Below are 113,549 nucleotides of genomic sequence, written 5' to 3'. Positions count from 1 at the left end.
CAAGACCTCGTAAACCATCGTCACAGGATGCAGTGTTCCAATCCCGTTCTGTAACCAAGACTTAGTCTGGTGCGCCCTAGCATGGCGCCAGTTCTTGCAACCGGGACGAGGGCAGTGGCAAGTCGGCAAACTAAAAAGCCCGCATATGGAAGAGGCTCGTTCCGCAAGGACGATCGCGGCGCAACCATGCTCGAATTCGCCCTGCTTGCGCCCATCTTCTTCGGCGTTCTGGCCGCAATCCTGCAGACCGCCATGGTCTTTCTGGCCAGTCAGTTTATGGAAAGCGCCGTCCACAACGCCAGCCGCACCATCCGCACCGGTCAGGCGCAGCAAACCAACTGGACGCTCGCCGATTTCCGCGCCAGCGTGTGCGGCGGACTTTACGGCCTTCTTGACTGCACGGGCCTTCATATCGAAGTCGACACCATCGACAATTTCCGGGCCGCCAATGTGAGCCCACCCTATGACCGGGCGTGCGAAGAGGATTGCGACTGGACCCGCACTGAAAAATGGGTGCCGGGTGCGCCCTCAAATATCGTACTGGTTCAAGTCCACTATAAATTCCCCCTCCTTCTGCCGTTTGCCCAGCTGACGTCCAACGCGCTGCCCGACGGCTCGCTCCTTCTCGGTTCTGCCGCAGTGTTTCGCAATGAGCCCTTCTGAGATGATCGATTTTCGCACCATCCTGGGCAAGATCAGGATGTTCGCATTGGCGGACCACGGCGTGGCGGCGGTCGAATTTGCCATGATCCTCCCCATCATGTTGGCGATCTATGTCGGATGCACCGAGGCCGGCGGCCTGCTCATCACCGATCGCAAGGTGCAGTCCGTCGCTGGCGCAGTGGGCGATCTTGTCTCGAGGACCAACAAGAACCTCGCGAGCGAGGATCTGGAAGATTACTTCCTGGCATCAACCAGCATCATGTCGCCCTATACGGTGAGCGACCTGCTGCAGACCGTAACCGCAGTAAAAGTGTCCACGAGTGGCGTACCGACCGTTTCCTGGTCAGTCGAATATGCCGGCGGTGTCATGCGCAACAGCACCCGTCACCGGCCCGAAGACGCCTTTGTCTTGCCCCAGGAGATGATCGACATCGCCCGTGGGCAGACAGTCATCGCCACGGAAGCCGATTACGTCTACCGGCCCCTTCTCGGCCTCTTCTTTGACCAGAGCATCGGCCTTCACCGGTCCAATTTCTTCCTGCCGCGATTTGGCGGAACCATCTCCGTCAACTAGCCCCGCGCTGCCGCCTTGCAGGGCGCCGCCCACCATGCGACAAGCCGTGACCTTCTGTTTGCGGGCGCGAAAATCATCATGGACGATACACTTATTCCCGTCTTCGACCTCGGCGGCGTCTTCGTCGACTGGAACCCGATGCATCTGTTCCGCAAGCTCTTCGAGACCGAAGAGGACGCGCTCTGGTTCCATCAGAACATCTGCACGGGCGACTGGAACCTCGAATTCGACGCCGGCGAAATCTATGCCGAGGGCGTGGCCAAGCTCGTCACCCGGTTCCCCAAATACTGGCGCGAGATCAAGGCGTTCGACGAACGCTGGACCGAAACCTTCGGCCCCCTGATCCAGGGCACGATCGACATCCACAATGAGCTGATCGACCAGGACATCCCGACCTTCGCCATCACCAATTTCTCGTGGGAGAAGTGGATGACCCGGCTGGGCGAATGGCCCTTCCTCGAAAAATTCGACGGCGTCATCGTCTCGGGCCTCGAAGGCCTCGTCAAACCCGATCCGCGCATCTATCGCGTCTTCTGCGAGCGCTATGGCATGGCTCCGGATAGCTGCGTCTTCATCGATGACAGCGAGGCCAATATCGTTGCAGCCCGCAAATTCGGCATGCACGGCATTCACTTCAGGAATCCCGAGCATCTGCGCGACGACCTGATCGCGCTGGGCCTGCCGCTGAAATCCCGCTGATAAACAAAAACCCCGGATCGCTCCGGGGTTTTTTGTTTCACTTGAAGCGGCCACCCTTCTGGATGACTTCAATCTTGTAGCCATCCGGGTCCGTGGCGAAAAAGAACTTCGCCACCGGCACGTCGCCATTCTTGAAGTCCACCAGCTTGCCCACGGTCAGCCCCTCGGCCGTAAATCTGGCATGCTCGGCCTCGACATCGTCGACCACCACCGCCAGATGCCCATAGCCATCACCGATCGCATAAGGCTCGGTGCGGTCCTTGTTGATCGTCAATTCCAGCTCGAACCCCACGTCGTCGCCGGTCAGATAGAGAAGCGTAAAATCAGGAAAATCCACCCGGTCGGCGATCCTGAGGCCGAAGGCCTTCTCATAATACGCAACCGACCGCGCTTCATCGATGACCCGGATCATCGAATGTACAAGCTTTGCCATTTTCTATTCTCTCAAGTCTGGTCTGGACGAGCGAAGCGAGGACCTCGCGCCTCGCGCGCCCCGCCCGGAGCACACTCATCGCGGAAAAAGGGCCTATTTCGTCCCGTACATGCGATCACCCGCATCGCCGAGGCCCGGCACGATATAGCCCAGCTCGTTGAGGTGGCTGTCGATGGCGGCAGTATAGACCGGCACGTCCGGCTGGCTCTCGGTGAAATTCTTGATGCCTTCCGGTGCCGCGAGCAGGCACAGGAAACGGATATTGTTGGCGCCGCGCTCCTTGAGCTTTTCGATGGCCGCGGTCGCCGAATTGCCGGTCGCCAGCATCGGATCGACGACGATGATCAAGCGGTCATCGAGGCTCGACGGCGCCTTGAAGTAATATTCCACCGGCTCGAGTGTCTCGTGATCGCGATACATGCCGATATGGGCGACGCGCGCCGCGGGCACGAGGTCGAGCATGCCATCGAGCAGGCCATTGCCGGCCCGCAGGATCGAGGCAAACACCAGCTTCTTGCCCTTGATGGCCGGCGATCGCATCGGTGCCATCGGGGTCTCGATATCGATCATCTCGAGTTCGAGATCGCGCGTCACCTCATAGCACATCAGATGCGCGATCTCGCGCAGCAGCCGCCGGAACCCCGCGATCGAGGTCTCCTTGTTGCGCATGATCGTCAGCTTGTGCTGGATCATGGGATGATCGAGGACCGTTACATTGCCCGCACCGACGCTCATCTCGATCACCTCTTGCTCTAAAGGAAGGATTTGCCGTGGCGGCCTGGAGCCAGGCCCAGCCATGCGGCTATGCTTTCGCCAATATCTGCGAATGAAGAGCGAATGCCAATCTCTCCCGGCGGCAGGGCTGGGGAAAAGACGAGGATCGGCACTTGTTCGCGGGTGTGATCGGTGCCCGGCCAGGTCGGGTCATTGCCATGGTCGGCGGTCAGGATCAGCAGATCGTCATGCCGCAATTTTGCGATCAGCGCGGGCAGGCGCGTGTCGAAATATTCGAGGGCTGCCGCATAGCCGGGCACGTCGCGCCGATGTCCGTATTCGCTGTCGAAATCGACGAAATTGGTCATGATAAACGCCCGGTCGCCGGCCATTTCCATGGCGTCGAGCGTCTTGTCGAAGAGCTGCGGAATGCCCGTGCCCTTGATCTTGTGGGTCACCCCGGAGCCGGCATAAATGTCGGAAATCTTGCCGATGGCATAGACTTGGTTGCCAGCGGTGCTATTGCGGTCGAGCAGCGTCGCCTCAGGCGGTGCAATCGCAAAATCCCGCCGATTGCCGGTGCGTTTGAAACTGGCCGCATCCTCGCCCACGAAGGGCCGCGCAATGACGCGCCCGATCTTGAGCGGCGCGGTCAGCTCGAAGGCGATTTTGCAGATCTCATAGAGCCGCTCCAGCCCGAAATGGCTTTCATGCGCCGCAATCTGGAAGACGCTGTCGATGGAGGTGTAGCAGATCGGCTTGCCGGTGCGGATATGCTCCTCGCCCAGCGCCGCAATGATAGCGGTCCCCGAGGCATGCTTGTCGCCCAAAATCCCCGGCAGCCCGGCCCGCTGCACGAATTCGGCGATGAGATCGGGCGGAAAGCTCGGCTCGGTCTGCGGAAAATAGCCCCACTCGAACGGCACGGGCACGCCGGCGATTTCCCAATGCCCCGATGGCGTATCCTTGCCCCTGGACACTTCTCGGCCCACGCCGAACCGCCCGCCCTTGGGCGTATCGGATAGGCCCGGCGGCGTCACGCCCGACGAGAGTTTGACTGCGGCCCCGAGCCCCATCGCGTCCATATTGGGAACATTGAGCGCGCCAGAGCGCAACCCCTCCCGATCCGCCTTCCCGGCGGCAGCCCATTCGGCGATGTGCCCCAGCGTATTGGCGCCCGCGTCGCCATAGGTCACGGCGTCAGGCGCGCCGCCAATGCCGACGCTGTCGAGGAGGCAGACTATGGCGCGGGGCATCGGGGTCTCCGGAAAATAGGACAGCGTTTCGCTTTATGTGGGATTGATCCGCTCTGCAATAAGCGGCGCAGCGGCGTTTACGTTCCCGAACCGATAGGCGGCCAATATCCGCTTTTCGGCTTCGGCCGCACTGGTCTCGTCGGCCGCGTGCATCCGCGCAATCGGCGTCTTGCCGTCGACGCGCGCGCCCAGCCCCGCCAATCGGTCAAATCCAACCCGATGATCGATACTGTCCGCCGGATTGGTCCGCCCGCCGCCCAGGGCCACCACCGCCATGCCGACCCCGCGCGTATCGATGGCGCTGACGACACCGTCGCCCGACGCAAAGACATCGCGCACGATTGGCGCCGCGGCCAGGTGCCTGTCCATCTGCGCGATGAAATCGCTGGGCCCACCCAGCGCCGAAACCATCTGCCCGAATTTTTCGGCCGCCCGGCCATTATCGAGCGCCGCTGACACCATCTGCAGGGCCTCCTCGGCGCTGCCTGCCTTGCCGCTCATCACCACCATCTCGGCACAAAGCGCCAGCGTAACCTCGCGAAGACGAAAATCCTGCTGCGCTCCGGTGAGGAAATCGACGGCGTTGCGCACTTCGAGGCCATTGCCCGCAGCGCTCGCCAGCGGTTCGTTCATGTCGGTTATGAGCGCACTGGTCCTCAGCCCTGCCCCATTGGCCACCGCGACGAGGCTTTCGGCCAGCTCCCGCGATTTTTCCAGCGTCGGCATGAAGGCGCCGCTGCCGGTCTTCACATCCAGCACCAGCGCTCCCAGCCCCGCAGCCAGCTTCTTGGAAAGAATGGAGGCGGTAATCAGGGGAATGGATTCCACCGTCCCGGTGACGTCGCGAATGGCGTAGAGGGTCTTGTCTGCGGGCGCCAGGTCGGCCGTCTGCCCGATAATGGCGCAGCCCACATCCTTGACGACGCGCCGAAACAGCGCGTTGTCGGGAGAGGTCTGGTATCCGGGGATGGCATCGAACTTGTCGAGCGTGCCCCCGGTGTGCCCAAGCCCCCGCCCCGAAATCATCGGCACGTAAATGCCCAGCGCCGCCAGGATCGGTGCCAGCATCAGCGAGACATTGTCGCCCACCCCGCCGGTCGAATGCTTGTCGGCCACCGGCCCGTCGAGATCGGACCAGTCGAGCACCGTGCCGCTGTCGCGCATGGCCAGCGTCAGCGCCACGCGTTCGTCCATGCCCATGCCCTGGAAATAGACCGCCATGGCGAAAGCTGCGGCCTGGGCGTGTGAAACACTCCCCTCGGTGAACCCCGCCACGAATGCAGAAATATCGGCGGCTTCAAGTCTATGTCCATCGCGCTTGAGCGCGATGATTTCCTGGGGCAAATGGCTCATGCGTCGGAATCTACGCCATGTCGGCTGGACAATCCAGATTGAGCGGCTTTTTCCGCATGCTCACTGGCCATGCCCAGACGAAGACGGCGCAGCTCGTTGCGGGTGCTCTCGGTATATTTGATCAGGAAGGATCGCACGATCGTCGCCTCCTCCTCGGAGAGGGCGCTGATCACCTCGGCGTTCACCGCCTTGAGGTGCTGGCGCAGATTGAGGAAAGTTTCCGAATTCGCGGCCGGCCCAAGGGTCAGCAGAACCCCGCGCCGGTCCGTCGGATGGGCTTTCCGCTCAATATAACCACGATCGGCCAGGCGGTTGAGCATGATGGTCGTCGCGCCGCTGGTCAGGCCCAGATATTCCGAAAGGCTCTTCGGGGTGATCTCACCATCATGGTTCCGGACGAAATACAGAGCCATCAAATCCGTGGAATTGATGCCCGCCGATTCTGCCAGCCAGCGGTGCATTTGAGTGATCTCGGAACTGAGCTCCCGGATCAGATCGCTCATGGCCGATGCCGATCCTTCACTCATATGCGCTCCCTTCAACGTAGCTATGCGACAAAGTATCTTTATTGCAAAGTTAAATGTCGGTCTCTAGATATGCCCTCTGCACCGGAGGCACCGACACTTATGGCACAAGCCGCAAAAGCCAGCGAGGGAGATAAGACTATCCCTGCAACGACCCCCTTGGACGAGAAGAATTCCGCCCTCGCCGTGGTAAAATCAGAGGATCAGTCCAAAGCGCTGGAAGCGGCCGAACCCGTTGACCCCGCAGTCTTGGCTGCCGCCAAGGCCAAGCGCAAGAAGGCCGGACGGATCGCCCTCGTGCTGCTCCTCATCCTTGTTGCCTGTTTCGCCTGGTATCCGCTGTCGGACCATAACGCGCCCTATGCCGGGTCGGGGTCGGTCACCGCCGACGTGACCCAGATCGCCGCTCGCGTCGCTGGGCCTGTCGTCGAAATGGCCATTCGGGACAATGCCGAGGTCAAGGCGGGCGACACGCTCTTCCGCATCGATGAGACCACCTACAGCATGGATGTCGAGCTGGCCAAAGCCCAGCTTCAGACCGTGCTCAATAGCGTCAATTCCAGCATTGCCAGCATTCCCGGCGCGGAAGCCAAGCTCGAACAGGCCCGGATCGCGCTCCAGACCGCGACCGATGATTTGAGCCGCGCCCAGCAATTGAGCGAGAAGGGGCTCGTGGCCCCCAGCAAACTCGCCGCCGCCCAGGCCGCGCAGGACAATGCCGCGCTGACCGTTCAGGCAGCCGAGCTGGAAATCGAACGGCTGCGCACCTCGATTGGCGCCGTGGACGACAACAATCCCAGCCTGCGCACGGCGCGCGCCAATCTGGAGAAGGCCGAATTTGCCCTCGCCAATACGACCGTGATCGCTCCGGCCGACGGCTATGTCACCAATCTCACGCTCTCCGAGGGCCAGTTCGTCGGCGCCGGCACGCCGGCGCTCACCTTCATCAATCCGGCCACCCAGATGGTCATCGCCGATTTCCGCGAGAACCAGCTGGTCAATGTGAAAGCCGGCGACAAGGCCGTCGTCACTTTCGAAGCGGCACCCGGCAAGCAATTCTCCGGCGTCGTGGACAGCGTTGCCTGGGGCATCAATGCCGGCCGCACCACTGTCAATGGCCTCTCCCAGCCCACTTCGGATACCCGGTGGTTCCCCCCTGCCCGCAAGATCCCCGTGCGCATCAAGCTCGACGATATTTCGGAACTTCCCGCCAATATCCGTCTCGGCTCGGAAGCCGGCGTGCTGATCGTCCCCGAAGACGGCATCATTCCGACCATCGCCAAGGCGCTGTTGTCCTTCGGCGGCCTGACGGCCGGGCTGAACTAGGGTCATCGCGCCATGGAAGAGCTGCCCAGAGTCTACGCCAGCGACGACCCCTATCTTGCTCTGCGAACGGCATTGGCGGTTCTGCTCTGTCTGTTGCTTGCCGAACCCCTGGGCATCACCATGCCCATGCTGCCGGTGGTAATGGCCATGAGCATCATGTCCAACCAGCGCGGGGCGCTTAACCCCCGTGTGTTTGCAACGCCGATCATTCTGCCGATCGTCGGCATCGTCTTCAGCTGGCTCGCCGCCGTAACGGTGAACGAGCCGGCGGCCTTTGTCTTCATCAATGCGGCTCTCGCCATTGGCGGCCTTGCACTGATGATCCTCAGGGGCTCGCGCGGCGGCATGATGCTCACCGTGTTTCCGCTGATGATGGCCATGTCGGCGATCTATAGCGACTACGCCCTTGCGGTCATGCGCGACAGCATGGTCATGGGCGGCGTGGCCCTTGGCATTGCCATTGTCGGGCTCAACATGCTGTTCCCGCCGATCACCAAGGTGGTGCATGTCGAAACCATCGCGCCGCTGCGCAGCAAGCAGCCCTTCCGCCACCTGATGATCCGCGCCGCCATCTATGTGCCCGCGTTGATCTGGCTGTTCGCCTCGGGCGACATGAACCTGATGACCTGCGTGATCATGATGCTCTTCGTTTGCGGCGAACCGCGTCGGGGTACGCAATGGAACCAGATCATCGGTCGGGGCGGCGGCACTGTCGTCGGTGGCCTCATGGCGGCGGCGGTGCTGGCGATCTACAGCCTCATCCCGGAACTGCCGGTCCTGATCCTGCTCTGCACTCTGCTCACCTACTACCTCATCGACAAGATGACGACCGGCAAGCGGCTGCCGCTGATCTATCAGTACACCTGTTCGGCCGCCCTGGTGATGATCCTGCAATCGACCCAGGGCGCCCGCGATGCCCTGGAAGTGGTGCTGCAACGTGTCGTCATGACGGGCGGCGCCATGCTGGTCGCCATCATTGCCATTGCATTGCTGGAAGCGATCTTCCTCGAACCGGACGAAGAGCTTCCTCCTCTTGCGGTGCCAGCGTGACCGCATAAAGAAAAAGGGCCCGACGGGCCCTTTTTGCTGTCTGCAGCATTTCGCAGGGATCAAGCCCCGTAGGGGATCCAGACATTCTTGACCTGGGTGGCCTTGCTGAGGAGATAGTCTCCGGCAAAGTGCGAACTGGTGAAATCGTATTCGAGCCCGCGGCTCGTCCAGGTCTGCTTGAGATTGCTGACCGAGGCTCTCTCGACCATGGTCGAGCCCTCGGCCGAACCGAAGAACCACATCCCGTCGACACCGTCATGTTCGGCCAGCGTCTTGGCGAGGCTGAGACTGTCGCCGGTGACGATATTGACCACCCCGGCGGGCACGTCGGAGGTTTCCAGAACCTGGTAGAGATCGGTCACCGAGAGGGGGGCGGTTTGGGATGGCACTAGCACCACGCAATTCCCCATCGCCAGCGCAGATGCTAGCAATGTGCTAACACCAAGCAGTGGTTTGCTATCCGGTGCGACGATGCCGATGACCCCCAATGGCTCCACCATCGCCGCCGCGATCGCCCGCATGGGCGGGTTGTGCACCGCCCCGTCATATTTGTCCGCCCAGCCGGCAAAAGCGAAGATCCGCTCGATGGATTGCTCCACCTCCTCGGCGCCATCGAGGCCGGTCTGCGCCTTGAGGCGCGCCGCAAATTCGTCCCGGCGGTAATCGAGGTTTTCTGCAAGGAAATAAAGCACTTGCGCCCTGCTATGGGCGGCGGTCGTGCCCCAGCTCAGCGCGCCCCGCGCCTTCTCGACGGCGTTGCGGATGTCCTTGCGATTGCCTTCGCCAACCTCACCAATCAGCTTGCCATCGGGCCCGAACACCGGCCGGTTGTAGCCGCTGTCCGGCCGCGCCTGCTTGCCGCCAATATACATTTTCGCCGTCTGGTCGAGCCCATGGCTGTCCAGCGGATTGGGACTGGCGGCCGGAGTAACAACCGGCAAGGCGGGAGCCGGCTTCAGCGCCTTTTCCCACTTTGGTTTCAGATAGTTAGCCATGCCCTCGCGGCCACCTTCGCGACCAAAGCCGCTTTCCTTGTAGCCGCCAAAACCAACCGCCGCATCGAACTGGTTGGTGCCGTTGATCCACACCACACCCGCCTTGAGCTTGGGCGCTATGTCGAGGGCAAGATTGATGTTTTCGCTCCACAGCGTCGCCGCGAGACCATATTTGGTATTGTTGGCCAGCTGCACCGCCTCCTCCGGCGTCCGGAAACTCATCGCGACCAGCACCGGCCCGAAAATCTCTTCGGATACCAGCGTGTTAGCCGGCGAGACATTGGTGACGAGCGCAGGCTTGAGGAAGCACCCTTCCCCCGGAATATCGCCATCCGGCTCATAGACCACCGCGCCTTCCGCGACCCCGCGCTTCATCAGGTCACGGATACGCTCGACCTGCACCTGGGCCACCAGGGCACCAATATCGACAGATTTATCAAGGGGATCACCGACACGGAGCTTGGCCATGCGCGCCTTCACCTTGGCGATGAAGCGCTCCTCAATGCTCTCCTGCACCAGAAGGCGCGACCCGGCACAGCATACCTGCCCCTGATTGAACCAGATCGCCTCCACCAACCCCTCGACCGCACTGTCGAGATCGGCATCCTCGAAGACGATATAGGGGCTTTTGCCGCCAAGCTCGAGGCTCAGCCCCTTGCCCGTCCCGGCCGTCGCCTGGCGGATGATTTTCCCCACCTCGGTGGAACCGGTAAAGGCAATCTTGTCGACATCAGAATGGTTTACCAGCGCCGCACCGGTATCGCCCTCGCCGGTGACGATATTGACTACACCCTTGGGCAGGCCCACACGCTCGCAGATTTCGGCAAAGAGCAGCGCCGTCAGCGAGGTGAACTCGGCCGGCTTCAGCACCACCGTATTGCCCGCCGCCAGCGCCGGCGCGATCTTCCAGGCCAGCATCAAAAGCGGGAAATTCCACGGAATGATCTGCCCACACACCCCATAGGGCACATGATCGGGGAACTCGCGCTCGAGGTGCGTCGCCCAACCGGCGTGATGATAAAAATGCCGTGCGGCCAAGGGGATATCGGCGTCGCGACTCTCGCGGATCGGCTTGCCATTATCCATGGTTTCGAGCACGGCAAACAGCCGGCTGTGCTTCTGGATCATTCGGGCAATGGCGTAGAGATATTTGCCGCGCTGATATCCCTTTAGCCCGCTCCAGGCCGGAAACGCCGCGCGGGTGGCTTTCACCGCTGCATCGACATCGGCGGCGGTGCCATTGGTGATATCGGCCAGCGGCGCGCCGGTGGCCGGGTTATCGGCCGAAAAAGTCTGGCCGGGCTCGGTCCACAAGCCATTGATGAAGTGGCCGAATTTGCGCCCCTTGCTGTCGAGCCAGGCGATGGCCTGATCGGGTGCCTCGGGAGCCGGGCCGTAGTCGAGACTATCGAAGATTTGCATGATCTTGTTCATCGCTGAGGCCTCAAACCATCGGCTGGCGGTAGTCCGCCGCATAGTGTCCGGTCAGCCCATGCTCAAGCTGACGCTCGATATCGGTGAGCAAACTGCTGGCACCAAAGCGGAAGAGGTGCGGTTGCAGCCAGTGCGTGCCCAGCTCTTCCTTCATCAGCGCCATATATTTGAGCGCATCACCTGCCGTGGAGATCCCACCGGCCGGCTTGTAGCCGATCTCGACGCCGGTCTCCTCGGCAAACCAGCGGATCATTCGGATCATCGTCAGCGAGGTGACGAGATCGGCATTGGTCTTTTCCTTGCCGGTCGATGTCTTGATGAAATCGGCCCCAGCGAGCATGCAGACCAGCGAGGCCTTGGCCACATTGGTCTGAGTGGCCAGCTCACCGGTCCCCAGAATGGTCTTGATATGGGCCTCGCCACAGGCCTTGCGGAAGGCCCGGACCTGGTCGTAAAGCGCCTGCCAATCGCCGCGCAGCACCATGCCGCGCTCGATTACGATATCGATCTCCTTGGCCCCGTCGGCCACGGACATTTCGATTTCGCGGATTTTTGTCTCCACTGGCGCGAGGCCATGCGGGAATGCCGTCGATACGGCGGCCACCGGAATGCCGGTTCCCTCCAGCGCCTTGACGGCGGTGCCGACAAAACTGTGATAGACGCAGACGGCACCGGGCAAAACGCGCAGATCGCCGATGCCAAGCTTCTCGCGAATATCCGAGCGCAGCGGATTGCGCGCCTTGGCGCAGAGCCGCTCGACCCGGCCCGGCGTATCGTCGGCATTGAGCGTCGTCAGGTCGATCATGGTGATCGCCTTGAGCAGCCAGGCGAGCTGATAGTCCTTCTTGACCGTACGGCGCGCGCCGATGGTGCTGGCGCGGCGCTCAAGGGCTGACCGGTTCATGCGAACGCGGCCGACCCAGTCGAGATCGAGCGGATAGCCGGGATTTCGCTTGTGGGCGATCTGGCCGGACTTGTTGTCGACGATTTTGAGACTCATAGCTCCTCCACGAGAGCCGGGATCAGCCTTTTGAGCTTGTCCGCTCCCTGCACCGCCATGGTCTTGGTGTGCTCATGGCTGATGTTTTCATTCGACAGGCCAGCGCCCATATTGGTGACGGACGAGCAGGCCCAGACCTTCATGCCGAGATAACGTCCGAGGATCACTTCCGGTGCCGTCGACATGCCGACCGCATTGGCGCCAAGGCGGATCGCCATCTGGATTTCCGCAACGGTTTCAAAGCTGGGACCGGAATACCAAAGGTAAATCCCCTCCCCGACCGCGAAACCGAGCCGTTCGCCGATTGCCTTGGCCTTGCCGCGCAGGCCGGGATCGTAGCAATCGACCATGTTCACAAAGCGGCGGTCCGTCGGTTCGCCGATCAGCGGGTTCATGCCGGCATAGTTGATGTGATCGGAAATCAGCATCAGATCGCCGGGCCGGAAGCGCTCGTCGACCGAGCCCGCCGAATTGGTCAGCAGCAGAGTTTTGACGCCGATGCCGGCCATGGCCTCGAGCGCCGGACGCATCGCCGCGGCATTGCCGTGCTCGTAATAATGCTCACGCCCGGTGAGAATGGCGATGCGCTTGCCACCCATGCGGCCGATGACGAGATCGCGACCGTGGCCCGAAACACCGCCACCGGGAAAGCCTTCCAGATCCGAGAAGGGAATGACGACCCTGTCCGCGACGAGTTCGCCAAGCGCAGAGAGGCCGGAGCCGAGGACCAGCGCAATTTCGACCGGCTCGGTGCCGGCGATGGTCTGGATGGTGGTGATGGCATTGGTCATTTGTTCAAAAACTCCGGGCCGAAGCTATGGGGCAGAAGCTGTTCCAGGGTCTGCACCAATGGCTCGCCATCGACCCCATGGGAGATGATCTCCACATCGAGATCGGCAAATTCGCGGATGCGCTGGCGGCAGCCGCCGCAGGGGGTAACGGCGGCGGCGCCTGGGCCGGTGACATAGATGCGCTTAATCCGCCGCGCCCCGCCCGCGATCATCGCGGCGATGGCCGATGCCTCGGCGCAATTGCCCTGGGGATAGGCGGCGTTCTCGATGTTGCAGCCTGAATAGATATTGCCGTCATCGGCAAGGATGGCCGCGCCGACATGGAATTTTGAATAGGGCGCATAGGCCTTGGCCCGAATGGCTTCGGCAGCGGCAAAGAGGGCCTGGTCGGTTGTCGTCTTCGTCATGCAATACTCACGCCTTAATTGTCGCCCCTCTTCCATGAAGAGGGAAAATGGCCCGCGGGCCGGATGAGGAGGTCAACTTTGCGGCCACATCGATTGGGGCCTTTATTCCTCATCCCATCCCTCTCCCCCAAGGGGCGAGGGGAAAAAGAGCGGATGCCGTGCCGCCAGCGGCGAGACTACCGCTCTTTGGTATAGGGCACGCCACCCGCCTTGGGGCCAACGGCCTTGCCAATGAAGCCCGCCAGCAGAACCACGGTCAGCACATAGGGCAAGGCCTGGATCGCCTGAACCGGAATGTCGATGCCAAACAGCTGCGCGCTTTGGAGACGGATCTGCAGCGCATCGAGAAACCCGAAGAGCAGGCAGGTGAACATGGCCGGCATGGGTTTCCACTTGGCAAAGATCAGTGCCGCCAGCGCGATGTAGCCCTTGCCGGCCGTCATGTTGTTGCCAAAGCCGGATCCCTGCGCGATCGAGAAATAGGCCCCGGCAATGCCGCAGAGCAGGCCCGTGATGATGATCGCCTGATAGCGCTGCTTGACCACCGAAATGCCGGCCGTATCCACCGCCTTTGGGTTTTCGCCGACGGCGCGCAGGCGGAGGCCGAAGCGGGTGCGGTAGAGCACATAGGCTGTTACCGCCACCATGATGAAGGCGATATAGACGAGAATATAATGGCCTGAGATCAGTTCGTAATAGATCGGGCCGATGATCGGCACGCCCTGCAGCTCATTGGCGAATGGCAATGTGATCGGCTCGAACCGACCGCCCGGCGCCAGCGGCGGCGTGCGCCCGCCCTGGCGGAACCAGGTCTGACCAAGGAAGGTCGTGAGGCCGGCGGCCAGCATGTTTATGGCGACGCCCGCAATCAGCTGATTGCCCTTGAGGCTGATGGCGGCCGCCCCCTGGAGCAGCGTCGTGCCCAGCGACACCGCCATGCCGGCGAGAAGTCCCAGCCAGGCCGATCCGGTGACGGCGGCGACGGCACCGGCGGCAAAGGCCGCCGCCAGCATCTTGCCCTCAAGGCCGATGTCGAAAATGCCGGCCCGCTCGGAATACATGCCGGCGAGGCACGCCAGCAAAAGCGGGGTCGACAGGCGGATGGTGGCGTCGAGAATGGAGAGGATGGCGGCCAGATCCATGGGTCAGCTCTCCGACTTGGCCGTGGAGACGGCAATGGCCTCGGCCTTCTGCTCGGGCGAGGCGAGCATGAAGGCGCGCTCCAGTGCCGGGCGGAACAGCCCTTCCATGGCGCCGGTAAAGAGGATGACGAGCGCCTGGATGACCACGATCATCTCGCGGGTAATGCCGGGAATGACGAACTGCAATTCCTGCCCGCCCTGGTAGAGCGCCCCGAACAAGAGCGCGGCCAGCAAGATGCCGACCGGATGGTTGCGCCCCATCAGCGCCACGGCGATGCCGACAAAGCCGGCCCCGGCCACATAGTCGAGCACGAGGCGGTTCTGCACGCCCATCACCTCGTTGATCGCCACCATGCCGGCGAGCGCGCCGGAAATGGTCATGGTGATCATGATCATCTTTGAGTTGGAAATGCCGGCATAGCGCGACGCCGTGGGATTGGCCCCGAGCACGCGCATGGCATAGCCGAACTTGGTGTGCCAAATGAGGATATAGACCCCGATCAGCGCCAATATGGCGATGACGATGGAGAGATTGACCGGCGAATAGCCGAAGAAGGAGAAGAATTGCCGCAATTGCGGCACGCGGCCGGCCACATCGATGGTCTCGGATTCCGGAGCCATGGTCGACGCTGGCTTGAGAACGCGATTGACCATGTAGACCATCAGCGCGGCGGCGATGAAATTGAACATGATGGTGGTGATGACAACATGGCTGCCGCGCTTGGCTTGCAGCCAGCCCGGGATAAACGCCCACAATCCGCCCATTGCGCCGGCGGCGATCATCGCCAGCGGCATGGCGATCAGCCAATGGGTCTGGTCCAGCGCCAAGGCGACGACGATGGCGCCGAGGCCGGCGACATAGGCCTGGCCGTCACCACCGATATTGAAAAGCCCCGCATGGGCCGCGACCGCGACCGCCAGCCCGGTAAAGATGAAATTCGTGGCGTAGTAGAGCGTGTAGCCGAGCCCATCGCCATAGCCGAAGGCGCCATAGATGATCACCTGGATGGCATGGAGCGGGTTCTCGCCGACCAGCAACACCACAAGGCCGGAAACCAGGAAGGCAAGCGCCAGATTGATCGCCGGCAGGAGGGCAATATCGGCCCAGCGCGGAAGGGGTCTGCGGGCGCTCACGATTTTTTCTCCTGAACGGCTGCGCCGGTTCCTGCGGCAGCATCTTCCTTGCCGATGCCGGCCATCATCAGGCCAAGCTCGCCTTCGGTGGCCGTGGCCGGATCGGCTTCGCCCACGATGACGCCGTCGAACATGACAAGGATACGATCGGCGAGCGAGCGGATCTCGTCGAGCTCGACCGAGACGAGCAGGATGGCCTTGCCCTCGTCGCGCATCTTGATGATTTCATTATGGATAAACTCGATGGCGCCGATATCGACGCCGCGCGTCGGCTGGCCGATGATCAGCACATCGGGGTCGCGCTCCATCTCGCGCGCCAGCACGATCTTCTGCTGGTTGCCGCCGGAAAAGAGCGAGCTCTTGAGATTGATGTTGGCCGGACGCACATCGAACAGCTTGATGTGGTCTGCCGCCGCCTTCTTGGCCGCGGCAATGTCGAGGAAGGGACCCGAGCCGTATTCCGGGCTGTCCTGATAGCCGAGAATGGCGTTTTCCCATTCGGCAAAAGAGGTGACGAGCCCCATGCGCTGGCGGTCTTCGGGCACGTGGGAAAGACCCGCGGCGCGGGCGCGCGCAGCGCCGTCATCGCCCTTGAGCGAGAGCGCATTACCCTTGAGCAGGACATTGCCCGCTTTCTGGTCGCGCATGCCGCTGATCGATTCCAGCAATTCGCTCTGGCCATTGCCCGACACGCCGGCAATGCCGACGATTTCGCCGGCGCGGATGGAAAAATTGACGCCCTTGACCCGGGTGATGCCCATATCGTCGTTAACGACGAGATTTTGCACCTCGAGCAAGGTCTGGCCGGGATGGGCCGGGGTCTTGTCAACGCGCAGCAGCACGCGGCGGCCGACCATCAGCTCGGCCAATTGCTCGGGGCTGGTCTCGGCCGTCTTGACCGTCGCGACCATTTCGCCCTGTCGCATCACCGAGACATTATCGGTGATCGCCATGATCTCGCGCAGCTTGTGGGTGATAAGGATGACCGTCTTGCCCTGGGCCCGAAGGGTTTCGAGCACGCGGAAGAGATCGTCCGCCTCCTTGGGCGTCAGAACGCCGGTCGGCTCGTCCAGAATGAGGGTTTCGGCGCCCCGATAGAGCGCCTTGAGGATTTCGACGCGCTGCTGCTGGCCGACCGAGATATCCTCGATGATCGCATCGGGATCGACCTCGAGGTCGTATTCCTTTTCCAGCCGGTCGAGTTCCTGGCGGGCACGGTTGAGACTAGGCTTGATGAAGCCGGAATCCTCGGCGCCAAGGATGATGTTCTCGAGGACGGAGAAATTGTCGACCAGCATGAAATGCTGGTGCACCATGCCGATGCCGAGCGCCAGGGCGTGGCGGCTGTCGGTTATCGCATGTTCGGCGCCGTTGACACGGATCGTGCCGCTGTCGGCGGTATAGAAGCCGTAGAGGATGGACATGAGCGTCGACTTGCCCGCGCCGTTCTCCCCGACAATGCCGTGGATGGTGCCGCGCGCGACCTTGAGGTCGATATCCTTATTGGCGTGAACCGCGCCAAACCGCTTGTTGATCTTTTCAAGCTCGATCGCCCAGCCATTGGCAGGTGCGGCTGCAGCGGCCGTTTCCGGCCGCTGCGGGTTCAATGTGCCATCCTGGCTCATGCCGAACGCTTAGAGCGGACAGGTCGAGTCGGCGGTGTAGTCGTGGACCGAGATCTCGCCAGCGATGATCTTGGCCTTGTAGTCCTCGGCGGCGGCCGCCATTTCGGGGGTGATCAGGGCTTCGTTGTTCTCGTCGACGGCATAGCCGACACCATCTTCGGCGAGGCCGAGAATGGTGACGCCCGGCTTGAAGGTCGCGTCATCGGCAGCTTCGGTCAGGGCGTTCTGGACGGCGACGTCGACGCGCTTGAGCATCGAGGTCAGCACAGAGCCGGGCTGCATGTAGTTCTGGTTGCTGTCCACGCCGATGGAGAACTTGCCGGCATCCTTGGCAGCCTGCAGCACGCCGATGCCCGAGCCGCCAGCAGCGGCAAAGATCACGTCGGCGCCGGCGTCGATGGCACCCTTGGTCAATTCGCCGGCGGTGACCGGGTCATTCCAGGCGGCCGGAGTGGTGCCGGTGTAGTTTTCGATCAGCTTGATGTCCGGATTGGCCGCCTTGGCGCCCTGGGCATAGCCGCAGTAGAATTTGTGGATCAGCGGGACGTCCATGCCACCCACGAAGGCGACGGTGCCGGTCTCGGACTTGAGAGCCGCCAGAACGCCGACGAGGAACGAGCCGGTGTGCTCGTCGAACAGGATCGACTGCACATTCGGCGCTTCGACGACGGTGTCGATCACGACGAAATTGGTATCGGGAAATTCAGGAGCCACGGCCGAAAGTGCAGCGGTCCAGGAGAAACCAGCCATCACGACCGGATTGGCACCCTGGCCAGCGAAGCGGCGCAGGGCCTGCTCGCGCTGGGCATCGTTCTGCAGTTCGAGATCGGCGAAATTGCCGCCCGTTGCCTCTTTCCAGGCCTGGCCGCCATTGTAGGCAGCCTCGTTGAACGACTTGTCGAACTTGCCACCCAGATCATAGATCAGGGCAGGATCGGCCAGCGCCGCGCCCGTGAGCACCGCACTCAGGGCAACGCCACCGGCGACAGCCTTCGTAAGGGTCGAGAATTTCATTGTTTTCAATCTCCCTGTCTCGCACCCGGATTGCGAGAAGCCCGGCTTCTAAACAATCCGCTTGCGCTAGAGGAAGATAAAATCGTGCAATGTCCCCGGCTGCAAGGGGGGAGCGAGCTTATTTTTCCGGATGGTCAAAATTGGGCGGCGGCCGCTTTGCCCTGTATTGCACCGGCCGGCGGCCCTAGACGCGCTCGATCATCGCCGCGAGCAACGTGCCCAGATCTGCGTCCGCATAAAGCGTCACCAATACGGCTGCTGCGGCGATGAGATAGAGGGCTAGGCTGTCACGCGTCTGGGAGGTCATGGCAATTTAGTTCAAATTGGAGGGAGTGGACGTCCCGTTCCTACACCCTCCCCTCCGGCCAGATTATGGCCGAGAGCGGTCACATTGCGGCATGGTTAAGCTCTTGTTAAAACGGGCTTATTGGGCAGGGTCGGCACGCTCCAGCGCTTCGATATCGGCACCCATTGCCGCAGCAAAACGCTCGAAGAACCCATCGATGACCCGTTGCGCCGAATTGCCGATCAGCGCCTTGCCCATCTTCATGATCTGGCCCGAGGCACCGCCTTCGGCGGCAAAGTCGAGCAGCGTATCCTCGCCCGCATCGGACAGCACGACATCGGCCGCACCCTCGGCGAGGCCCATCAGGCCGCCCTTGCCCCGGCCGGAAAGCCTGTAGCGCTCGGCAGGCGTCACATTGGAAAGGGCCAGCTCGCCTTTGAAGACAGGCTGCATGATGCCGAGATTGACCTTGATCTCGAGATCGAGCGTGCCCTCCCCCGACCAGGCGATATGGCTGCATCCCGGAATTGCTGCCTTGAGCATGTCGGGATCGTTGAGCGCAGCCCAGACGGCGTCGCGCCGCGCCCCTATACGATAGCGCCCACCAAAGTCCATCCGGCTCTCCTCGGAAACGAATATGATGCGAAAAAACAACGTTCTATCGCATGTTCATTCGGCGCTCTTTACCTGCGGCTTTTTCGCACCAATATGGACTAAATAGTTGCCGAATGGCGCTGACGCAATTGTCAGCGGGGTCGGCAGCAGCAATCTAGGGCGCATAGGCGCTGCTTGCCCACAAGGGCGGTACTCTCAGGGAGCGACGAATGACCGATCAAGTGACCACTGCCACTGCCTCAACCAGCTCGGCGATCGCCGAACGGCCCCTGCAGTATCTGGACAAGGCGGTCAACGCCATCCGCGATCTGGGCATCTGGCCGGAGAACCAGGGCGAGCAGCCGATCACCGGTCTTTTGAGCCAGATTACCGAACTCGACGAAACCCGCGTTATCCTCATCGGCCGCACCCTCAGCCAGGCTTCTGCCTTCAATGAAGTGGTGCGCGAACAAGTCGCCGCCATGAAGATCGGCGAGCGCTACGAGGAGATCACCAAGGGTTTCGACTCGATTCGCGATGACGCCAAGATGATGGTCGACCAGCTCCAGGACAATAAGCTGGACCTGGTGGAGCGCGTTTCCAATGTCTGGATGAAGGTCAGCCGCGGCGACATCGCCACGCGCTTCAACAAGATCCGTGACACCTATCTGGATGTCACCAAGGACACCAAGGATCAGATCGACCGCGAGCAGACCATCCTCGAGGCCTATCGGGACTTCCGCGGCGCCCTCAAGCAGTCCGAAGTGATGGCGCTCGAAGTGCTGCACACCGCAGAAGGGCGGCTCGAAGAAAAGAAGAACATCCTGCAAAAATCCGCCGACGAGCTTGCCGCCTATGCCGGCAACGTCCCGGCCGATCGCGCCCGCCTCGAAATGGCGCGCGACGAGCGCCTGCGCGAAATGCAGAACGAGGAAAAGCGCTACCAGATCGCCAAGGATCTGTCGGACAATCTGACCATTTCCTACAATACCTCGGAAGTGGTGATGGCGCGCCTGATGCAGACCACCAACGCCAAGGAACGCGTCTACCAGCAGTCGATCTCCTTCTTCTCGACCAACGAGACCGTTCTGACTGCCCTGTCGGCCTCCTTCACCGGCATGTTCGGCCTGCATGAATCCACCCAGACGCTGAACGCGATGAAGGAAGGCATGTCCAAGAGCCTCGAGACGCTCTCGGAAATCGGTGACAAGGTGCAGGAAGAAGCGGTCAAGGCCGGCTACGGTCCCACCGTGCGCGCCGACGCGGTCAAGAAACTTGTGGATTCGGTGGTGAACTTCCAGGAGAAGAGCCGCACCATCATCAACGAGATGCGTGTCGCCTCGACCAAGAATTCGGCGGAAATCCGTGACGCCGTCGAAGACGGCAAGCGGCGCCTTGCAACGCTTGCCGCCGAAGGCAATGCGCTGCTGCTCGAAACCCGGAACTGAGACACGGCTATCCAAGGGAATATAGGCGCAGGATGAGTGACGCGACGGCCAAGCCCGCTGCTCCCCTCGATGAAGTCATGCTGGCGATGGACGTGGTCGACACGCTCCGTCACCGGCAGGACCTGGCGATCCGCGAACTCGACGGTGCGGCCCGCGAGGCTCAGCTCATCGAGCGCTTGCGGGACATCTATCACCAGCAGGGTATCGAGGTTCCCGACCATATCCTCAAGGAAGGTGTCTCGGCCCTGGCCGAAAGCCGCTTTACCTATGTTCCGCCTGCACCGGGCCTGGGCACGACCCTGGCTCGGCTCTATGTCGGTCGCAAGCGCTGGGGCAAGCCCGTCGGCGCGGCGCTGCTCGCCCTTCTCGTCCTGGGCATAGGCTATTTCGGCGTCTGGCAGCCTTATACGGCCGGCCAGGCGGCACGGGCCCGCATCGAATTGACCGAGGGCCTGCCCGCCCGGATGGACGCGCTGCGCGAAACCATTTTCGAGGAAACCAAGGTCCAGCAGGCCGTTGTGCAGGCCGATGCCCTGGTGGCCCGCGGCAAGGCCTTTGCCCAGGAAGGCAATCGCGCTGGAGCCGTCGAGGCCGTTGAAAGCCTGACCGCCCTGCGCGACCAGTTGCGGCAGGAATATGTGCTGCGGGTCGTCAACCGCCCGGATGTGCAGTCGGGTTTCTGGACGTTTCCCGAAATCAACACCGCAGCCACCAATTACTACATCGTCGTCGAGGCCCTGGCGCCGGACGGCCAGGTGCTGTCACTGCCCATCCTCAACGAGGAGACGGGCGAGACCGAGACGGTGCCCATCTGGGGCGTCCGTGTGCCCGAGAGCGTTTACAATGCCGTGGCCGCCGACAAGCGCGATGACGGGATCATCCAGGCCAATGAAGTCGGCCGCAAATCGGATGGCTTCCTCGATGTGGAATATCTTATGCCCGTCCAGGGTGGCGCGGTGACCCGGTGGTGATGCGATGAGTATTCGTGGTCCAGAAGCCCTCGCCAGCCTCGAAGAGGCCATGCGCGACATTCGCCGCGAGGAAGACGAGATTTCCCGCCGGCTCGCCCGCTCCTCCGAGCGAATCGCCAAGACCAAGGAAAGCGAGGCGGAACTGTTCCGCCAGCTGGCCAAGCTGCGCCTTGATCCAACCGTCCAACCCGACCTCGACGGGCGCCTCTCCACGGCAGAACTGAAGGCACGCGAAACGCTCAAGGGCCACGCCAAGGCCGTGGAAAAGGCCGAGCGGGCCATCGCCGAACTCGAAACCGAGCGCACGGCACTGGTCGAGCAACGCCGCCAGGCCACGATCCGTCTCGGCGACCGCCAGGACAGGCTCAAGGCCATGGGCAATGAGCAGGCCGAAAGGCTCGCCGCCTCGCCTGAATTCCAGACCCTGCGCCGGACCGCCGAAGAATTGGGCGAAATCGCCGAGCAGTCGATCCGCAAGACCGAATTGGCCGAGACCGATCGCGACCAGAAGGGCCATGTCTACCGGGACGACCCGCTGTTCATGTATCTGTGGGACGCCGGATATGGCACTTCGGGCTATCGCGCCAACAATCTGGTTCGCTATTTTGACGGCATGGTTGCGCGCCTGGTCGACTTTCACAAGGCGCGGCCCAATTTCGCCATGCTGAATGAAATTCCACTGCGTCTGCGCGAGCACGCCGAGCGCCAGGAGCAGAACGCCCAGGCCGCCGAGGCCCAGCTGGAAAACATGCGCGACGCCGCTGTCGACGCCGCGGGGGGCAAGCCCCTGCGCGACGAGATCGTGCGCGTCCAGGCTGAGATCGAGGCGGTCGATGCCCAGATCCTTGCCTGCGAGGACCGGCGCGACGAAGCCGCACGGAGCCTGCAGGACCTGGCCGAGGGTCGAGATCCCGCATTCGAGACCGCGGCCAGCGAATTGGCCGCCGCACTGGAACGGGAAGACATGAAAACGCTCCTTGCCGAGGCGCGGCTGACCCGCACCGGCCACGACGACACCATCATCGCCCAGATCGACGAGGCGCGGGCCCGGCTGCGCGAAGAAGACGGGGAAACGCGCGACCAGCGCGAGCGGCTCAAGATCCTGGCGGCCCGCCGACGCGAGCTTGAGGACATTCAGTGGGAGTTCAAGAAGCAGCGCTTCGACGACCCCCGCTCGAGTTTCCGCGAAGACAAGCTGGTGGGCGATCTGCTCAACGATTTCCTGCGTGGCGGCATTTCGGCCGCCAGCTATTGGGATCATTGGCGCCGCAGCCAGGACTGGTCTCCGGGTAGCGATTGGGGGGCCAATGCTGGCTCCCATCGCCCCGCCAAGGCATCGCCCTGGGCGGAGAATGGCGGCAGCACCTTCCAGTGGCCCGACACCAGCTTCGGCGGCGGTTCATCCCGCAAGAACAAGCCGACCGGCGGCTTTGGTGGCGGCTGGGGCAGCGGATCGAGCGGCGGCGGCGGTTTCTCCCGCCCGCGCACCGGCAGCTCGGGAACGCGCAAGAATTCCGGCTTCAAGACAGGCGGCGGGTTCTAGATCTCTCGTGATTGGCGCGATGGAACGGCCTCTGCCGGCATCGCCTCCCAAGACGAAAAAAGGGGCTCCTCGGATTGCTGCCGAGGAGCCCCTTTTCATTCTTTGACTTTGCGATCAGACCGGCTGGCTGCCGAGCACGGCGAGCAGGCGCGGGTTGATCACGCCGCTTTCGGACATGCCGGTGCCCCGCTCGAAGGCGCGGATGGCCTCGGCGGTCTTCGGGCCGGCAACGCCATCGGGCGTGCCGACATCAAAGCCCAGCTTGCCGAGGGCCTGCTGCACGCGGGTCGTTACGTCGCGCGCCGATATGGTCTCGCCAGGATTGAAATTGGCCATCCAGGTGCCGATCGGAGCAAAATTGACGTCGAGCACCACCGGCTTGATCGACCAGTCCTGTACCGCTTCGCCGATGCGGCTGACCGCCTCGGCGGACAGGGATTTGGCGATGTCGTCGCGGGCCTGGGCAGCGTCCTTGTCCCCGCTCAGCGCTGCCAGCGAGAACCATTTATACGATTGCTCGAAATCCTGCTCGATGCCCAGCCCGCGGGCATAGAGCATTCCCAGATTGAACTGGCTGTCCGTCATCCCCAGGCCGGCGGCCTCGGTGAACCACTGCGCGGCAGCTTCGAATTGCTGTTCGCCCAATTCGCCGCCGGCATAGAGCGCGGCCAGATTGTGCATGGCCATGCGGTTGCCCGCTTCGGCGGCGCGCTGATACCAGAGTCGGGCCATTTCGAGGTCCTTCTCCACCCCGGTGCCGGCTTCGTAGAGATTGCCCAGACGATACTGGGCCGGCGCGAAGCCCTGCGCGGCCGACCGCTCATACCAGCGGGCGGCCTCTTCGATATTCTGGCCGACGGCGCGACCCTCGGTAAAGATGGCGCCAATCTCGAACTGGGCGCGGGCGTCGCCATCGGCAGCGGCCTGGCGCAACTCGAGCGGCCCGACGCCCTCTGCTGGCAGATCAAAGCTTGCGACGGCCTCTTCGGCCTCGTCTGGAGCGATCGATGCCAGGGCGATGGGTTCGTTGGTTTCTGCCGACGACAACAGGCCAGGCATCGGCACCGCCAGCGGATCCTTGGAGAAACTGGCCGGTGCAGGATTGATCGAGCCCACAGTGGTGGCGTCGATCATGTCGATGATACGGGGGGCGACGAAGGACTGGTCGTCCGAGGGTGCCGGATTGGCCGGCAGCGGGGCCTGAGGCGCGGCCTCGGCGACGGGCTGCGTTCCGACGCGCTGGGCGGCACTCCGCTGCAGCACCAGATTGAGCGTCAGGAGCGAGACGGCCACGAGGGCGGCGGCCAGCAGCAGCGGCCGACGATGGCGCTGGAGGAAGCTCGGCTGGGCGGCGTCGAGCGCTTCCACGTCGCTATCCGAAGCGGCTGGGGGCACGAATTCATCGGCGATAGAGGGCTCTGCGCGCTTCGGCTTTTTGTGTAGCGCAGCTTCGGCGGCGGGGGCAGGCTCGGCCGCAGCGGGCTCACCGAGGCTTTCGGGCTTTGCGACTGGCCGAACGCGGGCCAGCGCCCGGCTGATCAGCGAACCACCCGGCGCCTCGACGACAACCTGTTCCTGGCGCGCGCGCTGAGCCCGACGGGCCGCGGCAACGAAGGTACTGGTATTGCTGACCGGTGGCTCCACCCCCGGGACCACCGGAGCGGATGGCATGGGCGTGAAGGGTTCTTTTTCGCTCAGCGCGAAGCTCGACTGTGGACGGGGCGGCCGCTCGACGTGATTGGGGTCGAAATGCGGGCGATCCGGCTCGGCTTTCTTTTCTGCCGGAGCATGCCGGGCGACCGGGACAGCCGTCTGGGCCGCGGGAGCGGGTTGGCGCGCCGGCACATCCTTGAAGCCCTTGTCGATCAACGGGACCTCTTCGACCGGATTGTCCGGCATGGCATCACTGCTGCCGCCCGAAAGGCGCGACAAAATAGTATCGAGGCGCAGGCTGTCTTCCTGCGGCAGATGGAAAGGATCGGCCGCTTCGGGCGCCGCAATTGAAGCCGAAGATTGCGCAGGCTGGGCGGAGCGGGACGCCAGGGTCGCCTCCAGCCGGGCCAGTCGCTCGGCCGTATCGCGGCCCGCCGTGTTGAGCAGCGCGGTCATGCGCTTTTCGAGCGCGTCCATGCTGGTTCCGTCCATGCCGGCAGCCGGGCCGCGCGCCTGGGCGACGGCCAGCGAGGTCTTTTCGGCGACGATGTCGGCCAGCGTCTCGATATCGGGCTGCTTGTTGACTGAGCGGACGAGGCTCGAAATGCGATCTTCGATGCTCTTGAGGCTCTCCGGACCGAACATGGCGACCGGCGCCGGCGACTTGCGGGTCACGGCATCGCTGGTGCGCTCGGCCACCATCGTGGCCAGCGATTCGAAATCCGAGCGCTCGCTGGCATCGTGATAGAGCCGGGCAAGGCCATCGAGCTGGGACCCGGCCTCGTCCATGCGCGACATCAATTGCTTGAGCTGGCCTTCGACGGCGCTGGTATCGACAGGCGCGATGCGGTCGCTGAGCGCTTCGATCTTGCTTTCGATGCGCAGGAACCGCGGCTCCATCCCTTGCAGCACGGCGTTCTGCAGGCCGACGATTTCGGTTTTGAGCGCGAGGACATCGCCATTGCCGCTGTCGACGCCGTCCATGCGGGCGACCAGAGCCTCAACCCGATCGACGAGGATATCGGGCGATCCGGCCTGGTCCCGCATTGCCTGGGTAAAGGCCGCCATTTCGGACGTCAGGCGCTCGAAATCGCCCGAGGACAGCGCAAGGCTTTTTTCGATGGCGTCGATGCGATCGTAGACGCTGCGCACGCTGTCTTCGATGGCGTGCATGGCCGGTTCGAGCTTGGCCGCGCCCTTGCCTTTTGGCGCAGCGTCTTCGCGCTCCTGGCGCACGATTTCGCGCTCCATCTGCTGGGCCTGCAATTCGGCGAGCTTGCCCACCGTGGCGGACACATCGTCGAGCCGCGCATTGATGGCGCCGAGATCGACCTGGGCCCCCTTTTCGATCATGGCGCCGAGGCCGGCAATCTGGGCCTCGAGGCGCTTGACCTGGCCCGTCTCCCCGACCGCGCCCGCAAGGAGCTCGACCACCTGGGTCAGCTGCTCAACCTGGCTGGCGACTTCCATGACCTGGCTGGAATTGCCCCGCTGCTGGCGCAGATCGCCTTCGAGCCGCCCCAGCCGGTCGCTGATACCGTGGACCAGGCCACTCAATTCGCGGAATTCCGGTGCGTCGGCCGGACGACGGTCGATTGCGGAAATATTTGCCGCGCCCTGGCGGCTGCGGATTTCGGCAATGGCCGAGGTCAGGGCGTCGTCATCATCGTCATGGCGATCGTCGCGCGGGCTGAAACGATCGACGGCGCGCTTGACCGTGCGCAGCGCCTCGCGACGCCGCAGCGCCGGCTCGGGCGCTTCCACCTGATCGCGGAGATACCGAACGCGCTGGGAGAGACCACCCAATGCACTTTCATCCCCGGCGGGGCGGGCAAAGCGGCTTTCAACTTGATCGAGCAGCGCGACCAACTCGCCACGCAGCGCCTGCCACTCCCCGCCACTGGCGTTTCGGGGTGTGTCGGCGTAATCCGATTGAGGATAAGCGCGGGCCATGTTCAGTCCCTGTCAAATCTAGACATCTCCCCCGCGATGCATCACGAAGGTCTAGCGGTCACTCTTGGGAAAACATGGTAAAGAACCCGTTAAGGATTGCCGCAATATGCAAGTGCCCTGGCCGTGAATCAGTGATTTTCGTGCGGTCTGGTGTTTTTTGGAGAGTATGAGGCTCATGACACGTCGACGTATCATCATCGTGGATGACCACCCGCTGTTCCGGGCTGCCCTGCGGCAGACCCTTGCCGTGGGCGATGCGACGGTCAATGTCGAGGAAGCCGGAGACCTCAACAGCTTGAGCCAGTCGCTCGACGCCGAACGCGATTGCGATCTCGTCCTGCTCGACCTCAACATGCCCGGCGTGCGGGGCTTTTCGGGCCTGCTGCTGCTGCGCGCCCAATATCCCGATATTCCGGTAATGATCATTTCGGCCGTGGAAGACGCAACCGTCGTGCGCCGGGCTTTCGAGCTGGGCGCTTCGGGCTATCTCCATAAATCCGAAGGCCCGACCGAAATCCGTCGCGCCATCGAGACGGTTCTCGCCGGCGAGGTTTTCGTCCCCAAGGGCACGACGCTGGGCGCCGAGGACGAGCAATCGGCGCTGATGAAGCGTCTGGCGACCCTGACCCCCCAGCAGGTTCGCGTGCTGATGATGCTCAGCGACGGACTTATGAACAAACAGATCGCCTATGAGCTGACGATCTCGGAGGCCACTGTGAAGGCCCACGTCTCGGCCATTTTGCAGAAACTGGATGTCGACAGCCGCACCCAGGCCGTGATCGCGGCAGCGCGCATCGAGGATGGCCAGTTCGAGGCGCTGTTTGCGACGGGCGGCGAAAAGTCCTAACCTGTCCGTCAGTAGAGCGATTTGCCGCCGCGCGTGGCCAGCAGCAAGAGGTGGCCATGAAGCCCAAGATTTCCATCATCACCATTGGCGTCGACGAACTGGAACGGGCATTCGTGTTCTATCGGGCCCTGTTCGAGATTGCCGACGAGCAGATCGGCGCCGGGGAAGACCATGTGGCCTTCTTCTTCGACGAGGATTTTTCCTTCGTGCTGTTCCCGCGCGAGCAAATCGCCCAGACGGCCGGCAAGCCCGAAGCGCTGGAAGGCACGCCCGGTTTCGTGCTCAGCCATCGGGCCGAATCGCCCGAGGCTGTGGACGCCATTCTCGAACGCGTACTGATCGCCGGCGGCACCATCATCACGCCGGGCACCGAATCCGAATGGGGCTATTCGGCCTATTTCGAGGATACGGAAGGCAATATCTGGGAATTGATGGCCACCCCGACCGCCAATTGATCCCGCAGCGCCGGCCTCGCTGATGATTTAGCCGGGATATCGCCAAAAACTGCCGTTCTTGACCTCTTGTTGACAGACTGCCCGCTAGAATAGGGCCCTATACGCATTTTCTGAACGGGACCCAGGGTCTTGCAGGTCTATCTGCCGATCGCCGAGCTTTCCGTGAACCTCTTCTTTCTCGTGGGGATCGGAGGGGCGGTGGGGTTTTTGTCGGGCCTGTTCGGGGTGGGCGGCGGATTTTTGCTGACCCCGCTGCTGATCTTTTCGGGCGTGCCGACTTCGGTGGCGGTGGCCTCGGTGACCGGCCAGGTGGTGGCCGCCTCGACCTCGGGGGCGCTCAGCCATTATCGGCGCGGCGGCATCGATCTGCATCTAGCGCTCTATCTCGTGCTCTCCGGCATATTGGGGGCCTTTGGCGGCGTCGCCGCCTTTTCGCTGCTGCGCCAGGCCGGCCAGCTCGATCTCGTCATTGCCCTCGGCTTTTTGATTTTGCTGGGTTTTGTCGGCCTTCTGATGCTGCAGGAGGCGGTGCGCGCCATTCTCAAGCAGCGCCAGGGGATCGTCGTGCGCGAGCGCATGCCGCACCAGCACAGCTGGATCCATGGCCTGCCCTGGCGCGTCCGCTTCAAGAAAAGCCGGCTCTATATTTCGGTGCTGCCGGTCCTCGCCATCGGCCTCTTCATCGGCTTTGTCGGCTCGCTGCTCGGCGTCGGTGGCGGCTTCATCATGGTGCCGGCGCTGGTCTATCTGTTGCGCGTGCCCGGCAATGTGGTGATCGGCACCTCGCTGGCCCAGGTGGTGGCGATGATGGCGGCGACCACGATCCTGCACGCCGTGCAGAGCCAGAGCGTCGATATCCTGCTCGCCTTCTGCCTGATGGTGGGCGGTACCGCCGGGGCCCAGTTCGGCGCCGCAGCGGGTAAACATCTGCGCGGCGAGCAGCTGCGCGGCCTGCTCGCCCTGTTGGTCCTGGCCGTCGCCATCCGCTTTGGTCTCTCGCTGGTGCTGACCCCGTCCGATGTCTTCTCCATGGCGGTCATGGGGGCGGCGCGATGACCAAAATCCTCGTCATCATTGGCTTTTGTCTCGCCCTTCTGACGCCGGCGGCGGCGCAGAACGCCCGGCTGGTCTCGACCCTGTCCAATGACACGATCGAGATCACCTCGAGCTTTGATGGCGAGCGGATGACCTTTTTCGGCAATATCGCCCCCGAGGCCGGCTCGGGGCAGCGCTTTATCGAGGGGCCGTTCCACGTCATCGTCGTCATTCTCGGCCCCACCCAGGACCGGGTGGCCCGGCAGATGACGCATAATTTCGGCATCTGGCTCAACACCGACGAAGTGGCCTTCCCGCGCTTTCCCAGCTATTTCCACGTGCTGGCCAGCGGGCGGCTGCGCGAGATTTCCGATGCCACCACCCTGACCAGCAATTTCATCCTGCCCGAGGCCCATGCCATGGTGCCCAATCCGGCCGGCTGGTGGAAAACCCTGGTGTTCGGGCGCGAACTCATTCGCCTGATGACCGAGGAAAACCTGTTCGGGGTGCAGGAAAACGGCGTCAATTTCCTCTCCGACACCTTCTATTCGGCGCAGCTGATCCTGCCCAGCAACGCCCCGCCCGGGCCCTATATCGCCCAGACCTATGTGTTCCGGAATGGCGAGATCATCGCCCGCAAATCCGAAGGCTTTGCCGTGCGCAAGATCGGCTTCGAGCGCTTCCTCGCCCAGTCGGCCACTCAATATCCGCTGATCTACGGCATTTGCTGCGTCATCCTCGCCCTCTTCACCGGCTGGCTCGGCGGCGTTTTGTTCAGGCGCTGAAAGCAGTTGAGCGAACTTATCCCGCTTATCCCGCGATCAGACGTCGCGGCGAGACGGGATAGGCGCGATCCCGGCCCAGCATGGTCACTTCCACCGAGGGCCAGTTTAGCAGGCCCGAAAAGGCCGGGGACAAGATATTGATCGCCCCGGTCGAGGCGCCATAGGCGGGCAGGATCATCAGGCGATTATCGTGCACGAAGCAGGGTTTTCGCGTTGAGCGGCCATTGATGAGCAGTCGCGCCGCCGGGTGAAGATGCCCTGATATCAAGCCCTTGGCGCCCTTTTGCGGCTCATGCGCGAGGGTGAGGCCATCCAGCTCCAGCACTGAGAGACAGGTGCCGCCAATGGCGTGCGGCACGGGGTCGTGATTGCCCGACAGCCAGATGCAATCGACCATTTTCGTAATCGCATCGAGTCGCATTCGGTCGGAATTGGTTAGCAGAATGCTAGCATCTGGCCGGTGAAAACTGTCACCCAGCGAAACAAGGCGCTTCGCCCGGGTGCGGCTGAGATCGGCTTCGAGGCGGGCAAGGGTGAGCCCGGTATCATAGGGGGGCAGCATCTGCCCCTTGCGGGCGAAGCTGGCCATTTTTTCGAAATGGAGATCGGCCACCAGCAGCGTTTCGCGCGCATGCCAATAGAGCCCGCCAGAGGGGAGTGGTTCGAAATTGTGACCGGCAAAGCGCAAGATCTGTGTCTCCGTGATCTCGGCTCGTGAAAACGAATAGTTCAATTTCGCCCGCGCATCTGTCTGCCCGCAATGGAGCGTTTGCCGCCTTCTAGCAGATTCGGAAATGTTCCCGAAGTGTTCCAATGGTCGCGGGACGCCCCCACCTAGTCTCCCCCTGAAGCAGGGGGAGGGACCGTGCGGTGCGGCGGAGAGATTGGGAGCCCAATACTCTCCTCCTTCTTCATGGGGAGGCCGGGTGGGGTGAAGGTCCTCCTCGGCGGCTTCCCTCGGGCCTGACCCGAGGGCCACTATCCGCGCGCACATTGCAGGAATCGAGGCTCCCCGAATGGCCCTCGGGTCGAGCCCGAGGGAAACGCGGTGCGCAGGCTTAGCCAGTGCCAAAAGACCAAAAACCCCAAAACCCTAAAAGACTTCGCCCATGGATTCGCGCAGCAGTTCGTCGGCGGCTTCGGCCATGGCACTCTCGCGGGCTTCGCCGAAGATCGGCTCCTTGCCGATGTCGAGGAGGATGGGCACGGCGAGGGGAGAGACGCGTTCGAGGGGCTTGTGGACAATGTGGGTGCGGACCCGGGCGAGCATCTGGCCAAGGCGCTCGATGTCGAGCAGGCCGCGCGCGGCATCGCGTCTTGTGGCCTCGATGAGAATGTGGTCGGGCTCATGCTGGTAGAGCACGTCGTAGATGAGGTCCGAGCTCATGGTGATCTGGCGCCCGGTCTTTTCCTTGCCGGGGTGACGGCGCTCGATGAGGCCGGCGATGATCGCGCAATTGCGGAAGGTGCGCTTCATCAGGGCCGATTCATCGAGCCAGGATTCAAGGTCATCGCCCAGCATATCCTCGTCGAAAAGTTCGTCGAGCGAGAGCCGGTCGGTGCGGATGAGGGCCGAGAGATCGCCCAGCCCCCAGATGGCCAGCGCATATTCGGAGGCGACAAAGCCGAGCGGACGCGCACGCATGCGCTCGAGCCTTCGGGTGAGCAGCATGCCCAGCGTCTGGTGGGCGAGCCGCCCCTCGAACGGGTAGCAGACGAGGAAATGATTGCTGCCGCGCGCAAAGGTTTCGACCAGCAGGCTGTCGCGGCGCGGCAGGACGGAAAAATCGCGCTGCAGGCGCAGCCAATCGGCGACCTGGTCGGGCAGTTTGTGCCAATCGTCGGGGCTGTCCATGATGCGGCGGACACGCTCGGCCAGATAGGTCGAGAGCGGGAAACGCCCGCCCATATAGGAGGGAATTTTCGGGTCCTTGGCGAAGGCGCGGGAGACGAAGGCCTCATTGTCCTTCATGCCCTCGAAGGCGACGATTTCCCCGCCAAAGACAAATGTGTCGCCCAGGGTGAGCGTGCCGAAGAAATATTCCTCCATTTCGCCCAGGACCCGGCCGCCCGCGCCGATGGGGCCAGTGGTGCGGCCCTGCTTCTGCCCCCTGCCCCGCACGAGGCGCACCCGCACCATGGGCTCTTCGACGATGGTGCCGATATTGAGCCGGTATTGCTGGGCCACCTGCGGATTGGCGATGCGCCACAAACCGTCTTCGGTCTGACGGAGCCGGGCATAGCGCTCATAGGCGCGCAGGGCATAGCCGCCGGTGGCGACGAAATCGAGGATGCGGTCGAATTTTGCCCGGGGCAGATCGCGATAAGGCCAGGAGCGGATCACCTCGGCATAGAGATCGTCTGCATGGAAGGGCTCGGCGCAGGCCATGCCCAGCACATGCTGGGCAAGCACGTCATAGCCGCCGGGGAGTGGGTCTTCGCTATCCTGATGCCCCTCGGCCACGGCCTCGACGGCGGCCTCGCATTCGAGCACTTCGAACCGGTTGGAGGGCACGAGCAGGGCTTTTGAGGGGTCATCGAGCCGATGATTGGCGCGGCCGATGCGCTGCAGCATGCGCGAGGAGCCCTTTGGAGCGCCCACCTGGACGACGAGATCGACATCGCCCCAGTCGATGCCGAGATCCAGCGTCGAGGTGCAGACAACAGCTTTCAGATCGCCCGAGGCCATGGCCGCCTCGACCTTGCGGCGCTGCTCCACCGAGAGCGAGCCGTGGTGCAGCGCAATGGGCAGCAATTCGTCATTGATATTCCAGAGCCCCTGGAACAGCATTTCGGCCTGGGAGCGGGTGTTGACGAAGAGCAGCGTCGTCTTGTGCTGCTTGATGATCTCGTAGAGCTCATGATGGGCATAGATGGCTGAATGGCCGGCCCAGGGCAGGCGCTCTTCGGTTTGAAGAATAGCGAGCTCGGGGCGCGCGCCGCCGACCATGTGCAGGAGATCGGTGCGGCGCTGCGGCAGCGGCTCGGCGATCCAGTCGCGGAGGATTTCGGGCTGGGCGATGGTGGCCGAGAGCGCGGTGATGCGCAGATCGGGCGCCATGCGCGCCAGCCGGGCAAGGCCGAGCGCCAGGAGATCGCCGCGCTTGGAGGCGACGAGGGAATGGAGCTCGTCCAGCACCACCCGGCGGAGCGAGGAAAACATCAGCTCTGCCCGGGGGTGAGAAATGAGCAGGGCCAATTGCTCGGGCGTGGTCAAGAGCACATGCGGCGGACGGGTGCGCTGGCGGGCGCGCTTGGATGCCGGGGTATCGCCGGTGCGGGCCTCAACGCGGATGGGCAGGCCCATTTCGGCAATGGGGGTGGAAAGATTGCGCTCGACGTCCACCGCGAGGGCTTTCAAGGGCGAGAGATAAAGCGTGTGGAGGCCATCGAACTTGCCGTCGACGAGATCGGTCAGCGTAGGGAGAAACCCCGCCAGCGTCTTGCCCGCGCCGGTGGGGGCGATCAGCAGCTGGCTCGCCCCATCCGCATAGGAGGCAAGCACATCGAGCTGGTGCTGGCGCGGCGCCCAGCCGCGCGAGGCGAACCAGGACGAGATGACGGGCGGGAGTGCGGTGCTCAAGCTCACCCCCACCTAGCCTCCCCCTGGGAGGGGGAGGTTGGGTGGGGGGCTCTGGCCACCAGTCCCAAGCCCCCGAGAGGTTCGCCGTGTCATTCCCGCGCAAGCGGGAACCCCTGTTGAACGGAGGTCCCCGCTTTCGCGGGGATGACTAGGTGAAAATGAACTGTTCCTCGGCAAGTCCTGCTCAGCCTCTCTCCCCCTTTTGGGGAGGGATTGAGCATGGAGGAATGAGCCTGCACGGAAAACTGACACAGAGCACCTAACGAAAAGTCTCAAACAGCCTATATGATGGGCCGGACCCTGCCAAACGGAGCGGCGTGATGACAGAAGACTACAGGCCCGAAGAGCGTTCCCCGCTCGAAAAACTAATGGGCGGCAGGCCGGTCTGGGTGGTGGTCAAGCTCGCCCTCGTCTCGCTGTTCGTCGGCTTCGTCATGTCGGTCTTCGGCTTCAATGCCCTCGATCTGGTCAATGGCGCCGTCGACCTGGTGCGCGATGCCTTCCGCGATGGCGCCGGAATTTTCCGCCAGATGGGCGCCTATGTGCTGGCCGGCGCTGCCCTTGTCGTGCCGATCTGGCTCCTGATGCGGCTGAGCCGGAGGCGATAATGGCGGAGATCATCGCGCTGACGCCCCAGGAAGCATTGGCGCGACTGGTGCCGCATAGTCTTGAAATGGAAAGCGCGGCGAACGGGCAGCGGATCGCCATCGGCCTTGCCGGAGGTCCCGGCTCGGGCAAGTCGACGCTGGCGGCCGAACTCGTGACCATGCTCAACGCCGTCAAGCCCGGCAGCGCCGCCCTGGTGCCCATGGACGGCTTCCACATGAAGCACGCCAAAATCGAGGCCATGGGCCAGGCCGACTACAAGGGCGCCCCGCACACATTCGAGGGCGCGGCCTTTGTGAGTTTTCTGCACCATCTCAAGCACGCGACCGGGCCGGTGAGCGGGCCGGGATATTCCCGAAAGATCGAAGACGTGGTGGAAAACGCCTTCACAATCCAGCCCGAGGCCAGGGTTCTTGTCGTCGAGGGCAATTATCTGCTGCTGACGGAGGGCCCCTGGGCGGGGGTGAAGGCCCTGCTCGATTATGCGGTGTTCCTGGATGTGCCGCGCAATGTCATCGAGAGGCGACTGCTGAGGCGGCATGGGGAAGAGGGACTGTTTTCCGAGGAGCGCAACCGCGCCCATATCGCCCGCAATGATTTGCCCAATTACGATCTGGTGGATGGTTCGAAAGATCGGGCCGATGTGATTTTCGAGATGGTGGTGGAGATCTAAACAGAATTCCCCTCCCGAGCGCCGCTAGGCCTTCGGCCAAGCTCTGCTTGCCCTCCCTTCAAGGGGAGGGTGGCATAGTGTGTGTGGCAGCTTTGTGCCAATGCCGAAAATGGGCGAAGCGGCATCCCCACCCACCGGCAGACACCCTCCCCCTTGAGGGGAGGGCTGGGGAGGGGGGTCTTTTGGTGCATAGGGACCGAGGACCGTCCCTAGCCGAACCGGAAAAACCCTTGCTATAAGGGCGTTCCGCCCGCCTCGAGTCCTTTCATGAATACCCGCCCCCAGCATCCGTTTCAGGTGCGATCCGCCGATGTGTGGAAGATCGCCCTGCCCGCTTCGATTGCCTTCATCACCGAGCCGATGGTCGGCCTTGTCGATATCGCCGTGATCGGCCGGCTGGGCGAGGCGGCGCTGCTGGGTGGGCTGGTGCTCGGCGCGCTGGTCTTCGATGTGCTGTTTTCGATGGCCTATTTCCTGCGCATCGGCACGGCGGGGCTGGTGGCCCAGTCGATCGGCGCAAAAGACCCGCGCGACGGATTGCTCCATGTCAGCCGGGCCCTCGTGATTGGCGTCGTCATCGGTGCGCTGATGATCGTGCTGGCCGCGCCCATTCTCTGGCTCGCGGTCAAATTCCTCGCGCCCGATGCCGGGGTCGAGGCGGCGCTGGGCGATTATCTCCACTGGCGCATCTGGGCGGCACCCTTTGCGCTGATCAATTATTCGCTGCTCGGCTGGTTCTATGGACGGGCCTCGGCCAAGACCGGCATGATGCTGCAGCTTCTGCTGCACCTGATCGATATCACCCTGTCGGTCTGGTTCGTGCATGGTCTGGGCTGGGGCGTGCCCGGCGCGGCCTTCGGCACCGTCATCGCCCAGGGCATGGCGGCCATTGTCGGGCTGTTCCTCCTCGCGCGACACTATGGCGGGCTGAAATCGCTGCTGGCGCGGATCAAGCCGGGCGAACTGGGCGATGCCACGGCCGTGACCCGCATGTTCGGGCTCAGCCGCGATATCATGATCCGCTCGCTGGCGCTGATGGGCGCCTATGCCTGGTTTGCCGCGCAGGGCTCGCGCATGGGCGAGGTGCCGCTGGCGGCGAACGCGGTGCTGCTGAACCTGCTTATGGTGGTGGCCTTCTTTCTCGACGGGATCGCCCAGGCGGCCGAGCAATTGACCGGCAAGGCCGTCGGCGCCAATTGGCGGCCGGCCTTCGAGCGCGCCTATGGGCTCTCCATGCTCTGGGGCCTCGTCATTGCGGTGAGCCTCGGGCTCGTCTGGTATCTCGGCGGGCCCTTTGTGATCGGCTTCATGACCACCAATGCCGAAGTGCAGGACTATGCGCTGACCTATCTGCCCATCGCGGCGGCCTGTACGCTCGTCTTCATGCCGGCCTTTGTCTATGACGGCATTCTCATCGGCACGACGCAGAACGTCATCATGCGCAATGGCATGATCGTTTCGCTCGGCGTGTTCCTGACGGCCGCGCTGCTCCTACAGCCCATGCTCGGCAATTGGGGCCTCTGGGGCGCGATGCATTTGTGGTTCATCGCGCGCGGGCTGATCTATTGGTGGGCGCTGGAGCGCAAGAAGGCGAGCCTATTCGCCCCGGCCTGAAGCCCAGGCGAAAGGCGGCCTATTCGTCCCGGAGTCCCCCGCCATTCGAGCATAGCTCTCATGGCCTTCAGGCCTAAAATCGCTCCACCGGAGCGATTTTGCCTATTCGGCACGGCCTGAAGCCCAGTCATCGACCTTCGTCCCCACGAGCTGGGAGATATTGGTCTTGCCCTGGGCCCGGATGGCGCTGACGAGGCCGCTCTTGATGCGGTCGAGCAGGTCGAGCCCGCCAAAGACCAGCGCCGAATAAAGCTGGATGGCATCGGCGCCCGCCTCGTACTTGGCCAGCGCCGATTGCGGCGAATGGATGCCGCCGACCCCGATGATCGGCAGGCCGCCGACGCGCTGGCGCATCTGCGCGAGACGCTGGGTGGAGAGCGCAAAGAGCGGCTTGCCCGAGAGACCGCCGGTTTCGTTGGCGTTTTCGAGACCCGCCACCGCATCGCGCGAGATCGTGGTGTTGGAAACGATGAGCCCATCGAGATCGGTGTCGAGCACGACCCGCGCAATGGTGTCGAGCCCGGCCTCGTCGAGATCGGGCGCGATCTTGAGGAACACCGGAACGCGCGTTTTCGCCTTGGCGCGGGCCACCAGCACGTCGCCGAGCAGGCGCCGCAGCGCCTCATCGGCCTGCAGATTGCGCAGGCCCGGCGTATTGGGCGAGGAAATATTGACGGTGAGGTAATCGGCCAGATCGGCAAAGCGGGTGACGCCGGCGACGTAATCGGCGACGAAATCCTCGCTGTCCTTGTTGGCCCCGATATTGACGCCCAGCGCCGCGGGCACGCGCAGGCCCTTGAGGCGCTCGAACGCGGCCTCGTGGCCCTCATTGTTAAAGCCCATGCGATTGACCACGCCATCGGCCGCGGCGATGCGGAAGAGACGCGGCTTGGCATTGCCCGCCTGCGGGCGCGGGGTGACGGTGCCGATCTCGACCATGCCAAAACCCATCAGGGCCAGCTGGCGGGGCACTTCGGCATTCTTGTCGAAGCCGGCGGCCATGCCCACCGGATTGGTGAGGCTGAGCCCGGCCAGATTGGTCGCGAGCTCGGGCGCATCCATGCCCTCCTGCTGGGGCGCAAGGCCCAGGCGCAGCGCGGTGATGGTGGCGCCATGGGCGGTTTCGGCATCCATGCGCAAAAGGGAATCGCGCGTGAGATTGGCAAGGCCCGGCAGGCGCAGCAGCGGGGAAAAGGCGGACAGGATCATTTGACATCTCCGGGCAATTGGCAGGACCCGTCGGCAGCGACCGATATCGGCGCCTCCCAGACGATGGAGGCAAGGGCGAGCGGGCCGCCATAATAATGGGGGAACAGTTCGCCCCCGCGCGAGGGCTCCCAGACGATATCGCTGCCCAGATCATCGGTCCGCACGGCGAGCAGCACCAGGTCGGACTGTCCGGCAAAATGCAGCCGCAGGGTTTCGGCCAGCTGGTAGGCGGTCGAAAAATGCATGTAGCCATCCTCGGCATCGATGGGCATGCCCTCGAAATGCCCGACGAGGCGCGCCGGGGCATAGGCCGATGCGGTGGCGATCTTGTAGATGAATTCAGGTGTGGCGGATGCTGTCGACATGGGCGGGAACCTAGTCTTGCCGGACCGGCGCCGCAAGCGCCTGAGGCACTCTTTACACGCGCTCCACCCAGTCGTAAAATAGGACTGCATTCCATACATCAAGACAAATTTCCTCGGGACGCCGCCACGCATGCTCTCACATCGGTCAATTTGGGATGGCATTGACGCCCTGGCCCGCCGACATGGCGTGTCGGTGTCGGCGCTTGCCAAGCTGGCCGGTCTCGACGCGACGGCTTTCAACATCTCCAAGCGGGTCAACAAGGACGGTCGGGAGCGCTGGCCATCGACCGAGAGCATTTCCAAGATCCTGGAGGCGACCGGCGAGACATTGGACAGTTTTCTGACCGGCAGCGGTGCCTTCATGCCGGACCACGGCCTGTCCGAGCCGCCGCGCATGTCGATCGTGCCTTTGCTGGGACTTGCCCAGGCCGGCGCAGGTGGTTTTTTCGACAGCGCGGGCTTTCCTGCGGGCCAGGGCTGGGACGAAGTGGCCCTGCCCTCCCCGGTCGATCCCGGCATCTATGCGCTCGAAGTGCAGGGCGACAGCATGGAGCCGCTCTATCGCGAGGGCGACCGTATCGTCGTCTCCCCCACCGAACAGGTGCGGCGCGGCGACCGCGTCGTGGTGCGCACACGCGATGGCGAAGTGATGGCGAAAATCCTCGCGCGCCAGACCGCCAAGCAGATCGAGCTGCATTCTCTCAACCCCGCCTATGAACCCCGCTTCATTGATCTCGTCGATGTCGAATGGATGGCGCGGATCATCTGGGCCAGCCAGTGACAACGATCCGCAACTGCACATTGGCCGATGTCGACGAATGGGCAGCATTGCGGCTTGAGCTGTGGCCCAAGGGAAGCATTGCCGAATATCGAGCTGAAAATATCGCGGCGCTGGCCGAACCAGACAAGCTGCTCAACCTGCTCGCCCGCGATGCGGCCGGCAAAGCCATCGGCTTTGCCGAGGCAGCGATCCGGCATGACTATGTCAACGGATGCAAGACCTCGCCTGTTGGGTTCCTCGAAGGGATCTATGTCGATCCGGAGTATCGACGTCGCAGCGTCGCGCGGGATTTGATTGCCGGAGTGGAAGCCTGGACCATTGAACGGGGCTGCACGGAACTGGCTTCCGATGCCGCGCTCGACAATATCCGGAGCCATCAGATGCATAATGCGCTGGGGTTCGCGGAAACCCAGCGCGCCGTCTTTTTCCGCAAGGTGCTGGCGTAGGCGCGTCGCCCCGTCAGATTATTGTTTTACGATAATAATCATTGTGAAACGATAATTCTCATGTCATATTTCCATCGTTCAGCGCGGAGATCCCCGGCATGTCCACCCCCATTGATGCATTCGGCACGGCGAGCGTAATCGACTTTACCCCCCGGCAGATCCTGCTGTTCAACGGCCTTGGCGTCACCGCCGTGGCGTTTGCAGCGCTCCTGCCGCCGGCAGTCGTGCTCTACTGGCTGACCATCGCGCCGGAGGACATTCGGGCCCTCTTGGCGCTGACAGCCGATGTCCTGCCCGACATTTCGCTCGGCCAGCGCCTGATGGCCGCGATCGTCGGCCTCTCCACCGTCATCCCGCTCGCCTGGGGCCTCTCGCGGCTTCGGACCTGCCTTTCCTGTTTTGCCTCCGGCCATCCCTTCGCCACGGAGGGAATTTCGGGCCTCCGCGGCTTTGCCCTCGGGGCAATGCTGGCGGCGCTGGCCCAGTTGATCGGCCACACGCTGATGGGTCTCGTGCTGACGATGAATGCGGTGCCCGGCCACCGGCAGGTGATCGTGCGGATCGACGCCGAGATGCTGCTGCTCGCGCTCTTTGCCGGGATCGTCGCGTCCCTCGTCTGGGCGCTGGAGCGGGCCAGCCTGATCGCCGAAGAAAACAGCCAGTTCGTCTGACATGGGCATCAAGGTCAATCTGTCCGAAATGCTGGCGCGACGGAACGTGAAGTCCAAGGAATTGGCCGAGTATATCGGGATCACCGAAGCCAATCTCAGCCTTCTCCGGCAGGGCAAAGTGAAAGGGGTGCGGTTCGACACGCTCGGCGCCATCTGCCGCTATCTCGATTGCCAACCCGGTGACATCCTCGTTTTCGAGGACGATCCCCCGGCCGCACCGGAATAAAAACTGCACCATGGAGAAAAGATATGCGGACATTGTCTTGCGCCGCCGCGATGGGTCTCGCCCTGATTTCCGCATCCGCCATTCCGGCCGCCCCCCTCACGCGGGCGGATGGCACGATTATCCACTACACACTCGACCGGCCCGAAGGCGCGGTTGAAGGGCTGATCCTGATTGCCCAGGGCTCGGGGTGTTTGCCCACTGCCAAGAACCCCTCGCTCGCTACTGTGCGCGCCGCCTTCCCAAATTATGCGGCGCTGATGATGGAAAAATCCGGCGTGATGCCGGATGCCGGGATCATCGAAGGTTTTACCGACTGTCCGCCCGAATTTCACGCCGGCTACACGATCTCGCAAAGAGTGGCGGATTATCGCGCCCTCATCGCCCATGTCCGGCAAGAGGCGCCGGACCTCTTACGTCGGCTCGTTCTGTTCGGCGGCTCGGAGGGCGGGTTGGCCGTCGCGCGGCTGGCTGTCACCGAAGGGCCGCAGGCGAGCATCATCCTCTCATCGGCCACGGGCATGAGCTTGCGGGACTTGGTGCTCGAAACAGTGCCGCCCGAAGGAAAGGCCAGCGTATCGGCGGGCTTTGACGCGGCCAGTCTCGACCCGGAGGGCACGACGCTCTTTGCCGGTTCCTCCCATCGCTTCTGGGCGGATATTTTGGGTCAAATCAGCCTCGATTACATGCTGGAGGCCGAGGGGCCATTCCTCCAGATCCAGGGTGGGCGCGACGCGTCGAGCCCACCTTCGGCCTCGCGCCGAGCGCTGGAGGCATTTGCCGAAAGGGGCTCTTGCGCCCTGACCTATTGGGAGTTTCCGGGCCTCGACCATGGCCTGGCGGCCCCGGACGGCACCGCGTATTTGCCTGACATAATCGCCATGGCGGCGCTTTGGGTAGAGAACGCACCAGAGCCCTGCGAGTAACAAGACCGTCGCCACAGACTGGGCTGAGCGATTGTCGAGCAATCTTTTTGCGATGTGTGCGGCACGGCAACTTGTCGGGGCGAGGAGAGAGATCATGCCGCAAAACACCCCCACCCGGCCTTCCCCCTGAAAAGGGGGAGGAGAAGAGAGGGTTTCCTATCTCTCCTCATACACCGGCCGGCCCCTCCCCCTACTTCAGGGGGAGGCTGGGTGGGGGTCTCATCGCCCAAGAACCAAAAAGGGCCCCGCGAACCGCGGGGCCCCAAACTGCAAACCCTAAAAAATCAGCCCTGCAGCTCGCCGGCCAGGGCCCGGGCGATAAGCTTGCGGGTGTTTTCGATGCCGTAGAGCGCCGCGAACGAACCGAAGCGGGGGCCGCGTTCCTGGCCGATCAGCACCTGGTAGAGCATCTGGAAGAACTCGCCGGACACACCGGGGCCGCCATTGGGGCTCTTCTTGGTGTGGTCCTGGTAGCGCTCGAACGTGCGCGCAACGTCGAGCGCAGCGTTCTGGATATCTTCGTTGCTGGCATCGGCCGGCAACGTGGCGAAGGTTTCCGACAGGGCTTCGAGCGCAGCGCGCTCTTCGGCGTCGGGAGCCCGATAGGTCTTTTCGACGAAATCGCGGAAATAGCGCATCGCGTAGCCGACCAGCGCATCGAGCTGCGGATGGGTGGCAGCCGAAACGCCCGGCGCATAGGCCGAGATATAGCCCCACATAACCTCGGGCGTTTCCGGATTGGACGCCGTGGCGAGGTTGAGCAAGAGGCCGAAGGTGACCGGCATGTCGACCGCGGGCACATCGCCGAAATGGACATGGAAGGCCGGATTTTCGAGCCGTGCGGCCGCATCCTGCTTCTGGTAGGCGGCGACATGGGCGAAATATTCGTCGACGGCGCGCGGGATGACATCGAAATGCAGGCGCTTGGCGACGCGCGGCTTCTGGAACATGTAGAGCCCCAGGCTCTCCGTCGGCGCATAGGTCAGCCATTCGTCGATGGTCAGGCCATTGCCCTTCGACTTTGAGATCTTCTGGCCTTCGGCGTCGAGGAACAGCTCATAGACATAATGCTCGGGCGGGGTGCCGCCGAGGATCGCGCAGATCTTGTCGTAGATGTGCTGGTTGGTCTGGTGGTCCTTGCCGAACATCTCGAAATCGACGCCGAGGGCAGCCCAGCGCATGCCGAAATCGGGCTTCCACTGCAGCTTCACATGGCCGCCGGTGACCGGAACGGTGGTGTCGCGCCCGTCTTCGTCGGTGAAGGTGATCGTGCCGTCCTTGGCGTCGACTTCCTTCATCGGCACATAGAGCACGCGGCCCGAAATCGGCGAGATCGGCAGGAAGGGCGAATAGGTCGCCTGCCGCTCGGCGCCGAGGCTGGGCAGCATCACATCCATGATGTCCTGATAACGTTCGGCAGCGCGCAGCAGCACGGTGTCGAACTTGCCGGAGCGATAATAATCGGTGGCGCTGGCGAATTCGTAGTCGAAATTGAAGGTGTCGAGGAAGCGACGGAGCATGGCGTTGTTGTGGTGGCCAAAGCTCTCATATTCATTGGTCCACGGATCCGGCACCGAGGTCAGCGGCTTTTGCAGATGCGGCTCCATCGCCTCCTTGGAGGGGACGGTGTCCGGGATCTTGCGCATGCCGTCGAGATCGTCCGAAAAGCAGAGGAGCCGGGTCGGGATCTGGTCGCGCGTCAAAAGGCGGAAAGCCGTGCGCACCATGGTGGTGCGGGCCACTTCGCCGAACGTGCCGATATGGGGCAGGCCCGAGGGGCCATAGCCGGTCTCGAACAGGGCTTCGCCCTTGCCCGACTTTTCGAGCCGTTTGACGATCTTGCGCGCTTCTTCGAATGGCCAGGCGCGGGCATTCTGCGCGGGCTCAAAGAATGAGGGATCGAGGGCGGGCAAAGCGGCAGACGACACGGGCTGACAGCCTTTCTGGAGGGCGGAAGAAAGCAAGGTCTGGTGTGTTACATTCCCGTCGGCCCGCGTCAATGACGCAGGTGGTTGCGCCACGCAAGCGGGCAGCCTAGCTATTGTCGAGTTCTACAGCTGGAAACTGCCATGACCGCCCAGATCCACGACGCCCTGATCGATTTGATGATCGTCGCCGCCTCCTCCGACAGCACCATGACCGAGAGCGAGCTGGTGCGCATCAAGGCGCTGATCGACCGGCTGCCGGTGTTCGAAGGGTTCGACCGGAACCGCCTCGGCACTGTGGCCAATGATTGTGCCGATCGGCTGAACGGGGATCACGGGCTGGACGGCGTGCTCGACGCGGCCATTGCCGCCCTGCCGGACAAGCTGCATGACACCGCCTATGCGCTGGCGGTGGAGGTGACGGCGGTCGATCTGCGGCTCGAGCAGGAAGAACTGCGCTTTCTCGAAATGCTGCGCGACGGGCTGAACCTCGACCGGTTGACCACCGCTGCCATCGAAGTGGCCGCCCGCGCTAGGCACCGCCGCGTTCCCGCTTAGAGCGGATCCCGGTTTCGCTGAAACGCTCTAGTAGAACCCGACAGGGAACCAGCGCAGGTAAAGCTCGTCCAGCGTGCCATTGGTCTTGAGCCGCACCAGCGCCCAATCGATGGCATGGCGCACCGCGTCCTGCCCGGCAGGGACGGCGATGGTGAGGCCATCGCCGAAAAGGGCGGGCCGGAAATAGGCGTCGCCGGCAAAGCTGCAACAGGCCAGATTTTCGTTGAGCCAGAACGCCGCGCGCATGCCATCGCCGAAATAGGCGTCGACAGCGCCGGTGCGCACCGCGTCGAGCGCTTCGATCTCGGTGGGGAACGGCCGCACATCGACTTCCGGCAGGTAGCGCGCCATGAACTGGGCATGGGCGCTCGCAACGCGCACGGACACGCTCTTGCCGCCCAGCGCCTCGGGCGAGAAACCGGACACCGCATCGGCGCGGGTGACGAAGCGCCCGGGCAGGGCCAGATAGGTCGATGAAAAATCGAAACGCTCGCCATTTTCCGGGGTGATGGCGAGCCCGGCAATCAGCGCGTCGCCCTGGCTATCGGCCAGGGCATTGGCCGCCTGGTCCCAGGGCCAGGCCTGGAGCGTGCAGGCGACATTGACCTCGGCGCAGATGCGGCGCGCCAGATCGACATTGAACCCGATCAGCTCCCCGGTCTCATCGCGAAAATTGAAGGGCGGGAAATCGGCCGTGGTGAGAAAGCGGATCGCGGGCACCGAACCCTGCACCGGCAGGATTTCGCGTGCGTCCGGGTCGGCGTGATAGGGCAGGTTTTGCGCATGGGCGGGGGCGAGGGAGAGGGAGAGGGAGAGGGAGAGGAGGATGGAGGCAATGACCGCAAATCCCACTGCGCCGCGCCGAACATCCCCCCACCCCATCCCTCCCCGCGAGGGGGAGGGAGCGAGGCCCGTGCGCGCGGCAATAGCCCGCCAAAGACGCGATGCGGCTCCTCCCCCCTGGCGGGGGAGGTTGGGAGGGGGGGCATGGCAGGCAGGAACCACCACCCCCGTCATCACACCTGATCCAGCCCGTACATCAGATCGGCAATCAGATCGTCGGCGTCTTCCAACCCGACCGACAGGCGCAAGAGCCCCGGGGTGACGCCGGTTTCGAGGCGCACCTCTTCGGTGAGGCGCGCATGGGTGGTGGTGCGCGGATGGGTGATCAGCGATTTCGAATCGCCCAGATTGTTGGAGATCAGCACCACGGCAAGGCTGTCGGACAGCGTGAACGCCGCCTCCTGACCGCCCTTGAGATCGATCGCCATCAGCGTCGAGCCGCGCTTCATCTGCCGCTTGGCCAATTCGTATTGCGGATGGCTCTCGTGGTGCGGATAGACCACGCGGGCGATCTTGGGATGACCGGCCAGGGCATTGGCGATCTTTTCGGCGCTGTCCGTCATGTGCTGGACGCGCAGCGCATAGGTTTCGAGCCCCTTGAGCAGCACCCAGGCATTGAAGGGTGAGAGCGTTGCCCCGGTCTGGCGCAGGAAAGTGTGCACCTCCCCTTCAATGAGCGCCTTCGACCCCAGCACGACGCCGCCCAGCACCCGGCCCTGCCCGTCAATATGCTTGGTGGCCGAATAGGTGACGAGATCGGCCCCCAGCTCGAGCGGCTTCTGCCAGAGCGCGGTCGAAAACACATTGTCCACGATCAGCTTGGCGCCGTGGGCATGGGCGATTTCCGCCACCGCCGCGATGTCGACCAGCTCCAGCGTCGGATTGGTCGGGGTTTCGAGGAACACGACCTTGGTATTGGGGCGCATGGCGCGGGCGAAATTCTCGGGATCGCGCCCGTCGACCAGGGTGGATTCTACGCCAAAGCGCGGCGCGTAATCTTCCACCACATAGCGGCAGCCGCCGAACAGGGCCTGCGCGGCCACGATATGGTCGCCGGCGCGCACCTGGCTCATGATCGCATTGGTCACCGCAGCCATGCCGGTGGCAAAGGCGCGGGCCGCTTCAGCCCCTTCGAGCAGCGCCATCCGGTCCTGGAACATATCCATGGTCGGGTTGGCAAAGCGCGAGTAATTGTGCGCGCCCTCGATCTTGTTCTGGAACAGCAGCTCGGCATGCTCGGAGGACGGATAGGAATATCCCGAATTGAGGAAAAGCGCCTCGCTGGTCTCGTTGAAGGCGGTTCGCTTGCCCCCGCCATGGACCATTTGTGTCGCCGCCGCGCGGCGCTTGGGGTCAAGGAGCGGGTTGTGGGCTTTGGTCATCGCGCGTCGCTTTCAACAAAAAAACCGGCGCGCAAGGGCGGCCGGTTCGACGGTCTTTAGCTATTTGTTTTGAGTGGCTGCAAGCGACCGGCCAAATCACCACTATGGGGCGCGATTTAACGGCAATTGCCGGGGCGCGTCAATGACGGTGGCGCAATGCGCTTGCCTTTGCTAGGGGAGTGCAAGCATTTTTGTACCGGATTGATGGGGCACCATGACCGAGCTTTGGCCCAAGGGCGTTTTCCCGGCGCGACTGATCGAAAAGCTCCATAAGGAAGCGGCGATCGTCTCGACGACGCCATTCGATGTCGACCAGGTCCAGCCGGCCAGCCTCGATCTGCGCCTCGGCGCAAAAGCCTTTCGCGTGCGCTCGAGCTTTCTGCCCGGTCCCTCCCATTCGGTGGCCGAACGCATCGAAGCGCTGAAACTCCACGAAATCGACCTCAGCCAGGGCGCGGTGCTCGAGCGCGGCTGTGTCTATCTCGTGCCGCTGCAGGAAAGCCTCAAACTCCCCGCCGATGTCAGCGCCTCGGCCAATCCGAAAAGCTCGACCGGGCGCCTGGACGTCTTCACCCGCGTTATCGGTGACCGGGCGCGGGGCTTTGACCAGATGCCGGCCGGCTACGAAGGCCCGCTCTATCTCGAAGTCAGCCCCCGCACCTTCCCGATCCTGGTGCGCACGGGCTCGCGCCTCAGCCAGATGCGGTTCCGCTCGGGGGACAGCCGCCTCAACGCCGCCGAGCACCTTGCCCTCCACCAGAGCCAGACCCTCGTCGTCGACGGCCAACAGCCGGTCGGCGAAGGCGTTGCGCTCTCCATCGATTTGCGCGGCGAAGGCCGCAACGGGCTTGTCGGCTTCCGCTCCAAACGTCACACCGCCGTGGTCGATGTCGACAAGAAGGGCGCGCTCGACGTGCTCGATTTCTGGGAGCCGATCTATAGCCGTGACCGCGCCGAGCTGATCCTCGACCCGGATGAATTCTACATTCTCGTCAGCCTCGAAGCCGTGCATGTGCCCCCGACCCACGCGGCTGAAATGGTGCCATTCGATCCGCTGGTGGGTGAATTCCGCGTCCACTATGCGGGCTTTTTCGATCCCGGCTTCGGCCACTCGGAGGCCGGCGGCACCGGCAGCCGCGCCGTGCTCGAAGTGCGCAGCCGCGAAGTGCCGTTCCTGCTCGGCCACGGCCAGACCATCGGCCGGCTGGTCTATGAAGAGCTCGCCGAAGCCCCCGACCGGCTCTACGGCACCGCGCTCGGCTCCAACTACCAGGCCCAGACGCTCAAGCTGTCCAAGCACTTCAAGCCGTTCGAGGGCTGAGCATTTCTTCGAGCATATTCTGCGGGGATCTTGCGCCCCGCAGACCCTGATCGGGCGCGTCGAGCCGAGCCGGGCGCGTCCCCTCCCCGCTCGATCCGGCCTCTCCACCGTCCCATGCGGGCATCATCGCGTCCACCATCGCAGACATCTTGACGCCCCCAAACTTTTCGCGCATTGATCCCGGCAATGCGGGTGTAGCTCAATGGTAGAGCAGAAGCTTCCCAAGCTTACGACGAGGGTTCGATTCCCTTCACCCGCTCCAAAATCTCCAATAAACCGAGACATCGCGCGACCAGCTGCATCCCGCCTGGGGATGGTGCACTCGTCTGACTGTGACCACAGATTGGACTGACCGGCTTTGCCGACGGCCCATGAGAGGGCGTTCATGTCCCCCTCCCAGCGCGTGCTGCGCCGGGAGCGGACGGTGCGTGCCGGATCCATCGAGGACGGCGGCACGCTGGTGCAATTTCCGCCTGGGCGGGTAGCGCCCAAGCGGCAGACAACTTGAAAAGGAGCGGTCAGGAGCCCCAGCCGTCGCCCGTATAGTAGTGGAACAGGATCTGCCCGACCGTGGCCATTGTGCCCTCCGCAAAGGTGACGACGATGTAGGAATAGCCGCCACCATTGCCGTTATAGTCGGCAATCAACTGCATGATGCCTGTGTCGGTATTGGTGTAAAGGAGCAGAGCGCCTTGCGCGTCCGGAAGCACCGAGTCCGTATATGCTCCAGCTCCCGAGCGTTCGATGACAGTGCCATATCCCGGGAAATCCAGCTCACTGATGGCGATCCTGTCCTCGCTGGAGAAATCGGTGATCGTGTCACCGCCCTCCATCGGCTCAAAGTAGCGGAAGATGTCCGCGCCGGCGCCGCCGGTGAGGATGTCAGCGCCGTTCCCGCCGTCGATCCTGTCGTTACCATCGCCGCCATTGATGGTGTCATTGCCTGCACCGCCGAAGATCGTGTCGTTGCCCGCCTCGCCGTTGAGCACATCGTTTCCGTCGTCGCCCCTGATTTCGTCATCGCCACCACCACCGTAGATGGTGTCGAAGCCGTAACCGCCTCGGAACGAGTCATTACCTGCGCCGCCAATGAAAACATGAGTTGATGAGGCCAGCGACGACACGTTCATGGTGATGGCATTGGTCGCGGTGACGGCCGAACCATCGACCGTCAAAACTTTACCGCTTGCGACCATACCTGAGGTGACCGCCACGTAGTTGCCCGGAGCATCGGCGAGCTTAATCGTCGTGTCTTGCCGGAAGAGAGCAGTACCTAAACTCGCAGCGTCCGTATAAATTACTTCAGTGAGATTGAGTACGCTGAGAGACATATCGCTTCGAATGGCCGACAGCGCAGAACTGATCCGCGTTCACCCCGGTAATCGTCGTAATTGAACCGGCAGTGATCTTCCCCCCCGTGGCGGTGTTGATCGCGTTGAGATCACTGGCCTCCGCCGTACCGCTGTCTGAGAGCGTCACGACAACATTGTCGGCCGTTCTGATCGTGTCGCCCGTCGTGCCCTTGTTGGTCACGAGCATCAGCTTGGTATCCGCGATCGTTCCAGACAGGGTCGTAATCGCACTTGCATCGACGAACCCTGTGGTCGCAGCCTCCAGCGCCCTGAGCTCGGCGGCCGTCGCCGTCGTCGTGCCCGTGATCAGCACACCAACATTGTCGGCCGTCTTGATCTTGTTGCCCGAAATTCCCTGATTGGTCACGAGAAGTGCAGTCAAATCAGCGACTGTGCCGATGATTTTCGAATAGGCCGTCGCATCGAGCAGGCCGGCCACGGCATCCTGATGGCCCTGCAGTTCGGTGGCGAGGATCTCGCTGCCATCCGGATCGGTGATCTTGATGGTACCAGGCCCACTAAAGGCGCTGATCCCGGCAAAATCGGCTTCCCGGATGGTTAGGGTCTTGCCTGCGGGCACGACGATATCCGTCACCGCGCTCGTGACCTGGACACTGGATGTGCCCGTCATCGCTCCAGACGTGGTAAATTCATAAGTCTTCGGCGCGGTGCCGCTTACCGTGAGGACGATGTCTTCGCCAGGATGGTTGAAGCTGATTGTGTTGCCCGAAAGCACTGCCGAAAACACCGGAGGTGCTGGTGGCGGCAACTGCCCCGTGCCGGTGGCATCGGCAACGGCCTTGGCCACGATCAGGTCCAGATTGGCGATCGAACTGGCAGCATCGGTGATCGTGCCCAGAAAATCGCGCGCAATAGACGCTGCATCGGTATACAATTAGTCAAAGAGAATTCTCTTTAGGGTCCGTAGGTTACGAAAATATCGCCGAGATTATTCGTTCCGATCGAGGCGAAAATCGGGCTGGACGGGCCTGCCCGTCACATCCGCGCCAGGATGGCCTGGAGTTCGAGGCCATTGCGCAGTGCGGCGCCGGAAGCGGTATTGTCGAAGATGCACCAGATATCGGCCTGGGCTTCGCGCATGATCTGGGCATAACGGGTTAGCTCCTGGACCGAATAGGCCGAAAAATAGACCCGTGGCGCGCCGTGCAGGCGCAGATAGGTGAAACTCCTTGCGCGCGGCTCGCGCCGCAGTTCCGGCTTTTGCGGATCGGCGAACACCCTGCCGATATCGGATTCGGCGAGCACGGCATCGACATCGGGCTGGCCCCAGCTGACATGTCGGGGCTCGATCACCACCTGGCCGCTGAGCCGTCGGCGCAGCAGGGTGAAGAAGAGGGCCGCCCGGGCGCGCTCGAACGCCAGGGAAGGCGGCAATTGCACGAGGATCGGTCCGAGCTTTTCGCCGAGCAGGGCAACGTCGTCGGCGAAGGCAGCGATCTCCTCCTCCGCATCCACGAGCTGCCGCTCATGCGTGATGGTTCTGGGCAGTTTCACGGAAAAGCGGAAATGAGCGGGCACCGCATCGTGCCAGTTCTGCCAGGTGGACGGGCGGTGGCGGCGGTAAAAGCTGGAATTGATCTCGACGGCGTCGAACACTCTGGCATAGCGCGCCAAGGCACTGCCGGCGCCCGAAAAGCGCTGCGACAACTCGCCCGAGATGCCCCAACCGGCGGTGCCGATGTGCTTGCGCGTAGCCATGCTAGGCGCTCCTTGCCACAAGAATGACGGCCAGCCGAGGCCTCCGCGCTGGCGATAACGTTTTAGGTGTAGCCCCGTTCCGATCAAGGATGGTGCGCAGGCGCGCGACGCGTCGGGGGAGGCGAAAGACGCCGGGCGTTCACGGAAAGCTGAAAAGAGCCGGGCCGCCGGTGAACCAAACTCCCTTGCCGGGCGTTGGTCCGTCAGACCCGGCATGTCTGCGCTGCGGCCTTCCCTATCCGAACCACTTCCGAGGAAAACCCCAATGGCTAGTGTTATAACCATGCGTCGTGCTGGCAGGAACAATCAGATCGGATTATGGGCGAGTGTCGCAATGGGCAGTTTGCTGCTTGCGCACCCCATGATCGTGACCGCACAGGAAACGCCGGTCGAGATCGAAAAAGGACAGAACGAATTGTTCTCATCGCGGGTCCTGACCACCGCGCTGAGCAATCCATGGGCCATGCACTGGGGTCCCGACGGCCAGATCTGGCTGACCGAGCGCACCAGCGGCGAGGTCACCAAGGTCGACCCCGTAACCGGTGCCCAGCAGGTCATCCTGACGTTGAGCGATGTCTATACCGGGCCCCAGCACGAAGGCCTTCTTGGCCTGGCGCTGCATCCCGAGCTTGGCGAAGGCACCGGCAACGACTTCGTCTATATCGGCTACACCGTCAATGTCGGCGACGAGACCACACCCCAAGCCTCCGCCCAGATCGTGCGCTACACCTATGATGCGGCCACCGGCCAGCTGGGCTCGCCCGAAGTGCTGATCTCCGGCCTGCCCGGCGGCAATGACCACAATGCCGGTCGCGTCGTCTTCGGACCTGACAACAAGCTTTATTATTCCATCGGCGAACAGGGCGCCAATTTCGGGCGCAATTTCCGCCTGCACAATCGGGCGCAGGACCTGCCCACCGCCGAGCAGGTGGAGGCCGAGGACTGGCAGACCTATTCGGGCAAGATCCTTAGACTCGAGCTCGATGGCTCGATCCCCGAGGACAATCCTGAAATTAACGGGGTGAAGAGCCATATTTATTCCTATGGCCACCGCAATCCTCAGGGCATCGCCTTCGGCCCCAATGGCGTGCTCTACGAAACCGAGCACGGCCCCTCGAGCGATGACGAGATCAACATCATCCAGCCGGGCGGCAATTATGGCTGGCCGCTGGTGGCCGGCTTTATCGACGACAAGGCCTATTCCTACATCAACTGGAGCGAGGCGCCCGAAAGCGTGCAGCGCATCACCACGCCCACACCCGAAGGCGTGCCGGAAACCCTCGAATCCGCGTTCCAGGGCGAGATGGTCGATCCGCTGGCGACCTATTTCACCGTCGAGAGCGATTTCCCCTTCGGCGAACAGTGCGGCTTTGTCTGTAACCCCACCATCGCGCCATCTTCGATACTCTTCTACGATGCGGGCGAGGACGGCATTCCCGAATGGGACAATTCCCTCCTTCTCCCCACCCTCAAGCATGGCGTTCTCTACGTCCAGAAGATGAGTGAAGACGGCACTGCCGCAGAGGGCCTGCCCGTTGCCTGGCTGGGCACGCAGAACCGCTATCGCGACGTACTGGTCTCGGAAGACGGCAAGACCGTTTATATCGCCACCGACGCCTTCGGCTCTGCCGCCCAGCTCTATGGCGACGAGCTGACCACGAGCGTATTGCACAATCCCGGCGCCATCCTCAAATTCACCTATGGCGGTGAAGAGGGGAATGCCCTTGGAGCAGGCGGTGGCTCGGCTGCGGGTGACGAGGCCCAGAAATTGGGCGGCCCGGAAGAGTCTGAAAATCCGGCCAATCTCGGTGCAGCCCCCGGGGCCGCGGCGCCCTCTGCCCCTGAAGCCTCGGCCACTCCAGCCGGTGGTGAAATGGACCTCGCTGCGCTGGTCGCGGCCGGCCAGCCGGAATTTGTCGCCAATTGCTCGGGCTGCCACGGGGTAAACGGGGAGGGCGGCGCCGGCGCGGTTCTCGCCGCCAATCCAAACCTGTCCGACGCTGCCTTCGTCGCCTCCACCATCATCCACGGCATGGGTTACATGCCGGCGGTGGGCGCTGATCTCTCCGATGAAGTCGTCGCCCAGATCGGCAGCTATATCCGCAATTCCTGGGGCAATGATTTCGGCCCGCTGACCCCTGAAGAGGCAGCCGCCCAGCGCTGATCGCGCCACAGGCAAAGTGTTTGGAGAGGCGGGACAGTCCCGCCTCTTTTTTTGACCGTGCGCCCTAATGGCCCATGGGCTAGAGTGCCGGCAAACAGGATTTGAGCCGGACTTTTCATGACCATAGCAATCATCGGTGGCAGCGGATTTCTGGGCCGCAACGTGGCCCTGCGCCTTCTGGCCCATGGCGAGAAAGCGCTTGTCGTTCACCGTGGCAACGAGCCGGCCAACCTCCCCGACGCCATTGCCATCGCCCATGCCGATCGCGCCGACGAGGCCGCGCTGGTCGAGATCTTCCGCCAGCATGATGTCAGCGTCGTCATCGACATCTTTGCGCTCAGCCTTGGCAACACGCAGGCCGTGATCAATGCCGCGCGCGCCGTGAAGGCCCGCTATATCCTCACGAGCTCCGTCGACGTCTACGCCAATTATGAGGGCCTTCTCAAGAAGGGCGCGCCACCGGTCCGTCTCGAACCATCCGATGAAGATGCGCCGCTGCGGACCATGCGCTACCCCTATCGCGGCAATTCCCGCCGTCCCCAGGGTGTCAGCGACGACCTCTTCGACAATTACGACAAGATCGTCATCGAGGATGCCGTGCGCGCTGCCGGCATGGACTTTGTCATCCTGCGTCCCCCGATGATCTTTGGCGTCGCCGACAAGCAGCGCCGTTTCGGCTGGGTCGCCGACAATGCCAAGGGCGAGACTTTTGCCATGGATGAGCGCGCCTATGGCTGGCTCAATTCCTATGGCTATGTCGAAGATATCGCCGAGGCCTTCGTGCTCGCCGCGCTCCACCCCAAGGCCAGCGGCCGCACCTATAATGTCGGCCAGAACTTTGTTCGCCCCGCCGCCGACTGGGCTCGCCTCCTGCTCCCCATGCTGGGCTCGAAGGCCGAAGTCGTCGCGGCGCCGCCCGGGCAAGGCATCTGGGCAGACCGGGCCGAGGCCATGGATCTGCGCTATCCCCTCACCCTCGACACCACCCGCATTCGCGCTGAACTCGGCTTTGCCGAGATCATCGATGAAACCGCGGCACTGGAAAAAACGCTTCATTCCTATACAATTAGACAGGATTGACCGCCGCTTTCCGATCTGTTTAGTGTAGCTAAACAGATCGACGACAGGGAGGGCGCGTTGGATCCTGCTACCACCGCACCGACCCTGGGCAACAGGCTGAGGGCTCGTCGTCGCGAGCTCGGCCTCACCATTGCCAGCGTCGCCCAGGCGAGCGGGCTGACCGTCGGTTTCATTTCCCAGATCGAGCGCGACATTTCCCGGCCCTCGCTTGTCTCGCTCTATGCGGTGGCGCGCGCGCTCGATACCGGCGTCGATCAGTTTCTGTCTGAGGCCCCGCCCCGCCAGCACCAGATGGTCTCCCACTCGACCAAGCGGGCGAAATTCTCGCTCGGAGCCACTGCGCCCTCCTACGAATTTCTGGAGCCGGGCTTTGCCGATGCGGCGCTCAATGCCTGCATCACCCATATTCCCCCCGGCTTTGCCTCCGAAATCATGCGCCATGAAGGCGAGGACTTCGTCTACCTGATCAGCGGCACCATGCTCTACGTCGTCGACGGGGTGGAATATCCGCTCGAAGCGGGCGGCACGCTGCATTTCGCGTCCAGCCTGCCGCATATGTCGCGCAATCCGGGCCAGGACACGGCCATAGAACTCTGGGTCGGCACCATGAAGGTGTTTTCCGAATATGCCGGCCCGGCTGAAAAAATCGTCGCCGCTGCCGGGAACGCAGCCGATAAACCAAGGGAGATTTGACGATGAAACTAATGAGGACGCTGACCGCGGCGCTTCTGGGCATGACCATGCTCACCGGCGTCACCTATGCAGCCACCCCCGCCAATACGCTGGTGATCGCCGACGCGCTCGACGACATCATCACCCTCGACCCCGGTGAAGTGGGCGAAGTGGGCGGCATCATGGCCGCCAAGCAGATCTACCAGACCCTGATCGCCCCCGACGTCAAGGACCCGACCAAGATCTACGGCGTCCTGGCCGAAAGCTGGACCGTCTCGGAAGACGGCAAGACGTTCACCTTCAAGATGAACCCGGCCGCCAAGTTCGCCTCGGGCAATCCGGTCACCGCCCATGACGCCGAATTTTCGCTGCGCCGCGTGGTCAAGATGGCCTCGCGCTCGGCCTTCCTTTTGACCCAGCTCGGCCTCTCGGCTGAAAACGTCGAAGAGCGCATCAAGGCGACCGATGACGCGACCCTCGTGTTCGAAATCGGCGAACCCTACGCCGAATCCTTCGTGCTCTATGCCCTTTCCTCGCACAGCGGCGGCATCGTCGACAGCAAGCTCGTGATGGAAAACGAGGTCGATGGCGACATGGGCAATGCCTGGCTCAAGCAGGCCAATTCAGCCGGCTCCGGCCCCTATGTGCTCGGCACCTGGACGCCCAAGCAGTCCATCATGCTCAACCGCAACGAAAACTTCTGGCAGGAAGCCCCTGCCATGGAGCGCATCTTCTTCCAGCACGTTCCGGAAAGCGCTGCCCAGCGCCTCCTGCTCGAAAAGGGTGACATCGACATCGCCAACAAGCTCGGCGCCGACGACCACGCCTCGATCGCTGGCAATGCCGACGTCAAGACCCTAGATGGCAGCTCCGGCGTCATCTATTATTTCGGTCTCAACGTCCGCAACGAAGCCCTCTCCAAGCCCGATTTCGTCAAGGCGATGAAGTATCTCGTCGACTATGAAGGCATCGAGCAGACCATCGGTCAGGGCACGATCAAGACCCACCAGACCTTCGTTCCCGAAGGCTTTTTGGGCGCCATCGACCACAACCCCTATTCGCTCGATATCGAAAAGGCCAAGGAACTGATCGCTTCGAGCGGCGTGCAGACGCCCGTCAAACTCGACGCCGTCGTCTGGAACACGCCTCCCTACACCGACTTCGCCCAGGCCGCTCAGGCCACCATGGCGCAGGCCGGCGTTGAGCTGAACCTGCTCGTCGTCGACGGTCAGCAGTGGCTGGAACGCTACCGCTCGGCCGATCTCGACATCTGGGTTGGTCTCTGGGGTCCGGACTATCCAGATCCGCACTCCAACGCCAAGGCCTTTGCCGTCAATTCCGAAGACACCCCGGATGGCTCGTCGAGCCTTGCCGACCGCTTCGGTTGGGACGCTGGCGATATCTCGCCGCGCACCATGGCCGCGCTGCGCGAGAACGACAACGAGAAGCGCCGTCAGATGTACGAGGAAATCCAGCTCGAACACACCGACATCTCGCCCTTCCTCTACATGTTCCAGGAAGTGCGCCGCGTCGCCGTCCGCGCCAATGTCGAAAACCTCGAACTGGGCCTGACGCTGTCGGACGACCGCTATTGGAAGGCCACCAAGAACTAGTCCCCAACTCCGGCGTGGCGGCTCCGGCCGCCGCGCCCTCCTCGTGACCAGGACCGATCCGTGGCCGCTATCGCCTCTCCAAATCTCGTGCGCCTCAAGCGCATCGCCAACGGGCTGGTCACCACCGCCATAACCCTGCTCGGCCTTGTCGCGCTGACCTTTTTCATCGGCCGCGTCATCCCGATCGATCCGGTCCTCTCCATTGTCGGCGAGAAGGCGACGCCGGAAGCCTATGACAAGGTTTTCTACGAGCTCGGCCTCGATAAACCGGTCTGGGAACAGTTCACCTCCTATACGCTGAAACTCCTCCAGGGCGATTTCGGCACCTCCTTCACCACCACGCGCCCCGTCCTCACCGATCTCCTGAGCTTTTTCCCCGCCACGCTGGAGCTGGCAACGCTTGGCCTCGTCCTCGGCGTTGTGCTCGGCATTCCTGCCGGTGTCGCCTCGGCCTATTGGCACGACAAATGGCCCGATCACCTCATCCGCATCATCGGCCTGATCGGCTATTCGGTGCCCATCTTCTGGCTCGGCCTCGTCGGGCTCTATGTGTTTTACTATAAGCTCAGCTGGGTCGCCGGCCCCGGACAGCTCGACGTCTTCTATGTCGGCGTGGTCAAGCCCATCACCAATTCCATCCTCATCGACAGCCTGCTGCGCGGCGAGTGGGAGGTGTTCTGGAACGCTGTCAGCCACATCATCCTGCCGGTCTGCCTCATCGGCTATTTTTCCATGGCCTATCTCTCGCGCATGACGCGCTCGCTCATGCTCGACCAGCTCACCCAGGAATATGTCCTCACCGCGCGCCTCAAGGGCGCCAGCGAGCTTGAGGTCGTGCTCGGCCATGCCCTGCGCAATGCCGCCATTCCGCTCGTCACCATCATCGCCCTCTCCTATGGCGGGCTCCTCGAAGGTTCGGTGCTGATCGAAACCGTCTTCGGCTGGCCCGGCATCGGCAATTACATTGCCTCCTCGCTGTTCCGGGGCGACATCAATGCCGTGCTTGGCGGCACCTTCCTTGTCGGCGCCATCTTCATTCTCCTCAATCAGCTTTCGGACGTGCTCTACGCCACGCTCGACCCGCGCACCCGGGAGGCCAGCAAATGAGCGCCGTGGACACCGCGCTTCCCGTCGACAGCGCCGGTCGCGCTCGCTGGAAGCAGATCGTCAGCTTTTCCCGCCGCTTTGCCCGCAATCCCCTGGGCATGTTCGGCCTCTTCATTCTTCTGGCGCTCCTCTTCTGCGCCGCCTTTGCCGAGCTGATCGCGCCCTTTGACCCCTACCTGCCCAATCTTGCCGCCCGCCTTACCGCGCCCGGGGCCGAATTCTGGCTCGGCTCGGACGAACTCGGGCGCGACATCCTCTCCCGCGTCATCTATGGCTCGCGCCTGACCCTCCTTATCGTCGCGCTGGTGATCGTCACCTCGGCCCCCATTGGCCTGCTCATCGGCGTCGTTTCCGGCACCTATGGCGGCTGGCTCGATGCGCTTTTCATGCGCATCACCGACGTTTTCCTCGCCGTCCCCAAACTGCTCCTGGCGCTGGCCTTCGTCGCCGCCCTCGGCCCCGGCATCGTCAATGCCGCCATCGCGATCACGCTCACCGCCTGGCCGCCCTATGCCCGCATGGCCCGCGCCGAGGCCCTCGCCGTGCGCAACAGCGATTATGTGAACGCCGTCCGCCTCGCCGGGGCGTCGGAGTTCCACATCATCTTCTTTCACATCATCCCGATGTGCCTCTCCTCGGTCATCGTGCGCATGACGCTCGACATGGCCGGCATCATCCTCACCGCCGCGGGCCTCGGCTTTATCGGCCTCGGCGCCCAGCCGCCCCTGCCCGAATGGGGCGCCATGATCTCCACCGGCCGCAAATTCATCTTCGACCAGTGGTGGGTGGCAACCGTCCCCGGCTTTGCCATCTTCATCGTCTCGCTCGGCTTCAACCTTCTGGGTGATGCCATCCGCGATCTGCTCGACCCGCACCTGAAGGCCAGATCATGACCGCGCCCCTGGCCGAAATCAAAAACCTGCGCATCTCCTTCCCCACCGAAGAGGGCGGCTGGCATCAGGCCGTGCGCGGCGTCAGCTTCGCGCTCGGCCGCGAAAAGCTCGGCATTGTCGGCGAGAGCGGCTCGGGCAAATCCCTCTCCGGCCGCGCCCTTCTCGGCGTCCTGCCCGATTACGCCCGCGTCGAAGCCGATATATTGTCGTTTGACGGGATCGACTTGCTCAAAGCCAGCCGCGGCGAAAGGCGAAAACTGCGCGGCAGCCGCCTCGGCATGGTACTGCAGGACCCCAAATTCTCCCTAAATCCGGTCATGCCGGTGGGCAAGCAGATCGTCGAAGCCATCCGCATCGGCAATCGCAAGCTGGGCAAGACCGAGGCGAAAAAGATCGCGCTCGACATGCTTGAAAGCCTGCACATCCGCAATCCGGAGGCCGTGTTCGATCGCTACCCCCATGAGCTTTCGGGCGGCATGGGCCAGCGCATCATGATCGCCATGATGGTGGTCCGCGAACCCGATCTGCTCATTGCCGACGAGCCCACTTCTGCCCTCGACGTCACCGTGCAGATGCAGGTGCTCAACATTCTCGACGAGCTGGTGACCCGCCGCCAGATGGGACTGATCTTCATCAGCCACGATCTGCAGCTGGTCAGCCGCTTCTGCGACCGCATCATCGTCATGTATGCCGGCCAGATCGTCGAAACCCTCGCCGCATCCGATCTGCACAAGGCCGAACATCCCTATACCAGAGGCCTGCTCGCGTGCCTCCCCACCATTGACGGACCGCTCGATCCCTTGCCCACCCTACAGCGCGAAGACGCCTGGAGACAGGCGCTATGACAAAGCCAGACAATATCCTCACCGTCGACAATCTCTCCGTCCGCTTCAGCTCCACCACGGTGGTTGATGATGTCAGCTTCGCCGTCGCCCGCGGCGAGAGCTTTGGGCTCGTCGGCGAAAGCGGCTCGGGAAAATCGACCATTCTGCGCACCATCATGGGGCTCAATGCCGACTGGTCCGGCACCATCACGCTCGACGGCGCCCCGGCCCCCGACCGGTCGCGAAAAGCATTCGCCCAGCGCGCCCAGATGGTGTTCCAGGACCCCTATGCCTCGCTTCATCCGCGCCATCTCATCGGCAAGGCCATTGCCGAGCCCATGCGCATCCACGGCATGGCCAATGCCGAGGCGCGGGCGCTGGAACTGCTCGACCTCATCGGGCTGGGTCAGAATTTCGCCTATCGCTATCCGCACGAGCTTTCGGGCGGCCAGCGCCAGCGCGTTGCCATTGCCCGCGCCCTCGCCCTCTCGCCAAAACTGCTGCTGCTCGACGAGCCGACCTCGGCTCTCGACGTTTCCATCCAGGCCGAAATCCTCAATCTGCTCAATACGCTGCGCGAAAAGCTCGACCTGACCTTCATCATCGTCAGCCACAATCTGGCTGTGGTCTCTTACATGTGCGACCGCTTCACCGTGCTGCAGAACGCACGGCTGGTGGAAACCGTCACCCGCGAGCAATTGCGCGCCCGCGACCTCAAGGCGGACTATACCCGCGAGTTTGTCGCGGCCAGCAGCCTCTGACCGCCTCTCAAGGCGGTGGGATCAACCGATCAGTTCGGCCCGGAAGGAATAGCGCGCCGTCGCACCGGCCTCGAGCAGCACCGTATAGGGCCGCTGGTCGAGCGCATCGCTGCCGCCCACTTCGGCTGCCATCCCGTGCCAGGGTTCAAGGCAAATAAAACCCGCGCCCGGCTTGGTCCACAGCGCCAGATTGGGCAGATTTTCCCAGGTGAAGTGCACTGCGGGGCCGTTCTCGCTGGCATAGCGCAGGCCCTTGCCGGCACCCTGCGGGAAGATCATGGCGTCATTTTCAAAATCGGCGTGGTTGAGGGTCAGCCGGCCCGCCTCGAAGGGCGAATGTCCGGCCACCGGATTGACCAGCCCGCCGGAGAGCCGGAAGACCTCGGGAGCACCGCCATTGTCCAGCGCTACGGAATGGCTTTGTCCTTCTCCACCGGGCAAGGGCCAGGCAAAGGCAGGGTGAAAGCCCACGCCAAAGGGCATGGTTCTTGTATCGCGATTGCTCACGGTCGCGGTAACCACGACCGCCCGTCCCTCGAGCCGGTGCTCGATATCGAGCTGGAAATCGAACGGAAACATCGCCCGCGTCGGCTCGGAGGCCTCCAGCCGGTAGATGCAATGCTCGCGCCATTCTTCGACAAGGGTAAAGGCGCTGCGCCGGGCAAAGCCATGCTGGCCCATCTGGTAACGCTCGGTGCCGACGCTGATCGTATCCATCGGGGCGCGGCCCACCATGGGGAACAGGATGGGCGAGCGTCCGGTCCAGAAGCTGGCATCGCCGCTCCACAGCCAATTGCGACCGTCGCGGGTCGAAAGCGCCTGCATTTCCGCCCCGAGCGCGGCCACGTCGACGGTAAGCTCGCTATTGCTGATCCGCGTGAGTTGCATGCGTCCTCCGACGACAAAAGTCCTTTTTGGCACCGGACCCTAGCCCGCAGTCACGAAGAAGAAAACATTCGTCACCGGCAAGTGCTTGAGCCATTTACACCAGCCGGGTAAGCAGCGGGTAAAGGAGCCATGAAAATCCCCTTCCCCAAATTGCCACCCCTGCCCATCGATGCCGCCCTGCCCGCCCTCTGCGACGCGCTCGTAAAGGGCAGCGCCGCCGTGCTCGTGGCCCAGCCCGGCGCCGGCAAGACGACACGCGTACCCCTGGCATTGCTCGACGCATCCTGGCGCGGGGACGCCAAGATCATCATGCTCGAACCCCGCCGCCTCGCCGCCCGCGCTGCCGCCCGGCAGATGGCCAAACTCATCGGCGAGGATGTCGGCGGCACCATCGGCTACCGCGTCCGCCTCGAGAGCAAAATCTCCGCCCGCACCCGCATCGAGATCGTCACCGAGGGTGTCTTCACCCGCATGCTGCTCGACGATCCGGAATTGTCCGGCGTCGCCGCCATCATCTTTGACGAATTCCACGAGCGCAGCCTCGACGCCGATCTCGGCCTCGCTTTGGCGCTCGACGCCCGCGCCCTGCGGCCCGATCTGCGCCTCCTCGTCATGTCCGCCACCATCGACGGCGCGCGCGTGGCCAAATTGCTCGACAATGCCCCGGTGATCGACAGCCCCGGCCGCACCTTCCCGGTCGAAACCTTTTATGCCGAGCCCGACCCGCTCAAGCGCATGGAAGACCAGGTGACGGCCGCAACCCTAAAAGCCCTGCGCGAGCACGAAGGCTCCGCCCTCGTTTTCCTCCCCGGCCAAGGCGAAATCACCCGCACCGCCGAGCGCCTCGCCACACGCCTCCCGCCCAATACCGATCTGGCTCCGCTTTATGGCCAGCTCAGCCCCGCCGAGCAGGACGCCGCCATCCAGCCCGCCCCCGACGGACGACGCAAGATCGTCCTCGCCACCTCCATCGCCGAAACCTCGCTGACCATCGAAGGCGTGCGCATCGTCATCGATTCTGGTTTCCGCCGCGTCCCCGTCTATGAACCGGCCACCGGGCTCACCACGCTCGCCACCACCCGCGTCTCGCGCGCTGGCGCCGATCAGCGCCGTGGCCGCGCCGGCCGCACCAGCCCGGGTGTCTGCATCCGCCTCTGGAATGAGGGCCAGACTTCGGCGCTCGAAGCTTTCGACACGCCCGAAATTCTCGCCGCCGATCTCTCGGGTCTAGTCCTCGACCTCGCCGCCTGGGGCGTCTCCGACCCGGCGCAAATGGGCTTCCTCGATCCCCCGCCTGCGCCTGCCTGGACCGAGGCCAAAACACTCCTCACCCGCCTCGACGCCATCGACGCATCCGGCCATCTGACATCGGCCGGAAAAGCCCTCGCCAAACTCCCGCTCCACCCGCGCCTCGCCCATATGGTGGTCGCAGGGGCCGAGGATGGCGACGCGCAAACCGCTGCCGACCTCGCCGTGCTCATCGGTGAACGCGGTCTCGGCGGCGACGACATTGATCTCGCCCGCCGCCTCGACCGCTTCCGCACCGATCGCTCCCGCCGAGCCGACGATGCACGCAGCCTCGCCCGTCGATGGGCCAAGCTTGCGGGCGGCGCATCGGGCGAAAATCGCGACGCTGGCCATCACCTCGCCCGCGCTTTTCCTGATCGCGTGGCGCAGCCCGCCGGCCCGCGCGGCCGTTTCCGCCTCGCCAATGGCCGTCAGGCCCAGCTCGAGGAAACCCATTCCCTCGCCGGCGCGCCCTTCATCGTCGTGGCTGATCTCACCGGCAGCGCCACCCAGGGCCGCATCCGTTCCGCCGCCGCGCTCGATCCCGCCGATCTCGAAACCCTGTTCGGCCACCGCATCACCGACGACACCATTCTCGCCTTCGACACGGCCTCCGGTTCGGTCCGTGCCCGCCGCCAGCGCCGGCTCGATGCGCTGCGCCTCGCCGACGAGCCCGCGCAGGTCACGGATCTCGAACAAGCTGCCGAAATTCTCGCAGCCTCGGTGTTGAAACGGCCCGAAACCCTGCCCTGGAGCAAGGAGCAAAAGGCCCTGCGCGCCCGCTCCACCTGGCTCCACCAGACGCTCGGTGATGATTTTCCGGATCTCTCGGATACGGCCCTTGCCGCCGATCCGGCCTGGCTTGTCCCCCATATTCTAGGCGAAACGCGCCTCTCCGATATCTCGGCCGATCACCTCGGCATGGCGCTCGAAAGCATTTTGCCCTGGGCCAAGAAGCAGGAAATGGAAAAGCACCTGCCCAGCCATTTCCACGCGCCCTCAGGCAGTCACCTGCCCATCGACTACGCCGCCGAAAACGGCCCGGCGCTCGAAATCCGCGTGCAGGAATTGTTCGGGCTCGACCGCCACCCCTCCATCGCCAATGGCAAGGTGCCGCTGCTGCTGGTGCTCCTGTCGCCCGCCCGCCGCCCGATCCAGACGACGCGCGATCTCCCCGGCTTCTGGCGCGGCTCATGGAAGGATGTCGTCAAGGATCTCAAGGGCCGCTACCCGCGCCATCCCTGGCCCGACGACCCGATAGCCGCCCCGGCCACCAGCCGGGCCAAGCCACGCGGCACCTAGAGCGTTTCCAGGAAAAGTGGGCCGCGCATCCAGCCCAGCCCGGCGCTGGTGCCTCCCGCCGGTCGATATTCCGCCCCGACCCATCCCCCATAGCTTCCGAGCGCAGAAAACACGGCGTCAAAATCGATGCTTCCCGTTCCCGGCTCATGCCGTCCGGGGCAATCGGCGATCTGCACATGCCCGATCAGCGGCGCCAGCCGGACGAAATTGTCCACCAGCGCCTCGCCCATCATCGCCATGTGATAAAAATCAAATTGCAGCCTCAGATTGCCATGGCCCACCGCCTTGAGCACCCGCTCGGCCTCTGCAAGGCTCGACAGCCCATAGCCCGGCATGTCCACGGAATTGATCGGTTCGATCAGCGCCATGATCCCATGCTGGGCCAGTTTCTCCGCCGCCCAGCCGACATTGTCGGTGAAGACGGCCTCCGCCTCTTCGGCCGATACGCCCTCGGGCACATTCCCGGCCATGAGGTGCAGTTTCCGGCAGTCCAGTGCCTCGGCACAAGCAATCGCCGTCTCGATCCCCGCCCGAAAAATCGCGACCGAACCCGGCTGGCAGGCAAAGCCACGTTCGCCGGCACCCCAGTCCCCTGCCGGCGAATTGAACAGCGCCACCTTTACACCCGCAGCGCGCGCCGCCTCGGCCACCGCGTCGGGCGAAAACTCATAGGGGGAAACAAACTCGACGCCGCCAAACCCATCCCGGGCGGCGGCGTCGAAACGGTCGAGAAAACCATGCTCTGTGTAGAGCATGGTCAGATTGGCCGAGAATTTCACGCCTTGGGCAGGAAGTTCAGCGCCACGCCATTGATGCAATAGCGCAGGCCGGTCGGCGGGGGACCATCGGGGAAGACGTGGCCGAGATGGCTGCCGCAGGTGGCGCAATGGACTTCGGTGCGCACCATGCCGTGCGAGCGGTCGACAGTGGTCTCCACGCTGCCCGGCAGCGGGTCATTGAAACTCGGCCAGCCGGTGCCGCTCTCGAATTTCAGGCTCGATTCGAACAGCGGCGTATCGCATCCGGCGCAGGCGAAGCTGCCCTGGCGCGTCTCGTGCAGCAGCGCGCAGCTGCCGGGGCGCTCGGTGCCATGCTCGCGCATGATATAAAACTGCTCGGGCGTCAGCCGTTCGCGCCATTCCGCATCGGTTCGGGTCACAGGATAGGCATGGGCATCCATGGGGCGCACTCCATTGCTCGGGCTTTCATTTGGCTTTGATATAAGGTTAGCTTGCCGCCTGTGCCAGCGCTATCGCCTTCAATTCGCGCTGATCCCCCCTTTGCGCGTGGCAGACCCATGACCAGAATTTCCAGCATTGCCGAGCTTGAAGCGCTCTACCTGCCTGCTCCGGCACCCGCCTCGACCGTTAAGGTTTCCGACAGCATCACCCCGCATTATCGCACCCTGATTGCGGCCAGCCCCTTTGTTGCCCTCGCCACCGCCGGTCCGGAGGGGCTCGATTGCTCGCCCCGTGGCGACAGGCCCGGCTTTGTGCGCGTCCACGACGACAAAACCCTGATGCTGCCGGACCGACGCGGCAATAACCGCATCGATAGCCTCAAGAACATCATCCGCGACCCGCGCTGCGCCCTGCTCTTCCTCATTCCCGGCTCGGGCACCACGCTTCGCGCCAATGGCCGCGCCCATCTCTCCGTCGATCCCGATCTGCTTGAAAGCTTTGCCGTGGAGGAGAAAGCGCCGCGAACGGTCATCGTCTTCGACATCGATGAAATCTATTTCCAGTGCGCCCGCGCCATCATCCGTTCCGAACTCTGGAACTCCGCGCGCCACGTCGATCCGGCGACCCTGCCCACCCCCGGCGAAATCCTCGCCGCGATGACGGCCAACGCAGTCGGCGGCGACGCCTATGACAAGGCCTGGCCGGACCGCGCAAAACAGACCATGTGGTAGGAAAAAGAGCCCAACCCTCGTCTATGACGGCTCGGGCTGGATTGCCTTGCGCGCCGCCTTGTTGCGGTAGAGGTCCGTGTCACTGGCCGCAATAGCGTTGTTGAAATCAAGGCCTTTGCTCGCCCTCACCGTGCCAATCGATGTCCCCAATTCCACTGTGTTATCGCCGAGGCGTGCCCTGAACTTTCTGGTCGCGGCCTTGCTGATGGCGTCGATGTCCAAATCCCCAGCGCCCTCCTGGGAGCGGGGGGAAAAGGCACAGAACTCATCCCCACCGATTCGAGCGATCAGCGCCTTGTCTCCCAGGCGTTCCCGCAGCGCTTCGGCCACGGAGACAATGGCCTCGTCACCCGCCAAATGGCCCAGCCGGTCGTTGATCTGCTTGAGGTCATCGACATCGGCAAGCAGGAATATTCCGGCAATGCCGTGGTGCTGGGAAAGGTTGAACTGTTCGACAAAGCTGCGCCGATTGAGCAGCCCCGTCAGCGGGTCGACACTCGCACGCCGGGCCAGTTCGGCGGCGTCCGCAAGCAATTGCTTGTAGGACTCTTCGAGACGCTCCAGCCGCGTGAACCAGAACAGGCCGAGCGGCAGGGCGATCAAGAACGGCAATGTTATCCGCACGAGCACGGTAACGAGGTCCGCCTCGGCACCAATTGCCATCCGTACGCCTGTCGAGATCGATATCGACACGGCCCCTGCCCAGACCGCGACGATAGCCGTACGTCTCCAGACAAGCCTTGACGGCCAATGCATCAGTAATTCTCTACTCAGCTGATTTCGTTGGCCGACCGTGTCATCCAGACGTAACCAAGCTGCTAAGAAGGCAGGCAAGATTGCGGGTATTCCGGCCCAAGGGGCGCTCATGTTGCCCCCTCCGGAGCACTCGCCTATCCTGTTGCCAATGCAGACAGTTTTAGCGTTTTCCTTTACACTAGGGGGAACAGCTCGGGCTAAGAGGGGGCATGGACAAACTTCTAGACCGGCGAGACGAACGACGCTCGCCTCCCGTGTTGCGCGGCCCCGCCCAGATCGCTGCCGATCCGGCGAGGCTGGACGTCATCATCGTCAACGTGTCCCGTTCCGGCGTCATGATTGCCTTGCCCGAAGACACAGCCCTGCCGGATCGAATCAGCCTGATCGTCGGCACCATGGTGCAACCTTGCGAAGTGATCTGGCGAGACGGCGCGAGCGCAGGCCTGCGCTTCGCCTGAGGCTCAAGCGCAGACAGGCTGCAATGACAGGCAAGCCGACACGGCAATCGGGATGATCGGCTAGGCAGGAAATCTGGAAAATGGTGGGAGTAACAAGGATTGAACTTGTGACCCTTCGCGTGTGAAGCGAATGCTCTCCCGCTGAGCTATACTCCCACTCCGCAAATCCCCTTCAGGGGAAGCGGCCGGAAAGAGATGGTGGGCGTAACAAGGATCGAACTTGTGACCCCTACGATGTCAACGTAGTGCTCTCCCGCTGAGCTATACGCCCATCTCTCCGGGTCGGTGCAGCATCGCTGCTCCGATGACGGGGGATAGACCACAAAACCATTTGGCAGGTCAAGGGGGTCAATCGCACGCCTGTGGAAAGTTTTTATGCTGCCAGCAAACGCTCCACTTCGCTGACCAGATCACGCAAATGGAACGGCTTGGACAGCACTGAGGCATCCTTGGGCGCATCGCTGTCCGGGTTGAGGGCAACGGCGGCAAAGCCGGTGATGAACATGACCTTGAGGTCTGGATCGAGCTCGGTGGCGCGCCGCGCCAGCTCGATGCCATCCATTTCCGGCATCACGATATCGGACAGCAGCAGCGAAAAAGGCTCTTCGCGCAGGCGCTCGTAAGCAGACAGCCCGTTGTCGAAGGAAACCACCTCGTAGCCCGCATTTTTAAGGGCGCGCGTAAGGAACTGGCGCATGTCGTTGTCATCTTCAGCGAGAAGAATTCGCTTCATCAAAAACCCCTGGGGCCTGTTCACTGAGTCGCTACACGGGCGATGTTTAGTCCACTTTCGTGCGGGCGCAACCGCCTGCCCCCGCATTAGCGCGAATTTACGCACAACTGGACAAGATTGCCGCGCCGCGCGACACTGATGTGACGAGCAAATCACTTGCGGCGGACGTCAGCGCCGCACCGGGGGAGACAGCGTGCGATCCGACTACTGGGATCAACCGGCATTCGAAACCATCAGGCCGCGGCGCCTCGTGGCTCCGATTGTGTTCAATTCCCCCCATTCGGGTCGGGTCTATCCGCCCCGCTTCCTGGCCATGACGCGGCTCGATCACCTGTCCATTCGCCAGTCCGAAGACGCTTTCGTCGATGAGCTGTTTTCGCGTGCGCCCCATCTTGGCGCGCCGCTATTGCGGGCGCATTTCCCGCGGGCCTATCTCGATGCCAATCGCGAACCCTGGGAACTCGATCCCACCATGTTCGTCGAGCCGCTGTCGGACCGGTTCAACACCAATTCCCCCCGCGTAGCGGCAGGGCTGGGCACGCTGGCGCGCGTCGTTGCCGAGAACAAGCCGATCTATCGCGAGCGCCTGACGATCGAGGATGCGCGCATGCGCATCGAGGGGATCTACCATCCCTATCACGCCGCCCTGCAAAAGCTCCTGAGCGAGGCCCTTGGCAGTTTCGGCGTCGCCGTGCTGATCGATTGCCATTCCATGCCGCGCATTGGCCGGCATGGTGAGCGCGCCACGCCCGACATCGTGCTGGGCGACCGCTATGGCACCACCTGCGCCGGTTCGCTGGTCGATCTTGTGGAAACCGCCTTTACCACCGCGGGTCTGCGCGTCGCCCGCAACCGGCCCTATGCGGGGGGCTTTTGCACCCGGTCCTATGGCCGCCCGCAACATGGCGTTCATGCCCTGCAGATAGAAATCAGCCGGCACCTCTACATGAATGAAACCACGCTCGAAATGCACTCCGGCTTCGAGCCATTGCGCACTATCATCGATAAATTGATCCACACCCTGATCGGGCTCGATCTGATGAGCCTGGCCGCCGCGCCCATTTCCACCGAAAAGGCCGCTGCCGAATAGGACGCGCCCCCTCCCCAAAACAGAAGGGCCGCCACGAGGGCGGCCCAGTCAAGGGAGGAACGATGATAGGGCCCGCGTCACGCAGATCCCCAACACCATGCCTGATCAGGATGATCCCCGGCGCGCCGGCGCACAAGGCCGCCGAACCCTTATGCCGCCGATGACAGCGCTCTTGTTGCAAAAATGAATCAGCGGGCGCCCACCAGGGACGCCAAGGCGCTTCTTTTTTGCCGCGCGAGCCGCTAGAGCATGCGCAAGCCGCGCATGGCATGTCTGCTCCCGCGCCTCCATCCAGCCCCAGGGATCGCCCCATGCCCGATATCGACTTTGCCCGCATCGAAGCCGTCCTGCTCGCTGCCGCCGCTGCTGCGGCCGAACGCACCCTGCCGCTGTTTCGCACCGGGCTGGCCGTGGATAACAAGCTCACGTCAGGCTTTGATCCGGTCACCGAGGCCGACAAGGGCGCCGAAACCGCCATTCGCGCCGTCATCGCCGAAAGCTTTCCCGATCACGCCATCATCGGGGAGGAATGGGGCACGACGGGCGCAAGCCAGTTCAGCTGGATCATCGACCCCGTCGATGGCACCCGTGCCTTCATCTCCGGCGCTCCGGTCTGGGGCACGCTGATCGGATTTGCCGTCGATGGCGTGGCGGTCGCCGGCGTGATGAGCCAGCCCTTTATCGGCGAGACCTTCCTTGCCGTCCCCGGCGCCTCGCGCTATCGCCGCGGTGAAACGATCGCCCCCAACCGCACCAGCGGCGCCACCGAGCTCGCCGGCGCCCGGGTATTCACCACCACGCCGAAGCTTTTCGACAGCCCGGCGCTCGCCGCCAAATGGCAGGCGATCGAGGCGGCAACGCGCCTCCAGCGCTTCGGCATGGATTGCTATGGCTATGCCCTGCTCGCGGCCGGCCATGCCGATCTCGTCATCGAGCCCCATCTCAACAGCTATGACATCGCCGCCCTCATCCCCATCATCCGCGAAGCGGGTGGGGCCATCGCCTGCTGGGATGGCAGCGACCCCACCGGCGGCGGCGACGTCGTGGCCGCAGCGACCCCCCAATTGCTCGAAAAGGCCCTCGACCTGATCGCCTCGACGGAAAATTCTGAGCGCTGACCGCTATTAACGCGCGCATACATCAGCCATTAACCAAGGCGCCGTATTGGTAGAAATACCGGGGGCGGGCGAAATTATCTCATCATGAAAAAGGCAGTGGGTTTTCTACGCCATGATGGCGGCGCCATTGCCGTCATCTTTGGCTTGCTCCTGCCGGCCCTGCTGGGCTTCGCCGCGCTGGCGATCGAAGTCGGCCATTGGTACACCGAGCGCGACAAATTGCAGATCGCCGCCGATGCCGCCGCCTATAGCGCGCTCGTCGCCTACAGTATCGAGGACGATCTCGATCAGGCCCTTGCGGTCGGCGAAACCCAGGCGCGCGCATCCGGCTTCACCGGCCCTTCAGCCCAGATCACAATCGAAATTCCGTCGCCCGATGGCACATTGGGGCCCAATTCGTCGCGCGCCATTCTCAAGGCCAATCCGCGGCTATATCTGTCGGGACTGTTTCTCGACATGGCCTCGATCGAGATCGGCGCCGTCTCCTACGCCACCTTCGACCCGGTGCGCGAAACGGTCCCCTGCATGCTGGCGCTCAAGCCCAACCAGTCGCGATCCATCCTCGTGGCTGCCAGCGTGCAGGTCAATATGGGCTGCGTCGTTGCCAGCAATTCGAGCAATGGCGACGCGATCTGGGCCGAGGGCACCTCGTCGCTCAAGGCCAGCTGCATCAAGACCCCGGGCTCGACAGCCACCAATGGCGGCGCCAAGATTACGGTCACCGATTGCCCCAATGGCCAGATCGAGCGCGCCACCTCGACCACCCCGTTCACCGACAAGCCCTTTTGGGGCGGCCCGGGCGTTCCCGACACCCCGACCTTTGTCGACCAGTCCATTGCCCAGGGACGCTATGGCGTCGGCATGCCGGCCGGCGACAAGCTCAACCCCGGAAAATACGGCAAGCAGGTGGAAATCGACGGCAGCGTTACACTCGCGCCCGGCGTCTACTATTTCTCCGCCGGTTTCAGGGCCACGCCCGGCAGCCGGATCAGCGGACAGGGCGTCACCATCTTCGTCAACCAGACCAAGGTGCTCGACATCGCCCAGAACGTGCACTGGAACCTCAGCGCCCCCACCACCGGCCCCACTGCAGGCATGGCCATCATGGGCAATCCCGCCATCACCGGGGGCACGGTGCGCCTCATCGGGGTGATCGGCAATGTCGGCGGGGCGGTCTATTTCCCCAATCAAGTGCTCCAGACCGAGAGCGGCCCGAACCAGCCCACCGCCCGGTGCACCCAGATCGTGGCCAGCATCATCGACATTCGCGGCGGCGGCACCATCAACAATAATTGCGCTGAGGCCGGTGGCTCCGCCGGCAGCGCCAGCACGGTGCGCCTCGCCAGGGGACCGGCGACATGAGGCGCCTGTCCGGGCCCATCGCGCATTTCTGCGCCGACCACCGGGGCAATGCCGCGGTGGAATTTGCCATTCTGGTGCCGGTCCTGATGTTGCTGGTGGCGGGCACGGTCGATCTGGGCTTCGGCTTCCAGCGCAAGCTCGAACTGCAATCGGCGCTCAACACCGGCCTGCAGCATGTCATGCAGACCCAGGGCAAGGAGATCGCGACCACCAGGACCGTCATCGCCCACGGCCTCGCCAAATTCGACGGCGTCGACCTCGAGGCCCGCACCTTCTGTCGCTGCGCCTCCGGCCCGGAGGGCTGCACCATGACCTGCGAGGCCGGGCTCGATCGCTTCGCCACGGCCACCGCCCTCATACCCTACAAGACCCCGATCTTCGACGTGGAGATGGAGCTTTTGGCGACATTCGAAGTCTATGTGGGCAAGGCCGAATGAGCCCCGCACCCTCCCGGCCGGCATGGCGGTTCTGGCGCAACACGCAAGGAGGCACGGCGATCGAGTTTGCCATCGTCGCCCCGGTCTTTTTCCTGTGCGCCCTGGCGTTTATCCAGGTCGGATATGGCATCTATGCCCAGTCGACCATTTCGCAGCTGGCAGAAAAAGGCGCGCGGCATCTCCTCTTTGCCGATAATGACATCAAAGGCGCCGAGGAGGTCATCCTGGCCGGCTTGGCCGGCACCCCCCTCGATCCCGGCCACCTCACCATGTCCGCGCAGCGCCTCTCCCAGCCCTATTCCCACGTCCAGCTGACGCTCAACTACGTCTTTGTCCCCCCCGGCATCCCCTTGCCCCGGGACATTATCCTGCGCTCGGTCGTGCTCGTTCCGGTGAGCAAATAATCCCCTGGAGCGTTTCCAGGAATGTGGACGCCACTTTTCCGGTTCGGAAGCGCGACTAACTCGGACGAAGAGTGATTTCATCGCGTCCACGACGCGGTGATATGCTCTAGCGGGTCTGCTCGGTGATGAAGGCGTCGAAAGCGGCCAGGACCTGTCCGCGGATCGCGTCGTTTTCCATGAACAATTCGTGCCGCGCGCCGGCAATGATCATATGCCGTCCATTGCGCAAGCGGAGACCCAGCTTTTCGATGGCGGGGGTCGAGACGATCTCGTCCCGCGCCGCGCCCAATATCAAGAGGGGGATCTGCATGCGCGTGGGAAAACTGTCCTTTCCCGCCTCGACCATGGCCCGCATGGCCGCGCCCAGCCAGCGGAAGGTGGGCGAGCCGATATAGAGCCCGTCATCGGCCTTGATCGTCTCGACCATGCGCATGTAGCGCACGGGGTCGGAGGTCAGCGGATTGTTGGCGAAGCCGGCTTCTGTCGGCCTCTGGTCGCCGCGCCTTGCATAGGGCAATCGCCCGAGCCCGAGAAAGCTGGCCAGTTCGGCAAGCCGGGCGGTGCGGGCAATGGCGTGCTCCATATTGTGCAGGCTCACCATCGGCGCCGACAGGAACACGCGGTCGAACATCATCCGGTCGCGCGTCGCGGCAAAAAGGCTCGCCAGCCCGCCCATAGAATGGCCGACGAGATAATAGGGCCCCGGGCAATCGGGCAGCAGGATCTTTGCGTGAAAACTGCGCAGATCGCTCCAGTAATCATCGAAATGATCGACATAGCCAAGTGTTGGATTGCCGATCAGCCGCTGCGAGCCGCCCTGCCCGCGCCAGTCGAAGGTGGCGACGGCAAAGCCGCGCGCCTGGAAATCGGCGATGGTCTCGAAATATTTCTCGATATATTCGGTTCGTCCCTGCACGAGGCAGACCGTGCCCCGGTGCGGGCCCGCCGATTTCGGCCAGATGGCATAGCGCAGCTGCACCCGATCCACCGTCTCGAGATAGCCCACGCGAACCCCTTCGGGGGCCGGATTGGACGGGGTGATAACGAGTCTGGGACCGTTGGGGTCGACCTGGGCGGTCAAATTGCTGCCTCCACGCTGTACGCGACCCACGATAATCACGCCCGGTAAACAAAGAAAAGCCAGCATCCCGGCAAGGAGATGCTGGCTCTCTTTTCCTTGCGGATCCTGTGCGGGGGGCGGATGACAGGATCCTCAGGTGTCATGAACGGAATAGGTGACCGTTCACTGCCCTCTTGTAGAATTCAACGCCTGAACGCAGTCAGACTGAAGCGTTCATTTCGTGTTCAGCGCGCGGCCACAGCGTGTCGGGCTCCCGGCCGATCGTTCGGGCCAGCATGTCCCTTGTGGCCGTCTCGAACCGGGTCGGCCATTCGGCGCCCACCGCCGCGGCCAGGCGACGGGCCCGCGGAAAAAAGGCCTGCGCGATGGCCAGTTGCGCCGAGATCAGCGCCTCCTTTTCCGGCCCCGGATAAGGCAGGTCGAGTAGCACCTGCATCTCCCCCTCGGGCAGGATCTTGCTCAGGTGCAGCATGCCGCCCCGATCGGGAAGGGGCAGGGCCTCCTGCATGATCTGGCTCAGCATGTCGCGCAGAAGCCCCGTGCCCATCACCATCACCACCCATTCCTTCCGGCCGAGCCCGACGGCGGTGAGGCCGAGGACGCGGATGAACTCCCAGACCAGCTCTTCGATCCGGCGCGGATCGGCCCGATGATCGGGCAGGCTCTCGGCCAGTCCGGCGTAAAGGCCGGCCGGGTCGACAAGCGGCACCAGCTGATCCTTGGCCCGTCCTCGGATCTGGGCTGCCTCGACCAGATTGAGATCGATCCGCAGCCAGCGCTGGTCGATGGCATTGATCAGCGTGCCGCCGCGCGGCAATACCTTGAAATAGAGAAGCGGTTCGCCTTGTTCGAGCCAGTTGCGCCACCAGTCTGTAATGGCCTCATGTCGCCCTGCCGGAGCCAGTCCGACGAGATCGATATCGCTCCAGAAATCTGCACTGCCCCGTCCATGAGAGCCCCCGAGAAAGAGGCCGTCAAACAGGCCCGAGGCGGCTGCGTCGCGCTGGAGGTTCTCGGTGAACGCGTTGATCGACATGCGGTTTTCTCCCGTTCCGCGGTGCAAAAAAATCTGCGTATTTTCCCCTGGCGCGCCCTCTTGAACGCCGAAACGGGGCTCCTACATCTGTGGTGTTCGCCGGATAGCCGGGAACAAAAGGTCCGTTGGATTCAGTGCTCGCCACACCCGGGAGCGCCGCCATCGGACTGGAACCGCAACCACGTTGCTCAATGGAGAATGTGTATCATGCAGACCATCGATTTCTCTCCCTTCTACCGCTCCACCGTCGGCTTTGATCGCCTGTTCAACCGCCTCGACAGCCTGGGCGCGCAGGAGACCAAGACCTACCCGCCCTATAATATCGAGCGCACGGGTGAAGATGCCTACCGCATCTCCATCGCGGTTGCCGGCTTCTCCAATGGCGACATCGCCATCGAGACCAAGGAAAACTCCCTGGTCGTCAAGGGCGCCAAGCCAGCCGAGACTGCCGATACCAAGCGCGAATTCCTCCATCGCGGCATTGCCGAGCGTGCCTTCGAGCTGCGCTTCCAGCTGGCCGACTATGTCGAGGTCCAGGGCGCCAGCCTCGAGAACGGCCTGCTCCATCTGGAACTGAAGCGCGAATTGCCCGAAAGCAAAAAGCCGCGCACCATCCAGATCAATGGCAGCACCCCGTCCATTGAGGACAAGTCTGTGAACTAAGGCTTGTGTGAGCTGAGTAGTGAGGCGCGGTCCGCAGGGGCCGCGCTTTTTTCATGCCCTGGTCCCTCCATGGGCCCGTGCTTCCCTCGGGCCTGACCCGAGGGCCATTCTGCAAACCCCCAAGGGTCAGTTCTTAGCGGAGAGTGCCCCTCGGGTCAGGCCCGAGGGCAACTCCGTGCAAAGACACACGCACTGACGCTCGCTCGGAACCACAGCCCGGCCTGACTGGTTGTTCGGGCAGAACCTCCAGCGTCAAAGGATCTGACCATGAAGACCCCCTCCATCGACCTCAAGTCCAATACCAAGTCCACTGTCATCGGCATCCTCAATGCCCGGCTTGCCGATAGCATCGATCTCGCGCTGATCACCAAGCAGGCCCACTGGAACCTCAAGGGCCTCAACTTCATCGCCGTGCACGAAATGCTCGATCCGATGCGGGCCGAACTCGACACCCATGTCGACACCATCGCCGAGCGCGTGGCCCAGCTCGACGGCATTGCCCTGGGCACCAGCCAGATCGTCGCCAAGTCTACCCAGCTTGCCGCCTATCCCACCGACATCCGCAAGACCAATGACCATCTCGCCGCCCTTGCCGAGCGCTATGCCGCCCTCGCCAATCAGGTGCGCGAGGATATCGATGCGACTGACGAGGCCGGCGACCCCACCACCGCCGACATTCTCACCGCGTTCTCCCGCGACCTGGACAAGAATTTGTGGTTCATCAAATCGCATCTTGAATAAGCGATCCACTATTGTCCTATTTCGCCAACCCAGGCGAAATAGGACATCTCTCGGATAATTCCGATAAAGTAGGACTTTCGCCTAAAATATGCGCAGCCTGCTGCCTCTTTGTGCAAATAGCCCCTCAAAGTCCTACAAGTCCTATCCTAAAAAACCTGCAGTCCTATTTTTTTTCGTCGAAGTCCAACGTTCCTGCTTGTACGCAGTTTTGAATCGTGCAAATGTCGGCGCGTTAGGGCAGCACGACTGTCCTATCTGACGCGTCGCCCCGCTCTCCGCGGCCAGCGCGCGCGCTGGTCCGGCTGGCCCGCTACGAGATAGCGGAAACGGACAGGCGGGGCTAAGATCAGCCCGAATTATGAGCGGCCATTTGGATGCAGCGCCGCTCCCCATGCATGGATGGTTTTCGTTCATCCGAGCCGCTCCCCTTAAAGGCGCGACCCGAACGGACCCCGTGCCCGCCAGCAAAGACTGCATCCAGCGGGCCGGCAGCGGCACCAACAGGATGCGCACGACATAGTAAATTCTGCCTGGCGACAGGCGATCAGATAGCGAGGACCACGATATGGCACACGAGCGGCACGGACAAACTTCTCCGGTCTCCACCAAAGCCAAATCGCGCACGCTGATCGCCAATTCGCGACGCGTCGACGGCCGCCCCGAGGCCCAGGGTCTTTATAGCCCGGCCAATGAGCACGACGCCTGCGGCATCGGCATGATCGCCAACATCAAGAACAAGCCCAGCCACGAAGTGGTTCAGAAGGGTCTCGAAATCCTCGAGAACCTCGAACACCGCGGCGCCGTCGGTGCCGATCCGCTGATGGGCGATGGCGCCGGCATTCTGGTGCAGACCCCGCATGCCTTCTTCAAGAAGGTCCTGCCCTTCTCCCTGCCCGAAAAGCACCACTACGCCGTGGCGATGATCTTTTATCCCAACGACGCGGGCCTCAAGTCCCGCTGCGCCGAAGTCGTGCGCCGCTGCATCGCCAGCGAAGGCCTCGTCCTCCTCGGCGAACGCGTCGTGCCCACCGACAATTCCAAGCTCTCGGCCGGCGTCATCGCCACCCAGCCGATCATCGAGCAGATGGTCATCGCCCGACCCGAAGGCCTGACGCTGGATGAATTCGAGCGCAAGCTCCTCATCGTCCGCAAGGTCATCTCCAACACCGTCTATAACGACGTGCCCGAGAGCCACAGCGACAACGGCTTTTATGTCGTCTCCATGTCGGCCCGCACGCTTGTCTATAAGGGCATGTTCCTGGCCGACCAGCTCGGCGCCTTCTACCAGGACCTTCACGACGAGGCCTTCGAAAGCGCCATCGCGCTCGTTCACCAGCGCTTTTCGACCAATACCTTCCCCTCCTGGAAGCTGGCCCACCCCTACCGCATGACCACCCACAATGGTGAAATCAACACCATCCGTGGCAACGTCAACTGGATGGCGGCCCGCCAGGCCTCCGTCCACTCGAAGTATTTTGGCGACGACATCACCAAGCTCTGGCCCATTTCCTATGAGGGCCAGTCCGACACCGCCTGCTTTGACAACGCGCTCGAATTCCTCGTGCGCGGCGGTTATCCCCTGCCCCACGCGGCGATGATGCTGATCCCCGAAGCCTGGGCCGGCAATCCGCTGATGGATGAAAAGCGTCGCGCCTTCTACCAGTACCACGCCTCCCTGATGGAGCCCTGGGACGGTCCGGCCGCCATGTCGATCTCCGACGGCCGCTATGTCGTGGCAACCCTCGACCGCAATGGCCTGCGCCCCGCCCGCTACCTCGTCACCAAGGAAGGCCACGTCATCCTTGCCTCGGAATCGGGCGTGCTCGACATTCCCGACGAGGACATTGTCGAACGCTGGCGCCTCCAGCCCGGCCGCATGCTGCTCATCGACCTCGAGCAGGGCCGCATCATTTCCGACGACGAGATCAAGTCGACGCTGGCGACCTCCAATCCCTATGCCGATTGGCTGGCCCGCACCCAGATCGTGCTCGAAGACCTGCCCCAAGTTGCCCCCAAGGCGCCCGAGCCGACCGACGCGCTGCTCGATCGCCTCCAGGTCTTTGGCTACACCCAGGAAGACGTCAAGCTGCTGATGGCGCCCATGGCCACCACCGGCCAGGAAGCCGTCGGCTCGATGGGCACCGACACGCCGATCTCGGCGCTCTCGAACAACCCCAAGCTGATCTACACTTATTTCAAGCAGAACTTTGCGCAGGTGACCAACCCGCCCATCGATCCGATCCGCGAGGAATCGGTGATGAGCCTTGTCTCCTTCATCGGTCCGCGCCCGAACCTCTTCGATCTCGAAGGTCTCTCGACGGTCAAGCGCCTCGAAGTGCGCCAGCCGATCCTCACCAATGAGGATCTCGAAAAGATCCGCGCCATTGGCGATATCGACAGCAACCAGTTCAAGACCAAGACGCTCGACATCACCTATCCCAAGGTGAACGGCGCTGCCGGCATGGAAGCGGCCATCGACGCCCTGTGCCAGGCCGCCGAGGAAGCGGTGCGTGGCGAATACAACATCATCATCCTCTCTGATCGCCTCGTCTCGGCCGACCGGCTGGATATCCCCACGCTGCTGGCGCTCGCCGCCGTGCACCACCACCTCATCCGCAAGGGCCTGCGCACTTCGACGGGTCTGGTCGTTGAAACCGGCGAAGCCCGCGAAATCCACCACTTCGCCATGCTGGCCGGCTATGGCGCCGAAGCCATCAACCCCTATCTCGCCTTCGAAGCGCTGCAGGCGCTGCACGCCGAAGGCAATTACCCCGAGGAAGTCTCGGCGGACGAAGTCGTCTACCGCTACATCAAGTCGGTCGGTAAGGGCCTCCTCAAGGTCATGTCCAAGATGGGCATTTCCACCTACCAGTCCTATTGCGGCGCGCAGATCTTTGATGCGGTCGGCCTCAACTCTGATTTCGTCGCCAAGTATTTCTTCGGCACCGCCACCTCCATCGAAGGCGTCGGCATCACCGAGATCGCGGCCGAAACCGTCAAGCGCCACGATCTGGCCTTTGGCGACGACGCCGTGCTGCGCAAGCAGCTCGATGTCGGCGGCGAATATGCCTATCGCATCCGTGGCGAAAAGCATGCCTGGTCGCCCGATGTCGTGGCCGATCTCCAGCACGCCGTCCGCACTTTCGAGGAAAGCCCCGAGACAGCGCAGGACCGCTACAACAGCTATGCCGCGCGCGTGAACTCGGGCGAAAACGGCTATCTCGCCATTCGCCACCTGCTCGACATCAAGCCGATCGGCACGGCCGTCCCCCTCGACGAAGTCGAACCCGCCGTCGAGATCGTCAAGCGTTTCGTCACCGGCGCGATGAGCTTCGGCTCGATCTCTCGCGAAGCCCATACGACGCTCGCCATCGCCATGAACCGCATTGGCGGCAAGTCCAATACCGGTGAAGGCGGCGAAGAGCCTGATCGTTACAAGCCCCTCGCGGACGGCTCGAGCAACCCGCTTCGAAGCGCCATCAAGCAGGTCGCCTCCGGCCGCTTTGGCGTCACCACCGAATATCTGGTCAATGCCGACCAGATCCAGATCAAGGTCGCGCAGGGTGCCAAGCCCGGCGAAGGCGGCCAGCTGCCCGGCCACAAGGTCGACTGGATCGTCGCCAAGACCCGTCACTCGACGCCCGGCGTGGGTCTCATCTCCCCGCCGCCGCATCACGACATCTATTCCATCGAAGACCTCGCCCAGCTCATCTATGACCTGAAGAACGTCAACGAGCAGGCCGACATCTCGGTCAAGCTGGTGTCCGAAGTCGGTGTCGGCACGGTTGCGGCCGGCGTTGCCAAGGCGCGCGCCGACCACATCACCATCTCCGGCTATGACGGCGGCACCGGCGCGTCGCCCCTGACCTCATTGAAGCATGCCGGCGGTCCCTGGGAAATCGGCCTGGCTGAAACCCACCAGACCCTCGTGCTCAACCGCCTGCGTTCCCGCGTCCGTCTCCAGGTCGATGGCGGTCTCAAGACCGGTCGCGACGTCCTGATCGGCGCCCTGCTCGGGGCCGACGAGTTCGGCTTCTCCACCGCTCCGCTGATCGCGGCCGGCTGCATCATGATGCGCAAGTGCCATCTCAACACCTGCCCCGTTGGCGTCGCCACCCAGGACCCGGTGCTGCGCAAGCGCTTCAAGGGCACGCCCGAGCACGTCATCAACTACTTCTTCTTCATCGCCGAAGAGCTGCGCGGCCTTTTGGCCGAGCTGGGAGCCCGCACCCTCAACGAACTTATCGGCCGCTCCGATCTGCTCGATCAGAAGCGCGTCACCGACTATTGGAAGAGCCACGGCGTCGACCTCGCCAAGGTGATCTACAAGCCTGAGCCGCTGGGTGAAGATACGATCTATCACTCCGAGGAACAGAACCATCACCTCGAAGCCGTGCTCGACCGCAAGCTCGTCGAACTCGCAGCTCCGGCGCTCGAAACCGGCAAGCCGGTCCAGATCGAGCTGCCGATCCGCAGCCGCGACCGCTCGGCCGGCGCCATGCTCTCGGGTGCTCTTGCCAGGAAATATGGCCATGACGGCCTGCCGGACGACACCATCGCCATTACCCTGCGCGGTACTGCCGGCCAGGCTTTTGGCGCCTTCCTTGCCAAGGGTATCTCCATCGACATGATCGGCGATGCCAATGACTATGTCGGCAAAGGTCTGTCGGGTGGTCGCATCGTCGTCCGTCCGAGCGAGAAGGCCATCACCACGGCCGAAAAGTCGATCATCGTTGGCAATACCGTGCTCTACGGCGCCATCGAGGGCGAGGCCTATTTCCGCGGCGTGGCCGGCGAACGCTTCGCCGTCCGCAACTCGGGCGCCATCGCCGTCGTCGAAGGCACGGGCGATCATGGCTGCGAATACATGACCGGCGGTCTCGTCGTCGTCATGGGCCCCACCGGCCGCAACTTTGCCGCCGGCATGTCGGGCGGCGTCGCTTATGTCCTCGATGAGGACGAGACCTTCCGCAGCCGCTGCAACCTCGCCATGGTCGATCTCGAACCCGTCCAGGAAGAAGAAGACCTCATGCAGAAGCTCCACCACCACGGTGGGGATCTCGAATGGCATGGCCGCGTCGACATCTCCGGCGACATGACCAAGCACGACGACGAGCGCCTGCACCAGCTGATCTCGAACCATCTGCATTATACCGGCTCGACCAAGGCCAAGCAGATCCTCGAGAACTGGGCCGAGATGCGCCCCAAATTCGTGAAGGTCATGCCGGTCGAATACCGCCGCGCCATCCTCGAAATGGAAAAGAAGCGCGCCTCCGGCACGCATGTGGCGGCGGAATGATGATGCAACCAAATTTGGCGTCGATCTCTCAGTCGACACCCTCCCCCTTGCGGGCTTCGACCCGTCCCGGAGGGAAGTTCGCTCCAGTGGAGCGAACTTTGGGAAGAAGGATCAAGGGTGGGGGGCGAGAGCCCGGATCTCGTGGCTCCGTACACCCCCTCCGAGCCTCCCCCTATGAGGGGGAGGGACTCCTCCACTCTGCTGGCACGATCCAGTCCCATTCACCGCGCCATTCCTCCCCCTTCGAGGGGGAGGTTAGGTGGGGGTGGGGCGACACGCACCGCACCAACGACATCCAATCCAAGGAGCAAAGCCATGGGTAAGGTAACAGGCTTTCTCGAGATCGAACGGGAAGAGCCGCGCTATGAGCCGGCCTCGGACCGCATCCGCCATTGGGGCGAGTTCACCATTCCGCTCTCGGAAGGGCGCGTGGTCGACCAGGCCGCCCGCTGCATGGATTGCGGCATCCCCTTCTGCCACGGCGACACCGGTTGCCCGGTCCATAATCAGATCCCGGACTGGAACGACCTCGTCTACAACGGCGACTGGGAGGAGGCCGCGCGCAACCTCCACTCGACCAATAATTTTCCCGAATTCACCGGCCGCATCTGCCCCGCGCCCTGCGAGGAAGCCTGCACGCTGAACCTCGATGACGTTCCCGTCGCCATCAAGACCGTCGAACAGGCCATCGCCGACCGGGCCATCAAGTCCGGCTGGATCAAGCCGCAGATCAATCCGGTAAAGACTGGAAAATCTGTCGCCATCGTCGGCTCCGGCCCGGCCGGTCTCGCCGCCGCCCAGCAGCTGGCCCGCGCCGGCCACGACGTTCACCTTTATGAACGCGAGCCCAAGGCCGGCGGCCTGATGCGCTATGGCATTCCCGACTTCAAGATGGAGAAGGAACACATCGACTTCCGCGTTTCCCAGATGGAAGCCGAAGGCGTCACTTTCCACTATAACGAAAACATCGGCGTCACCCGCCCGCTTTCCGAGCTGCAGGCCCAGTATGATGCCGTGCTCCTGAGCGGCGGCGCCGAACGCCCGCGCGATGTGGATGCCGAAGGCACCGATCTCAATGGCGTGCACTACGCCATGCCCTTCCTCGTCCAGCAAAACCGTCGCCTCGGCGGCGAAGATGTGTCCTCCGAACTCCAGCTCAGCGCGGCCGGCAAGCATGTCGTCGTCGTTGGTGGCGGCGATACGGCCTCCGACTGCGTCGGCACCTCGTTCCGCCAGGGCGCCATCGCCGTCACTCAGCTCGACGTCCGCCCCATGCCGCCGGAGTTGGAAAACAAGCTGACCAACTGGCCCAATTGGGCGGTCAAGATGCGCACCTCGTCCTCGCAGGCGGAAGGGGCCATCCGCGAGTTCTCCGCCGGCACGATGAAAATCATCGGCAATGCCAAGGGTCAGGTCACCGGCGTCGAATGCGCCCGCGTCGATCGCAAGCGCCAGCCGATCCCGGGCAGCGAGTTCATCATCAAGGCCGACCTCGTCCTCCTCGCCATCGGCTTTGCCGGCCCGGTCAAGGAGGGTCTGCTCTCCGAACTGGGTGCCGACCTCGACAAGCGCGGCAATATCTTTGCCGACACCTTCACCTACAAGACCTCGGTCGAGAAGGTCTACGCCGCCGGCGACATGCGCCGCGGCCAGTCCCTCGTCGTCTGGGCCATCCGCGAAGGCCGCCAGGCCGCCCGCGCCATCGACATGGACCTCATGGGCAAGACCGACCTGCCCCGGTAATCGCCCACCCACCGATCTGTCCCTCCCCTCCTCCAGGGGGAGGCTAGGTGGTGGGCTCTCGCCAGAGGCTCTGCACCCAACCGTTCCGCAAACTCGATCTGTCCCTCCCCCTTCTTCAGGGGGAGGCTAGGTGGGGGTGCCTCCCGCGACGTCATCGCCGGTAAGATCCCCCACTGGGCAATTCACATCCGCACCGCGTCAATGCTAACAGTCTGCTAACGAATCCAGCCCGTTTGCGAACCGGACATACGCATGACCCAAAAGCCCTATGTCGTCGATGAACTGATCTCCGCCAAGGCCATTGCCGCCCGGGTGGAAGCCCTGGCCCGCGAGATTTCGACCCATTTTGCCGACACCGACAAGCTCGTCGTAGTCGGCCTCCTGCGTGGTTCCTTCATCTTCATCGCCGACCTCGTCCGCGAACTCGACCTGCCCGTCGAAGTCGATTTCCTCGAGGCCTCCTCCTATGGCAATGCCATGGAATCGAGCCGGGAAGTGAGGATTCTCAAGGACTTGCGCGGCGAGATCGCCGGTCGCGATGTCCTCGTCGTCGAAGACATTATCGACACCGGCCACACCCTCAAGCACGTCCTCGAGATCCTCGAAACCCGCCATCCCCGCCGCATGGAAATCTGCGCCCTGCTCTCAAAACCCTCGCGCCGCGAGACCGAGATCAACGCCAAATGGCTCGGCTTTGAAATCCCTGACAAATTCGTCGTCGGCTATGGCATCGACTACGGCCAGCGCAACCGCAATCTCCCCCATATCGGCGCCGTTCGCTTCACCGACGAAGAATAATTTTTCAGGGCGCGGATTAAACCGGCCCCCAGGGTGTTGATCCTTATGCGGACCGCCTCATGCGGTCCCGCATGAGGAGACAACGCCATGAATTTCCGTAATATTCTGGCCGGTGCAGCCCTGCTCGCCGCCCTTGTTACTCCGGCATTCGCCGCCGACTATCTCGGCGGCGCGGTCAAATCCACCGACATCGGCGGCAAGATGGTCCTGACCGATGCCAACGGCATGACCCTTTATATCTTCGACAAGGATGAGCCAGGCGTCACCAATTGCTACGACACCTGCGCCGAAAAATGGCCCCCGCTCTTCGCTGACGATGCCGCCGCGGCCGAAGGCGATTTTTCCATTGTAGAACGGACAGATGGCACCAAGATGTGGGCCTATAAGTCCATGCCGCTCTACTACTGGGTCGACGACAAGGCCCCCGGCGATATTACCGGTGACGGCGTCGGTGGCGTCTGGCATCTTGCCATCGAATAGCTGAAAGCCCCCAAGTGGCGGAAATCCTGCACGAAATCGAGGCCTGCGTACCCGCGCTCCGGCGGTATGCCCGGGCGCTGACCCGCGACATCGACCGCGCCGACGATCTCGTGCAGGATTGCCTCGAACGCGCCATCTCCCGCCGCGGGTTGTTTCGACCCCGCGGGCCTGTGCGCGCCTGGCTCTTCACTATCCTCACCAATATCCACCGCAATGATCTGCGCAATAGCAGGCGGCGCGGGGAAATTGTCCAGATCGACAGCATTCCCGAGCCCGCGGTGCAGCCGCCGCAGCCCGGCCATCTCGCCCTAGCCGAACTCGGCCGGGCCCTCGAAACCATCCCGCTTGAACAAAAGGAGGCCCTGCTTCTGGTCACGCTCGAAGGTCTTTCCTATCAGGATGCCGCCAGCATCCTCGACATCCCCGTCGGGACGCTGATGAGCCGCCTCGGCCGCGCCCGCTCGGCTTTGCGGACCCTGACGGGAACGCCGGCAGAGCCGCATCTGAGGACGGTAAAATGAGCGAGATTACCAAAGACCTCCTGATGGCCATGGCCGATGGGCAACTCGATGCGGCCAAGCGGCAGGACCTTGAACGGCGCCTCGCCGACCGCCCCGAACTCGCCGCCGACCTGGCCCAGATGCAGCGCCAGTCAGACGCCATTCGCGCCCTCTATGGCCCGGTGATCAGCGAACCCCTGCCGGCACGCCTCGATACGGCTCGCATTGCGGCGACCACCCGGCAGAAGCGCGGCCGGTTCTGGTCCAATGCGGTTGCGGCAGTGGTCATTGCGGGCCTTGGCATCGGCGCGGGCTGGTTCCTGCGGGATCTTTCCGCCGGTCCTGGCCCCGCGGATCGCCTGATTGCCAGCGCTGTCAGCGCCCATACGGTCTATGTCGGGGAAAATCGACATTCGGTGGAAGTGCCGGGAGACGACAGCGCCCATTTGACCACCTGGCTGTCGGCGCGCCTGCAGACCAATCTTGCCATGCCCGATCTCATCTCCTCGGGATTGACCTTCCTCGGCGGACGGCTCCTGCCGGCTCCGGATGTCCCCGGTGGCCGCGCTGCCCAGCTCATGTATGAAGACGCCGCAGGGGAGCGCCTCACCCTCTATGTCACGCCCGCCCTGACCGTGGACGCGCCGACCTATCAATTGGCCACGCTCGGCGTCGATACTGCCCTCTATTGGGCCGACGACACCCTTACCTGCACGATCACGGCGCCTTATGCCCCTGAAAAACTGGAAACAATTGCCCGTTCGGTCTTTGCCCAGCTCTCCCCGCGCCCGACCGATCCGGCTGTCTATTCGCCGTGACTGATTGCCTACACCCTTGATGCCCCCTAGATTGCTTTTCAGAAAGCGGCAGCAGGAGTTTGCGCCATGGGGCTGGAGGAATTCGGATTGGACGGGCTGAGCATCACCCTCATAGGCATTGGCATTCTGCTGATATTGGTCCTCTTCGCCGGTGCTAAGACGGTGCCGCAGGGCTATAATTTCACCATCGAACGGTTCGGCAAATATACCCGGACCCTCAAGCCCGGCCTCAATCTGATCGTGCCGTTCATCGATAGTGTGGGCAAGAAGATCAACGTCATGGAGCAGGTGCTCGACGTCCCTCACCAGGAAGTCATCACCCGCGACAACGCCTCGATCACCGCCAATGGCGTCACCTTCTATCAGGTGCTCGACGCCGCCGCCGCGGCATATGAAGTAGCCAATCTCGAAAACGCCATTCTCAACCTCACCATGACCAATATCCGCACGGTCATGGGCTCGATGGACCTCGACGAGCTTCTGAGCCACCGCGACGAGATCAATGAGCGCCTGCTGCGCGTCGTCGATACGGCGGTCTCGCCCTGGGGCATCAAGATTACCCGTATCGAGATCAAGGATATCGATCCGCCCAAGGATCTCGTCGATTCCATGGGTCGGCAGATGAAGGCCGAACGCGAGAAGCGCGCCACCATTCTCGAGGCCGAAGGCCGGCGTCAGGCCGCCATCCTCAAGGCCGAGGGTGAAAAGCAGGCCCAGGTCCTCGAGGCCGAAGGACGCCGCGAGGCCGCTTTCCGCGATGCCGAAGCCCGCGAGCGTGCCGCCGAAGCTGAAGCCAAGGCGACCCAGCTTGTGTCCGACGCCATTGCCTCGGGCAATGTGCAGGCCATCAACTATTTCGTCGCCAACAATTACATCAAGGCGCTCGAAGGCATTGCCACCTCCCCCAACCAGAAATTGCTGATGCTGCCGATCGAGGCCGCAAGCGTTATCGGGGCCATTGGCGGCATCGCCGAGATTGCGCGCGAGACCTTCGGCGGCGACAAGCCCGAAGGCTCCGTGCGACCTGCCGCACGCCCTCCATCCTCGTCCCGCTCGTCCGATCCCGCGCAAGGATAAGGGGCTGGCATGATGATCGTCGATTTTCTCGCCGCCAATGCGCCCTGGGGCTGGATCATCGCCGGGCTCGTCCTGCTCGCCTTGGAGCTCGTCGTCCCGGGCGGCTTTCTCGTCTGGCTGGGGACCGCCGGCATCGTCACCGGCCTCGTCGTCTTCATCCAGCCGATGGACTGGCCATGGCAATGGCTCATGTTTGCCATACTCTCCCTGGCATCGATCTTCGCCTGGCTACGGTGGAGTCGATCGCGGAAATCGACCGACGACCAGCCCTTTCTCAACCGTCGCGCCGAGCGCTTTGTCGGGCAGGAATTTACCCTGGACCAGCCCATCGCGGGAGGCTTCGGGCGCCTGTCGCTTGGCGACAGCGTCTGGCGCATCGCCGGTCCCGACCTTCCGGTTGGCCAGCGCATCCGGATCGTCGGATATGATGGCCCGGTGCTGAAAGTGGAGCCAGTCTGAGGCGCCTCGAAAGACTTCGTTAACCATAAGCTGAAAGGATTAGGGATCACCTCCCCGTAGCGAACGGAGTCGTCTGTGCCAATGCTGTCGCTGATATGGCGCATCAGAGTGGTTGTGGCTCTTGCCACCACTTGTCTCTGTGCGCCGGTGCTCGCGCAGCCGTTTGGTGCCGATGGCTCGGAGACCGACAATGAACGGCTGCGGCCGGGCATTTATCCGGCAGCGCCCGTTCTCGACGACTATGGCGTGCCGGTCGAGCCCCACCACCTCCCGTTCGACATCGACTGGTCCGTGGGGCTAAGGGGCACGCTGACGCAATCGACGAGCGGACAGACCTTCGTCACGCGCCTGACCCCCCAATTCTCGGCACTCTACGATGGCAGCCTGGCCGATATCACCGCCAATGGCAGCGCGGAGATCGCCAAGCCCAGCGGCCAGGACAATGTGACCATCACCAATATGCGCCTTGGGCTCTCCGCAGACATGGCGCTGGACAATGTCACGCGTCTCAGCGGCAACGCCGCCTTCAGCCTCAGCAAGGACCTGCCCGGATCCCTCGATCTCAATCCGCAGCTCGTCGTCCCGCCTCAGGTGATGAGCGGCAATCTCGGTGTCGGAATCGACCGGCAGTTCGGCCTGTTCAATGTCGGCGTCGACGCGGAGGCCGCTCGAACGACTTATGGCCCCTCCACACGCCGCGATACCGGCGAAACCGACAATGTGGACCAGAACCGCTGGACCGCATCGGGTAATTTGCGCGTGGGCTACCAGATTACGCCGATCTTCGAAGTGTTCACCCAGGCGGGACTGGCACGCGACTTCTTTGATGTCGCGGGCGTCAATGGCGAGAAGGCAGACGCGACCAACCGCACGCTGCGCGCCGGCGTTTCGGGATCATGGAACAATATCCTGACGGCAAGTGTCTCGGCGGGTGTGGGCCAACGGATCTTCCACGCCGGCAATGTGGGTGACGTGACGACCCAGCTCTACGGGGCGAGCCTAAGCTTTACCCCTGACCCCACGGTCCTGATGACGGCAAGCCTCGAGACGACGCTGGAGCCCGCCGGCCCCGACAATGCCGGGACGGCCCGTATCCAGAACACTGCCCTTGCCAACCTCGCCTATACCGTCAACTCATGGCTGCGGCTGCGCGCCAGTGCCGACTGGAGCACGACCCAGTTTGTCGGCAGCACCGAGACGGAAAACCGCTATGGCGTGGGTGCGGGCGCCGACTACAGCGTCAACGCCCACACGGCCCTCAGTGCGGATTATGGCTATGGCCGCCGCGACAATTCAAGTCGCGGCCAGAGCGACAGCCATCAGGTCAGCCTCGGGATAACGCTGTCGCGCTGAAGCGATACCAGGAAAAATGGACACCACTTTTCCGGCTCGGAAGCGCGACAAATAAGGACTCAGAGTGATTTCGCCGCCTAAGCGACGGGGTGAAATGCTCTAGAGTTTTTCCTCGAGATCCAATTTGCGCAATTCGCGCAGGAAGCCGGGGCGAATGTCGTCGCGCTCGAGGGCGTAGACGACATTGGCCGTCAGGAAGCCGATCTTGGAGCCGCAGTCAAAGCTCTGGCCCTGATATTTGACGCCCGTGAAATGCTGGGTGTGCATCAAATTCTGCATGGCATCGGTGAGCTGGATTTCCCCTCCGGCGCCCTTGGTCTGTTCGGCCAGAAGCGAGAAGATTTCGGGCTGCAGGATATAACGACCCGAAATGATCAGATTGGACGGTGCGTCCTCGACCTTGGGCTTTTCCACCATCTGGGTGACGCGGAACCCGGTATCCGGACCGTCGCCACGGCCGATCACGCCATAGGACGCCACTTCCGCATGCGGCACTTCCTCGACGGCAATGACATTGCCGGCGCTTTCCTCATAGGCGTCCATCATCTGCTTGAGCACGCCGGGTTCGCCTTTGAACAGCATATCCGGCAGGAGCAGTGCAAAGGGATTGTCCCCCACGATGTCGCGGGCGCACCAGACGGCGTGGCCCAATCCCAGCGGCTCCTGCTGGCGGGTGAAGCTGGTGCGTCCGGCCGAGGGCAGGTCACGGCGCAATTCCTGCAGGGCGGCTTCCTTGCCGCGCGTTTCGAGCGTTGTTTCCAGCTCGAACTGGCGGTCGAAATGGTCTTCGATGACGCCCTTGTTGCGGCCGGTGACAAAGACGAAATGCTCGATGCCCGCTTCGCGGGCTTCATCGACCGCATATTGAATGAGCGGTCTGTCCACGACCGTCAACATTTCCTTGGGCATGGCTTTCGTTGCCGGGAGGAACCGGGTTCCCAGGCCTGCAACAGGAAATACGGCTGTACGGACGCGCTTGGACACTAGACTTCCCTTCATTGGAATTGGCGGATGGTCGGCGTAAAGCTAAATCAACATCTGCCACATATCGTTGCGGCATAATAGCTTTTAAGCTTAGGAGTTCTCCCATGACAGTCTTGGTCACCGGTGGCGCGGGCTATATCGGCAGTCACATGGTGCTGGAGCTGGCCGACCGCGGCGAGCAGGTCGTGGTACTGGACAATCTGATCACCGGCTTTGACTGGGCCATCGACGGCCGCGCAATATTCGAGCCGGGCAATGCCGGCGATATCGACTTCGTCACCAGCCTCATCGCGAAGCACGCCATCACGGAAATCGTGCATTTCGCCGGCTCCATCGTCGTGCCGGAATCGGTGACCAACCCACTGAAATACTACGCCAATAACACCTCCACCTCGCGAAACCTGATCGAGGCCGCGGTGCGGGGCGGGGTAAAACACTTCATCTTCTCGTCCACCGCCGCAGTCTACGGCATGACCGGGCTGGCGCCGGTGGTGGAAGATACGCCGCTCCACCCCATGTCGCCCTATGGGCGCTCCAAGCTGATGACCGAATGGATGCTGGCGGATGTCGCGGCAGCCCATCCCCTCACCTTCGGCGTCCTGCGCTATTTCAACGTCGCCGGTGCCGATCCGCAGAAGCGGTCCGGGCAATCGACGCCGCTTGCCACCCACCTCATCAAGGTTGCCTGCCAGACGGCGCTGGGCCAGCGCGACAAGATGAACATTTTCGGCACCGACTATGAAACGCCCGACGGCACCTGTGTGCGCGACTATATCCACGTGACCGACCTGATCGAAGCCCATGCCCTGTTGTTGACCCATCTGCGCAGGGGTGGCGACAGCACGACGCTGAATTGCGCCTACGGCCGAGGCTATTCGGTGCGGGAAGTCGTGGACATGGTGCGCGACGTGTCCGGCGTTAAATTCCGGGCCGATGAAGGGCCGCGCCGGGCCGGTGACCCCGCATCGATCACCGCGACAGGCGAAAAAGTGCGTAAACTCCTGGGATGGACCCCCAAGCATGACGATCTCAGAGAGATTGTCGAAACGGCCTATGCCTGGGAACGCCATTTGATGATGCGCAATCGCTGAGGAGATGCAATCATGCGGCGGCTGGCGGCCTTTTTCGTGCTCTTGATGACGGCCCCCACCATGGCGCAGCCCGTGGGCAGCTTTGCCGATTTTCTGGCCGCCCTGCGTCCCGAGGCGCTGTCCAGCGGCGTCAGCGCGACAAGCTATGATGCCATAATGGGTGGGATGACGCCCGATCCCCGCGTTCCAAAGCTGGTCGAAACGCAGCCCGAATTCACCACCCCGGTCTGGGACTATATCGAGACGCGGGTCAATCCTGCCCGCGTCGAGCGCGGCAAAGCCGCCCTCTCGCGCCAGGCCCAACTCTTTTCGGCGATTGGCGCCCGATATGGTGTCGACCCCTATCTGCTCGGAGCCATCTGGGGGATCGAGACCGATTATGGCGCTGTGCTGGGCAATGACAGCCTCATCCGTCCCATCGTCCGGTCCCTGGCGACAGTGACCTATCAACACCGCAGCCGCTATGCCGAGGACAAGGCCGACCTAATCGCGGCCCTGCGCCTCGCCCAGGTCAATGGCGGCGTCTCGCCTGTGGGGTCATGGGCAGGGGCAATCGGCCATTTGCAGGTCAATCCCACCAATGTCCTCGCCCATGGGTCCGACGGAGACGGCGATGGACGGATAGACCTTCACAATTCCCTCGCCGATGCGCTGGCCACCAGCGCCCGCTTCCTCATCCATCTCGGCTATCAGCCGGGCGTGGACTGGGGATTTGAGGTCGCGCTCCCCGAGGGATTTGACTATCTCCTCGCCGACCGCGACCAGATGCGGCCGATTGGTTTTTTTGCCGACCGGGGCGTCATGCGGGTTTCGGGACGAGCATTTTCCGATCTCCGAACGCCGGTTTTTCTCTATGTTCCCGCTGGCAAGGACGGCCCGAAATTCCTGATGACGGGCAATTACCTCGTGCTCAAGGGCTATAATTTTTCGGACAGCTACGCCATGGCCGTGGCCCATCTGACCGATCGGCTGAAGGGCGGCGGAGCCTATGTCGCTCCTTGGCCGCGCAACACCGTTTTCCCCAATCTGGCGCAGCGACAGACAATCCAGCAGGCGCTCAAGGCACTGGGGCTCTATCAGGGCGCCGTCGACGGGAGGCTCGGCCCGATCACCCAGGCCGCTTATGCGCGGTTCCAGGCGTCACAGGGCCAAATCGCCGACGGCTTCATCACCAAGGCTGCCCATGACGCGCTGGTGGCTGCGGTTCGGTAACCTCCAGGGGAGCGGCGTGGCCTTGGGACGCTCAATCTGCTACATCCCAGGCATAGGCCGGATCGAGACATGAAGCGCGTTGTTCTGCTGATATTGCTGGTCGTGTTCTGCTCCCTCGAGGTCATGCCGGCCTTCGCGCAAGAGGGAGACCGCATCCTGGTGGCGCAGCAGGAGCGCCGCCGCACGCTGTTTGACCTTCTCTTCGGCGAGGAAAAGCAGGCCACGCCACAGCCCCCGCCGGTGCAGCAAACGCAGCCGCGTCAGGCAACGCCCGCCGCCCTGCCCCCGCCCAAGCCACAGATCGAAAAGGCGCAGAATGCAACCCGGCTCGCCGTCTTTGGCGACTCTATGGCGGTCGACCTCGCCAAGGCGCTTGAACGCTTTTACGCAGAAGATCCGAACCTGGTGGTGATCAGCCAGGGGGTGGGCTCATCCGGCTTCGTGCGCGACGACTATTTCGATTGGAATGCGACGATCCGGGAGCAGATCGCCGGTGACAGCTTTGATGTTGCCGTCGTCATTATCGGCGTCAATGACCGGCAAGAGCTCAAGGCCAATGGTGAGAGCCTCAACTCGCTCACCGAGCCCTGGACGGAAATCTATCAATCCCGCCTCAATGATTTTCTCGGCCAGTTGCGGGCGGCGCGAAAACCGGTGATCTGGATTGGACTGCCGCCCATGTCGCGGGGCGAATACTCCACCGCCATGAGCCAGATCAGCGCGCTCCAGAAGATGGCGGCTTTCTCGAGCGGGGCGGAATTCCTCGATATCTATGACCGCTTCCTCGGCGAGGACGGCAAATATTCGTCCTACGGGCCGGACGTAAACGGGCAGAACGCGCGCATGCGCAAGGACGATGGCATCCATTTCTCGGCGGCGGGAGCCGATAAGCTCGCCTTCTATGTCAGTCAGTCGCTGCGCACTTTCTACCGCGGTGGCGCGGTGACGCTGGCGGTGGTGGACCCGCTGGCCGGTACGGACGCCGCCTCGATGCTGCGCCCACCCTATCAGGGCCTCGGACAAATCCGGCTTCTGGAGGTTGCGGGGGCGGTTGTGCCATTGAGCCGGGCCCCGCAGCGGGCGGCCGACCTTGTCGTGGCCACTCCGCCCCTACCCCGCGCCGAGGCCAGCGCCCCCTTCTCGATCGAGCAACTCATGCAGGCGCCGGTCGGCAGGGTCGACGCCTTTGGCGTGGGAGTTTCGCCCAATGCCGCCCCCACTGCCAGCAATATGGGCCGATAGGCGACTACATCACCGCGCCGACCTGCCAGGGCACGAATTCATTGTCGCCATAGCCGAGTTCTTCGGATTTGGTGGGCTTGCCTGAAGCGATATCGAGCAGCATGTCGAAAATCTGCCGGCCCTTGTCCTTGATGGACACGCCCTCGACGATATCTCCACAATCGATGTCCATGTCGTCGGTCATGCGGGCGTAGAGCTCGGAATTGGTCGCCAGCTTCATCGAGGGCACAGGCTTGCAGCCATATGCCGAACCGCGCCCGGTGGTGAACGCCAGTATATTGGCGCCGCCCGCGACCTGCCCTGTGGCCGACACGGGATCGAAGCCGGGCGTGTCCATGAACACAAAGCCTTTTTCGGTGACCTTTTCGGCATATTCATAGACGGCCGTCAGCGGCGTGGTGCCGCCCTTGGCCGCAGCGCCGAGAGATTTTTCGAGAATTGTAGTCAGGCCACCGAGCTTGTTGCCCGGCGAGGGATTGTTGTTCATCTCGCCGTGATTGCGGCGCGTGTAATCTTCCCACCAATGGATGCGCTCGATGAGCTTTTCACCCACTTCACGGCTCGCGGCGCGGCGCGTGAGGAGATGCTCTGCACCATAGATCTCAGGTGTTTCGGACAGGATTGCCGTGCCACCATTGCGCACAAGGATATCGGCTGCGTAACCCAGAGCCGGATTGGCGGTGATGCCCGAATAGCCATCCGAACCACCGCATTGCAGCGCCAATGTCAGATGGCTGGCATCGACCGTTTCACGGCGGGCCGCGGCGGCGATGGGCAGCATCTCCCTGACCTTTTCGACGCCCCATTCGATCATTTTCTTCGTGCCACCGCGCTCCTGGATGGTCATGGTCTGGAAGGTCTCGCCCTCCTCGATGCCATAGAGCTCCTTCATCCGGCCGATCTGGAACACTTCGCACCCGAGCCCGACGAGCAGCGCTGCACCCAGATTGGGGTTGGAGGTGTATCCCCACTGCGTGCGCTTGAGGATGTCAAAGCCTTCGCCGCGACTTTCCATGCCGCATCCAGTGCCATGAACGAAGGGCACCACGCCGTCGATTTCCGGATAATCGTCCAGAATGCCCGAACGGTTGATGGCCTCGGCGACAAATTTTGCGACGGTCGCCGAGCAATTCACCGAGGTGAGGATGCCGATATAATTGCGCGTGCCGACCGAGCCATTGGCGCGCCGAAACCCCTCGAAGGTGGCGCGCTGCGCGACGGGGACATAGTCGACAGGAATAGCGCCCTCGGAAAACGCATAATCGTGCACCAGCGTCCCGTCTGCGCCGCCCATGCCGCAGTTATGCTCATGCACCCAATCGCCGGGCGCAATGGCTTCCTTGGCAAAGCCGATGATCTGACCGAACTTCAACACAGCCTCGCCAGCCGGAATGGCGCGGGTGGCAAATTTGTGCCCACGCGGCACGCGGCGCAGCACGGACACACCCTGCGCAGTCTCGACACCGGGCTCGAGATTGGCCAAGGCCACCGCAATATTGTCCGCGACATTGAGGGAAAGCGTCTTGCCCTGGGGGCGGATCATGGTGTCGGTCATCGGTTCGGGCTCTCGGGGCTGGAGGCTCTGCTTTACCTCGCCGGCTTTTGCCCCCAGATTACTCAGCAATCGAGGGCGCCCGACATTGTCAAGCAACACGGCACTAACTAACATGTTAGCATGAAAACGGAAGCCGGTCCCTATGATTTTCTGCCTGATGCGGGCAGCTTTGCCCGCGGCAGCGTCACTGTCGACGTCACCAATACGCTTCGCCAGGCCATTGTTTCTCTCACTCTGCCCCCAGGCGCAGGGCTGGATAAATCGGCCATCTGCAAACAATTGGGCGTTTCCCGCTTTCCGGTCAGCGAAGCACTCGCACGACTTGCCGAAGAAGGGCTCGTCGATATTGCACCCCAGCGCGGCTCGACCGTATCGCTGGTGAAGATCGCCGACGTGCGGGAATACATGCTCATCCGCAAAGGGCTGGAGAGCGAAGCCCTCAGGGTGCTCATCGGCAAGCACGACGAAGAAGTGATCGCGGCTCTCCATGCCAACATGGCGGCCCAGCGCGCGGCCGCATCCATTGATGACGCCGAGACCTTCCACCAGATCGACGTCGATTTCCACGACATCATCTTCCGCCGCATGCGCCTCACCAGGGTGAAAGCCATTATTGACAAGGCGCGCGCCAATCTCGATCGCGCCCGCCGCCTCATCATCACGCCCCGGCGCCTCGCCCTAACCATTGCCGAGCACCAGGCGATCTTCGACGGCATCCTGGCGGCCGACGCGGCGCAGGCCATCGCCGCCATCCGGGCCCATATCGATGCCGTCATGGTCGAGCTGTTTGCCTTCGCGCGCAGCCACCCGCATTTGTTCGCCGATGGAGCCGAACTGGCCGTCGATAGCGACGACTTCCCCTTCGGCTGAGCATGGCAGTGCTCCCGAGTCGGGAGCTGTCCATCAATGAGGAGACAAGATGCTCAAGAATATTCCGGCCCTGCTCGGTCCTGACCTGCTGTATGCCCTGCGTGCCATGGGCCATGGCGACGAGATCGCCATCGTCGACGCAAATTTCCCCGCCGAATATCTTGGACCGGAGGTGATGCGGCTTTACGGCATACCCGCCACCGATGCGCTCGACGCAATTCTCACCGTGATGCCACTGGACGAATTCGTCGACGAAGCCGCTTTCGGCATGGCCGTGGTCGGTGACCCGGAGCGCCGCGAGCCCATTTATGGGCTGTTCGAAGAGATCATCACCCGCCACGAGCCTGGCCAGGGGTTTTCCCGGCTGGAACGCTTTGCTTTTTACGAGCGGGCCCGCTCCTGCGTCGCAATTGTTCAGACAGGCGAAACAAGGCTCTATGGAAATATCATTCTCAAGAAGGGCATAATCCGCCCCGCAGACTGAGCCAAACCGAACGCATTGGCACAAGGTCGGCCTCGACAGGCTAACATGTTAGCCTTTATCTGCTTGGAAAATACAAGGGAGACCCGCCATGAAACTTCTTCGCGTCGGTGCCAAAGGCGCCGAAAAGCCCGCCATTCTTGCCAAGGACGGCTCGGTCCGCGACCTTTCCGGCGTGATCACCGACATTGCCGGCGATGTGCTGACCCCCGAGGGGCTTGCGAAGATCGCGGCAACGGACATCGAGCAATTGCCGGCACTGGACGCCGCACAGCGCATCGGCCCCTGTGTGGGCAATGTCGGCAAGTTCATCTGTATCGGCCTGAACTATGCCGACCACGCTGCGGAAACCGGATCGCCGATTCCCAAGGAACCGATCATCTTCATGAAGGCCACCAGCGCCATCGTCGGCCCCAATGACGACGTCATCATTCCCAAAAACTCCACCAAGCCGGATTGGGAAGTCGAACTCGGCGTCGTTATCGGCAAGGAAGCCCGTTACGTCGACGAAGCGAACGCGATGGAGCATGTGGCGGGCTATTGCCTTGTCAACGACGTTTCCGAGCGCGAATTCCAGCTTGAGCGGGGCGGCACCTGGGACAAGGGCAAGGGCAGTGACACCTTCGGTCCGATCGGCCCATGGCTGGTCACCAAGGACGAAGTCGCCGACCCGCAGAACCTCAATATGTGGCTCGAAATCGACGGCAAGCGCTTCCAGAACGGCTCGACCAAGACCATGGTCTTTGGTGTCGCCCATCTCGTTTCCTATGTCAGCCAGTTCATGAGCCTGCAGCCCGGCGACATCATCTCCACCGGCACGCCTCCCGGCGTCGGCATGGGCATCAAGCCCGATCCGATCTGGCTCAAGCCAGGCAATGTCATGCGCCTGGGCATTGAGGGGCTCGGCGAGCAGACCCAGAACGTCAAGGCCTACAGCGCCTGATCGCAATCCCCAATGTCTGAAAACACCCTCCCGCCGGGGGGTGTTTTTCTCCGCACCTGTGCTTGCGAGCACAGGCGCCTGAGCCTATCCATGACGGTTCCGGGAGAGTGCGCGCGATGACGACCTTCGACAACAGCCTCAATGCCGACGGCGCGCTGATCGTCGGCGCCGGACTGGCCGGACTGTTCACCGCCCTCAAGCTGGCACCGCGCCCCGTCACCGTGCTCACACCCAAACCGCTCGGGCTCGGCGCGTCTTCGGCCTGGGCCCAGGGCGGCGTTGCCGCCGCCATGGGGGAAGGCGACAGCGCCCACGCCCATGCACTTGATACCGAGATGGCCGGAGCCGGCATCGTTGATCATGGCACGGCTGAAGGGGTGACTGCGGAGGCAGCGGCCCGAATAGAAGATCTTGCGCGCCTGGGCACGCCCTTTGACCGCGACGACTTCGGCAATTTCGAGCTCGGGCGCGAAGCAGCGCATTCGGCCAATCGCATTGTCAAGGTCGAGGGCGATCGAGCCGGTTGGGCAATCATGCAGGCCCTGATCGCCCGGGTACGGCGCACTCCGTCGATCCGGGTCGTCGAGGGGATCACCGCGCTCAGCCTGGCGCGGGACAATGGCCGCATCGTCGGCGTCTATTGCCGCCGGTTGGGGGATCGCTATTCGGAGCCGATTTTCATCCGCGCCCGCGCCACCATTTTGGCGGCAGGCGGGCTGGGCGGGCTCTACGCCATAACCACCAACCCGCCCGGCGTGCGGGGCCACGCCATGGGCATGGCAGCCCGGGCCGGCGCAATCATTGCCGACCCCGAATTCGTGCAGTTCCATCCCACGGCAATCGCGACGGGGGCCGATCCTGCTCCGCTCGCGACGGAAGCCCTGCGCGGCGAAGGCGCCATTCTCGTCAATGATCTGGGCGAGCGTTTCATGCCCGCGATCCATGCGGATGCAGAACTGGCGCCGCGCGATATCGTGGCTCGCGCCAATTTCCGGCAGATACAGGCAGGCCGCCGCGTCTTTCTCGACACCCGCACTGTCCTGGGAAAGAATATCCTCACGCGCTTCCCGACGGTCTCGAAATATTGCATCGAGGCCGGGATCGATCCCGTCTCGGACATGATCCCGGTCGTGCCGGCCGCCCATTTCCACATGGGTGGCGTCAAGGTGGATGAGCGCGGTCGCTCTTCTCTTCCCGGCCTCTGGGTCTGCGGCGAGGCCTCCTGCACGGGATTACATGGCGCCAATCGCCTGGCGTCCAATTCATTGCTGGAGGCGATCGTCTATGGCGCCCGCATCGCCGACGACATCGGCGGACTGGAACCCGCGCGCGCCCTGTCCCCCTTCAAAGGCATCGAATGGGATGAGGTTGAGGGCAACCGCGCAGAGGAGATCTTGCGCAATTCCCTGGCGGTGCAGCAATTGCGCCAGGTGATGAGCGATCTCGTCGGCGTGGAACGGAGTGCGGAGGGGCTGAGCCTGGCCCTGAAAAAAATCGCCCATCTCGAGGCTACGGCCGAACAGGTGACCACCGCCTATCTCAACATGACGACCTCGGCCACGCTCGTCGCGGCGGCCGCCCTCAAGCGCGTGGAAAGCCGGGGCGGCCACTTCCGGACCGACTTCCCCCAGCCCAGCACGGAATGGGAGCATCATACCGAAATGACGCTCACCGAAGCCCTGGAGATCAGGGCACGCGCGGCGCAGGACTGAGGACGCAGGTAATACTACGTACGTATCTATGCTGATGCCTCGAAGTGAGAACGCGTAGTCTAATGCAGGAAGGTCAGGAGATGTCCTAGTGTCCAGATTGATAATCTACGCCGCTTTGGATGACGCTCAACTGGGCGCCGAAAGCGCAGTTTTCGACTACGATCTAGACGACGAGATCAATTATGACCATCGCGTCGGCGAACCTGTTCTCATTGCCAATATAGGACCATCCTATGCCGAAGCCTATGTCGGCCTCGGCAAACTCAGCGGCTTCGAAACCCTGCCCGGCTTCGTCAACGCCGCCAGAGTGGAAGGCCTCGTCTTCTTCCCCGCTCCAATTCCGCTCGCGGAGCCAAAACCGCCGCGGGTCGGCGTGTTCGAAATCTCCGACGAAAACTTTGATCGCATAATCGGCGAAGTTGTCGATCCAATGCGCGTCGAAGAGGGCGCCCCGGGATATGAGCCGGCCATATCGGAAAGCGCGTTCCTGCAGCAGCTCCGTCGAGAACAGGCCGATAGATGCAGTTTTTCCGGGGTGAAATCAGACACTCTCGAGGCCTGCATCATCCAACCGCTTGAACATGGCGGCCACTGGCATATCAGCAATTTTCTGCTGCTCGACGCAGAGGCCGCCCATTCATTTTCCAGATTTGACTGGAGCGTGGGGCCGATGTTCGAAATCCTGCTCAATACGCACGCCGTGGGGCGGGACGGCATTGAGGCCGCCAGTCCCAAGGGAATGATCGACATGCCCTATAAATCCGTCACACGGCTGGACCGCGCCGCCGTCAACTGGCACCGCGAGCGATTTTTTGCCCGGCTCAGTTGAAAGCCAATGGGGCCGCTATCGAAGCGCCCCCTTGGCTTGGGTTCAATGGGCCACCAGAATTGCTTCGACTTCCGCTCGGCTGGGGGGATTGCATCCCTTGTGCGCGCAGTTAAGACCCGCCACCACCGCACCGAACTTCAGCGTCTCGGCAAGGGCATTGGCGTCCAGCCCCGCCATTCCGCCGGCCCGAAGGGCGCCGATCTCGTGCAGCCTCGTCAAGATACCGGCCATGAGGCTGTCCCCTGCCCCCACCGTGTCTCCAAAGACGGGTGGAGCATAGATCCCGGCCGCGGCTTGGGCCGAGCGCGAAAACGCCCTTGAGCCATGCTCGCCCAGCGTCACTACCACCAGCTCGCAATGGGGTCGGTCCAGCAGTGCGGCGGCGAAATCCTCGATCGAACTTCCCGGCGAAAGCCAGGCGTGATCTTCTTCCGAAAGCTTGATCAGATGCGCCGCGTCGAGGAAACCATCGAGCCGATGTCGATAGCCAGCCTCGTCGTCTACCAGCTTGTCACGCACATTGATGTCGAAGGAGATGACGGCCCCGCGTTCGCGCGCGGCCTCGACCACCTTCATCCAGATGGCAGCATCTTCCGCCAGGATGGGAGAGAACCCACCGATCTGGTAGAGCGTCACCGCGGATGGCAGCGCCGCCAGGAGCCCGGCCTCTGAAAAGGCATGGTCCGCCCCCCGCTCGAACACATAGCTCGCTTGCATCTTCTCGTTGAAACTGACGATGGCCTTCGTGGTCGGCGCCTCGACCCGCTCGGTCAGCAACACCCGAACGCCCGCGTCGGCCAGTGGCCCGAGCAAAACGTCGCCGTACTTGTCCGTGCTGATGGGGCACAAAAATCCGGTCTCATTGCCCAGCTTGGACAAAGCAATGGCGCAATTATAGGGGGAGCCGCCCGGCAGGGCCAGGCGCTCGGCATTTGGCGCCGAGGACACGGGAACCAGATCAATGAGGCTCTCGCCACCAACAACAAACATGCAACGCTCCTCTTCTTGCCGGCGCTGCAATAGCACTGCAGCCCGCGTGATGACCAGCACCTTGCTATCCAAGCAATTGACCGAACAAACGGATAATGCTCTCTCAATTGTTGTGGCATGTCCCGGGAGAGGCGTGTCCGTATACAAAATGGGGAGGAGATCGCCTTGCAGGGGCTAGCTGTGCTTGTCAGGGGCATCAGCGCCATCAACTGGCTTGTAGGACAAGTCCTGAGTTGGTTGGCGCTTGCCTGTGTTCTTGTGTGCTTCACCGTCGTGGTGCAGCGTTATTTTTTCCATGTATCCGTCCTATGGATGCAGGATCTTTATGTCTGGATATCCGGCGCCATGTTCACCGGCGTCGCAGGCTTTGCGCTTCTGCGGCAGGACCATGTGCGCGTCGACATCTTCTATCGGCCTGCCTCTACCCGTCGCAAGGCAATCTCGGACCTTGTCGGCGTGGTTCTCTTTCTCATCCCCTTCATGACCATCGTCTGGGTCTATGCCTTTCCGGCCGTCCGGCGGTCCTGGGGATTTTATGAGGCATCGTCCAATATCGGCGGCATGCCCGGCCTGTTCATCCTCAAGACTTTCATCCTCGTCTTTGCGGCCCTGGTCGCGCTCCAGGGCCTCGCCATGGGGGCTCGCTCCATTCTCGTGCTCGCCGGCAGGGAAGACCTCTTGCCCGTTTCGCTGCGCTACGAGTCCGAGAAAGGGCACGGTTGATGGATCCTGTACTTATCGGTGAAATTCTCTCGGGCCTGATGTTCTTCGCCATTATCGGCGTGCTCATGCTCGGCTTTCCAGTCGCGTTCTCCCTGGCGGGAACGGCCTTGATCTTCGGCCTGATCGGCTGGTGGCTCGGCGTCTACGACCCCTCCAATTACGGTTCGCTCGTGGGCCGCTATATCGGCCTGATGACCAATGAAGTGCTGGTCGCCGTGCCACTCTTCATCTTCATGGGTGTCGTGCTCGAACGATCGGGCATTGCCGAGCGCCTCCTCGTGACCATGGGCAAGCTCTTCGGCAATGTTCGCGGAGGTCTCGGCTTCTCCGTCATCATCGTGGGTGCACTTCTGGCGGCCTCTACGGGCGTCGTCGGCGCCACCGTCGTCACCATGGGCCTGATCTCCCTGCCGGCGATGCTGCGCTCAGGCTATGATCCCAAATTGGCCACTGGTGTCATCTGCGCGTCCGGCACGCTGGGCCAGATCATTCCGCCCTCTACGGTCCTCATCTTCATGGGTGACATGCTCTCGGGCATCAATGCTCAAGTGCAGATGAGCAAGGGCAATTTCGCGCCCGAGCCGGTGTCGGTGGGTGCGCTGTTCGCCGGCGCCATCATCCCCGGCCTGATCCTCGTCGGGCTCTACATGGCCTGGGTGGCGATCAAGGCCGTGATCGATCCCGAATCGTGCCCGGCCACCCCGGTGCCGGAAGCAGAGAAGAAGGATCTGGCGCGGGAAGTCGTGGTTGCACTGGTGCCACCACTTTTGCTGATCGTCGCCGTGCTTGGATCCATTCTCGCCGGCATTGCCACGCCAACCGAGGCAGCCTCCGTGGGCTCAGTCGGCGCGCTCATCCTCGCGGCCTTCAATCGGCAGCTCAATTTCGGCATTCTGCGTCAAACTGTGGTCTCCACCGCCTCCATCACCTCGATGGTCTTCATCATCCTCTTCGGTGCCGCGGTGTTCTCGATCGTTTTCCGCATGATGGGCGGCGACAATCTGGTCCATGAATTTCTTTCGAACATGCCGGGCGGGGCCATCGGCGCCACCATAATCGTCATGTTCATCATGTTCCTTCTGGGCTTCATCCTCGACACCTTCGAGATCATCTTCATCGTGATCCCGATCACCGCGCCTGTGCTTTTGGCGCTGGGTGTCGACCCGATCTGGCTGGGCGTTGCTGTTGGCGTGAACCTGCAGACGAGCTTCCTGACGCCGCCCTTCGGCTTCTCGCTCTTCTATCTGCGTGGTGTCGCGCCGGCCTCAGTGACGACCGGCATGATCTACAGGGGCGTTATTCCCTTCGTGATCCTGCAATTGGTGGGCCTGGCGGTGCTGTTTGTCTTCCCGCAATTGATCACCTGGCTTCCCTCGCTGATCTATTAAGCGCCCAACGCAACTCATAAAAAAAGCCCGGACGCAGGTCCGGGCTTTCCCATTTGGCGATACCAGATCGACTAGTCGAACGTGATGTATTTTTCGCGTGCGGCGAGATACGGCATGTCCGTGCCTTCCGTGCGCTGACGCAGCAGGTTGAATGCCGCCACGAAACTCTCGGCGGTTTCCTTGGTCAGGGCATCGCCGCCCTCGCGAATTTCCGCCATCAGTTCCATCGAAGCCTTGGCGCCGGCCTCGATGATGTCTTCGGGGAAACGGCGAACCTGCACGCCATGCTCGGTGACCAGCGCGTTGAGCGCGCGCGGATCGTTTGCATACATGTCCGAGGAGACGTCGTCATAGGCGGCCTGCGTGCAGGCCTTGACGATTTCCTGCAGATCCTCTGGAAGTGCCTGAAATTTGGCCTTGTCGACGGCGATTTCCGTAGCGAGACCCGGCTCCACGAAGCTGGGGAAGTAGTAGTTCTTGGCGATCTGGTAAAAGCCGAGGGCCAGATCATTGTAGGGACCGACAAATTCGGCGGCATCGAGCGTGCCCGACTGCAGTGCCGCAAAGATTTCGCCGGCGGCAAGATTGGTCACCGAAGCGCCAAGCTTGGCCCACACCTGGCCGCCAAGGCCCGGGGTGCGGAAGCGCAGGCCCTGAATGTCGGCCGCACCGCTCAGCTCGTTACGGAACCAGCCGCCGGCCTGGGTGCCTGTATCGCCCGACAGGAACCCCTGCAGGCCGAACTGGTCATAGACCTTGTCCCAGATTTCCTGGCCGCCGAGATAGCGCACCCAGGCGGTCAGCTCGCGATTGGTCATGCCGAAGGGCACGCCGGTGAAGAAGGACAGGGCCTGGCTCTTGTTCTGCCAGTAGTAAGGCGTGCCGTGACTGATTTCGGCCGAGCCGTCGATAACAGCATCAAGCGCCTGAAGGCCGGGCACCATTTCGCCTGCCGAGAAGACCTGCACAGTCAGGCGTCCACCGCTGGCTCGGGTGATACGGTCTGCCAGGTTCTGCGCACCCACGCCGAGGCCAGGGAAGTTCTTGGGCCAGGTGGTGACCATGCGCCAGGTGATGTTGCCCTGAGCAATGGCCGGAGCTGCCAGCGTCGTCGCCGCCGCTGCGCCAATCGTGGCGACGGAAGCCTGCTTGAAAAATTCGCGTCTTTTCATGTTTCCTCCCAAAAAGCGCCAAGACTGGCGCCGTCCACCAACACTCCCCCCTCGAAGGTGTCGTTGGTCGTTCTAGAAGATCAACAGCGCAAAGACCTGTCCAGCATCTTGTTCGCAGGTCGCAAGAAAAGAACGATAACGATGCTAGCGGGCGCCACTGCGCAACAGCAGCGTCCGAACCGTGCGAACAGCGATGATCACATCGAGGTCGAAGGAGACATGCTTGAGATAGAAGAGGTCGTAGGAAAGCTTGGTGATCTCTTCGTCTTCGGTCTCGGCATAGCCGTGCGAGACCTGGGCCCAGCCGGTCAGTCCTGGCAGCAAGATGGACCGGTTCACATATTGCGGCAGCCTCGCTTCCAGCGCCTCGGCAATCGGCACTGACACCGGGCGCGGGCCAATAAAGCTCATCTCCCCTTTCAGGATGTTGATGAGCTGCGGCAATTCATCGATGCGCAGCTGGCGCACGATATGGCAGCCAGGCAGCACGCGCGCATCGTTCTGGGCGGTCGAGGCACCGTCCGCGTTCTTGACCATGGTGCGGAACTTGTAGAGCCGGAATTCCTCGCCCCCATAGCCGCGCCGCGGCTGGATGAAGAGCGAGGGCCCCCCATCGACAATGCGGATATAGAGCCAGAGCAATCCGCCGAGGATCAGCGCCGGCACTGCCAGCACTAGCACGCCGACAATGTCGATCAGCCGCTTGGCGCGATAATAGATGATCTGGCTCGGGCTATAGGCCACATCCGCCAGATCAAAGCTGGCGATATCGACCCGGCCGGAATAGCCTTCGAGATAGGATGGCCAGGACTCGATCTCGAAGCCACGGAGATAAAGCCGTGTCAGCACCGGCCCCCAGCTGCCGCCATGATGGAACTGCGGATCGATCAATATGCGGCGAATGCCGGGGCCGATCGTGTCCGGCGTGACGATCGGCACCTTCCCGTCCAGGCGCCTGGCAATATCGGGCGCGCCGGGAAAATCGAGGAGCCCGACACGTCGCGTCAGGGAACGTGCCATGGCCAGATTTGCAACCGTAACCCCGAGCAGCGTCGTGGGCAGGCTCAGGCCCATGCCCAGAAAACTCACCGGGATGCGCGTTGCGGCGATGACCGAGATCGAAAAACAGGTTGCGAAAACGGTGACCGCGAGGGCCAGGGTAAAGGGATGGCTTCGTCGACCGGCGACGACGAGGAGACTGACGGCGATGACCGGTATGACGGCCAGCACCACCGCAACGGGAAGAATATTGTGCCAGTCGGTGCGCCCCGCCGACATCATGACCAGGCAATAGATCAGAGCCGCGCAGAGCGAGGCGCTCAGCATCCCCGGCAGCGCCGAGGTCAACAACTCGCCATAGTGATGGGTCTTGCGCCTTGCGCCCTGGCCAATAACGGCATCGAGGCCGCTCGTGGGCGATCGGGGGAGTAACATTGACCCTCACTTCTTCTCGGTCGGTGCTCTCTTGCGAAGCAGACCAGCTTTGCCGGCTGTTGTTTCCTGCGACAGAGTTCACGTCAAGCGGGCGCGACCTTCCCACCTGCTATTGCCCCTGGCCGAGGCACCAGGAGCGCCTTGCGCGAACCGGAATGAACCGGCTGGGAGGAAATACCGCCCGGAAGAGGGCATGAATACCCCAGGTGCAGGGCGACAAAAGGAAAAGCCCGCCAGGTCGGAGACCAGACGGGCTTTTTTGGTTGCGGGGGCAGGATTTGAACCTGCGGCCTTCAGGTTATGAGCCTGACGAGCTACCGGGCTGCTCCACCCCGCGACAATCACCAAGCGTTTCGCCGGTGTGAGGGGTATATAGGGGGTGCTTCGGACAAGCTCAACCCCTATCTCGCAATCTCCTGCGCTTTTTTGAATTTGGCGTCTCTAGCCCCCAAAAAGCCCGCAAATCCACACCTCGGCATGTGGATAACTTTGCCGAGGTCAAAAAATGGACCCGGGTCGACCAATCCGCCCTTCCCCCGCCGGGCGGGCGCGGACTAGCATCCGCATCCCGCTATGTGACCACAAGTGAGCCATCCCCTATGGAATTGAAGCATCTTGGCCGCACCGATCTCAAAGTGACTGACATTTGCCTCGGCACGATGACCTGGGGCAGTCAGAACACAGAGGCCGAGGGCCATGCCCAGATCGCCCGCGCCCGCGATATCGGCATCAATTTCATGGATACAGCCGAGCTCTACGCCGTTCCCGGAAGCCCCCAGACAAGCGGCCGGACAGAGGAAATCATTGGCAATTGGTTCCAGAACAACAAGGACCGGGACAGCTGGATCCTTGCGTCCAAGATCGGTGGTGGTGGCAGTCCCCATCTGCGGAATGGCCATCGTGCTGACGGCGCGTCCATCCTCGAGGCCGTCGAGGCCAGCCTGCGACGCCTCAAGACCGATTACATCGACCTCTACCAGATTCACTGGGCGAGCCGGGGCAGCTATAATTTCGAAGGGTCATGGACCTATCAGCCACACAGGCAGGATAGCAGCGACGTCCTCGACAATTTGACCGACATGCTGGAGACGCTTGGCGCGCTGGTGGCCCAGGGCAAGATCCGCCATATCGGCGTTTCGAACGAGACCACGTGGGGCGTCCTGCAATATCTCAGGATCGCCGAGGCAATGGGATATCCGCGCCTCGTTTCCATCCAGAACGAATACAATCTGCTGCGCCGCCACTTCGATCTCGACCTCGCAGAGATGAGCCACCACGAAGATGTCGGTCTGCTTGCCTATTCTCCTCTGGCGGGCGGCCTCCTGACCGGGAAGTACTTCGATGGCGCTGTGCCCGCGGGCAGCCGCAAGGACTACCAGAAGGGATTTTGGCGCCTCAACGAGCATTCAGAGCGGGCAGCCAAGGAATATCATGCCCTGGCGCATCGGCATGGCCTCGACCCCGTGCAGATGGCGATCGCCTTTTGCCGCACCCGCCCCTTCATGACATCAACCATCATCGGCGCGACGAGCCTGGAGCAGCTCGATCATGTTCTGGCTGCCCGCGAACTCGTCCTGTCCGCAGAAGTTCTGAGCGACATCGACGCATTGCATCGACGCCACCCGCGGCCGATCTGATCGGTCTCGTCAAAATCGGTGCGGGCCATCCCGCACCAGCAAATTTACGCTATAAACGGGGCAGCGAACCTGCCGCCGAGGCCTGACGTGACAACGCTTTTCACTTCCATTTTCCCCCTTCTGGCCTATTTCGCCTATAATCTGATCGTTCCACAGATCGAAAAGCGCTACGCGTCGCTGTCGACGATCATGAATACCCAGAGGCGACGCTGGGTTCACAATGCCGCCCGGCGGGAAACGCCGTTCGACGCCATCCTTTCCGGCAACATCATGAACTCGGTGAGCTTCCTGGCATCCACTTCGGTGCTGCTGGTTCTGGCCGTCTTTGCGCTTTTCGGTCAGATTCCGGCGCTGATCGATGCGCTCTCGTCCCTGCCATCGTCCCATCCGGTGACGGTCAGCCAGGTCCAGGTCCACCTCATTGTCATGCTGGCGATGTTCGTGCTGGCCTTTTTCGCGTTCACGCTGTCGCTGCGCCAGTTCAACCATTTCTGCATCATGCTCGGTGCGCTCGACCATGACCGCCTGACCTCCGACTCCGAGATCGACGCGATCACCCGCATGAACGCCCTGGGCGCCAAAAACTTCAACAGCGGCGTCCGCGCCTATTATTTCGCCGCCTCGACCGTGGCATGGTTCGTGTCCGAATGGTTCGGGGTCGTCGCCTGCATCGCGACAGTCCTGATCCTGGCCCACCGGGAGTTCTTTTCGACAGCCCATCGCACCGCAGCCTCCGCCGCGGTGCTGGCCGCTCGCCATCGGGGTGATTTGCCCTCTTGAGGCCGGAAACTCCGGCGCCTCGATCCCCTATTTGGTTTTCGTCTTGCCGCCCGTCATGCGGGCCAGATTATCGACCGCCAGCTGATAGCCTTGATCGGCAGCGAGCTGGTAATACTGACGCGCCAGGGCAAGATCTATCTCAACCCCCAGGCCGTTTTCGTAGATGTGGCCCATATTGTTGAGCCCGATCGGTTGGCCGGACTCTGCCGCGATCTCTGTCCACTTCAGCGCTTCGTCATAGTCTATCTCGGTGCCATTGCCATCGAGATAGAGAAGACCCAGATTGACTGCCGCCCGCATTTCGCCGCCCTCCGCCGCTTCGCGATAGAGTTCCAGCGCCCGTCGGTAGTCCTGCTTGACGCCCCGGCCATCTTCGTAGAGCAGGGCCAGATTGTGCTTTGCCAGGGCCATCCCCTGGTCAGCGGCCTGTCGATAATGCTCGGCCGCATCGGCAATGTCAGCCTCGACCCCCAGCCCGTTCTCGAGCAGGAAGCCCAGATTGTTCTGGCCGTACATGTCGCCCTGGTCGGCCGCCGCGGAATAAAGCTCGGCCGCCCGTTCCAGATTGACCTCCTGGCCCAGGCCGTCCTGCAGGATCTTGCCCAGATTGACCTGTCCCGAGGCATCGCCCTGGGCGGCGGCGCGCTCGAACCAGGCCGCGGCAGCGACATAGTCCAACGGGGCGCCAAGCCCTTCCTGATACATGAGGCCCAGATTGGACTGCGCCTTGGACATGCCCTGCTCGGCGGCGGCCCGGTACCAACGCGCAGCTTCGGCATAATCCTGCGAGACGCCCTCGCCAAAATCGTAAGACAAGCCAAGGCTGTTTTGTGCAGGCGCATAGCCCGCCTCGGCAGCGCGCATCAGCATCTCCGCTCCGCGCTCCATATCCTGGCTGACGCCATCGCCGGTGATCAGCAGGTCACCCAGGATCGCCAGCGCAACCACATGCCCCCCTTCGGCTGCCTCCTCCAGCAAAGGCACCGCGCTTTCCGTGTCACCGGCAGCAAAATGGGAGCGCGCCAGCCACCCCTTCACCTCAATCGACGCCGGTTCGCTCTTGAGTGCCCGCGTGCAGGCCGCAATGGCCGCTTCCGTGTCGATCTGCCAGCTTTCCCGGCCGATGCTCTCATAGCCGATCTCGTACTGGCTCGCCGCCGCGGCGGCACAAGCGTCTGCAGCCGGCCCCGCATGGGCAGCGCCCAGAGGCACCAGCCACGAGGTCGCGAACAGCCCCAAAAGGCCGATAGGATTTACCAGCATTCCGATCAGCGTCTTCACGTCTATCCCCCAAAGCTCAGGCCAAGACCCATTGTCACTCTATCGCAGTCAAAAAACCCCACAAGCGGGTGGCGGAACGGTGAACGCGACAATTTATGACGTTGACAATCACCTATCAAATCCGTTTATTGCGGCCGTTGATACGACCTCCACCGGGCCCAGCCATGCTCGTATGCCAATGCAACATGATTACGTCGAAAGAGATCGAGGACATTGTGCTCGACCTCCTCACGGCTGATCCGTGGCAGCTTGTCGTGCCCGCAAAAGTCTATAGCGAACTGAACCGACGTGCGAAATGCGCTGGTTGCGTGCCAAATGTGGTGGACATTATCGTCCGGGTCACAGAGAATTATCACGCCCAGCATGCCCATCCGCCTGGCGACATTGTCACCTTCCAGACCGGGCTGGAAAAGCTAAAGCAGCAACGCAGTGGAGTACGTCGTGAAAGGCGAAGCACAGGTCATCGAGCGGCTTAACGAAGCCCTCTTTCTCGAACTCGGCGCCGTCAACCAGTATTGGGTGCATTTTCGCCTTCTGGATGATTGGGGCTACAAGAAGCTGGCCGCCAAAGAGCGCGCAGAATCCATCGAAGAGATGCATCACGCCGACAGGCTGATCGAACGCATCATCTTTCTGGAAGGCCATCCCAATTTGCAGCGGGTCGCTCCGCTCCGCATTGGCCAGAATATCAAGGAAGTGCTTGAGGCGGACCTGGCCGGGGAATACGAGGCACGGGCGGCATACAAGGCCAGCCGTGAATTGTGCGAGCAGCTTGGCGACTACGTCTCCAAGAATTTGTTCGAGGCCCTGCTGACCGACGAGGAAGGCCATATCGACTTCCTCGAAACTCAGCTGGAACTGCTCGAAAAGATCGGGCCGGAAAAATACGGCCAGCTCAACGCGGCCTCGGCCGACGAAGCCGAATAAACGCAACGCCCGGCACTGCCGGGCGTTTTCTTTTGTGGGCCATCATCCACCCCAAAAGGAGCGCGCATGTACCATATGGGCCGGCTGATCGATCACGTACACTTGCGCACCCGCGACTTCGAGAAAGCACGGGTGTTCTATGGCGCCATACTTGCCGTCCTCGGCATTCCCTTTACCGCCTCAGGGGATGATTGGTTTCAGGTGGACGAGCTCTATGTCGACGCTGCGGACGCCGCCACCCAGCCGACCCATGTCCACCTCGCCTTCCAGGCCGCCAACGCTGAGATGGTGGCGGCTTTTCATCGCGCCGCCCTCGATGCCGACGGCGTGGACAATGGCGGCCCCGGCGAACGCCCCTACCACCCTGGATATTATGCGGCCTTCGTTCTCGATCCGGACGGCAACAATATCGAGGCGGTGTACCATGGGCCCAACACCCGCTCGGCGGCTTCGATCCTGATCGAACCAGCAGCGCTCTAAGCGGGCGCTTGTCCGGGCCAATCTATGATGGTGAGTTCCGGCCACACCAGCTTGGCGCGTGCGGCCTTTTCAGCATGCGTTTTTGCATTGTCGAGCCGCGTATTGGGGGTCACGCGGAAAGCGAAAATATCGTCCAGTCCAAATGGCGCGTGCACCGAAATCGCCCCATCCGCCTCAAGGCGGACTGCTACGGCATGCGTTCGGCATGCAAAATTGAGCATCATGTCGGCGCTGCAGGTCAGTTCGGGATAGGCGACCCCGAACTTTTCTGGAAACCAAAAATGAACCCTGGCCTGGTTGCGCACCTCCACAGGGATCGGCAGGTCAGCAAACTCTGCCTGTGCCCGTCGGATAACGACATCTTCGGCTTCATAGGATCGGTCGCTGGCGTCGAAATAGACCAAATCGGCGTCCTTGATCCCGGTCAGCGGCGGTCGCTCGGTCAGGACATTCCACACGGTGTTGTATATTGCACCGGACGCCAGCAAGGGGTCTGGAAGGTCCAGCCTCTGCATCCCTTCGAGAATCCGCAGCAGATGCGGTTGTGCTCGCACGATCTCCACGAGCACGCGCTTCTGAGTGTTGGGATCGGCACCGCTGTAGCAAAGATGGTTCCCCATCTCTCAACTGTGCCTGATTCTGTCTTGCTCCGCCTATTCCTCGATCTTCTGGAACATGGCGTCGAGCTGCGTGATGATCTGGTCCATCGGCGCGATCGCCTCGGGCAACATTTCCGGCGCTTCCGGCGCGACAGCCAGATAGGGCACACCGCTCGGAAATGCGCCAAACCGGTGGAAGAAACTGGTCATGTCGTCGAGCACGGGCATGCGCCAGCGCCACAGCGCGCCCATGGCGATCACCGGCTCCATATGCCCAAAGCCATCGTAATATTGGGTCGTCACCCAAACGCCCTGTTCACGCAGGCGCTGGGCGAAACGCTCCGTATTCTGCATGCGCACGATTGGATCGGTCGTCCCGGTCGCCAGATACATTGGCGGCGCTTCCGACGTGATGAGGTTGATCGGCTGCGTTCCTTCCGGGCTTGGTGCCTGGCCGAACGCCTCGCGGACCTCGCCATATTCAAAGGGGTAGAAATCATAGGGGCCAGACAGCGCCCCGACCGCCAATATCGGCATGGTAACACCGTATTCGCGCATGAAAGACGGATCGAGCGCCAGCATCACCGCATTATACGCCCCGGCCGAGTGGCCGGCGAGGAACAGCCGGTTGGGGTCCCCGCCATAATTGGCGATATTGTCCTGCACCCAGCGCAAGGCATTGGCATTGTCTTCGAGGAAGGACGGATAGCGGACTTCAGGCACCAGCCGGTAGTCGGCGATGACGGTGACAAAACCGCGCGAGGCCAGTGCCCGCCCGACAAACTGATAATCGGCGCGCTCGCCGCGGTTCCAGCCTCCGCCATAGATGAAGAACACCACCGGCGCGGGCGCGCCACGCTGCTCTGGCGCATAGACGTCGAGCTTGTTCCTGACGCCATCGGCATAGGCGACGCCGTCGCCCACCTTCGCCGTTCCGCCATCCATGGCCGCCGGAATATTGAACGGGTCCATTACCGAAAGGGCGTGGGCCGGGCTTCCCAAAGCCAGCATTGCGGAGGCGAGCGCAATGAGCGCAATGCGAATTCTGACCATCAACAGGGGCACTCTAATGAAACTGCGTCGTCGCGAACTACAACGCAAAGCCGGACAATTTGTGACGGGGGATTGGGCGAGGGCAGGCGCGCCGCAGGCGGTCGCATGACCTGCCCTCTGCTTAAGCTCCCCGACTTTGCACCTGGCTGGTTAACGAAAGATTAACGGAAGCACTTCGTGATCAGCGCTTCAGTCGCTCGAGCAACAGGCCGGAAACATGGCCGTCGGCCGCAACACCGATGCGGGACTGATAGGCCATGACGGCGGCACGGGTCTTGGGGCCGATCACGCCGTCGGGCGATCCGACGTCGTATCCGGCTCGCGCGAGGAGCGTCTGCAGCTCGGCCCGCTGTGCCTTGCTCAGTGCATAGTCCCCACTCGGCCAGGGCGTAACGAAACTGCCGCTGCCAATGATGCGGTCGGCCAGATGTCCGACGGCCAGGGCATAGCTGTCAGAATTGTTGTAGCGCTTGATGACATCGAAATTCGGCAGCAGAAGGAAGGCCGGACCGCTAGCCCCCGCCGGCATATAGAGCCGCGCTGTATCTTCTGGCCGCGGAAAGGCCTTGCCGGAAATCCGGGCGATGCCCATTTGCTGCCACCTGCTCAACGGCGCCTTTTCGAGTTGGCGCGCCGAGGCGAAGTCAAAATTCGATGGCAGCTTGACCTCATAGCCCCAGGTCTCGCCATTGCGCCAGCCAAAGGCATTAAGATAGTTCGCCGTAGACCCCAAGGCGTCGGGAATCGAGTTCCAGATATCCTTGCGGCCGTCACCATTGAAATCGACGGCATAGCGAGCAAAGCTGCTCGGCATGAACTGGGTATGTCCCATGGCGCCTGCCCACGAGCCCACCATGTCCCCGGGCCGAACATGCCCGTCGGACACGATGCGCAGCGCCGTCAGCAATTCCTTGCGGAAAAAATCGGTGCGATAGCCATTCTGGGTCAGCGTCGCCAGCGCGTGGATGGTGTTATTGCCCCCCATGAAGCCGCCGAAATTGGTTTCCATGCCCCAGATGGCGAGGACAATTTCCGGCTGCACGCCAAAACGCTGCTGTGCCGCACCCAGCGTCTGCGCCCATTCACCGCGCATCGCCTGCCCCTTTTTGGCCTGGGCCGCGGTAATGCGCTTATCGAGATATTGTTGCACCGTCTGGGTGAATTCGGGCTGCTTGCGCGTCAGTTCCATGACCTTGGAGCTGGGTGAATACGAGGCGAAAGACGCCTCGAAGGCCTGGCGGCTCACGCCCATGGCCTGGGCATCAGGCCACAATCCACGAACGAAATCGGCCGTGCTGGCTTGCGCTGCGCCGGGAGAGACCATCCCGAGCACGCTCAGCATCACTGTCGCCGCAAGATAGCGCCGAACATCGCGGAAGAAAGAGTTTACCTTGCTCATCAGGGCCTCGATACGCGTTACAAGAGTTTGCCTTGGCGCCTTGGCAAGCGCCGATGGTCCCGCACGACAACAATGCCTGCGAGCGCGCTCCTCGCCCCCGAACGGATCGCGTATCTCTATTTTAACCCATTCAATTAAGATGAGCTTAAGGCATTGGCTGCATCCGCCACCTCGCCATCACGAAGCTGTGCCCGCCTCAACTTCCGGCTGGACTGGCCTCGATCTGCCCCGACGCACCGGGAATATAGGAGACGCGCGGGGTCGGCGTCCGAATCCCACGCTCGGCAAAGAGACGTTTGACGGTCTCGGAATAGAAGCGCCCCGGCCCCCACTGCTTGCCCGCCAGGGTCTTGATGCGCGCCCGCAATTTCATGGAAGCCGGCGTCAGGGCGATCAGGCCCTGCAGATCGAGGTCATCAAGGATGACGGCGCTATGATCGGTTGCCATCAAGGCATCGAAGGCATCACGCAGCGTCTGTTTCACCGCCTCGATGTCACTGTCATAGGCCACCTCGACCTCGGCGACATAGAACGAGAAGCCCCGCACCATGTTGGACACCTGATCGACCGACGAGAAGGGGATGAGATGGATCGTGCCACTCATGTCGCGAATGGTGACCGAGCGGATGGTCAGCTTCTCAACCACGCCAGAGCGCCCCGCCACCTCGACCGCATCACCCTCGTTCATGACATTCTCGAACTGAATGAAGATGCCGGTGATAATGTCCTGAACGAGCTTCTGCGCGCCAAAACCGATGGCTAGACCCACCACACCGGCACCGGCGAGCAGCGGCGCAATATTCACCCCGATCTGGGCCAGGGCCAGCATGGTGCCGAATATGGCCAGGGCAATCGAAAAGGCGTTCTTGAATAGATTGAGCAGTGTCTTCTCACGCGGGGTAGGTATTTTCCCCGTTTGCGTGTTGAGCCGATATTCCACCCAGGACGCCACCACGACGTGCAGAATGATGGCGACAAGCACGATCAGCGCCGCCGAGACGATCGATCCGGCAACGTAGAGGCCTTCGTCACTGGCGATCCATTCCACGAAATTGAAAAGCCCCCAGATCTGGCCCACGGCGACCGCTATGCCGGCGATCACCACCCAACGCACCACTGTCATCACCCCGGGAACAAAGGCCTGGAGGCGCGTTTCGAGGAGGGGAAGCCGCTTCTGAACATCCTCGGGCAATCTCAGGCCCACAGTGACGAAGCGGCTGATGAAGGTCACGATGAGCGAGCCGACGGCTATCGCAATGAGCGACTGGATGGTCGCGCCCAGCATGAACGGCAGCGCCTCGTCCGGGTTTGCGAACCAGACGACAAGCAGCGCCAGGAGATAGGCTATCGCCAGCACGTGCCAGTGCAGCCCAATCGCCGCCAATAGCCGCCCAAGCCCGTCATGACCACGCCGCGCCGATATCTCGGCCAGCCAGACGCGAACCCCCTCCTTGTTCTGAAGGACAATGATGATGCCGATCGTGGTCGCGGTCGCCATGACCAGGACCTGAACCGCCGCGGCGGCCGATGTCGAAATGACGCCCGCCACCATTGGGGAAACGAACAGGAAGGTATACCCGAGCAGCGACAGGATGCGGCTCATCCAGAATGACCAATAGGCCGCGTTGTCGTCGGCCACGGGGAGCATGCGGAGGACCGTGAAGCGCGGCGCGAGAACGGTTCGGATGGCCAGCTTGCTGAGCTCGACGATCAGAAATGCGTTGAGCAGCAGGGTCTGGTTTATGCCCATCTGTCCGTTGGGATAGGTCCCCGCATTGAGGGCCAGGATATAGCCCAGCGCCCACGCCAGTACGATGGTCACGGCATCGACCAGCGTCGCCATGCCGATCGCCCAGACGCGCCTGATGCCGCGCTGGTTCTGGGCCCGCCCTGCGATCTTGGCAATCAGCGCATTGGCCATCAGCCGCAGGACAAGAAAGCTCCCGAAGAGCCCCAG

The 113,549-nt window shown here is 62.7% G+C and carries 108 protein-coding genes, 4 tRNA genes and 1 riboswitch (1 of these 113 running past the window's edge); of the genes, 66 read left to right on the top strand and 46 right to left on the bottom strand.

What is annotated here, in order from left to right; genetic code table 11:
* Positions 1-186 precede the first annotated feature (186 nt).
* The 3 genes from N0P34_RS03515 (at position 187) to N0P34_RS03505 (ending at position 1,936) form a co-directional block, all read left to right on the top strand.
* Positions 187-663, top strand: coding sequence for a TadE/TadG family type IV pilus assembly protein (locus N0P34_RS03515; RefSeq protein ID WP_275605634.1), 477 nt, complete (start codon positions 187-189; stop codon positions 661-663).
* A 1-nt stretch (position 664) separates the two neighbouring features.
* Positions 665-1,237, top strand: coding sequence for a TadE/TadG family type IV pilus assembly protein (locus N0P34_RS03510; protein WP_275605633.1), 573 nt, complete (start codon positions 665-667; stop codon positions 1,235-1,237).
* A gap of 78 nt (positions 1,238-1,315) precedes the next feature.
* Positions 1,316-1,936: an HAD family phosphatase gene (locus N0P34_RS03505; protein WP_275605632.1), complete on the top strand. Its 621-nt coding sequence runs from the start codon at positions 1,316-1,318 to the stop codon at positions 1,934-1,936.
* Between the two features lie 37 nt (positions 1,937-1,973).
* On the opposite strand, the gene N0P34_RS03500 is transcribed toward N0P34_RS03505, so the two are convergent.
* The 5 genes from N0P34_RS03500 to N0P34_RS03480 form a co-directional block, all read right to left on the bottom strand.
* Positions 1,974-2,369 (bottom strand): VOC family protein, encoded by a 396-nt coding sequence (locus tag N0P34_RS03500; RefSeq protein ID WP_275605631.1) that lies wholly within the window; start codon positions 2,367-2,369, stop codon positions 1,974-1,976.
* Positions 2,370-2,462: 93 nt separating this feature from the next.
* Positions 2,463-3,104 (bottom strand): uracil phosphoribosyltransferase, encoded by a 642-nt coding sequence (gene upp / locus N0P34_RS03495; RefSeq protein WP_275605630.1) that lies wholly within the window; start codon positions 3,102-3,104, stop codon positions 2,463-2,465.
* Positions 3,105-3,121: 17 nt separating this feature from the next.
* Positions 3,122-4,339 carry a phosphopentomutase gene (locus N0P34_RS03490; protein WP_275605629.1) on the bottom strand — a complete coding sequence of 406 codons (1,218 nt, stop codon included), beginning with the start codon at positions 4,337-4,339 and terminating at the stop codon, positions 3,122-3,124.
* Between the two features lie 33 nt (positions 4,340-4,372).
* Positions 4,373-5,692 carry a thymidine phosphorylase gene (deoA, locus tag N0P34_RS03485; RefSeq protein ID WP_275605628.1) on the bottom strand — a complete coding sequence of 440 codons (1,320 nt, stop codon included), beginning with the start codon at positions 5,690-5,692 and terminating at the stop codon, positions 4,373-4,375.
* The gene (locus N0P34_RS03480) at positions 5,689-6,195 is read right to left on the bottom strand and encodes a MarR family transcriptional regulator (protein ID WP_275605627.1); all 507 of its coding nucleotides are present in this window, start codon (positions 6,193-6,195) and stop codon (positions 5,689-5,691) included. The genes deoA and N0P34_RS03480 overlap by 4 nt, the downstream gene beginning before the upstream one ends.
* A gap of 180 nt (positions 6,196-6,375) precedes the next feature.
* Between N0P34_RS03480 and N0P34_RS03475 the strand changes: the two genes are divergently transcribed.
* Together N0P34_RS03475 and N0P34_RS03470 are read left to right on the top strand one after the other, a co-directional pair.
* Positions 6,376-7,542 (top strand): HlyD family secretion protein, encoded by a 1,167-nt coding sequence (locus tag N0P34_RS03475; RefSeq protein ID WP_275605626.1) that lies wholly within the window; start codon positions 6,376-6,378, stop codon positions 7,540-7,542.
* Positions 7,543-7,554: 12 nt separating this feature from the next.
* Positions 7,555-8,592, top strand: a complete 1,038-nt coding sequence (locus N0P34_RS03470; protein WP_275605625.1) for an FUSC family protein — start codon at positions 7,555-7,557, stop codon at positions 8,590-8,592.
* A 59-nt stretch (positions 8,593-8,651) separates the two neighbouring features.
* Here the strand turns inward: N0P34_RS03470 and N0P34_RS03465 are convergent, their stop codons facing one another.
* The 10 genes from N0P34_RS03465 to N0P34_RS03420 form a co-directional block, all read right to left on the bottom strand.
* Complete coding sequence (locus N0P34_RS03465; RefSeq protein ID WP_275605624.1) at positions 8,652-11,021, bottom strand: aldehyde dehydrogenase family protein; 2,370 nt, start codon at positions 11,019-11,021, stop codon at positions 8,652-8,654.
* A gap of 10 nt (positions 11,022-11,031) precedes the next feature.
* A complete protein-coding gene (gene deoC, locus N0P34_RS03460; protein ID WP_275605623.1) occupies positions 11,032-12,021 on the bottom strand; it encodes a deoxyribose-phosphate aldolase in 990 nt (329 codons plus the stop codon).
* The gene (locus N0P34_RS03455) at positions 12,018-12,812 is read right to left on the bottom strand and encodes a purine-nucleoside phosphorylase (RefSeq protein WP_275605622.1); all 795 of its coding nucleotides are present in this window, start codon (positions 12,810-12,812) and stop codon (positions 12,018-12,020) included. The genes deoC and N0P34_RS03455 overlap by 4 nt, the downstream gene beginning before the upstream one ends.
* Positions 12,809-13,219 (bottom strand): cytidine deaminase, encoded by a 411-nt coding sequence (locus tag N0P34_RS03450; protein ID WP_275605621.1) that lies wholly within the window; start codon positions 13,217-13,219, stop codon positions 12,809-12,811. The genes N0P34_RS03455 and N0P34_RS03450 overlap by 4 nt, the downstream gene beginning before the upstream one ends.
* A gap of 176 nt (positions 13,220-13,395) precedes the next feature.
* Entirely contained in the window at positions 13,396-14,361 is a 966-nt protein-coding gene (locus N0P34_RS03445; protein WP_275605620.1) for an ABC transporter permease, read from the bottom strand.
* A 3-nt stretch (positions 14,362-14,364) separates the two neighbouring features.
* Positions 14,365-15,495, bottom strand: coding sequence for an ABC transporter permease (locus N0P34_RS03440; protein WP_275605619.1), 1,131 nt, complete (start codon positions 15,493-15,495; stop codon positions 14,365-14,367).
* Positions 15,492-17,120, bottom strand: coding sequence for an ABC transporter ATP-binding protein (locus N0P34_RS03435; RefSeq protein WP_275605618.1), 1,629 nt, complete (start codon positions 17,118-17,120; stop codon positions 15,492-15,494). The genes N0P34_RS03440 and N0P34_RS03435 overlap by 4 nt, the downstream gene beginning before the upstream one ends.
* A 9-nt stretch (positions 17,121-17,129) precedes the next feature.
* The gene (locus N0P34_RS03430) at positions 17,130-18,134 is read right to left on the bottom strand and encodes a BMP family ABC transporter substrate-binding protein (protein WP_275605617.1); all 1,005 of its coding nucleotides are present in this window, start codon (positions 18,132-18,134) and stop codon (positions 17,130-17,132) included.
* Between the two features lie 184 nt (positions 18,135-18,318).
* The gene (locus N0P34_RS03425; protein WP_275605616.1) at positions 18,319-18,441 is read right to left on the bottom strand and encodes a hypothetical protein; all 123 of its coding nucleotides are present in this window, start codon (positions 18,439-18,441) and stop codon (positions 18,319-18,321) included.
* A 117-nt stretch (positions 18,442-18,558) separates the two neighbouring features.
* The gene (locus N0P34_RS03420; RefSeq protein ID WP_275605615.1) at positions 18,559-19,035 is read right to left on the bottom strand and encodes a carbon monoxide dehydrogenase subunit G; all 477 of its coding nucleotides are present in this window, start codon (positions 19,033-19,035) and stop codon (positions 18,559-18,561) included.
* Positions 19,036-19,244: 209 nt separating this feature from the next.
* Here N0P34_RS03420 and N0P34_RS03415 point away from each other — a divergent pair, with 209 nt between their 5' ends.
* From N0P34_RS03415 to N0P34_RS03405, 3 genes are read left to right on the top strand one after another with little or no spacing between them, the layout of a single operon-like run.
* Positions 19,245-20,462, top strand: a complete 1,218-nt coding sequence (locus tag N0P34_RS03415) for a cell surface protein (protein ID WP_275605614.1) — start codon at positions 19,245-19,247, stop codon at positions 20,460-20,462.
* 32 nt (positions 20,463-20,494) lie between these two features.
* The gene (locus tag N0P34_RS03410; protein ID WP_275605613.1) at positions 20,495-21,433 is read left to right on the top strand and encodes a DUF6384 family protein; all 939 of its coding nucleotides are present in this window, start codon (positions 20,495-20,497) and stop codon (positions 21,431-21,433) included.
* A gap of 4 nt (positions 21,434-21,437) precedes the next feature.
* Positions 21,438-22,976, top strand: coding sequence for a hypothetical protein (locus N0P34_RS03405; RefSeq protein WP_275605612.1), 1,539 nt, complete (start codon positions 21,438-21,440; stop codon positions 22,974-22,976).
* A gap of 114 nt (positions 22,977-23,090) precedes the next feature.
* Here the strand turns inward: N0P34_RS03405 and N0P34_RS03400 are convergent, their stop codons facing one another.
* Positions 23,091-26,582, bottom strand: a complete 3,492-nt coding sequence (locus N0P34_RS03400; protein ID WP_275605611.1) for a peptidoglycan-binding protein — start codon at positions 26,580-26,582, stop codon at positions 23,091-23,093.
* 166 nt (positions 26,583-26,748) lie between these two features.
* Between N0P34_RS03400 and N0P34_RS03395 the strand changes: the two genes are divergently transcribed.
* The 4 genes from N0P34_RS03395 to N0P34_RS03380 all read left to right on the top strand — a co-directional run bounded on the left by N0P34_RS03395 (position 26,749) and on the right by N0P34_RS03380 (position 29,704).
* The gene (locus tag N0P34_RS03395) at positions 26,749-27,429 is read left to right on the top strand and encodes a response regulator transcription factor (protein WP_275605610.1); all 681 of its coding nucleotides are present in this window, start codon (positions 26,749-26,751) and stop codon (positions 27,427-27,429) included.
* A 56-nt stretch (positions 27,430-27,485) separates the two neighbouring features.
* Positions 27,486-27,884, top strand: coding sequence for a VOC family protein (locus tag N0P34_RS03390; RefSeq protein WP_275605609.1), 399 nt, complete (start codon positions 27,486-27,488; stop codon positions 27,882-27,884).
* Between the two features lie 129 nt (positions 27,885-28,013).
* Positions 28,014-28,940, top strand: coding sequence for a sulfite exporter TauE/SafE family protein (locus N0P34_RS03385; RefSeq protein WP_275605608.1), 927 nt, complete (start codon positions 28,014-28,016; stop codon positions 28,938-28,940).
* The gene (locus tag N0P34_RS03380; RefSeq protein ID WP_275605607.1) at positions 28,937-29,704 is read left to right on the top strand and encodes a TIGR02186 family protein; all 768 of its coding nucleotides are present in this window, start codon (positions 28,937-28,939) and stop codon (positions 29,702-29,704) included. The genes N0P34_RS03385 and N0P34_RS03380 overlap by 4 nt, the downstream gene beginning before the upstream one ends.
* A gap of 25 nt (positions 29,705-29,729) precedes the next feature.
* Here N0P34_RS03380 and pdeM read toward each other — a convergent pair whose 3' ends face one another.
* Both pdeM and N0P34_RS03370 read right to left on the bottom strand, forming a co-directional pair.
* The gene (gene pdeM / locus N0P34_RS03375) at positions 29,730-30,392 is read right to left on the bottom strand and encodes a ligase-associated DNA damage response endonuclease PdeM (protein ID WP_275605606.1); all 663 of its coding nucleotides are present in this window, start codon (positions 30,390-30,392) and stop codon (positions 29,730-29,732) included.
* A gap of 405 nt (positions 30,393-30,797) precedes the next feature.
* The gene (locus N0P34_RS03370; protein WP_275605605.1) at positions 30,798-33,287 is read right to left on the bottom strand and encodes a ligase-associated DNA damage response DEXH box helicase; all 2,490 of its coding nucleotides are present in this window, start codon (positions 33,285-33,287) and stop codon (positions 30,798-30,800) included.
* 320 nt (positions 33,288-33,607) lie between these two features.
* Between N0P34_RS03370 and N0P34_RS03365 the strand changes: the two genes are divergently transcribed.
* The 3 genes from N0P34_RS03365 to N0P34_RS03355 all read left to right on the top strand — a co-directional run bounded on the left by N0P34_RS03365 (position 33,608) and on the right by N0P34_RS03355 (position 36,180).
* Positions 33,608-33,895 (top strand): DUF6460 domain-containing protein, encoded by a 288-nt coding sequence (locus N0P34_RS03365; RefSeq protein ID WP_275605604.1) that lies wholly within the window; start codon positions 33,608-33,610, stop codon positions 33,893-33,895.
* Entirely contained in the window at positions 33,895-34,566 is a 672-nt protein-coding gene (locus N0P34_RS03360) for a nucleoside/nucleotide kinase family protein (protein WP_275605603.1), read from the top strand. The genes N0P34_RS03365 and N0P34_RS03360 overlap by 1 nt, the downstream gene beginning before the upstream one ends.
* Before the next feature lie 267 nt (positions 34,567-34,833).
* A complete protein-coding gene (locus N0P34_RS03355; RefSeq protein WP_275605602.1) occupies positions 34,834-36,180 on the top strand; it encodes an MATE family efflux transporter in 1,347 nt (448 codons plus the stop codon).
* Positions 36,181-36,282: 102 nt separating this feature from the next.
* Here N0P34_RS03355 and N0P34_RS03350 read toward each other — a convergent pair whose 3' ends face one another.
* Both N0P34_RS03350 and N0P34_RS03345 read right to left on the bottom strand, forming a co-directional pair.
* Positions 36,283-37,389, bottom strand: coding sequence for a quinone-dependent dihydroorotate dehydrogenase (locus N0P34_RS03350; RefSeq protein ID WP_275605601.1), 1,107 nt, complete (start codon positions 37,387-37,389; stop codon positions 36,283-36,285).
* Positions 37,386-37,754, bottom strand: a complete 369-nt coding sequence (locus tag N0P34_RS03345; RefSeq protein ID WP_275605600.1) for a DUF952 domain-containing protein — start codon at positions 37,752-37,754, stop codon at positions 37,386-37,388. Before N0P34_RS03345 ends, N0P34_RS03350 begins: the two co-directional genes overlap by 4 nt.
* Positions 37,755-37,884: 130 nt before the next feature.
* Between N0P34_RS03345 and N0P34_RS03340 the strand changes: the two genes are divergently transcribed.
* The 5 genes from N0P34_RS03340 (at position 37,885) to N0P34_RS03320 (ending at position 40,801) form a co-directional block, all read left to right on the top strand.
* Positions 37,885-38,535, top strand: coding sequence for a helix-turn-helix transcriptional regulator (locus tag N0P34_RS03340; RefSeq protein WP_275605599.1), 651 nt, complete (start codon positions 37,885-37,887; stop codon positions 38,533-38,535).
* Entirely contained in the window at positions 38,502-38,981 is a 480-nt protein-coding gene (gene aac(6') / locus N0P34_RS03335; protein ID WP_275605598.1) for an aminoglycoside 6'-N-acetyltransferase, read from the top strand. The genes N0P34_RS03340 and aac(6') overlap by 34 nt, the downstream gene beginning before the upstream one ends.
* 98 nt (positions 38,982-39,079) lie before the next feature.
* A complete protein-coding gene (locus N0P34_RS03330; protein ID WP_275605597.1) occupies positions 39,080-39,652 on the top strand; it encodes a hypothetical protein in 573 nt (190 codons plus the stop codon).
* Position 39,653: 1 nt separating this feature from the next.
* The gene (locus tag N0P34_RS03325) at positions 39,654-39,878 is read left to right on the top strand and encodes a helix-turn-helix transcriptional regulator (RefSeq protein ID WP_275605596.1); all 225 of its coding nucleotides are present in this window, start codon (positions 39,654-39,656) and stop codon (positions 39,876-39,878) included.
* Between the two features lie 23 nt (positions 39,879-39,901).
* The gene (locus N0P34_RS03320) at positions 39,902-40,801 is read left to right on the top strand and encodes a hypothetical protein (RefSeq protein WP_275605595.1); all 900 of its coding nucleotides are present in this window, start codon (positions 39,902-39,904) and stop codon (positions 40,799-40,801) included.
* Positions 40,802-41,085: 284 nt separating this feature from the next.
* On the opposite strand, the gene N0P34_RS03315 is transcribed toward N0P34_RS03320, so the two are convergent.
* The gene (locus N0P34_RS03315; RefSeq protein WP_275605594.1) at positions 41,086-42,729 is read right to left on the bottom strand and encodes a lysine--tRNA ligase; all 1,644 of its coding nucleotides are present in this window, start codon (positions 42,727-42,729) and stop codon (positions 41,086-41,088) included.
* 141 nt (positions 42,730-42,870) lie between these two features.
* On the opposite strand from N0P34_RS03315, the gene N0P34_RS03310 reads away from it, so the two are divergent.
* Positions 42,871-43,284: a tellurite resistance TerB family protein gene (locus tag N0P34_RS03310; RefSeq protein ID WP_275605593.1), complete on the top strand. Its 414-nt coding sequence runs from the start codon at positions 42,871-42,873 to the stop codon at positions 43,282-43,284.
* 27 nt (positions 43,285-43,311) lie between these two features.
* Here the strand turns inward: N0P34_RS03310 and N0P34_RS03305 are convergent, their stop codons facing one another.
* Positions 43,312-44,136: a transporter substrate-binding domain-containing protein gene (locus tag N0P34_RS03305; protein WP_275605592.1), complete on the bottom strand. Its 825-nt coding sequence runs from the start codon at positions 44,134-44,136 to the stop codon at positions 43,312-43,314.
* A gap of 164 nt (positions 44,137-44,300) precedes the next feature.
* Positions 44,301-45,509 (bottom strand): O-succinylhomoserine sulfhydrylase, encoded by a 1,209-nt coding sequence (metZ, locus tag N0P34_RS03300; RefSeq protein ID WP_275605591.1) that lies wholly within the window; start codon positions 45,507-45,509, stop codon positions 44,301-44,303.
* A 37-nt stretch (positions 45,510-45,546) separates the two neighbouring features.
* Positions 45,547-45,622, bottom strand: a riboswitch (SAM riboswitch).
* Positions 45,623-45,723: 101 nt separating this feature from the next.
* Here metZ and N0P34_RS03295 point away from each other — a divergent pair.
* The 3 genes from N0P34_RS03295 to N0P34_RS03285 all read left to right on the top strand — a co-directional run bounded on the left by N0P34_RS03295 (position 45,724) and on the right by N0P34_RS03285 (position 47,338).
* On the top strand, positions 45,724-46,830 hold the full coding sequence (locus N0P34_RS03295; RefSeq protein WP_275605590.1) for a 2'-deoxycytidine 5'-triphosphate deaminase: 1,107 nt from the start codon (positions 45,724-45,726) through the stop codon (positions 46,828-46,830).
* A 188-nt stretch (positions 46,831-47,018) separates the two neighbouring features.
* A tRNA-Gly gene (locus tag N0P34_RS03290) sits at positions 47,019-47,092 on the top strand.
* A 123-nt stretch (positions 47,093-47,215) separates the two neighbouring features.
* Positions 47,216-47,338 carry a hypothetical protein gene (locus N0P34_RS03285; protein ID WP_275605589.1) on the top strand — a complete coding sequence of 41 codons (123 nt, stop codon included), beginning with the start codon at positions 47,216-47,218 and terminating at the stop codon, positions 47,336-47,338.
* A 10-nt stretch (positions 47,339-47,348) separates the two neighbouring features.
* Here the strand turns inward: N0P34_RS03285 and N0P34_RS03280 are convergent, their stop codons facing one another.
* The 3 genes from N0P34_RS03280 to N0P34_RS03270 all read right to left on the bottom strand — a co-directional run bounded on the left by N0P34_RS03280 (position 47,349) and on the right by N0P34_RS03270 (position 49,901).
* Complete coding sequence (locus tag N0P34_RS03280; RefSeq protein WP_275605588.1) at positions 47,349-48,161, bottom strand: hypothetical protein; 813 nt, start codon at positions 48,159-48,161, stop codon at positions 47,349-47,351.
* Complete coding sequence (locus N0P34_RS03275; protein WP_275605587.1) at positions 48,133-49,077, bottom strand: hypothetical protein; 945 nt, start codon at positions 49,075-49,077, stop codon at positions 48,133-48,135. Before N0P34_RS03275 ends, N0P34_RS03280 begins: the two co-directional genes overlap by 29 nt.
* 101 nt (positions 49,078-49,178) lie before the next feature.
* Positions 49,179-49,901 (bottom strand): DUF72 domain-containing protein, encoded by a 723-nt coding sequence (locus tag N0P34_RS03270; protein WP_275605586.1) that lies wholly within the window; start codon positions 49,899-49,901, stop codon positions 49,179-49,181.
* A gap of 334 nt (positions 49,902-50,235) precedes the next feature.
* On the opposite strand from N0P34_RS03270, the gene N0P34_RS03265 reads away from it, so the two are divergent.
* The 8 genes from N0P34_RS03265 to N0P34_RS03230 all read left to right on the top strand — a co-directional run bounded on the left by N0P34_RS03265 (position 50,236) and on the right by N0P34_RS03230 (position 59,015).
* The gene (locus N0P34_RS03265; protein ID WP_275605585.1) at positions 50,236-52,065 is read left to right on the top strand and encodes a glucose/sorbosone family PQQ-dependent dehydrogenase; all 1,830 of its coding nucleotides are present in this window, start codon (positions 50,236-50,238) and stop codon (positions 52,063-52,065) included.
* A gap of 117 nt (positions 52,066-52,182) precedes the next feature.
* Positions 52,183-53,145: an NAD-dependent epimerase/dehydratase family protein gene (locus tag N0P34_RS03260; RefSeq protein WP_275605584.1), complete on the top strand. Its 963-nt coding sequence runs from the start codon at positions 52,183-52,185 to the stop codon at positions 53,143-53,145.
* A gap of 57 nt (positions 53,146-53,202) precedes the next feature.
* Positions 53,203-53,838: a cupin domain-containing protein gene (locus N0P34_RS03255; RefSeq protein WP_275605583.1), complete on the top strand. Its 636-nt coding sequence runs from the start codon at positions 53,203-53,205 to the stop codon at positions 53,836-53,838.
* A gap of 2 nt (positions 53,839-53,840) precedes the next feature.
* A complete protein-coding gene (locus tag N0P34_RS03250) occupies positions 53,841-55,430 on the top strand; it encodes an ABC transporter substrate-binding protein (protein WP_275605582.1) in 1,590 nt (529 codons plus the stop codon).
* 60 nt (positions 55,431-55,490) lie between these two features.
* On the top strand, positions 55,491-56,537 hold the full coding sequence (locus N0P34_RS03245) for an ABC transporter permease (protein WP_275605581.1): 1,047 nt from the start codon (positions 55,491-55,493) through the stop codon (positions 56,535-56,537).
* Complete coding sequence (gene nikC / locus N0P34_RS03240) at positions 56,534-57,430, top strand: nickel transporter permease (protein WP_275605580.1); 897 nt, start codon at positions 56,534-56,536, stop codon at positions 57,428-57,430. The genes N0P34_RS03245 and nikC overlap by 4 nt, the downstream gene beginning before the upstream one ends.
* Positions 57,427-58,275, top strand: coding sequence for an ABC transporter ATP-binding protein (locus N0P34_RS03235; RefSeq protein WP_275605579.1), 849 nt, complete (start codon positions 57,427-57,429; stop codon positions 58,273-58,275). Before nikC ends, N0P34_RS03235 begins: the two co-directional genes overlap by 4 nt.
* Positions 58,272-59,015, top strand: coding sequence for an ABC transporter ATP-binding protein (locus tag N0P34_RS03230; protein WP_275605578.1), 744 nt, complete (start codon positions 58,272-58,274; stop codon positions 59,013-59,015). Before N0P34_RS03235 ends, N0P34_RS03230 begins: the two co-directional genes overlap by 4 nt.
* A 21-nt stretch (positions 59,016-59,036) precedes the next feature.
* Here the strand turns inward: N0P34_RS03230 and N0P34_RS03225 are convergent, their stop codons facing one another.
* Entirely contained in the window at positions 59,037-59,903 is an 867-nt protein-coding gene (locus N0P34_RS03225; RefSeq protein WP_275605577.1) for an aldose 1-epimerase family protein, read from the bottom strand.
* A gap of 129 nt (positions 59,904-60,032) precedes the next feature.
* Between N0P34_RS03225 and hrpB the strand changes: the two genes are divergently transcribed.
* Complete coding sequence (hrpB, locus tag N0P34_RS03220) at positions 60,033-62,492, top strand: ATP-dependent helicase HrpB (protein WP_275605576.1); 2,460 nt, start codon at positions 60,033-60,035, stop codon at positions 62,490-62,492.
* On the opposite strand, the gene N0P34_RS03215 is transcribed toward hrpB, so the two are convergent.
* Positions 62,489-63,247, bottom strand: coding sequence for a TIM barrel protein (locus N0P34_RS03215; protein ID WP_275606912.1), 759 nt, complete (start codon positions 63,245-63,247; stop codon positions 62,489-62,491). The two genes, hrpB and N0P34_RS03215, sit on opposite strands and share 4 nt — an antisense overlap.
* Positions 63,248-63,267: 20 nt before the next feature.
* Positions 63,268-63,672, bottom strand: coding sequence for a peptide-methionine (R)-S-oxide reductase MsrB (msrB, locus tag N0P34_RS03210; RefSeq protein ID WP_275605575.1), 405 nt, complete (start codon positions 63,670-63,672; stop codon positions 63,268-63,270).
* 117 nt (positions 63,673-63,789) lie between these two features.
* Here msrB and N0P34_RS03205 point away from each other — a divergent pair, with 117 nt between their 5' ends.
* Positions 63,790-64,404 (top strand): pyridoxamine 5'-phosphate oxidase family protein, encoded by a 615-nt coding sequence (locus tag N0P34_RS03205; RefSeq protein WP_275605574.1) that lies wholly within the window; start codon positions 63,790-63,792, stop codon positions 64,402-64,404.
* A gap of 21 nt (positions 64,405-64,425) precedes the next feature.
* On the opposite strand, the gene N0P34_RS03200 is transcribed toward N0P34_RS03205, so the two are convergent.
* Positions 64,426-65,160, bottom strand: a complete 735-nt coding sequence (locus tag N0P34_RS03200; protein WP_275605573.1) for a GGDEF domain-containing protein — start codon at positions 65,158-65,160, stop codon at positions 64,426-64,428.
* 209 nt (positions 65,161-65,369) lie between these two features.
* Here N0P34_RS03200 and N0P34_RS03195 point away from each other — a divergent pair, with 209 nt between their 5' ends.
* A complete protein-coding gene (locus N0P34_RS03195) occupies positions 65,370-65,618 on the top strand; it encodes a PilZ domain-containing protein (protein ID WP_275605572.1) in 249 nt (82 codons plus the stop codon).
* 81 nt (positions 65,619-65,699) lie between these two features.
* Here N0P34_RS03195 and N0P34_RS03190 read toward each other — a convergent pair.
* The 3 genes from N0P34_RS03190 to N0P34_RS03180 all read right to left on the bottom strand — a co-directional run bounded on the left by N0P34_RS03190 (position 65,700) and on the right by N0P34_RS03180 (position 66,351).
* Positions 65,700-65,774 (bottom strand) — tRNA-Val (locus N0P34_RS03190).
* Between the two features lie 40 nt (positions 65,775-65,814).
* Positions 65,815-65,889: transfer RNA gene (locus N0P34_RS03185), tRNA-Val, on the bottom strand.
* A gap of 102 nt (positions 65,890-65,991) precedes the next feature.
* Complete coding sequence (locus N0P34_RS03180) at positions 65,992-66,351, bottom strand: response regulator (RefSeq protein ID WP_275605571.1); 360 nt, start codon at positions 66,349-66,351, stop codon at positions 65,992-65,994.
* Positions 66,352-66,544: 193 nt separating this feature from the next.
* Here N0P34_RS03180 and N0P34_RS03175 point away from each other — a divergent pair, with 193 nt between their 5' ends.
* From N0P34_RS03175 to N0P34_RS03155, 5 genes are all read left to right on the top strand, one after another.
* Positions 66,545-67,441: an N-formylglutamate amidohydrolase gene (locus N0P34_RS03175; protein WP_275605570.1), complete on the top strand. Its 897-nt coding sequence runs from the start codon at positions 66,545-66,547 to the stop codon at positions 67,439-67,441.
* A gap of 311 nt (positions 67,442-67,752) precedes the next feature.
* Complete coding sequence (gene hisN, locus N0P34_RS03170) at positions 67,753-68,559, top strand: histidinol-phosphatase (protein ID WP_275605569.1); 807 nt, start codon at positions 67,753-67,755, stop codon at positions 68,557-68,559.
* An 84-nt stretch (positions 68,560-68,643) separates the two neighbouring features.
* Entirely contained in the window at positions 68,644-69,921 is a 1,278-nt protein-coding gene (locus N0P34_RS03165) for a pilus assembly protein TadG-related protein (protein WP_275605568.1), read from the top strand.
* Positions 69,918-70,358: a TadE/TadG family type IV pilus assembly protein gene (locus tag N0P34_RS03160; protein WP_275605567.1), complete on the top strand. Its 441-nt coding sequence runs from the start codon at positions 69,918-69,920 to the stop codon at positions 70,356-70,358. Before N0P34_RS03165 ends, N0P34_RS03160 begins: the two co-directional genes overlap by 4 nt.
* A complete protein-coding gene (locus tag N0P34_RS03155; RefSeq protein ID WP_275605566.1) occupies positions 70,355-70,762 on the top strand; it encodes a TadE/TadG family type IV pilus assembly protein in 408 nt (135 codons plus the stop codon). The genes N0P34_RS03160 and N0P34_RS03155 overlap by 4 nt, the downstream gene beginning before the upstream one ends.
* Positions 70,763-70,868: 106 nt before the next feature.
* On the opposite strand, the gene N0P34_RS03150 is transcribed toward N0P34_RS03155, so the two are convergent.
* On the bottom strand, positions 70,869-71,843 hold the full coding sequence (locus N0P34_RS03150) for an alpha/beta hydrolase (protein ID WP_275605565.1): 975 nt from the start codon (positions 71,841-71,843) through the stop codon (positions 70,869-70,871).
* 199 nt (positions 71,844-72,042) lie between these two features.
* Positions 72,043-72,879 (bottom strand): hypothetical protein, encoded by an 837-nt coding sequence (locus N0P34_RS03145; RefSeq protein ID WP_275605564.1) that lies wholly within the window; start codon positions 72,877-72,879, stop codon positions 72,043-72,045.
* A 207-nt stretch (positions 72,880-73,086) separates the two neighbouring features.
* Here N0P34_RS03145 and N0P34_RS03140 point away from each other — a divergent pair, with 207 nt between their 5' ends.
* From N0P34_RS03140 to N0P34_RS03090, 11 genes are all read left to right on the top strand, one after another.
* The gene (locus tag N0P34_RS03140) at positions 73,087-73,542 is read left to right on the top strand and encodes an Hsp20 family protein (protein ID WP_275605563.1); all 456 of its coding nucleotides are present in this window, start codon (positions 73,087-73,089) and stop codon (positions 73,540-73,542) included.
* A gap of 267 nt (positions 73,543-73,809) precedes the next feature.
* Entirely contained in the window at positions 73,810-74,283 is a 474-nt protein-coding gene (dps, locus tag N0P34_RS03135; protein WP_275605562.1) for a DNA starvation/stationary phase protection protein Dps, read from the top strand.
* Positions 74,284-74,908: 625 nt separating this feature from the next.
* Complete coding sequence (gene gltB, locus N0P34_RS03130; protein WP_345774462.1) at positions 74,909-79,582, top strand: glutamate synthase large subunit; 4,674 nt, start codon at positions 74,909-74,911, stop codon at positions 79,580-79,582.
* A gap of 315 nt (positions 79,583-79,897) precedes the next feature.
* Positions 79,898-81,325, top strand: a complete 1,428-nt coding sequence (locus N0P34_RS03125; RefSeq protein ID WP_275605560.1) for a glutamate synthase subunit beta — start codon at positions 79,898-79,900, stop codon at positions 81,323-81,325.
* 252 nt (positions 81,326-81,577) lie between these two features.
* Positions 81,578-82,123: a hypoxanthine phosphoribosyltransferase gene (hpt, locus tag N0P34_RS03120; RefSeq protein ID WP_275605559.1), complete on the top strand. Its 546-nt coding sequence runs from the start codon at positions 81,578-81,580 to the stop codon at positions 82,121-82,123.
* 87 nt (positions 82,124-82,210) lie between these two features.
* Complete coding sequence (locus tag N0P34_RS03115) at positions 82,211-82,603, top strand: hypothetical protein (protein WP_275605558.1); 393 nt, start codon at positions 82,211-82,213, stop codon at positions 82,601-82,603.
* A gap of 14 nt (positions 82,604-82,617) precedes the next feature.
* Positions 82,618-83,124: a sigma-70 family RNA polymerase sigma factor gene (locus N0P34_RS03110; protein ID WP_275605557.1), complete on the top strand. Its 507-nt coding sequence runs from the start codon at positions 82,618-82,620 to the stop codon at positions 83,122-83,124.
* Positions 83,121-83,921 carry an anti-sigma factor gene (locus tag N0P34_RS03105; RefSeq protein WP_275605556.1) on the top strand — a complete coding sequence of 267 codons (801 nt, stop codon included), beginning with the start codon at positions 83,121-83,123 and terminating at the stop codon, positions 83,919-83,921. Before N0P34_RS03110 ends, N0P34_RS03105 begins: the two co-directional genes overlap by 4 nt.
* Before the next feature lie 66 nt (positions 83,922-83,987).
* Positions 83,988-84,998: an SPFH domain-containing protein gene (locus tag N0P34_RS03100; RefSeq protein ID WP_275605555.1), complete on the top strand. Its 1,011-nt coding sequence runs from the start codon at positions 83,988-83,990 to the stop codon at positions 84,996-84,998.
* Between the two features lie 9 nt (positions 84,999-85,007).
* Positions 85,008-85,457 carry an NfeD family protein gene (locus N0P34_RS03095; RefSeq protein ID WP_275605554.1) on the top strand — a complete coding sequence of 150 codons (450 nt, stop codon included), beginning with the start codon at positions 85,008-85,010 and terminating at the stop codon, positions 85,455-85,457.
* Positions 85,458-85,538: 81 nt separating this feature from the next.
* Positions 85,539-86,810 (top strand): outer membrane beta-barrel protein, encoded by a 1,272-nt coding sequence (locus N0P34_RS03090; RefSeq protein WP_275605553.1) that lies wholly within the window; start codon positions 85,539-85,541, stop codon positions 86,808-86,810.
* A gap of 99 nt (positions 86,811-86,909) precedes the next feature.
* Here the strand turns inward: N0P34_RS03090 and galU are convergent, their stop codons facing one another.
* Complete coding sequence (galU, locus tag N0P34_RS03085; protein WP_275605552.1) at positions 86,910-87,809, bottom strand: UTP--glucose-1-phosphate uridylyltransferase GalU; 900 nt, start codon at positions 87,807-87,809, stop codon at positions 86,910-86,912.
* An 89-nt stretch (positions 87,810-87,898) separates the two neighbouring features.
* Between galU and galE the strand changes: the two genes are divergently transcribed.
* The 3 genes from galE (at position 87,899) to N0P34_RS03070 (ending at position 91,339) form a co-directional block, all read left to right on the top strand.
* Positions 87,899-88,885: a UDP-glucose 4-epimerase GalE gene (gene galE, locus N0P34_RS03080; RefSeq protein ID WP_275605551.1), complete on the top strand. Its 987-nt coding sequence runs from the start codon at positions 87,899-87,901 to the stop codon at positions 88,883-88,885.
* Positions 88,886-88,897: 12 nt separating this feature from the next.
* Positions 88,898-90,097: a lytic murein transglycosylase gene (locus N0P34_RS03075; RefSeq protein ID WP_275605550.1), complete on the top strand. Its 1,200-nt coding sequence runs from the start codon at positions 88,898-88,900 to the stop codon at positions 90,095-90,097.
* 69 nt (positions 90,098-90,166) lie between these two features.
* The gene (locus tag N0P34_RS03070; RefSeq protein ID WP_275605549.1) at positions 90,167-91,339 is read left to right on the top strand and encodes a DUF459 domain-containing protein; all 1,173 of its coding nucleotides are present in this window, start codon (positions 90,167-90,169) and stop codon (positions 91,337-91,339) included.
* Positions 91,340-91,343: 4 nt separating this feature from the next.
* Here the strand turns inward: N0P34_RS03070 and N0P34_RS03065 are convergent, their stop codons facing one another.
* Entirely contained in the window at positions 91,344-92,882 is a 1,539-nt protein-coding gene (locus N0P34_RS03065) for an altronate dehydratase family protein (RefSeq protein WP_275606911.1), read from the bottom strand.
* A gap of 132 nt (positions 92,883-93,014) precedes the next feature.
* On the opposite strand from N0P34_RS03065, the gene N0P34_RS03060 reads away from it, so the two are divergent.
* The 5 genes from N0P34_RS03060 to N0P34_RS03040 all read left to right on the top strand — a co-directional run bounded on the left by N0P34_RS03060 (position 93,015) and on the right by N0P34_RS03040 (position 97,729).
* A complete protein-coding gene (locus N0P34_RS03060; RefSeq protein ID WP_275605548.1) occupies positions 93,015-93,764 on the top strand; it encodes a GntR family transcriptional regulator in 750 nt (249 codons plus the stop codon).
* 49 nt (positions 93,765-93,813) lie between these two features.
* Complete coding sequence (locus N0P34_RS03055) at positions 93,814-94,248, top strand: RbsD/FucU domain-containing protein (RefSeq protein WP_275605547.1); 435 nt, start codon at positions 93,814-93,816, stop codon at positions 94,246-94,248.
* 88 nt (positions 94,249-94,336) lie between these two features.
* A complete protein-coding gene (locus N0P34_RS03050) occupies positions 94,337-95,188 on the top strand; it encodes a fumarylacetoacetate hydrolase family protein (protein WP_275605546.1) in 852 nt (283 codons plus the stop codon).
* A 116-nt stretch (positions 95,189-95,304) separates the two neighbouring features.
* Complete coding sequence (locus N0P34_RS03045; RefSeq protein WP_275605545.1) at positions 95,305-96,900, top strand: L-aspartate oxidase; 1,596 nt, start codon at positions 95,305-95,307, stop codon at positions 96,898-96,900.
* An 88-nt stretch (positions 96,901-96,988) separates the two neighbouring features.
* Positions 96,989-97,729, top strand: a complete 741-nt coding sequence (locus tag N0P34_RS03040; protein ID WP_275605544.1) for a hypothetical protein — start codon at positions 96,989-96,991, stop codon at positions 97,727-97,729.
* A 42-nt stretch (positions 97,730-97,771) separates the two neighbouring features.
* Here N0P34_RS03040 and N0P34_RS03035 read toward each other — a convergent pair whose 3' ends face one another.
* On the bottom strand, positions 97,772-98,719 hold the full coding sequence (locus N0P34_RS03035) for a PfkB family carbohydrate kinase (protein ID WP_275605543.1): 948 nt from the start codon (positions 98,717-98,719) through the stop codon (positions 97,772-97,774).
* A 165-nt stretch (positions 98,720-98,884) separates the two neighbouring features.
* On the opposite strand from N0P34_RS03035, the gene N0P34_RS03030 reads away from it, so the two are divergent.
* Positions 98,885-99,442, top strand: a complete 558-nt coding sequence (locus N0P34_RS03030) for a TRAP transporter small permease subunit (RefSeq protein ID WP_275605542.1) — start codon at positions 98,885-98,887, stop codon at positions 99,440-99,442.
* Entirely contained in the window at positions 99,442-100,830 is a 1,389-nt protein-coding gene (locus N0P34_RS03025) for a TRAP transporter large permease subunit (RefSeq protein ID WP_275605541.1), read from the top strand. The genes N0P34_RS03030 and N0P34_RS03025 overlap by 1 nt, the downstream gene beginning before the upstream one ends.
* A 71-nt stretch (positions 100,831-100,901) precedes the next feature.
* Here N0P34_RS03025 and N0P34_RS03020 read toward each other — a convergent pair whose 3' ends face one another.
* The 3 genes from N0P34_RS03020 to N0P34_RS03010 form a co-directional block, all read right to left on the bottom strand.
* On the bottom strand, positions 100,902-102,002 hold the full coding sequence (locus N0P34_RS03020; RefSeq protein WP_275605540.1) for a TRAP transporter substrate-binding protein: 1,101 nt from the start codon (positions 102,000-102,002) through the stop codon (positions 100,902-100,904).
* A 144-nt stretch (positions 102,003-102,146) separates the two neighbouring features.
* Entirely contained in the window at positions 102,147-103,436 is a 1,290-nt protein-coding gene (locus N0P34_RS03015; protein WP_275605539.1) for a sugar transferase, read from the bottom strand.
* A 260-nt stretch (positions 103,437-103,696) separates the two neighbouring features.
* A tRNA-Met gene (locus N0P34_RS03010) sits at positions 103,697-103,773 on the bottom strand.
* Between the two features lie 262 nt (positions 103,774-104,035).
* On the opposite strand from N0P34_RS03010, the gene N0P34_RS03005 reads away from it, so the two are divergent.
* A complete protein-coding gene (locus N0P34_RS03005; RefSeq protein ID WP_275605538.1) occupies positions 104,036-105,073 on the top strand; it encodes an aldo/keto reductase in 1,038 nt (345 codons plus the stop codon).
* An 87-nt stretch (positions 105,074-105,160) separates the two neighbouring features.
* Positions 105,161-105,853: a DUF599 domain-containing protein gene (locus tag N0P34_RS03000; protein ID WP_275605537.1), complete on the top strand. Its 693-nt coding sequence runs from the start codon at positions 105,161-105,163 to the stop codon at positions 105,851-105,853.
* Positions 105,854-105,880: 27 nt separating this feature from the next.
* Here N0P34_RS03000 and N0P34_RS02995 read toward each other — a convergent pair whose 3' ends face one another.
* On the bottom strand, positions 105,881-107,134 hold the full coding sequence (locus tag N0P34_RS02995; protein WP_275605536.1) for a tetratricopeptide repeat protein: 1,254 nt from the start codon (positions 107,132-107,134) through the stop codon (positions 105,881-105,883).
* A 164-nt stretch (positions 107,135-107,298) separates the two neighbouring features.
* Here N0P34_RS02995 and N0P34_RS02990 point away from each other — a divergent pair, with 164 nt between their 5' ends.
* From N0P34_RS02990 to N0P34_RS02980, 3 genes are all read left to right on the top strand, one after another.
* Positions 107,299-107,610 (top strand): (2Fe-2S)-binding protein, encoded by a 312-nt coding sequence (locus N0P34_RS02990; RefSeq protein ID WP_275606910.1) that lies wholly within the window; start codon positions 107,299-107,301, stop codon positions 107,608-107,610.
* A complete protein-coding gene (bfr, locus tag N0P34_RS02985; RefSeq protein ID WP_275605535.1) occupies positions 107,576-108,061 on the top strand; it encodes a bacterioferritin in 486 nt (161 codons plus the stop codon). Before N0P34_RS02990 ends, bfr begins: the two co-directional genes overlap by 35 nt.
* A gap of 66 nt (positions 108,062-108,127) precedes the next feature.
* Entirely contained in the window at positions 108,128-108,541 is a 414-nt protein-coding gene (locus N0P34_RS02980) for a VOC family protein (protein WP_275605534.1), read from the top strand.
* Here the strand turns inward: N0P34_RS02980 and N0P34_RS02975 are convergent.
* The 4 genes from N0P34_RS02975 to N0P34_RS02960 form a co-directional block, all read right to left on the bottom strand.
* A complete protein-coding gene (locus tag N0P34_RS02975) occupies positions 108,538-109,110 on the bottom strand; it encodes a nucleotidyltransferase family protein (RefSeq protein ID WP_275605533.1) in 573 nt (190 codons plus the stop codon). The genes N0P34_RS02980 and N0P34_RS02975 overlap by 4 nt on opposite strands.
* A gap of 84 nt (positions 109,111-109,194) precedes the next feature.
* Positions 109,195-110,193 carry an alpha/beta hydrolase gene (locus tag N0P34_RS02970; RefSeq protein WP_275606909.1) on the bottom strand — a complete coding sequence of 333 codons (999 nt, stop codon included), beginning with the start codon at positions 110,191-110,193 and terminating at the stop codon, positions 109,195-109,197.
* Between the two features lie 181 nt (positions 110,194-110,374).
* Positions 110,375-111,592 carry a lytic murein transglycosylase gene (locus tag N0P34_RS02965; RefSeq protein ID WP_275605532.1) on the bottom strand — a complete coding sequence of 406 codons (1,218 nt, stop codon included), beginning with the start codon at positions 111,590-111,592 and terminating at the stop codon, positions 110,375-110,377.
* A gap of 196 nt (positions 111,593-111,788) precedes the next feature.
* Positions 111,789-113,549 carry the 3' portion of a mechanosensitive ion channel domain-containing protein gene (locus N0P34_RS02960; RefSeq protein WP_275605531.1) on the bottom strand. It continues 390 nt past the right edge of the window, so only the last 1,761 of its 2,151 coding nucleotides appear in the window; the start codon falls outside the window, past its right edge — the gene reads right to left on this strand; the stop codon is at positions 111,789-111,791.

The organism is Devosia sp. FJ2-5-3 (genome assembly GCF_029201545.1).
Lineage (GTDB): Bacteria > Pseudomonadota > Alphaproteobacteria > Rhizobiales > Devosiaceae > Devosia.
The sequence above is the reverse complement of the archived record's forward strand: the minus strand, read 5'-3'. Positions and strand labels throughout refer to the sequence as shown.

Coding starts and splice junctions, on each gene's coding strand:
- deoC (WP_275605623.1), bottom strand. CDS start 12,021: ATGAGTCTCAAAATCGTCGACAACAAGTCCGGCCAGATCGCCCACAAG.
- N0P34_RS03250 (WP_275605582.1), top strand. CDS start 53,841: ATGAAACTAATGAGGACGCTGACCGCGGCGCTTCTGGGCATGACCATG.
- N0P34_RS03070 (WP_275605549.1), top strand. CDS start 90,167: ATGAAGCGCGTTGTTCTGCTGATATTGCTGGTCGTGTTCTGCTCCCTC.
- N0P34_RS03260 (WP_275605584.1), top strand. CDS start 52,183: ATGACCATAGCAATCATCGGTGGCAGCGGATTTCTGGGCCGCAACGTG.
- N0P34_RS03090 (WP_275605553.1), top strand. CDS start 85,539: ATGCTGTCGCTGATATGGCGCATCAGAGTGGTTGTGGCTCTTGCCACC.
- N0P34_RS03095 (WP_275605554.1), top strand. CDS start 85,008: ATGATGATCGTCGATTTTCTCGCCGCCAATGCGCCCTGGGGCTGGATC.
- N0P34_RS02970 (WP_275606909.1), bottom strand. CDS start 110,193: ATGGTCAGAATTCGCATTGCGCTCATTGCGCTCGCCTCCGCAATGCTG.
- N0P34_RS03365 (WP_275605604.1), top strand. CDS start 33,608: ATGACAGAAGACTACAGGCCCGAAGAGCGTTCCCCGCTCGAAAAACTA.
- N0P34_RS03310 (WP_275605593.1), top strand. CDS start 42,871: ATGACCGCCCAGATCCACGACGCCCTGATCGATTTGATGATCGTCGCC.
- N0P34_RS03505 (WP_275605632.1), top strand. CDS start 1,316: ATGGACGATACACTTATTCCCGTCTTCGACCTCGGCGGCGTCTTCGTC.
- N0P34_RS03415 (WP_275605614.1), top strand. CDS start 19,245: ATGACCGATCAAGTGACCACTGCCACTGCCTCAACCAGCTCGGCGATC.
- N0P34_RS03045 (WP_275605545.1), top strand. CDS start 95,305: ATGACGACCTTCGACAACAGCCTCAATGCCGACGGCGCGCTGATCGTC.
- N0P34_RS03390 (WP_275605609.1), top strand. CDS start 27,486: ATGAAGCCCAAGATTTCCATCATCACCATTGGCGTCGACGAACTGGAA.
- dps (WP_275605562.1), top strand. CDS start 73,810: ATGAAGACCCCCTCCATCGACCTCAAGTCCAATACCAAGTCCACTGTC.
- N0P34_RS03395 (WP_275605610.1), top strand. CDS start 26,749: ATGAGGCTCATGACACGTCGACGTATCATCATCGTGGATGACCACCCG.
- N0P34_RS03270 (WP_275605586.1), bottom strand. CDS start 49,901: ATGGCTACGCGCAAGCACATCGGCACCGCCGGTTGGGGCATCTCGGGC.
- N0P34_RS03025 (WP_275605541.1), top strand. CDS start 99,442: ATGGATCCTGTACTTATCGGTGAAATTCTCTCGGGCCTGATGTTCTTC.
- N0P34_RS03325 (WP_275605596.1), top strand. CDS start 39,654: ATGGGCATCAAGGTCAATCTGTCCGAAATGCTGGCGCGACGGAACGTG.
- N0P34_RS03050 (WP_275605546.1), top strand. CDS start 94,337: ATGAAACTTCTTCGCGTCGGTGCCAAAGGCGCCGAAAAGCCCGCCATT.
- N0P34_RS03355 (WP_275605602.1), top strand. CDS start 34,834: ATGAATACCCGCCCCCAGCATCCGTTTCAGGTGCGATCCGCCGATGTG.
- N0P34_RS03160 (WP_275605567.1), top strand. CDS start 69,918: ATGAGGCGCCTGTCCGGGCCCATCGCGCATTTCTGCGCCGACCACCGG.
- N0P34_RS03470 (WP_275605625.1), top strand. CDS start 7,555: ATGGAAGAGCTGCCCAGAGTCTACGCCAGCGACGACCCCTATCTTGCT.
- upp (WP_275605630.1), bottom strand. CDS start 3,104: ATGAGCGTCGGTGCGGGCAATGTAACGGTCCTCGATCATCCCATGATC.
- hrpB (WP_275605576.1), top strand. CDS start 60,033: ATGAAAATCCCCTTCCCCAAATTGCCACCCCTGCCCATCGATGCCGCC.
- N0P34_RS03450 (WP_275605621.1), bottom strand. CDS start 13,219: ATGACGAAGACGACAACCGACCAGGCCCTCTTTGCCGCTGCCGAAGCC.
- N0P34_RS03100 (WP_275605555.1), top strand. CDS start 83,988: ATGGGGCTGGAGGAATTCGGATTGGACGGGCTGAGCATCACCCTCATA.
- N0P34_RS03280 (WP_275605588.1), bottom strand. CDS start 48,161: ATGTCTCTCAGCGTACTCAATCTCACTGAAGTAATTTATACGGACGCT.
- N0P34_RS03140 (WP_275605563.1), top strand. CDS start 73,087: ATGCAGACCATCGATTTCTCTCCCTTCTACCGCTCCACCGTCGGCTTT.
- N0P34_RS03215 (WP_275606912.1), bottom strand. CDS start 63,247: ATGCTCTACACAGAGCATGGTTTTCTCGACCGTTTCGACGCCGCCGCC.
- N0P34_RS03105 (WP_275605556.1), top strand. CDS start 83,121: ATGAGCGAGATTACCAAAGACCTCCTGATGGCCATGGCCGATGGGCAA.
- galE (WP_275605551.1), top strand. CDS start 87,899: ATGACAGTCTTGGTCACCGGTGGCGCGGGCTATATCGGCAGTCACATG.
- msrB (WP_275605575.1), bottom strand. CDS start 63,672: ATGGATGCCCATGCCTATCCTGTGACCCGAACCGATGCGGAATGGCGC.
- N0P34_RS03035 (WP_275605543.1), bottom strand. CDS start 98,719: ATGTTTGTTGTTGGTGGCGAGAGCCTCATTGATCTGGTTCCCGTGTCC.
- N0P34_RS03230 (WP_275605578.1), top strand. CDS start 58,272: ATGACAAAGCCAGACAATATCCTCACCGTCGACAATCTCTCCGTCCGC.
- N0P34_RS03155 (WP_275605566.1), top strand. CDS start 70,355: ATGAGCCCCGCACCCTCCCGGCCGGCATGGCGGTTCTGGCGCAACACG.
- N0P34_RS03235 (WP_275605579.1), top strand. CDS start 57,427: ATGACCGCGCCCCTGGCCGAAATCAAAAACCTGCGCATCTCCTTCCCC.
- N0P34_RS03360 (WP_275605603.1), top strand. CDS start 33,895: ATGGCGGAGATCATCGCGCTGACGCCCCAGGAAGCATTGGCGCGACTG.
- N0P34_RS03145 (WP_275605564.1), bottom strand. CDS start 72,879: ATGTCGATCAACGCGTTCACCGAGAACCTCCAGCGCGACGCAGCCGCC.
- N0P34_RS03420 (WP_275605615.1), bottom strand. CDS start 19,035: ATGGACTTTGGTGGGCGCTATCGTATAGGGGCGCGGCGCGACGCCGTC.
- N0P34_RS03015 (WP_275605539.1), bottom strand. CDS start 103,436: ATGTTACTCCCCCGATCGCCCACGAGCGGCCTCGATGCCGTTATTGGC.
- N0P34_RS03465 (WP_275605624.1), bottom strand. CDS start 11,021: ATGAACAAGATCATGCAAATCTTCGATAGTCTCGACTACGGCCCGGCT.
- N0P34_RS02980 (WP_275605534.1), top strand. CDS start 108,128: ATGTACCATATGGGCCGGCTGATCGATCACGTACACTTGCGCACCCGC.
- N0P34_RS03445 (WP_275605620.1), bottom strand. CDS start 14,361: ATGGATCTGGCCGCCATCCTCTCCATTCTCGACGCCACCATCCGCCTG.
- N0P34_RS03350 (WP_275605601.1), bottom strand. CDS start 37,389: ATGATCCTGTCCGCCTTTTCCCCGCTGCTGCGCCTGCCGGGCCTTGCC.
- N0P34_RS03180 (WP_275605571.1), bottom strand. CDS start 66,351: ATGAAGCGAATTCTTCTCGCTGAAGATGACAACGACATGCGCCAGTTC.
- N0P34_RS03400 (WP_275605611.1), bottom strand. CDS start 26,582: ATGGCCCGCGCTTATCCTCAATCGGATTACGCCGACACACCCCGAAAC.
- N0P34_RS03435 (WP_275605618.1), bottom strand. CDS start 17,120: ATGAGCCAGGATGGCACATTGAACCCGCAGCGGCCGGAAACGGCCGCT.
- N0P34_RS03410 (WP_275605613.1), top strand. CDS start 20,495: ATGAGTGACGCGACGGCCAAGCCCGCTGCTCCCCTCGATGAAGTCATG.
- N0P34_RS03320 (WP_275605595.1), top strand. CDS start 39,902: ATGCGGACATTGTCTTGCGCCGCCGCGATGGGTCTCGCCCTGATTTCC.
- N0P34_RS03425 (WP_275605616.1), bottom strand. CDS start 18,441: ATGACCTCCCAGACGCGTGACAGCCTAGCCCTCTATCTCATCGCCGCA.
- N0P34_RS03195 (WP_275605572.1), top strand. CDS start 65,370: ATGGACAAACTTCTAGACCGGCGAGACGAACGACGCTCGCCTCCCGTG.
- N0P34_RS03115 (WP_275605558.1), top strand. CDS start 82,211: ATGAATTTCCGTAATATTCTGGCCGGTGCAGCCCTGCTCGCCGCCCTT.
- N0P34_RS03075 (WP_275605550.1), top strand. CDS start 88,898: ATGCGGCGGCTGGCGGCCTTTTTCGTGCTCTTGATGACGGCCCCCACC.
- N0P34_RS03200 (WP_275605573.1), bottom strand. CDS start 65,160: ATGCATTGGCCGTCAAGGCTTGTCTGGAGACGTACGGCTATCGTCGCG.
- N0P34_RS03345 (WP_275605600.1), bottom strand. CDS start 37,754: ATGTCGACAGCATCCGCCACACCTGAATTCATCTACAAGATCGCCACC.
- N0P34_RS03060 (WP_275605548.1), top strand. CDS start 93,015: ATGAAAACGGAAGCCGGTCCCTATGATTTTCTGCCTGATGCGGGCAGC.
- N0P34_RS03295 (WP_275605590.1), top strand. CDS start 45,724: ATGACCGAGCTTTGGCCCAAGGGCGTTTTCCCGGCGCGACTGATCGAA.
- N0P34_RS03405 (WP_275605612.1), top strand. CDS start 21,438: ATGAGTATTCGTGGTCCAGAAGCCCTCGCCAGCCTCGAAGAGGCCATG.
- N0P34_RS03285 (WP_275605589.1), top strand. CDS start 47,216: ATGTCCCCCTCCCAGCGCGTGCTGCGCCGGGAGCGGACGGTGCGTGCC.
- N0P34_RS03380 (WP_275605607.1), top strand. CDS start 28,937: ATGACCAAAATCCTCGTCATCATTGGCTTTTGTCTCGCCCTTCTGACG.
- N0P34_RS03020 (WP_275605540.1), bottom strand. CDS start 102,002: ATGAAAAGACGCGAATTTTTCAAGCAGGCTTCCGTCGCCACGATTGGC.
- metZ (WP_275605591.1), bottom strand. CDS start 45,509: ATGACCAAAGCCCACAACCCGCTCCTTGACCCCAAGCGCCGCGCGGCG.
- N0P34_RS03430 (WP_275605617.1), bottom strand. CDS start 18,134: ATGAAATTCTCGACCCTTACGAAGGCTGTCGCCGGTGGCGTTGCCCTG.
- N0P34_RS03515 (WP_275605634.1), top strand. CDS start 187: ATGCTCGAATTCGCCCTGCTTGCGCCCATCTTCTTCGGCGTTCTGGCC.
- N0P34_RS03500 (WP_275605631.1), bottom strand. CDS start 2,369: ATGGCAAAGCTTGTACATTCGATGATCCGGGTCATCGATGAAGCGCGG.
- N0P34_RS03205 (WP_275605574.1), top strand. CDS start 63,790: ATGACCAGAATTTCCAGCATTGCCGAGCTTGAAGCGCTCTACCTGCCT.
- hisN (WP_275605569.1), top strand. CDS start 67,753: ATGCCCGATATCGACTTTGCCCGCATCGAAGCCGTCCTGCTCGCTGCC.
- N0P34_RS03330 (WP_275605597.1), top strand. CDS start 39,080: ATGTCCACCCCCATTGATGCATTCGGCACGGCGAGCGTAATCGACTTT.
- galU (WP_275605552.1), bottom strand. CDS start 87,809: ATGAAGGGAAGTCTAGTGTCCAAGCGCGTCCGTACAGCCGTATTTCCT.
- N0P34_RS03340 (WP_275605599.1), top strand. CDS start 37,885: ATGCTCTCACATCGGTCAATTTGGGATGGCATTGACGCCCTGGCCCGC.
- hpt (WP_275605559.1), top strand. CDS start 81,578: ATGACCCAAAAGCCCTATGTCGTCGATGAACTGATCTCCGCCAAGGCC.
- N0P34_RS03490 (WP_275605629.1), bottom strand. CDS start 4,339: ATGCCCCGCGCCATAGTCTGCCTCCTCGACAGCGTCGGCATTGGCGGC.
- N0P34_RS02965 (WP_275605532.1), bottom strand. CDS start 111,592: ATGAGCAAGGTAAACTCTTTCTTCCGCGATGTTCGGCGCTATCTTGCG.
- N0P34_RS03005 (WP_275605538.1), top strand. CDS start 104,036: ATGGAATTGAAGCATCTTGGCCGCACCGATCTCAAAGTGACTGACATT.
- deoA (WP_275605628.1), bottom strand. CDS start 5,692: ATGAGCCATTTGCCCCAGGAAATCATCGCGCTCAAGCGCGATGGACAT.
- N0P34_RS03055 (WP_275605547.1), top strand. CDS start 93,814: ATGCTCAAGAATATTCCGGCCCTGCTCGGTCCTGACCTGCTGTATGCC.
- nikC (WP_275605580.1), top strand. CDS start 56,534: ATGAGCGCCGTGGACACCGCGCTTCCCGTCGACAGCGCCGGTCGCGCT.
- N0P34_RS03480 (WP_275605627.1), bottom strand. CDS start 6,195: ATGAGCGATCTGATCCGGGAGCTCAGTTCCGAGATCACTCAAATGCAC.
- N0P34_RS03265 (WP_275605585.1), top strand. CDS start 50,236: ATGGGCAGTTTGCTGCTTGCGCACCCCATGATCGTGACCGCACAGGAA.
- N0P34_RS03065 (WP_275606911.1), bottom strand. CDS start 92,882: ATGATCCGCCCCCAGGGCAAGACGCTTTCCCTCAATGTCGCGGACAAT.
- N0P34_RS02990 (WP_275606910.1), top strand. CDS start 107,299: ATGCTCGTATGCCAATGCAACATGATTACGTCGAAAGAGATCGAGGAC.
- N0P34_RS03455 (WP_275605622.1), bottom strand. CDS start 12,812: ATGACCAATGCCATCACCACCATCCAGACCATCGCCGGCACCGAGCCG.
- N0P34_RS03125 (WP_275605560.1), top strand. CDS start 79,898: ATGGGTAAGGTAACAGGCTTTCTCGAGATCGAACGGGAAGAGCCGCGC.
- N0P34_RS03510 (WP_275605633.1), top strand. CDS start 665: ATGATCGATTTTCGCACCATCCTGGGCAAGATCAGGATGTTCGCATTG.
- N0P34_RS03225 (WP_275605577.1), bottom strand. CDS start 59,903: ATGCAACTCACGCGGATCAGCAATAGCGAGCTTACCGTCGACGTGGCC.
- N0P34_RS03165 (WP_275605568.1), top strand. CDS start 68,644: ATGAAAAAGGCAGTGGGTTTTCTACGCCATGATGGCGGCGCCATTGCC.